This window comes from Actinomadura opuntiae, from assembly GCF_030283205.1.
Lineage (GTDB): Bacteria > Actinomycetota > Actinomycetes > Streptosporangiales > Streptosporangiaceae > Spirillospora.
In genome coordinates, this window is the sequence record NZ_JASNWF010000028.1 from 1 (window position 1) to 109,676 (window position 109,676).

The window sequence follows — 109,676 nt, forward strand, 5'->3', positions numbered from 1 at the left end:
CTACCGGCGCCTGACCATCCGCTACGAACGCCACGGCCACCTGTTCAACGCCTTCCTCGTCCTGGCCGCCGCCATCACCTGCTACAAGAAGCTCGCCAAACAGCCCACATGAGACACGCTCTACGTCATCGACCAGATCGACGGCGAGGTGCCGTCCGGCCTCACCGGCACGCTCTACCGGATCGGCCCCGGCAAGTGGGAGGTCGGCCGCACCCGGCTGCACCACCTGTTCGACGGCGACGGGATGGTCGCGCAGTTCACCTTCGGCGGGCGGTCGGTGCACTTCCGCAACCGGTACGTCCGGACCGGGCAGTTCCGCGACGGGATGGTCCACGGCCGGGCGCGCCGCCCCGGCGTCGGGACCGCGCTGCCCGGCGGGCCGTGGGCCAACTTCGTCCGCGGACGGGGGCCCGCGAACGCCGCCAACACCGGCGTCGCCCTGCACGCCGACCGCCTCCTCGCGCTCTGGGAGGGCGGTCCGCCGCACCGCCTCGACCCCGACACCCTCGAGACCCTCGGCACCGACGACTTCGGCGGACGGCTGCGCGGCATGCTGAAATCCTTCTCCGCCCACCCGAAATGGGACCCGGTGACCGGGGAGATGTTCAACTTCGGCCAGGACTTCGTCCCGCTGCCGGCGCTGAACTGCTGGAAGGTCGACCGGCGCGGGCGGATGCGGCGGCTCGCCAAGGTCCGCGTCCCCGACATGCCGTGGAACCACGACGTCGCGCTGACCGGCCGGCACATGGTGTTCGTCCTCGACCCGTACATGTTCGACTTCCGCACGGTGCTCGGCGGTGCGCCGCTGTTCGACGCTATCCGGCACCGTCCGGAGAAGGGGACGCGGTTCGTCCTCGTGCCGCGGGACGGCGGCCCGGCGCGGATCGTGGAGCACGACGCGCTCGTCCACGTCCACGTCGCCAACGCCTTCGAGGACGGCCCCGACACCGTCGTCGACCTGGTGCTGTTCGACGACTTCGCCGCGATCAAACGCGACCTCGCCGAATTCCGCACGCGCTTCACCGACCTGCCGTCCAGCAGACTGACCCGGTGCCGGATCACCCCGTCCGACCGGGTGATCGAGACGCCGCTGGCGGACCTGTCCGGCGAGTTCCCGCAGTACGACTGGCGGCGCACCACCCGTCCGCACCGCTACACCTACCTCGCCGGACGGACGGGCGATCACGGGGCGTACGACAGCGTCGTCAAGGTCGACAACGACACCGGCCGCACCTGGGCGCACGGGCTCGGCGCCCACACCTACGTGGGCGAACCGATCTTCGTCCCGCGCACTCCCGACGCCGCCGAGGACGACGGCTGGCTCCTCGCCGTCGTCTACCGCGCCGCCGAGCACCGCTCCCAGCTCACCGTCCTGGACGCCCGCGACCTGGACCGCGCCCCCGTCGCGACCCTCCACCTGCCGCACCATCTCCCGCTCGGCTTCCACGGCACCTTCACCCGCCGCATCGCCGACCCCGCCGCGCCCATCCCGCACCCCGACCGCCTCCCGGTGCTCTGAGCCCGCGCCCTTCCCGTCCACGCCCACCAGTCGTACGGCCACGAACCTCCGCCCTGATGGAACCGGGCACGTACGCAGTAGACCCGGATCGCTCAGGCCCACCGCGGCGGCTGTAGAGCGAAATCTCGGCCGACGAGGCGAAAGTGCATGGCTGGTACGCCCCGGTGCACGGCCTTTCCGCTGGTCCGAAGAATGCGGTCGTGATCGCACCCGGTGACGTCCGCGGCACCGTCCTCATTCCCGAGCGGTGCGATGGCCACTGCCTGGGGACGGGCCGGGACAGTCCCAACCTGGCATGCGCGCAATGCGGCCGCGCCGTGGTGACCCGAATCGACGACTGCGGGCTGTGGCAGGCGACCTGGCTGGACCCTCGGGCGCCGCTCACCGTCCCTGACGCCTCATCGCCGAGACGTTCCGCCGCACACTCGATGCGCTGCTGCCGAAATCGATGCTGGAGAAGCCCGCGAAGCTTGTGGCTTTGGCTGGCCCGGAGCTCCCTGTGGTCAGCGCCGATATCGCTCTGGTGCCACAGCATCCGCAGACGGGCGAGGTGTGGCGGCCGTCCGGCGCGGCGGAAGTGGTGCCGGTCGCAGCCGATGTGTGGACGAGACTGGCCTTTTCTGTTCACCTCGACCGGATGCCGGTTCCGGTTACCGGCGGAATTTCCGAGGTGTCTGGCGTGGCGACTCGCCGCTGCCGCTGCTTCCGGGCGGACGTTCAGGCCGGACAGTGGAGTTTTCCTTCGTACCTTGGCGCGGTTGCCGGAGGTTCGTCAGCCGCGGCTCCGTACAGTTTATGATCAGGTGTGTCGGTGTCTGTACTCGCTGCTTTTTTAGATGTGCCTCTCAATGCTTTGTACGGCTCAGTATTCGGAGCCTGATGAGGGTGTTCGGCTGCTTGGGTGTTTGGGGGTTCGGTGTTCGTTATTGGGGTGTTGGGTTGGCCGTGCGGTGGGGTGGCGCTGGCGTACGGGGCCGCCCCTCCAAAGTCAAGGGCGCCTTCGGCGTCGCTTCGCGATGGACTTCGTCCACCCTTGACTTTGGAGCCTCTGCGGCCCCTGAGGCAGCGCCAAGGGGCAGGCTCCGCCTGCCCCGCCCGGGTCGCGCCACCCCACCGCCCTCCACGTCCGCGTGTTCGACAAACCACCCGAAAGGAACAATTCACCGACCAGGTAAAGGTGGAGGAAGTCGGGGCGCGCTGAGCAATATTTTTCTACTGATCAGCAAAGAAGAAGGCCCCTCTGGGCGCGCAATTGTCGGTCACTTGGGGTACACTTTAGGTATGCAGTCAGTGACGGTCGATCTTGCGGGCGCGTCCACCATGGAATTGGTGAACGCGCTCTCAACGATCGCCACTGAACTCGCCCAACGACAGGCCCCGGAATCGGCGGCCGCGTGCCTGGAACTCACCGAAGACCTGGCCGCCGCCTGCGATATGCAGGAAAGCGCGCTGGCCGGTTTCATCGGACGCGTCGACGCCACCGGCGAACAGCAAAGGTGGGGATTCCCCTCCACGCGGGCATGGCTGCGCTCGAGGCTGGGGATGCGGGAGAACCGCGCCAAGGAACGCCTGACGTTGGCGCGGCAGCGCCGCCGCCTGCCGCAGGTGACCGAGCAACTGGCGGCCGGAGAATTGTCGTACGGGTACGCCGCCACGGTCGCCGACTCGGTAGCCCGACTGGATGACACTGACTGCGCCAAGGCCGAGAACAAGCTGCTGGAGATGGTCGCCCAGGGCTTCTCACCGGGGAAGATCGCGGTGTTCGGTCATCGGATCCGCGACGTGATCGCCGAACGCGATGACACCGAGCACGAACCCGAGGAAGTCAAGCGCGGCTACGCCAAGTCCTGGATCACCAGCTCCGGTTCCCTGGACGGCGGCCGCTACATCAAAGGGTGGCTGAACGCCGAAGACGCGGCCATCTGGGATGGCACCCTGGCCCCGCTGGTGAAGCCGGCCGGGCCCGACGACCACCGCGATGTCGCCGAACGAACCGCCGCAGCGCTGTCGAGTGTGCTGTCGGGCGGCCACAAGGCCACCAAGGTCACCGTCATCTGCGACCTGGAAACCCTCACCGGCGGCAAGGCTCCGGGCCGTCTCATCGACGGGACGCCCATCCCCGCCGAGCAGGTGCGCCGCATTGCTCTTGCGGCCGGTGTATCGCCGCTGATCCTGGGACGCGGGCACAACCCGCTGTACCTGGGGTATCGGGAGCGGTTCGCCACCCCGGCCCAACGCCGGGTCTTGGAGACGCTGTACCCCACCTGTGCGGTGCGGGAGTGCGAGATTCCCGGGACGTTGTGCGAGGTCGACCACGTCCACGGCTGGGCCCTGGGAAACAGTCCGACCGACATCGACCAGCTCACGCTCACCTGCGGATGGCACAACCGCTTCAAACACACCAGCCCACGCCAGATCGGCATCACTAAAGATCCCGACGGGCGGTATGTGTACCGGCTGCTGCCACCGGACGCCAGGTCAAGAACCCTGAGCGGGAACGGGCCACCGGGCACACTCGGCCCACACGACACCACCTTCGACTGGGCCGCATAACCAGCCCCACCCGCACATGACCGGTTCGCCCGAATCCACCGCGGATCTCGGGCGAACCGGCATGCCCACATTTACTCCCGGCTCTCCGCTGCTCCGTCGGCACCGGTCGCATCCACCAGGAGCCCGGACGGCTCCGGCCAGTTGGTGATCTACTCGGCGTGCGAGGCAGCCGCCTTCCACACGTCGCTGACTACCCCAGACTCGACCTGTCCCCGGCGATGGCACAGGCCCACTGGCCCTGAGGTAGTTCCCACGAGGCGTGTCTTGATGGCAGGTCAGCCAGTCGTTGATAACGGCGAGGTGGACGACGGCCTCCTAGCGGGTGGCCACGGCACGGTGGTGTTTCAGCCCGTTGATGCCGTACCCGACTGCGCGCCGCCGCCCGGCAGCCAGCTCGCACCACACCGGCGGGCGTCCACCGCGGCTGCCCTACTTCTTGCGGTTGTGGGCCTGGGCGGCCCTGACCGCGATGGCGCAGCCAATCCAGCTTCTACGCAGATAGGTGTGGTTGGCGCGGGAACGGTAGGCCTTGTCAACGCGGACCCGGTTGGAACGGCTGCAAGGACGCCCGGGCCCGACATAGACAACACGCTGACGCACTCCAGGACGGCAAGGGCCGCAGGAGCGGCGCGCCCTTCAGGTGCCTTCGTCTCTCCAGATCGCGGGAGTGAGGCGAGCCCACCCAACCCGTACTGCACCACCGGCGTGAGGTCGGCGCCCCATGCACGCTGGGATTCGTCTCCCTGTCCCTCTCCGCCTCTTGGTCCTCTGGTTCGGGGGCGGTGGGGTGGCGCGACCGGGGCGGGGCAGGCGGAGCCTGCCCCTTGGCGCTGCCTTAGGGGCCGCAGAGGCTCCAAAGTCAAGGGTGGACGAAGTCCATCGCGAAGCGACGCCGAAGGCGCCCTTGACTTTGGAGGGGCGGCCCCGTACGCCAGCGCCACCCCACCGCACGGCCAACCCAACACCCAATAGCGAACACCCTCTCCAGCACTCCCTTCAACGGATCACCCTTCAACGGATCACCGCAGAGGCTCCCAAAAGGATCCGTTCAGACCGCCCAAACAAACGTGCCACTATGCACAGCCCCTGCGCCCAAGCTTCGCGGTTCCGCCGGCCCGCCCAACGCAACAGCGAACACACCCCGCTGATCGACGAACACCTTCGGCCTCGGTCAAAGGCACGCAGAGCCCCCTGCTGCGTGCCTTCGATCGACGCCATTTCGCGGTGGACGGCGGGGCGGCGTAGTTTGCCCAAGGTGGTGGTCTTGGTACCTGAGGCGTTTGCACAGAGCACTGTTGAGCGCGAAGGGGAGCGGGGCGCGCAATGGATCGCCGAACTCCCCGGAACCGTCAAGGAGTTGCTGGAGCTCTGGGAATGCGTGCCGGACGGCGGGGTCATGCACGGGGGCGTCGGGATCGTTGTGCCGGTGCGGCGGCGGGAGCGGAGGCGCAGGGAGACGGCCGTGCTGAAGGTGTCCTTTCCGCATCCGGGGAACGTCCATGAGCCGGACGCGTTCGCGGCATGGGGTGGGCGTGGGGCGGTGGAGATGTTCGAGCGCGACGACGCGCGGTTCGCGATGCTGCTGGAGCGTGCCCGGACGACCTCCCTGGCGCAGGAGGCGGAGGACGTCGACGAGATGGTGCGGGTCGCGGGCGGCGTCAGCCGGCGGTTGGCGATTCCGGCGCCGCCGGGACTGCCCAGGCTGCGGGATCGGGCCGATGACTGGGAGCAGCAGCTGTGGCGCGACGCGCGGGAGCTGCCGCACAGATTGCCGCGCCGCGTGCTGGACGCTGCCGCGGCGACCGTCCGGGAGTTGGGCCGTGCCCAGCCGGACACGCTCGTCCACGGTGACCTTCATCCGAGGAACATCCTGCGCGCCGATCGCGAGCCGTGGCTGGCCGTCGATCCGAAGGGGTACGCGGGGGATCCGGCGTATGACGGCGGCGCCCTGCTCAAGTCGCTCGTGCTGGTGCTCATCGAGGCCGATGACCTCGTCAAGGCTCTGCATCGTGCGATGGACGTCTTCGCGGACGCCGCGGAGCTCGATCGCGAGCGGGTCCAGCGTTGGGCCCAGTTGCACGCCGTCCAGGGCGCGTTCTGGGCCCGTCGCCACGGATTCGGGGTGGCCCGGCAAGGGCCTGAACTGGAGCGGATCACGGATCTCGCCGATCACCTCGCGGTATCGCTGACGAGCTGACGGACCGAAGGGTTCAGCGCTTGGGCGGCCAGCCTGACAAGGGGAGCGGGCCGCGGCTGAGGACCGTGCGGATGGCGAAGGTGCTCCGGGCGTCGCGGACGGGCCCGATCGCCAGGATCTCGTCGAGCAGCACCTGCTCGTACGTCGCCAGGTCGGGGGCGGCCACCTCGACCAGGAAGTCGGCCTCACCGGAGACGACGTAGCAGGAGACGACCGCCGGGATGGCGGTCAGGGCGGCCTCGATGGTCCGGGACGTCTCCCGTGAATGCTGGTCGACCTTCAGCGCGACGAAGACGGTGAGTCCGAGCCCGAGCCGGTCGCGGTCCAGTTCCGCGCGGTAGCCCGCGATGACGCCGTCGTTCTCCAGCGCCTTGGTGCGGCGCAGGCAGGACGACGGGGAGAGCCGGACGGACTCGGCGAGGTCGACGTTCGCGGTCCGGCCGTGCTCCTGGAGGCGTTCGAGGATGGCGCGATCGATGCGGTCGTACAGAGGTTGCGGCATGTCGTACAGGATAGAAGCGATACCACGGCACAACATTGCGTCGACGGCTATCCAAGCAGCACAACACGCCATCGCGTTTCACGCGTTCCGGGACATGCTCCTGCCATGCCTCCGCACCACGACGAAACGTCCTCATCCCTGTCCACAGCGGGCGCCACGGCGCTGTACGTCGGCGCGCTGCTGGGCCCGAGCCTGCTGCTTCTGCCGGGGCTGGCGGCTCGGGCGGCCGGTCCCGCGTCCCTGCTGGCGTGGATCGGGCTGCTGGTGCTGTCTGGTCTCATCGCCGTCGTCTTCAGCCGCCTCGGCACCACGGTCGGATCGACGAGCGGCGTCGCCGGCTACGCCACGGCCGGGCTCGGTCCGCGCGCCGGACGCGCCGCCGCCTGGTGCTTCCTCGGCGGGGTCGTCACCGGGGCGCCGGTCGTGTGCCTCATAGGCGGAGCGTACGTGGCCGAGCTGCTGAAGACGGGCGACCGGACGGCGTACACGGCCGCCGCCGTCCTGCTGGCGCTCGTGCTGGCGATGCGCCTCGCGGGTGCCAGGACCGGGGTGCGCCTGCAATTGACGCTGGTCGCCGTGCTCGTGGTGCTTGTCGTGGTCGCCGTCGGAGGGGCGGCGCCGGCGGCGCGTGCCGCGTACTGGCATCCGTTCGCGCCGCACGGCTGGGGTTCGATCGTCCGGGCGGCCTCGCCGCTGATGCTGGCGTTCGTCGGGTGGGAGGCCGCCGCTCCGCTGACCGCCCGGCTGCGGGACCCGCGGCGGCAGTTGCCGCGCGTCGTGGCGGCCGCGTTCGCCGTCACCGCCGTCCTCTATCTGGCGTTGGCGGCCGCGACCGTCGGCGTGCTCGGGCCGCAGGCCGGCAGTGCGGTGCCGCTGGCGGGTCTGCTTCAGGTCGCGGTCGGCAGGAGCGGCGCGGCGATCGCGGTGGCCGGTGCGGTCGTCCTCACCCTGGCGGCGACCAACGCCTACCTGACGGGTGCCACGGTGATGGCCTCCGCCCTGGCCGGGCAGGGGAGAAGGCGGCCGGGTCCGGCCGCCCTCGTCGCCGCGATCGCCGCGGCCGGGGGGCTGCTGCTCGGCCCGGCCGCCGCCGGGCTGGTCACCACCGCGCAGTTCGTCGCCGTCCCGACCACGCTGTTCCTGGTCGTCTACCTCGGCTGCATGGCGTCGGCGGTCCGTCTGCTGAACGGCCCGGCGCGGCTCGCGGCGGCGATCGCCTGCGTCGTCGTCCTTCTGCTGCTGGTCTTCTCGGGCTGGGCCGCGCTGCTCGCCGCCGCCGTGGCCGTGACGGCGTCCATGTGCGGTTCACTCCTTCGCCGAGGACGAGGAGACGACGGGCTCTCCGGCGGCCGGCACGTCGTGCTGGACGGTGCGCGCCGTCCTGCGGCCGGTGCCGAGCGTGAGGAGCAGCGAGCCCGCCGTCAGTGCCACGCCGAACCAGACGACGCTCGTGACGCCCAGGTTGTCGGCGAACAGTCCGCCGAATAGCGCGCCGAGCGCGATGGAGGTGTTGTACGCCATGGTGTTGAGCGACATCGCGGCCTCGAAGGTCTCCGGCGCGGCGGCGAGCGTCATGTTGACCTGCGACAGCTGCACGACGCCGAACGAGACGCCCCACAGGACGAGCGAGATGATCGCCCCGGCCGTTCCGCCGCCGATCGCGAGCAGGAGCAGCAGGGACGCCACGAGCCCGGCGCAGCCGGTGAGGAAGCTGCCGCGCAGGCTCCTGTTCACCGTGTATCCGGCGATGAAGTTCCCGGCCGCGCCGCCGATGCCGAAGATGATCAGCACGATGGTGATGAAGAGGGGCTTGGCGGACGTGTTGTCCTCCAGGAACGGGCGGACGAAGGTGTAGGCCCCGAAGTGGCCGAGGACGAACAGCACGACGGCGCACAGCACCGCGCGCAGCGGCGCGTTCCTGACCGGCAGCCCGAACACCTCGCGGACCGAGACGGCGTTCGCCGACGGCAGCGAGGGGACCGTCGCGACGACCGTCAGGAACACCGCCACGCTGAGGCCCGACCAGATGAGGAACGTGGTGCGCCAGTCGGTGAGGTTCTCCAGGACGGTCCCGACCGGGATACCGACGACCGTGGCGATCGAGATCCCCGACATCACGATCGCGGACGCCCTGCTCGCGTGCCGTTCCCCGACGAGGCGCACCGCCATGCTCACGCCGATGGCCCAGAACACGCCGCTGGCGAAGCCCATGAGGAGCCGCGTCGCCAGAACCAGCGGATAGTTCGGTGAGACGGCGGTGACGAGGTTCCCGAGGGCCAGCACGGCCAGCAGGACCGACAGCAGCACGCGCCGGTTGACGCGCCTGGTCCACGCCACGATGAACGTCACGCCGAGTCCGGCCGAGACGCCGTAGAGGGTGACCATCAGCGCGGCCACGCCCACGTCGATGCCGAGGCTCGCGCTCAGCGGGGTGAGCAGGCCGACGGGCATCAGTTCCGTGGTGAGGAAGACGAACAGGCTGGCCGTGATCGCGGCGACACCGAGCCAGGCCCTTCGGGACGAGTACGGATGCTGGTCATCTGCGTTCACGCGTGCGCTCCTGATCGATTGCGGCCGGGACGCGACCGGCTGACCGTTTAACGTTGAAGTGTTCAACGTTGCTGACGGTAGGCCGGGTGGTACCTTGATGTCAAACAGTTCAACGTTAAGGAGTGAGCGCGTGGCCCGTGATGCCGTCGATCTCGTCGTGGAGCAGTGGGGCCGCGTCCGCCCGGACCTCGACGCGTCCCCCATGGGCGTCCTCGGCCGCCTCTCCCGGCTGACCCGGATCGTCGAGCGCGAGCTGAAGGCCCTCTTCGCCGAGTTCGGGCTGGAGCGGGGCGAGTTCGACGTGCTCGCCACCCTGCGGCGCGCCGGCGCGCCCGAGGGCATGACGGCGGGCGCCCTGGCCCGCGCCTCGATGGTGACCTCGGGCGCCGTCACCAACCGGCTCGACCGGCTCGTCGCCAAGGGCTACGTCACGCGCGACGTCGACCCCGCCAACCGTCGGACCGTCGTCGTCGCCCTCACGCCAGCCGGGCGCGAGCTCATCGACCGCGCCGTGGTCGCGCACGTCGACAACGAGCGCCGCATCCTCGCCGCGCTCGACCGGCACAAGCAGGACGACCTCGCCGCGATCCTGCGCACCCTGCTGCTCGGCCTCGGTGACGAGGCGGACACAGCGGAGGTCGCGGAGCTCGACTGAGCCGGGCCCGATCAGGCCGTCGTCAGCCAGGCGGCGATGTCGTCGATCACGGCCGGGTCGACGTGCTGCGGGCGGTCGTAACCTGCGGGCGTCGACGGGCCGGTGCCCGGAAAGAACAGGTGGTCGGCGGCGTCGTGGACGCGGATGGTGACGTCCGGTCGGCCACCCAGGGTCGCGCGCCAGCGGGACAGATCGTCCTCCACGGTCACCTGGTAGTCGCGGCCGCCTTGCAGGATGAGCATCGGTTTGCGCAGGTCGAGGGCGGTCGCGACGGGGTCGTAGGCGCGCATATCCAACCAGTAGGGCGCGGACAGGCCGAAGGGCAGGTCCGCCGCGGGCGTCGACGGCGACAGTGCGGGGTCGGCGACCCGGGCGGCCTGCCGGGCGATGGCCTCGACGGCGGCGTCCGCGTCCGGCCCCGGGGCCAGGGACGCCAGGTGGCGCGTCACGCGGACGGCGGCCTCGTGCATCGGCTGCGCGTCCCCGGCCATGATCACCAGCCCGGCGACGGACGGGTCGGCGGCGGCGACGCGCGGGGCCGCCTTGCCGCCCATGCTGTGCCCGAGCACGAAGACCCGCGCGGCGTCCACGTCCGGTTCCCGCCGGAGCAGGGCGACGGCGGCGAGGGCGTGCGGGACGTACTCGTCCGCCATGGTGAAGCCGGGGTCGGCGGCCACCTCGGCGGGGTGCGCGAAGGTCACCTTGTCGAACCGCAGCACGGCGATGCCGCGGGCGGCCAGGGCCCAGGCGATGTCCTTGAGGGGCTTGTTCGGGCCGCTGGTGGCGTCGCGGTCGAACGGTCCGCCGCCGCTGAGCAGCACGACCCCCGGCCACGGTCCGCGCCCTCGCGGAAGGCTCAACGTGCCGGGAGCGGACAACGGCCCAGAGGCGAGGACGACGTCCCGCTCCTCGAAGGCCGACGGGTCGGCGTAGGGCGGCGGGCTCCACGCGGCGGTGCCGCCGGGCGCGAGCCGGAAGCCGTTCAGCAGGCCGGAGCCGTCCACGGACATGACCACGGTCAGCGCCCCGCGCTCGCACTCGACCGGGACGCTCACCCGGACCAGGCCGGTCCCGATCGGCTCGGCCACCGGCTCCCCGACGGAGGTCACCGTCCCGTGGCGCGCGGTCGCCTCCGTCCACGCGACCCGCAGCGTCCCGGCGGACGCGACGTCCCGCAGCGGCGCCGCGAACAGCGCCTCGACCTCGGTGAACCGTCCCGCGCGCAGCGACCGGACGACTCCGGCCGCGGTGGCCTCCGCGTCTGCCATGGCAACCCCTCTCAAGTTTGAGAAAGGTAACATAGATGAGATCGTAGGCCCATGGACACCCTGGAGCTGCTCGCCCATCCCGTCCGGCTGCGGGTCGTGCACGCGATGCGCGGCGGGCGGCTGCTCACCACGTCCGAGCTGTGCGAGCGGATCCCGGACGTCTCGAAGGCGACCGTCTACCGGCACATCGACCTGCTCGTCTCCGGCGGCGTGCTCGACGTGGCCGAGGAGCGCCGGGTGCGCGGCGCGGTCGAGCGCCGCTACCGGCTGCGACAGGAGCGCGCCGCGATCGACCCCGGGACGCCGCTCACGCCGGACGATCACCGGCGCGGGTTCGCGGCGGCGATGGCCGCGCTGCTCGCCGAGTTCACCGCCTACCTCGACCGCGACGGCGCGGACCCGGCCGCCGACCTGGTCGGATACCGCCAGCACGCCGTCTGGCTCAGCGAGGAGGAGCTCCGCGAACTGATCATCGAGATGCGCGCCGCGATCGCCCCCCGGCTGGCGAACCCCGCCTCGCCGGGCCGCGCCCAGTACCTGCTGAGCCCGATCCTCTTCCCGATCGAGCCGTCCGCCGCCGACGACGACGCCGACGCGGGCTAGTTCGGCGATGTCGTGCGCCCGGCGTCCGGCCCCGATGGAGCGGGAAGCGGCTGGACGGGCCGCACGCGTCAGGCGAGGGATTTCGTCCACTCGTCGATGGTGAGCACCTCCGCCTGGCGCGGAAAGACCTTCTCGATCAGGACGCGGTGGACCTCCTCGTCGGGGTCGGCGCAGCCGTCCGCGAGAACGGTGAGCCGGAAGTCGAGATCGGCGGCCTGGCGCAGGGTGGACAGGACGACGCCGCTCGTCGCGATCCCGGCCAGCACGAGGTGCCCGATCCCGCCGGACCGCAGCACGAGATCGAGATCGCTGCCCGCGAACGCGCTGACCCGCTTCTTGGTGATCACCGGCTCGCCGGGGCGCGGGGCGACGTCCGGGTGGATCGCGGCGTTCGGGTCGCCCGGGGTGAAGGCGCCCTCCGGCAGGGCGCCGAACGTCTTGTTGCGCGGGTTCTTCTCGGGGTGGCCGTCGCGGAACCCGACGACGACGTGCAGCACCGGGATCCCGGCGTCGCGCGCGGCGGCGACCGCCCCGGCGAGCCGGGGCACGTAGCCGTCGTCGGCGACGCGTCCGGCCATCGCGTTCTGGACGTCCATCACGAGCAGGGCGGTGTCGGTCATAGTCGATCGGCCTTTCGGGGTGCGGAGCCGGCGCGGCTCAGGGAACGGTCCACCACCGTCACCAGCAGGAAAGCGACGGAGACGGCGAGCATGAACAGGGCGAGATGGTGCATTCCGCCGGTGTCGGCGCGGGACCCGAAGAACGTGCCGTTGGCGGCGGACGCGACGATCGCCCCCAGGTAGCCGAAGGTGCGCAGCAATCCGGCGGACGACGCCAGCCGCTCCGGATCGGCCTGGTGGTAGACGGAGTTCTGCAGCGCGAGGCTGTTGAGCCCCTGCGGGACGCCGACGACGAGCGCGACGGCCACGATCAGCCAGACGGCACTGCCGGAGTGCAGCAACAGCAGCAGTGCGCACGCGACGACCTGTGCCACGGCTCCGGCAAGGAGCTTCCCGCGGATTTCCGGACGCCGTCCTGTAGCGGCCGAGACCAGGATCGCGGTTCCGAACAGCGGCAGTTGCGCGAGGCCCGCCTGGGACGCCGACAGGCCGCGTCCCTCCTCCAACCATTGCGTGTAGCCGTACAGGAACGCGTACGTGACGACATAGGTGAGCAGTGCGCGCCCATAGGTGAGCAGCAACGCCCTGTTGCCGCCGAGTATGTGCAGGTCGATGAACGGCGTCTCCGCGCGCAGTTCCCGCAGCGTGAAGGCCGCCGCCGCCACCGCCACCACGACCAGCAGGTACAGATGTCCGATGCCCGGGTTCATCAGGAACACCAGCAGCGAGATGAGCGTGACGGCGAAGAGTCCCATGCCCATCAGGTCGAGCCCCGCTAGGCGCCGCTCACCGTCGGTGCGTTCCGGTAGCGGCATCTTAGGCAGACGCAGCGCGCCCAATGCGATTCCGGCCAGCGCCAAGGGGATGTTGACCGCGAGCGTCGCGCGCCATCCACCGAGGCCGATCAGCAGCCCGCCGAGGGACGGCCCGACGACCGCGACCGTCTGCGTGGTGATCGCCAGCACGGTGAGGACGCCGGCCGGGCTGTCGCGTCCGGTCCGTCCGGCCTCGCTCCGGATGAGGGACATCGCGGCCGGATAGCCGGCGCACGTCCCGAAGCCGAGCAGCACCCGCGCCGCGATCAGCGTCCACAGGTCCGGCGCCAGCACGCCGACGACGCCCGCGAGGCCGGTCAGGGACGTCCCGGCGAGGAACAGCCGGCGCGGCCCGAACAGGTCGATCAGCCGCCCGACCACCGGCTGGCCGATCGCGGTCGCCAGGTACAGCGCGGAGATCAGCCAGGCCGTCCGGGACGGCGGGGCCCCGAACGCCGCGCCGATCGGCACCAGCGCGACCGAGATGATCGAGGAGTTCACCGGGTTCAGGACGGCGCCGAGCATCATCGGCGCCAGCAGCCGCCGGTCGAACCCGTCCTGCGGCGCCCGGCCGCCGCCGGGACCGTGCCGGCGCAGCGAGCCGGTGACCTGCGCGAGTACCGACGTCACCGGCGCGGCCCCCGCCGCGCGGTCCGTTCCGGTACGCGTGCCGATCCGCCCGTTCCGTCCATGCCTCCACGGTATTTTCTTCAGGTTCAACTGTCCAGCTCAAGCTGAACAAACGCTCCTGTGCAGGCAAGGCTGGTTGTTTTCCGCGCGCACGTGAGCCCGGACGGTGGCCGAGTCCGCCCCGTTGTCGCCTGTGTCCGGTGGACGTTCGCGCTAGTAGACGAGCGCCTGCACGTCCGGGCCGGTGATCTCCTCGACGAACGTCGGGGCGCCGGCGATCCGGATGCCCGGCAGCACGTCGTCCGGGCCGATGTTCCGGCGCGCCGCGCACTGCGTGCACAGCGTCACGCGGCCGGCGGCGAGGATCACCTCGAGCAGGTCGTCCAGCGGCGTCGCGTGCTCCAGCTGGAACCCGGCGGCGCGGCCGGGCAGGGAGAACCAGGCGGACTCGCCCGTCAGCCACAGCGAGATGGGCACGCCGCTGGCCGCCGCCGCCGCCGCGACCGTGAACGCCTGGTTGCAGCGCTCCGGCGCGTCCGCCCCCGCCGTCACCTTGATAACCAGAGGTCTCGCCATAAGGCGACTCTAGCCCCGCGGGCGCGCGTAGCATCGTGCGGCGTGAGCGGCATGGTGAACGCGGGTGTCCTGGTCCTCGCTCTGGCGCTGGTGGTGGCGGCGGCGGTCCTGCTCGTGGTGCGTCTCGGGCGGTTGAAGTGACGGCGCGCGCCTCGGGTGACGCGGCGGCCGGCCGCGCCGCTACGCTCGGTGCTCATGGAGCCTGAGCTGCACCCCGACCTTGAGCCGCTGAAGTTCCTCCTCGGCACGTGGGAGGGCGCCGGCGTCGGCGGCTATCCCACGATCGAGGGCTTCAACTTCGGGCAGGAGATCTCCTTCTCCCACATCGGCAAGCCGTTCCTCGTCTACGCCAGCCGCAGCTGGCTCATCGAGGACGACGGCACGCTGGGCCGGCCGCTGGCCACGGAGACCGGCTACTGGCGCCCCCGCCCGAACCACGAGGTCGAGGTCACGCTATCCCACCCGACCGGCATCGTGGAGATCTACGTCGGCAACGTCGCCTTCAACCGGGTCGAGTTGCAGACCGACGTCGTGGCGCGCACCGAGTCGGCCAAGGAGGTCACCGGGGGCACCCGCCTGTACGGCCTCATCGGCGAGGACCTCGGCTGGGCCTACGACATGGCGGCGATGGGCCAGCCGCTCCAGTCGCACCTGTCCGCGCAGCTCAAGCGCGTCGGCTGAGAGCCCTTCGGGGCGCAACCGGCTCGGCCGCAAGACCCCGGACATGGAACGATCCCCGGACCTTCCCGCGGGTGCGGGGCGATGGACAGGACTGGTCCATCGGTCCGGGGATCGGGTAACTGCCTGGTATTCGCCGGTCACCGTCGCGACCGGTTGCCACCGCCCGTGGGCGGCGGCGCCGAGGCGGAACGGCGACTAGCGGACAGCCACCTCGCGAGTCCCAGAATCAACCATTTCTTGGACCACCTCCTTTCGCGCGTACCCCGCACGCTATGCGAGCCCCGGGCGTTCGGGCAAACGGGTTTTCGGCGATGGGTCCGGCATACACTCGGGGCATGGTCGAGTCGTGGCAGGAGGAGCTGCGGGCTAAGGGGTACCGGGTCACCCCCCAGCGTCAGCTGGTGCTCGAGGCGGTCACCAACCTCGAGCACGGGACCCCCGAGGAGATCTGCACCGAGGTGCAGCGCACCGCCCGCGGGGTCAACATCTCCACCGTCTACCGGACGCTGGAGCTGCTCGAGGAGCTCGGGCTCGTCAAGCACGCCCACCTGGGCCACGGACCGCCGAACTACCACCTGGCCGCCGAGGCCGAGCACATCCACCTGGTGTGCCGCGGCTGCCACACCGTGCAGGACGTCGCCCCCAAGGCCGCCGCCGGGCTGGCGGACGTGCTGGCGAGCGAGTTCGGCTTCGAGACCGACGTGCACCACCTCACGGTCTACGGGCGGTGCAAGGAGTGCCGCGCGACATAGTCTGGCTCCATGGAGAGCCCGCTGTTGCAGTCGCCCGGGGCAGTCGCCGCCGATGAACCCGACCAGGAAGTCGCCGCGCACTACGGCGAGCCCGCGCACGAGCAACGCGCGCTCGAAGCGGGCACGGCGTTCGCCGACCGCGGCAACCGCGGCGTGGTGCGGGTCTCCGGGCCGGACCGGCTGAGCTGGCTGCACAGCCTGCTGAGCCAGCACCTGGACGGGTTGAAGCCGTTCGAGCCCACCGAGGCGCTGCTGCTCAGCCCGCAGGGCCACATCGAGCACCACATGTTCCTGGTCGACGACGGCGAGGCCGTGTGGATGCACGTGGAGCCGGGGCGGGCGCCCGCGCTGGCGGAGTTCCTCGACCGGATGCGGTTCATGCTGCGCGTCGAGGTCGCGGACGTGTCGGACGAGTACGCGGTGATCACCGGTCCGGAGGGCGGCGGCCTCGCCTGGCCCGACGTCGCCGGAACGTTCACCCGGATCGTCCCGAGGTCGGACGGTTTCCCGGACGGTCTGCGACCGGCCGGTATCTGGGCCTATGAGGCGCTGCGGATCGCCGAGCGGCGCCCCCGCTTCGGCCTCGACACCGACCACCGGACGATCCCGCACGAGGTCGGCTACGTCGAGACGGCCGTCCACCTGAACAAGGGCTGCTACCGGGGGCAGGAGACGGTCGCGCGCGTCCACAACCTGGGGCGTCCGCCGCGGCGGCTGGTGTTCCTGCATCTGGACGGCAGCGTCGACCGGCTGCCCGCGCACGGCGACCCGGTGGAGATCCCCGGCGGGCGGACCGTTGGGTTCGTCGGGTCGGCGGCCCGCCACCACGAGCTGGGGCCGATCGCGTTGGCGCTGGTGAAGCGGAACGTGCCGGTGGACGCCGAGCTGCTGGCCGGCGGGGTGGCCGCCGCGCAGGAGGTCGTGGTGTCGCCGGACACCGGCGCGAACGCGCAGATCGATCTCCGGAGGCGCCCGGCAAATCGGGGGTAAAGCGGCCACCCGCGGGGCAAAATCGTCTGGTATAGACGATTTCTGACCGGCCACCGCCCGGGGAAGGTGGATTCCTACCGATGGTCGCGAACCTGGGGAAAGAGCAGCCGCCGGCCGCGCGCAGAGGGGCGCGGCGCCGCCGTCCCCGCCGGGAGTCCGCGCTCGTGTGGTGGGTCCTGTTCGCGGCGGTCGGCGTCGCCGCCTGGTACCTGCACTCCTGGCGGATCGCGCTCCTCGGGCTGCTCGGCTGGTGCCTGTACGAGTTCCTGCTCGTCCCGACCCTGTGCCGCGTCCTCACGCGCCAGGGCGCCCCGTGCGTGGAGCGCGCGCGGGGACGGCTGTTCGCATGCACGCCGAGCCATCAGCACGTGAAGAACGACGCGCTGTGGAAGCTCATCGGAATGCGCAACCCGTTCCGCAGGCGACCGGCCGCGGACGATGAGCGCGGTAGCGGCGTCGTCGTCCACTCGGCGAACGTGAGGGGACGGCTCGTACCGGCCGATCGGGCGATGATCCTGCTCGCGGGCATCGGGACCATCGTCACCGTCGTGGGAATGGTGTACGGGTTCGACTGATCCCGGTGCCGGGCTCAGATGTCGACAATGAGCGTGATCGGGCCGTCGTTCACCAGGGAGACGGCCATGTCCGCACCGAAGACGCCCGTCTCGACCTTCGCCCCCAGCACGCGGAGTTCCTGGACCACCGCGTCCACGAGGGGCTCCGCTACAGGGCCGGGCGCGGCCGCCGTCCAGGTGGGGCGGCGTCCCTTGCGCGCGTCCCCGTAGAGGGTGAATTGGCTCACCACGAGCAGCGGCGCGTTCAGATCCGAGCACGACTTCTCGTCCTTGAGGATGCGCAGCCCCCACAGCTTGGCCGCCATCCTGCGCGCCTTTGCGGCGTCGTCGTCGTGCGTCACCCCCACCAGGACCATCAGGCCCGGACCGTCGATCTGCCCCACGACGCGGCCGTCCACGGACACGCTCGCCTGACTCACCCTCTGGACTACGGCCCTCATGACCATGCATTCTGCCGCTTATGGGAGCAACGACGCTCATCACGGTGGCGCCCACGGGCGCGGAGTCCGCCAAGGCGGATGTTCCGGCCCTGCCCGTCACCCTGGATGAACTGGTCCAGACGGCCAAGGAATGCGAGGCGGCCGGCGCGGCCGTCATCCACGTGCACATCCGCGACGACGACGCGCGGCCGACGCTCGACCCGTCCCGGCTGCGGGACACGGTGACGGCGCTGCGGGAGAGCACGGGACTGATCGTCCAGCTGTCCACGGGGGGTGCGGTCACCGACCCCTACGAGGACCGCCTGCGCGTCCTGGACGCGGCGCCCGACATGTGCTCGCTCACCTGCGGGACGGTCAACTTCGGCGACGACGTGTTCATGAACCCGTGGCCGTTCATGGTGGAGCTTTACCAGCGCACCCAGGAGCTGGAGGTCGTGCCCGAATTCGAGCTGTTCGACCTCGGACACATCGCTTCCCTGCACCGCCTATTGGACAAGCACGGACTCCCGTACGGCGGCCACGTCCACTGCGACCTCGTCATGGGTGTTCCCGGCGGGATGCCGGGAGACGCCCGTACGCTCGTGGCGGCCGTCGAGGCGCTTCCCGCGGACGCGACGTGGTCGGCCACCGGAATCGGCCGGACGTCCCTGCCCGTGCTGTTCGCCGCGTTGTCGGCGGGCGGGCACCTGCGGGTCGGCATGGAGGACACGGTCACCCTCGCCAAGGGGCAGCCGGTGACCGCGAACGTCCAGCTCGTGGAGCGCGCCGCGTCCGCCGCCGCCCTCGCCCAGCGGCCCGCGATGCCCGCCGCCGACGCCCGGGACCTCCTCGGTATCAAAGCTCGCTGACCTGCTCGAACGCCATCCCGACGGACGGTTCCGGCGCGCGCCGGGGCCGTCCGTCCCGCCGTGCGCGGCCGGACGGTTATCCACAGAATGTGGTTCGGGTTCACTTCGGTGCGGTGGGTAATCGACCATGGAGACCCGCGGGCCCGGCGGCCCGCGTTCACCGACGACAGGGGGGCGCAGTGGAGATCAATCCCGTACTCGTGGAGGTCGAGCGGTCCGGGTTCGTGGAGTCGCGGCACCGCGGCGCCGCGATCGGGCTCGACGCCGGCGGCGAGCCGGCGGTGCGCGCGGGCGCGCCGGAGGAGCCGATCTTCCCGCGCTCGGCGAACAAGCCGATGCAGGCCGTCGCGATGCTGCGGTCCGGGCTCGACCTCGACGGCGAGCTGCTCGCGCTGGCAGCGGGCAGCCACTCCGGCGAGGACTTCCACGTCGAGGGCGCGGAGAAGATCCTCGCCGGGGCCGGGCTCGGCGCCGCCGACCTGCGCTGCCCCCCGCAGTGGCCGCTCGACCAGGCGGCGCAGCAGGAGGTGGCGCGGTCGAACGGCGGCCCGTCCCGGATGCGGATGAACTGCTCCGGCAAGCACGCCGCCATGCTCGCGGCCTGCGTCGCCGCCGGCTGGCCCACCGAGAGCTACCTCGATCCCGAGCACCCGCTGCAGGTCGCCGTCCGCGCCACCGTCGAGGAACTCGCGGGCGAGCCGGTCACCGCGACCGGGATCGACGGCTGCGGCGCACCTCTGTTCGCCGTGTCGACCACCGGAGTGGCCCGCGCGTTCCGCGCCCTCGTCCTCGCGGCGCCCGGCACCCCCGAGCGTCGCGTGGCCGATGCGATGCGCGCCCACCCGCAGTGGACGTCCGGCACCCGCCGCGAGGAACGCCTCCTCATGGACGCCGTGCCGGGCCTGCTCGTCAAGTGCGGCGCCGAAGGCGTGGACGCCTTCGCCTACACCGACGGCCGCGCCGGCGCCGTCAAGATCGACGACGGCGCCATGCGAGCCCGCACCCCGGTGACGGTCGCCCTGATCCGAGCCCTTGGCATCGACAAGGCCGTCCCCGGCGCCCTCGACGACCTGGCGACCGTCCCCCTCCACGGCGGCGAAACCACCGTAGGCACCATCCGCCCAGCCCCGACCGCCTTTACCCCACCGGATTAACCCACAACCCCCAGAACCACCCGGCCCGGCGACAGTTGGCGACTCCACCATGGCGCGATGCCAGCGCGACATGCCCGCCGCGGCTGTCGCGGGGTGGACGTAGCGGCAGGCGTGCTCGTGATTGCTGTACGCGATGGCGACGAGGCGCGCGAAGGGCTCCACCGGCGAGGCGGGGGAGTTGTGCAGTCCCTCGGGGGTTGCTCTGAGGTCGCCCTGGCCGCGGACCCACCGCATCCGGGTGGCCGCACGACGCGCCGAGACGGCCGTTGCGAGGTGGACGTGATGGAGGTGGTGGCGCCGTGGAGGTGGTGGCGTCGTAGCCGTGGCTATGTGCGCGGGTGGCTGCAAGGCGCCCGCGAAGGGCGCCACCGGGGGACGGCCGGGGCGCGCGGTGTCCGTAGAGGTTGTTCTCAGGGGCGTCCGGTGGCGGTGCGACGTGCCTTAGGCGGCGAGGGGAAGCGGCGGACGCGGTGAGAGGCGTGGCCGTGCTTCTGTGCGCGGGTTGGGACTGTTACTGGGCGAGGCCCACCAAGCATGTTGGCCGGGTTGGACGGCGGCCGTGTTGAGGCTGGTGGGCGAGTGCGCAGAGCCCGGGGGCAGCCGGGGGAGGGGGAGGTGTTCGTTAGGCCTTGTGCTTGGGGCGTTTGAGGGACTCGACCTCGTTCTTCAGGGTCTCCGCGTCCTTGACGATCTTGGCGCGTTCCCTGAGGGTCTTGTTGGCCAGGCCCTTGCCGGTCTGGACGCGGGGCTCGCGGCCCGGCTGCGGGTTCTCGTACTGGAACTCCTCGTCCTGCTCGGAGGTCGGAGGGTAGCTGTGCGAGAACATGCCGGGACGGTAGTAGTAGAGCCCGCCCTGCTCCATGCCGCGGTGGTTCGTCTGGTCGTTGCGGCGCTCCGGGTGGATCTTCCTCGAGGAGGCGCTGACCGTCACCCAGAGCCAGGCCAGCAACCCGACCGTACCGAGCACCGGAATGATCCATGCCCAGTACATCGCCCCGATGTGAGCGGTGTTGGCATAGGCCGTGGCGAGCATCCCGTCCACCTCCCGATGGTCGGTCGTTGCTGACGGTTATGGGTGTGTCCTCTAATTCGCCGCATTAACCTCCGGGGTCGGTATCGGGGCCGGTGAGCCGAGGGTCCGGTTGCGTCCGGCGGGCAGGCCGGGGATGGCGAGGGCCGCGCAGATGGCGAGGACGGCGGCCATCGGAACGCTCCACCCACCGGTGGCGTCGTGCAGCGCGCCGATGGCGAGCGGGCCGAGGGCCGCGATGACGTAGCCGACTCCCTGCGCCATTCCGGACAACTGCACGGCCACCCCGGCGTCGTGCGCGCGCAGCCCGATGAACGACAGCGCGGTGGCGAACCCGAGGCCCTGCCCGATGCCGAGGACGACCGCCCACAGCCACACCGAGGAGATCGGCGCCCACGTCGTGCCGGCGAACCCGATGAAGGCGAGCGTGCAGGTCAGCACCACCAGCGGCCGCTGGTCGCGCATCCGCCGCTCCAGCATGGGGACGCCCAGCGAGCCGACCGCCTGGATCGCCGCGGTCAGCGCCAGGACGTACCCGGCGGAGGTGTCGCTCATCCCGCGGTCCTGGCAGATCGTCGGCAGCCAGCCGAGCACCACGTACGCCAGCAGCGACTGGAGGCCCATGAAGACCGTGACCTGCCAGGCCAGGCCCGCGCGCCACACCACCGCCGCGGCGGCGCGCGCGGGCGGCGCGGACCCGGCCGAGCGCGCGTCGCGCGCCGCGCGCAGCGCCTTCGGCAGCCAGATCAGGCCCGCGGCGGCCGCCGGGACGGCCAGCAAGCCGAGCGGCAGCCGCCACGAGGAGCCGAAGGCGTCCTCGACCGGCACGGCCAGCCCGGACGAGATCGACGCGCCTGCGCTGACCGCGAGCGTGTACACCGCGGTGACGGTGGTGATCGAGTCCGGATGGTCGCGCTTGATGATGGCGGGCATCGCGATGTTGCCGATGCTGATCGCTATGCCCGCGACCAGCGACCCCGCGAACAGCGGGAACGGCGCGTCCAGCAGCCGCAGCAGCAGCCCGGCGATGAGCAGGCCCATCGCGATGACCAGCAGGGATTCGCTGCGCGGCGCGCGCCGCAGGAAGGGGGCGACCAGCCCGTAGGAACCGAAGAACACCAGCGGCAGCGTGGTGAGCGCCCCCGCGGCCGTCCCCGACAGGTGGAAGGCGTCCTGGATCTCCGTCAGCACCGGCCCGACCGTGGAGATCGCCGGGCGGAGGTTGACGGCCACCAGGACGATCAGCAGCACCGATCCGATCAGCCCGGCCCGCCGCGCCGTCACCGGTCCTCCCCGTGGCCGAGCAGGGTGTCCAGGACGGCGAGGGTCGGTTCGACGACCGCGGCGGCGGCGCGCGCGGCGGCGTCCGGGTCGGACGCCGCGATCGCGTCCAGCACGGCCCGGTGCCTGGCCGGACCGGCCTCCGGGACCTCGTGGTCGAGCCGGACGGCGCGCATCGCCTCGCCGAGCCGGACGATGAAGAACCGCATCGCCTCGATCAGCACCGGGTTGCCGCTGGCCTCGGCGACGCCGAGGTGGAAGCGCGCGTCCGCGGCGCCGAACTCGGCGGCGCCGTGCTCGTCCGCGCCGGTGGCCTCGTCGCGGGCACGCAGCAGCTCCTCGAGCCGCTCCAGGTCGGCGGGGGTGCGCCGCCGTGCCGCGAGACGCGCCGCCTGCACGTCGTAGGCGAGCTGCACCTCGAAGACGTCCCGCGCCGTCGCGTGTGCCACGCCACCCAGCAGCGGGCGCGGGTCGGCGCTGCTGCGCACGTAGGTGCCGTCGCCGCGCCGCACCTCCAGCACGCCGCAGTGCGACAGCGCCCGGATCGCCTCGCGGACGGCCGGGCGGCTCACGCCGAGCTGCGCGGCCAGGTCCAGCTCGCCGGGGATGCGCTCGCCCACCGGCCACGAACCGCCGCTGACCTGCCGTTGCAGCTGGTCGAGAACGGCATCGACGGTCGAGCCGCTCGGGACGGGACTCAGCGCCACCATGACCTCCCTCTGTCAGATGTCAGACATCTTACGAAAAGCTCAAGTTGGCCACCAAGGCCGGGGCCGACCCCGCTGGGGAGGATCAACGACAGAGGTCGGTTCCCGTCGGGGAGGCTGCCGGTCGCATCAGGACGCGGATCAGCGGGGGGCCGATGCGTCTCGGGGGCGCGGATTCGGTGGTGGAGATCGGTTCGCGTAGGGGTGCGGCAGCGCGGATGAGCGGGGGAAGCCGGTTCGCGGCCAGGCCGGTGATGGGGCCGGGTAGCCCGTGGTCCAGCCCGAACGCTCGGCCCGACGCCGCGGCGGCCGACGAGGGAGCTGTGGTGGGGCGGCGCGGGGTGCGGGTCGGGGGTGCTTGGGGGTTCGTGTTCGGGAGTGGCGCGGCCGGAACTCGTGGGGGCGGGCCCGCGGCGGTCGGCGGGAGGGGTCTCGGCGACCGCCGCGGGCTCGGACAACGCCTGCCGGGCCGGGGGGTGAGGGATGGATGCCGTTCCGGCAGGCGTCGCGCTCGGCGGGTCGGGGTCAGGTGTGCGCGGTCATCTGACCTGGCGGATGTTCCCCGCGTGCCGGTGGTGGATCCAGCGGAGCGGGGCGAACTTGTGCCAGGTCGCGGAGACGCGGGCGTTCGCGGCGCGTTCCCGTTCGGCGGCGTCGCGGGCGGCGGCCTCCCGGCGCGCGGCCTCCGCACGTTCGGCCTCGAGGCGGGCGAGTTCCCGCGTGGCGGGGGTGGAGGCGGGGTCGCGCCGGGTGCGCTGCGACGGGCTGCCGCGCACGACGCCGCCCGTCACGTCGCCGCCGCGGTGCGGTATCTGCGGGTCCCTGCCCTTGGGGTGCACGCGCTCCTTGGACGCCACGATCGTCAGGACCAGCCAGCCCGCGATCGCCAGGAAGATCACGACCGGTCCGATCGTGTACAGGTAGATGTCCCCGATGTGGACGGAACTGCCGAGCATGTGGCGACACCTCCTCACCACAGGCGGGTACCCGACGTCCGGGTTTCAACCGTCCGGGCGCGCCGGAGCCCGTCACCCGGGCGCGGCTCAGAAGCCGCGGGACTGGGAGATGGAGCCGGACGTGGCGAGGGTGAAGGTGCGCATCGACTCGGCGAAGTTGGACAGGTCCCACTCGGCGGGGCCCTCGTACCAGTAGAGGTTGTCGGCGCCCTCCGCGCGCTCGCCCGCGTCCTTGACCGTCTCCGCCCACTTCGGCACGACGCCGAAGACGACCGCGTACGGCAGGAAGCGGGAGAACAGCGCGATGCGCTGCTGGGAGGCGGTGTGGTCGGCGTCCGGGATCACGCCGCGCTCCAGGAACGCGCGGAAGCCGATCGTGTGCGCGAGGACGGTGGAGCCGCGGGCGGTCTTGGCGGGCATGTACTGGCCGCCGTACGCCAGCGCCGCCCCCGCGATGATCAGTGCGAGGCCGGCGAGCGCCCATTCGGTGGTGAGGGCGAGCGCGACCGTGGCGGCGACGCCGAGGACGGTCAGCGCGATGCCGACGACCGTCCACCGCGACCGGACGGTGTCGGGCCGCCGCGCGAACCAGCCCTGCTTCACCACGTCGTCGTACATCGCCGCGCGCACCTGGGCGAGCTTCGTGGCGAACGTACCGCCGAGCTCGGACAGTTTCACCGCGTCGCGCGGCGCGCCGTCCGGGCCGGTCATCAGCGCGTCCAGCAGGATCCGCTCGTAGGGGAGCAGGTCGACGACGGGGCGGCCGAGGCGGCGCAGCGTCCAGTCGAGGCGGCCGGTGCGGGCCCGGTCCTCCTCCTCGATCAGCAGGTAGCCGCGGACGGCGAGGTCCACGATCGTCGCGGTCACGTCGATCACGTCGGCCTGCTCGTCGATGAGCGTGCCGATCTGGCCGGGCCGTACCCCGTTCGGCGGTTCGAACTCGGCGCCGGCGACCGGCGCCTGGTCGCCCTCGGCGGCGTGCCTGCCGACGACCCGGGCGTCGCGCCCGCGCAGCAGGTAGAGGCCGAGGACGCCGCCGCCGAGCAGGACCAGCAGGCCGAGCAGGACGCCGCCGGTGACCGCGTTGACCGAGAACGCCGTCGCCACCGTGTGCCGCCGCTCGTAGATCGCGCGGCCGCCGGTGGTGCCGGCGGGCAGGCCCGCCACGACGGTGAGGTACTCGCCGGGCAGCATCTCCCGCTGGGTGTAGACGCCCTGCGTGTGGGCGTGGTTGGTGTAGAACTGCGTGCAGCCGATGGTGCTCTGCAGCGGCCCGGCGAAGCAGTTGACGCTGCGGATCATCGCGGTGGCCTCGACCGTCGCGGTGGCCTCGTCGACCGGGACCCGCCAGCCGCCGGCGGCGGCCCAGCGCAGCTCCTCGGCGGAGCCCGCCGGCGTGATCGCGCCGCGCAGGTCGTACTCGAGGACGACCGTGTGCCGGCCGGTCAGGTCGCCGCCGCCGGACACCTTGACCGTCGTGTCGGTCTCGCCGGTGGAGGTGGACACGCGCGTCGGCCCGCCGTCCGGGCTGGTGGCGCGCAGGGCGCCGAGCTTGTAGACGCGGTCCTGGGTGACGCTCTCGTGGCTGCGCGTGGGGAACGTCCGCTGGAATCGGGAGTGCCCGGCGAACTGGTAGACGATCGTCTCCTTGACGCGGATCACGCCGCCCTTGCCGGGGGTGAGGACGACGTCGTCCTTCAGCACCCGCTCGGCGGCGGCTACCTGCCCCGCGGCGGCTGCCTGCCCGGCGGCGGCGACCCGGCCGGCGGGGGCCGCGGCCCGCTCGTCCGCCGCGGCCGATGCGCAGGTGGCGAAGGTGAGGAGGGAACCGGTCGCCAGCGCGAGCACGACCGGCCGCAAACGACACAACGCCGCAAGAGCAGACATGGCCGCAAATGGTAGCGGCTCCGCGTGCGATGATTCTGCGCTATGGCAGGTCATTACCCCCCGTCGCCACCGCCGGCGCCTCCGTACGGTCCGCCTGCCTACGGCCCGCCGCCGCAGTACCGGTACGTCCCGCCGCGCCGGCCGCCGCGCCGCAGCGCCGGCGGGACGATCGCGGGCATCATCGGCGGGCTGACGGCGGTCGTCGTCTTCGGGATCCTCGGGTTCTCGCTGGTCGGCGGCGAGGGCGGCATCGGGAGCCACGTCCGTTCGGCGACGCCGCGGACGGCCTCCCGCGCCACGGCCACCGACAACAAGCTCTACGCCACGGGCGCGCTGACGCCGGTGCACTGCGCCCTGCCCCGCCTCGTCCCGGGCGCGGCGTCGATGCGGCGGTTCATGGACGTCCTGAGCGACTGCCTGGACGCATCGTGGAGCAGGCAGTTCAAGAAGGCCGGGATGCGGTTCGACACCCCGAACCGCGTCTTCTGGCAGACGCCGGGGACGAGCCCGTGCGGCAGCTATCCGGCGCCGGGCGCGTCGGCGTTCTATTGCCCGGCGAACAACACCATGTACGTGGGGTTGCGGAACGTGGTGGAGACGTCCGGCGGCGAGCCGCTGTCCCATTACGCGGTGTTCGCGCGGGTCGTCGCGCACGAGTACGGCCACCACGTCCAGGACCGCGCGGGCATCCTGCTGTACGGCGATGCCGAGATGGAGAAGGGCGACACCGCCACCCGCACCGAGGCGAGCCGCCGCATCGAGTTGCAGGCGCAGTGCTTCGCGGGCACGTTCCTCGGCGCGGAGCGCGCCACGCTGCCCATGACGCGCGCCCAGTACACCGCGATGATCATCGACGTGCGGGGGCGCGGCGACGAGCGGCTGCCGCCCGACCAGCGCGACCACGGGTCCGGACGGCACTACGCGGGCTGGGTGGTCACCGGCTTCAAGGGCCGCGGGCTGTCGGTCTGCAACACCTGGACGGTCCCGCCCTCCGACGTCAGCTGAGGTCCCCCGGCGGCCCGCGGCCCGGCGCATTACTCACCGGGGGTTGAGCACCGGTACTCATGCCCGCCGCGCCGCGCCGCCGCAGACTCGGGGCATGACGAACTCCACACCGCCGCCGCAGGCGAGCACCACCGCGTTCTTCATCCAGGCCGCCATCTCGTTCGCGGTCTCCAGCATGGCCGTCGTCGCAGGCGTGATCTACCTGCCGGTGAACGCGTGGGTCCGCGCGTTCCTCGCCCTCGGCGTGCTGTACGTGATCACCTCGACGTTCACGCTGGCCAAGTGCGTCCGCGACCGCCAGGAGAGCCAGGCCGTCGCCAGCCGCGTCGACAAGGCCCGCCTCGACAAGCTGCTCGCCGAGCACGACCCCTTCGCCACCCCGTCCGTGTGACGCGTCCGCACTCAGCGGCGCGCCGGCGGGCCGAACGCCTCTTCCCCGATCCACTCCACCAGCGCACGGTTCCGACCGGCCGTGACGCCGAGCACTCCCGCGCCGGGGGTCCCTTGCTGCCGCGAGGGGCCCCCGATCACTGCTTCCGGGCCCTTCCTATCCTCATACCGCTCGTGCCGGAGGTTGTGAGGGGACTCACGGCCGGGTGCTAGCTACGGCGCTTGCAATTGCAAGCACGATGACGCAGGGTGGAGACATGGCAAGTTCGAAGGTCGGCTCGATCGGGGAGTACATCCGGGAGCAGCGGACGCGCGCGAAGATCTCGCTGCGCCAGCTCGCGGACGTCTCGGGCATCTCCAACCCGTACCTGAGCCAGATCGAGCGCGGGCTGCGCAAGCCGAGCGCCGAGATCCTGCAGCAGATCGCCAAGGGGCTGCGGATCTCCGCCGAGGCGCTGTACGTGCAGGCCGGGATCCTGGAGGAGCGCGAGGCCGACACCGACGTGCAGGCCGCCGTCCGGGCCGACCTGCTGTTGACGGAGCGCCAGAAGCAGGTGCTGCTCGACATCTACGAGTCGTTCCGCAAGGAGAACGAAGCCACCGGCGTGTTCGGAGCGTCCGGGCACGACACACCAGAGCAGGATGGAAGGGAAGAGGTCGGATGACGCTGGCCAGCAGTCTCCGCGAGAACAAGGCCGTCTACGCCGTGGCCGGCGCCGGCGACCTCGCGGTCGAGAAGCTCCGCGAGGTCCCCGAGCAGGTGAACCGGTACCAGGGCAGGGCCCGCGAGGCCGCGACCAAGTACCAGGGCGGGATGCGCGAGACCGTCGAGCGCTACCGCGGCGAGGTCCGCAAGACCGTGGACCGCTACCGCGGCGAGGTCGGCCGGGTCCAGGAGCGCGTCGACCCGAAGGACCTGCCGGGCGCCGCGGTCGCGTACGTGACCCAGGTCGGCGCCCGCACCGTCGAGTTCATCGACGAGCTCACCGAGCGCGGCAAGCGCGTGGTGCACCGCGAGGCGGCCGAGGTCGCCGCGATCGCCGAGGCGGACGCCGAGCCCGCCCCGAAGACCCGCACCGCGCAGCCCAAGCGGACCGCGCCGGCGGCGCGCGCCAAGAAGAACAACGCCTGAGCAGCGGTTTCGGGGCCCGGCCGGGAACACCCGGCCGGGCCTTGACGTCTTTCCCTACGGGAGGTCCCCGGTTCCGGGAGTCCCGCGGATCCGGCCGCGGGGTGGACGGGCCGCATAGGGTTGGGACGCAAGGTGCGCGACGCGAGGTCGCCGTCCGAGACGAGCGGGAGTGCTGATCACCGATGGCGGACTTCAGTGTGCTGGACTACTTCTTCTGGCTGCTGCTGATCATCGCGTTCGTGATGGAGGCGTGGGCGCTGATCGACTCGCTGACCGTGCCGCAGGGCGCGTACGCCGCGGCGAGCAAGCTGACCAAGAAGCTGTGGATGATCATCCTGATCGTCGCGGCCGTGGTCGGCGCCGCCTACGCGGCCGCGCCCGCCGCGCTGGGCGCGCATCCGATCGGGCTGCTGCTCGGCATCCTGCCGGTCGCGGCGTTCATCGCCGCCGCCGTCTACCTGGCCGACGTCCGGCCCGCCGTCGCCCCCTTCAGGAAGCGCGGCGGCGGCCGCGGCAACACCAACATGGGCCCCTACGGCCCCTGGTAGAGCCACACGAACGGCGCATGACTGACGAGCCGGGCATCGGGAGCGGGCGCCTCCGCTCCCGATGCCCGGCGCTCTAGGGGGACGGCGCGTCCCACGGCCGGTTCAGCGCGTCGACGGAGACCAGGCCGTTCTCCACGATGCCGACGGCGCGGTCGAGGGCCGTCCGCATCGACAGCGGGTCGTAGCCGTGGCGCCGGCAGTGCACCACGACCGCCTGCATGCCGCCGACCGCGATGCCCGCCGCCGCCACGGCGTCGATCTCGTCGAGGTCGGGGCACAGGTCCCGTAGCAGGCCCTCGATCTTCTCTTGCGTGTCGGTGAGGCGCTGCAACGCGCGCGCCTGCAGGCTGGGGCGCTCCAGGATGAGCGCTATCTGCACCGGGCCGTACTCGCCATGCTCGCTGACGATTGCCTCCAGGACGGTCACGACGCCGCGCCGGATCGTCTCCATGGGCGACTCGCCGGGGACGCGGGCGGCCAGCCGTTCGGCGACCTCGGCGAGCCGGTCGTCGACCTCGGCGAAGACGACGTCCTCCTTGCTCGGGAAGTAGCCGAAGAAGGTGCGGGGCGCCACGTCGGCGGCGGCCGCGATGTCGGCGATCGTCGTCTCCTCGTAGCCGCGCTCGGCGAACAGCCGCAGCGCCGCGGACGCGATCGCGTGCCGGGTGCGGCGCTTCTTGCGCTCCCGCAGGCCGGTCCGCTCGTCCATGTGACGGACGTTACCACGGCTGCAAAGTTGCATCTATTGCAAATATGCACGCATAGTGTTTCGCTGCGGGCATGGCCGCATTCCTGGACGCACTGGGGCGTTTCTGCGTGCGTCAGCGGCGCACCGTCTTCGAGGTCTGGCTCGTGGTGATCCTCGGCGCCGGCGTCCTCGGCGTCGTCCACGGCGGCGTGTTCGTCCAGCAGAGCAGCCTGCCCGGCACCGAGACGCAGCGGGCGGTCGACACCCTCGCGCGCGACTTCCCGTCGCAGACCGGGCCCACCGCGACCGTCGTCTTCCACCAGACGCCGCAGGCGAGCCCGGCGGACTGGCGCGTCGCGCTGACCATCGGCCAGTCGATCGAGAACATCGGCAAGCTCCACCGCGTCGCGTTCGTGCAGAACCCCTACGTCCCCGGGATGGGCGGGCTCAAGGACGACAAGGCCGTCGTCGTCCAGCTCAACTTCACGGGCACGATGAGCGACCTCGGCACCGGCGACCTCGACCAGCTGCGCGAGGCGGTCGAGCCCGCGCGGATGGCCGGGCTGGACGTCAAGTTCGGCGGCATCGCCGCGATGATCCTCAACCAGCCGAAGAGCGGGCCGCAGGAGGCCGCCGGGATCGTGCTGGCGCTGCTCGTGCTGCTGCTGGCGTTCGGGTCGTTCCTCGCCGCCGGCATCCCGATCGTCGTGTCGCTGTGCGGGCTGGCCGTCGCCTACTCGCTGATCCACTTCGGCGCGTCGCTGCTCCAGATGGCGCCGACCGCCCCGATGGTCGCGGCCATGCTCGGCCTCGGCGCCGGCATCGACTACGCGCTGTTCATCGTCACCCGTTACCGGCAGCAGCTCGCCGACGGCGACGACGTCGAGACGGCCGTCGGGCGCGCCATGGCCCATTCCGGCCACGCCGTGGTGTTCGCCGGCGGGACGGTCGTGTTCGCGATCTGCGGGCTGTTCCTGTCCGGCATCGCGTTCATCGGGCGGATCGGGCTGGCCGCCGCCGTCGCCGTCGCGATCATGGTGGTGGCCGCGCTCACCCTGCTGCCCGCCGTGCTCGGCGCGCTCGGCCCGCGCATCGACCGGTACCGGCTGCCGCGCGTGCGCCCCGACCGCTCGTCCGTCCGCTGGATCGCGTGGGGCCGGCACGTCGACCGGCACGCCTGGCCGTACGCGGTCGTCGCGACGCTCGTGCTGCTCGGGCTGGCCGTCCCGACCCTCAGCCTGCGGTTCGGCGTGATGGCCGACAGCATGTCGTCGAAGAAGATGGAGGCGCGGCAGGCCTACGACATCGTCGCGCGGGAGTTCGGCGCGGGCCACTACAGCCCGTTCGTCGTCGTCGCGGAGGCGCCCGGACCGGAGAAGACCGCCAAGCGCAAGCCGCCGGTCGTGAAGGGGCCGGAAGGTCTCAGCGGACTCACCGGCCCGCCCGCCGGGCCGGCGCCGTCCGCCGCGCCGAGCGTCAAGGGCGCGCCCGACCCCGGCAAGAAGCCCGACAAGCAGGCCACGCTGATCGCGCAGGAGCTCGCGCAGCACATCTCCGAGGTCCCCGGCGTGGTGTTCGTGGGGGAGCCCGTCGTCACCGGGACCACCGCGATCCTGACGGTCGTCCCGCGCGACGCACCGCACGAGCAGTCGACCACCGACCTCGTCCACCGCATTCGCGACACCACGATCCCCGCCGTCCGGGACGCCCATCCCGGCGCCCGCGTCTACGTCGGCGGCGAGAACCCCGCGATCATCGACATCGCCGACACGGTCGGGGCGCGGATGAAGACGGTCGTCGTCGCCGTCGTCGGGGTCGCGCTGCTGCTGCTGGTCATCGCGTTCCGGTCGATCGTCGTCCCGGTCAAGGCCGCGCTGATGAACCTGCTGTCGATCGGCGCCTCGTTCGGCGTCGTCACCGCCGTGTTCCAGTGGGGCTGGGGCGTGCACCTGCTCGGCGTCGACCAGGCCATCCCGATCATGTCGTTCGTGCCGCTGTTCATGTTCGCGCTGATCTTCGGGCTGTCCATGGACTACGAGGTGTTCCTGCTGTCGCGGATCAAGGAGGAGTACGAGCGTTCCGGCGACCCGCACGAGAGCGTGGTGATCGGCATCGGCGCCACCGCCCGGCTGATCACCTCGGCCGCGCTCATCATGATCTTCGTGTTCGCCGGGTTCGTCCCGCAGCCGGACCCGACCGTCAAGATGATGGCGCTCGGCCTCGCCGTCGCCGTCGCGGTGGACGCGACGATCGTCCGGCTGGTTCTCGTCCCGGCGCTGATGAGCCTGCTCGGCCACGCGAACTGGTGGTGGCCCGGCCGCGGCCGCCCCGTCCCGCCGCCCCCGCCCTCCCCGGCCCCCGTCGCCGAGCAGCTGGAGCTCGAAGCCATCCCGTGATCCGCGATGAGTTCTGCGGCCGCCGCTGGTCTGACCTGGTAGCGAACACCATCGACCATCGGGAGCGGTGAACATGGGGAAGGTCAGCACGTGTCTGTGGTTCGACGGCCAGGCCGAGGAGGCGGCCGCGTTCTACACGTCCATCGTGAAGAACTCGCGGGTGATCGACACCGTGCCGTACGGCGAGGTGGGCCCGGGGGAGACGGGCTCGGCCATGCTCGTGCGGTTCGAGCTGGACGGGCAGCAGTTCGCGGGCCTCAACGGCGGCCCGCAGTTCACCTTCGACGAGGCGGTGTCCGTCCACATCCTCTGCGACTCCCAGGAGGAGATCGACGAGCTGTGGGAGAAGCTCACCGCCGACGGCGGTGAGGAGGGTCCGTGCGGGTGGCTGAAGGACAAGTACGGGCTGTCCTGGCAGATCGACTCGCGGGCGCTGTTCGAGATGATCACCTCGCCCGACCAGGGGGCGGCGGGCCGGGCCACCAAGGCGATGTTCACCATGAAGAAGCTGGACGTCCAGGCGCTCCAGGACGCCTTCGACGGCAAGTCCTGACCGCGCACCGCACCGCGGGGCCAGGCGCCCGGTGGGTCGCGCCTGGCCCGCGCCGCGGTGCGGACGCCGGCGGGTCGGTGAATCCGCCAGGGCCGCCGCGTCGATTCACGCGGACGTGCCCGGACGCCTGGTCGGGAACCCGCGGACGCGCGCGCCCACGACGGCGGCGAAGGCGGGCACCAGGAGCAGCAGGACGCTCCAGGGAAGGGACGCCGCGCCGAGCGAGTCGAGCAGGACGCCGCCGATGACCCCGCCCGCCGCCATGGCGACGTTCCACAGGGTGACCAGCATGGCCTGGGCGGCGTCGGCGCTCGGGCCTCCGGCGTCCGCGGCGGCCGTCTGCAGCAGCGTGGGGACGCCTCCCCAGCCGAGGCCCCACAGCAGCGCCGCCAGGTAGACGAGGGGCTCGGCGTGGGCCGGGACGGCGAGCACGGCGGCCGCGGCGCCGACCAGGAGGACGCTCGCGATGGTGAGCGTGCGCAGCCGCTGGTCGATGTGGATTCCGGTGAGCCAGATGCTCGCCAGCGAGGCGATCCCGAAGACCAGCAGCACCAGGTCGGTCGAGCCGCCCATGCCGATGTGCGCGAGGTAGGCGGCGATGTAGGCATAGATGACGGTGTGGGCCAGGACGAAGACCAGCGTGACGAAGAGGACCGGTGCCACCCCCGGGATGGCGAGCGCCCTCAGTATCCGGGGCCGTTCCTGCGCGCGCTGCCCCGGATGGTCCGGGACGGTCGCGGTGATCCAGGCGAGCAGGACGAGGGCGAGGGCCGTCATGATCAGGAAGGGCGTCCGCCAGCCGAGCGTCCGGCCGAGGAAGGTGCCGGCGGGGACGCCCACGGAGAGGGCGACCGGGATGCCGGCCATGGCGATGGCGACCGCCTTGCCCTGGAGGTGGGCCGGCGCCATGCGGCGGGCGTAGCCGGCCAGCAGCGCCCACGCGAGCCCGGCGGCCACCCCGGCGACGAACCGGGCGATCAGGGTCAGGGGGTAGTTGGACGACACGGCGGTGACCGTGTTGGCCGCGGCGAACCCGGCCATGGCCGCCAGCAGCAGCCGCTTGCGCCGCCATCCGGCTGTGGCGGCCGTCAGCGGGACGGCGGTGAGGGCGGTGCCGGCGGCGTAGACCGTCACCGTCTGCCCCGCGGCGGACTCGCCGACATGGAGGCTGTCGCTCATGCCGGTCAGGACGCCGGCGGGAAGGGTCTCGGTCAGGCTGGTGATGAAGACGGCCGTCGCCAGTGCCAGCAGCGCGGCCATGGGCAGCTTCTCGGTGGTGATCGGTGCCCGCAGGGAGGCGGGCCGATCGATGCTCTCGGTCGACATGGCGGTATGCTCAAACCTTCACATCGATGTGAAGGTCAATGTGAGGTGGTGCACATGCGCATCGGGCAGCTGTCCGCCGTGACCGGCGTCTCCCGCCGGCTCCTGCGCTACTACGAGGAGCAGGGCCTCATCGTCTCGGAGCGCTGCGCGAACGGCTACCGCGACTACTCCGAGCAGACCGTCGACCGCGTCCTGCAGATCCGCGGGCTCCTGGACGCAGGGCTGCCGACCCGCATTATCAAGCAGATCCTGCCCTGCCTCAACAAGCCCCGGCGCATCGTCTTCTCCGACGCCACCCCGGAAATGCTCGCGACCCTGGAGGGCGAGCTCGACCGGATGGACCGGCGCATCGAATGCCTCGCCCGCAACCGCGACGCCATTGCCGGCTACCTCGAAGAGGTCCGCGCCGCCGGCTCCGATCTCGAGGAGCAGCCTGGCCCGATTCGGATGCACGCGGCGGCCCGATGACCGACGGGAGCGTGGCGGCCGGGTTTCAGAGGGTCTGCTCGAGCGCCCTTTCGATGATCTCGGCGATCTGGAGTACCCGTGTCCGCCGCTCGGCGTCCGTGCGCTTGCCGGGGCTCTCCACGAGGTAGACGCCTATTTCGGCGTTCCGCAACGTGAAGATGATCTTTTCGCGATGGTCGTCACCGTATCCGTCGTCCTGGATCGTCGATTGCCGGACCGCGGCGTCTCCCAGGCCGGGAACCTTGGTCCAGTGCAGGAGCTCGGCCACCGTCGATCTCCGGGGGAGGCTGGCACGGACCGCCAGCTTTGCATCGACGGTCCGGTACGTTCCCTCGTCCCTGACGACGTTGCTCCACGTGCAGGAGTCGGCGTCGTCATGGTCCTGGTAGGGGCTCCAATCGAGGATCTCCGACTCTTTGGGGTTCGACATGAGCTCTTTGAGGATGGGCCCGTTCCTGACAACGGCGCAGGCATCCGGAATGGACTCGAACCTGTCCTTTGAATCCGCGTCGGATGACATCAGGAATGGGACGCTCACGCCGACCCCGGCGAGCACGAGGAGGACGAGAATCCCCGCCACGACCAGCGGACCCTTTCCCGGTTTCCCGGGTACCGGCCTTTCTGTCAGCGGTCTGGTCGGAGTGCGCCCGTCCTCGACGGCCTTCAGACCTTGCGCGGCGCGTCCCGAGTCCCAGCGCCTGTCCGGGTCTCTGTTCAGCAGTCCCCTGAGGACGGGTTCCAGCGCGCCGGATCGGACGAAAACGGGGTCGTCTCCCATGAGGAGTCGGCCGATGAGGACCTCCAGCTCATCGGCCTGAAAAGGCGGATGGCCCTCCACCGCCATGTAGAGGGTCGCCCCCAACGACCACAGATCCGAGGCCGGGCCCTGCGTGCCGGACCGGAACCGCTCGGGGGCCATGAAGACGGGCGTTCCGACGAACCCGCCCGTCCTGGTGTAGGCGGTGGCGTTGGACACCGCCGCGATCCCGAAGTCGGTGAGGATCGCGCGCCCGTCATCGGCGATCAGAACGTTGGCGGGCTTGACGTCGCGGTGCAGGATGCCCGCCTTGTGCGCGCAGTCCAGCGCGTCCAGCACGGTGAGCCCGACCTGGGCGGCCCGGGCCACGGGCAGCGGTCCGTCGGCGCGGACGATCTGCTCCAGGGAGCGGCCCCGGACGTACTGCATGACGATCCACGGGCTCTCCCCGTCCTCGACGACGTCGTGGACGTTGATGATCCCCGGATGGTCCAGCCTCGCGGCGGCGCGGGCCTCGCGCAGGAACCGTGCCTTCAGGGCGCCTCGGTCCTCCTCGGCCAGGTCATCGGGCACCTGCAGCCGTTTCATCGCCACCTGGCGCTCCAGGGCCCGGTCGTGCGCCTTCCACACGATCCCCATTCCGCCCCGGCCGATCTCCTCGTCGAGCCGGTAGCGGCCCGCGACCACGTCCCCTCTCACCACGGGACCGACTCTATCTCTTGCAAACGGCGGTGTTCGTTTGAACGCTCACCGTGCTGACGGACGGGCCCGCCTGCGGATCGTCGTCCCGCCGGCGATCAGCGCGTCCAGGTGGCGGTGGGTTCGTCGCTGTAGGCGTCGCTCGACCAGGTGGCACCGGTGACGGCGCTTCCCGGGGCGGCCAGGACGGGGGCGCAGGTGCGGTACGACTTGCCGGGCGGGAAGCTGTGGGTGTCCGGGTAGCCGTCGCACTTGGGGAACCGGCCCAGGACCGAGAGGCTTCTGGCCTGGCCGCCGTCCGCAAGGACGCCGCGCGGACCGTCCGGCATCGTCAGCGACAGGTCCGTCGTGCCCGCGTTCTTGATCACGGCGTGGATGTAGTACGGCACCATCTTCCTGGCGTCGCCGCTGAGGTCCAGGCCGGACAGGTCGGCGGCGCGGCCCTTGGTGATGCCGGTCACGGTGATCTGCAGCTTGCCCTTCTTGTCGTTGTAAGCGAAGTCCATCACGGCGGGCTGCCCGAACTTCAGCGTCCTGTTCGCCTGCGGTGCGGCGGCGCTCGCGGAGGGCGAGGACGAGGGCGTCCGGGCGGCCGAAGGCTTGGCGTCGGAGTCGCCACCTGACGACCCGCATCCGGCCAGGACCAGGCCGGTGACTGCGAGGGCGGCGACGCTGCGGGGAGCGGTTCTCGAACGTGGCATAACGGCCGATGAGTGTATTGGACGACGTGGCTAGGGTGAATTCCGCAGTGGGAGACGGGAGGTCGCGGTGGCCGAGACGACACCGGCCGAGGTGATGGCCGAGCTCGCCGAACTCGAAGACCCGAAGATCCGCGAGGTCAACGAGAGGCACGGCGACGACCACGGCGTGAACCTCGGCAAGCTGCGCGCCCTCGCGAAGCGGCTGAAGACGCAGCACGAACTCGCCCGCGGCCTCTGGAAGACGGGCGACTCCGCGGCGCGGCTGCTGGCGCTGCTGATCTGCCGTCCGAAGGCGTTCGAGCGCGACGAGCTGGACGCCATGCTCCGCGAGGCGCGCACGCCCAAGGTGCACGACTGGCTCGTGAACTACGCGGTGAAGAAGAACCGGCACTCCGAAGAACTGCGCGCAGCCTGGATGGCCGATCCGGATCCGGTGGTCGCGAGCGCCGGCTGGGCGCTGACCACCGAACGCGTGGCGAAGAAATCCGAGGGCCTCGACCTTCCCGCGCTGCTCGACGTCATCGAAGCGGAGATGAAGGGCGCCCCCGACCGCCTCCAATGGGCGATGAACCACTGCCTGGCCCAGATCGGGATCGAGCACGCCGAGTACCGCGCCCGTGCCATCGACATCGGCGAACGCCTCGAAGTGCTCAAGGACTACCCGACCTCCCCGGGCTGCACCTCGCCGTTCGCGCCCACCTGGATCACGGAAATGGTCCGCCGCCAGCGCGGTTAGGCGTCCGCCTGGCTCGTCCAGCGGTCGTCAGGAGGTGCGAGCCTCGTAGTTCTCGCGGTTTTCGAGGACCTCGGCCATGTGCGTCTGCGCCCAGTTCCTGAGCCCGCGCGTCATGTGGTGCAGCGAGAGGCCGAGGTCGGTCAGCTCGTAGGAGACGGTGACCGGGACGGTCGGCGTCACGGTACGGGTGAGCAGACCATCGCGCTCCAGCGACCGGAGCGTCTGGGTCAGCATCTTCTGGCTGACCCCGGCCACGAGACGGGAGATCTCGGAGTAGCGCATTCCCTTCGGAGCGTCTGTGTGTGCCGCACCGGACCGGCCGGCGCTGTTGTCGCCGCCCAGCGCACACAGGATCAGGACGACCCACTTGTCCGAGATCCGGTCGAGCAGCTGCCGGCTGGGGCACCCCGCCAGGAACGCGTTGTACTCCACCTTGGCCTGAGCCCTCTTCTCGGCCGCCTTCATCGTCGTCACTGATCGCACCTCTCACCGGTGGACGGGTTACGCACTCCAAGGTACCTACTTCCCAACAGGGAGTTCCTCTCCCATGCTGATGGAGGGGAGGCCGCATGCGCCACCCCTCAACGGAACGACGAAAGGCACCAGGATGAGCACACCCTCCCTCTCCCTTCCCGGCGGCACCTGGACCCTGGGCGACCTGACCGTCACCCGGTTCGGCTACGGCGCCATGCAGCTGGCCGGCCCGTGGGTCATGGGTCCGCCCGCCGATCGCGAGGGCGCCCTGGCCGTTCTGCGTGAAGCGGTCGCCGCCGGTATCACCCACATCGACACCAGCGACGCCTACGGGCCGCGGGTCACCAACGAGCTGATCCGCGAGGCACTGCACCCCTATCCCGAGACCCTGCACATCGTGACCAAGGTGGGCGCGACCCGCGACGACCAGGGCGGCTGGCCTCCGGCCCGGCGCCCCGAGGATCTGCGCCGCCAGGTCCACGACAACCTCGAGTCCCTGCGGCTCGACGTGCTCGACCTGGTCAACCTCCGACTCGGCAACGCCGAAGGACCCCAGCCCGGCTCGCTCGCCGAGGCGTTCGAGACGCTCGTCGAACTCCAACAGGATGGCCTGATCCGCCACCTCGGAGTCAGCAACGCCACCGAGGAGCAGGTCACCGAGGCACAGAGCATCGCGCCGATCGTGTGCGTGCAGAACATGTACAACCTCGCCCACCGCCACGACGACAAGCTCATCGACCGGCTCGCCGCCGACGGCGTCGCATACGTGCCCTTCTTCCCCCTCGGTGGCTTCACCCCGCTTCAGTCATCGGCGCTCTCGGCGGTCGCCGCTCGACTGGAGGCGACACCGATGTCCGTCGCACTGGCCTGGCTACTGCAGCGGTCACCGAACATCCTGCTCATCCCCGGCACGTCGTCGACGGCACACCTACGCGAGAACATCGCCGGCGCGGGACTCTCCCTCTCCCCTGAAGACCTGACCGAACTGGACGCCATCGGCCGCTGAACACCCCAGCGCAGAACGGCCCCCACCAGGCCGGACGGCTGCGGCCGCCTAAGCATTCGCACCGGGTAGCCGGCGAGGGCGTACCCCGGGTCACCCCGCCCCGTCGGCACCGGCCACCCCTTGCACCCCTTGCTGACGTTCCGGCGGACCTTGCTCGCCATGGTGACGTAGCCACCAGCGCCGGGCGGTCCCCGATACCGGACCAACAAGATCAAGCGACACGTACGGAGCTATATGCTGACCTGCGAAGACTTTGCCTGGCAAGATCGATCAGGGTGACGGGACAGCAATGCCGACTCACGAGTGGACCATGGCCAATGATGAATACGGCTCGCGTCCGCGCCCCAGGCGGAAGACTTTCCTGATCGTCACCTTGGGTCTGGCGGGGCTCGTGGGACTACTCGCCGTGCTCTACCTGACCGGTGCGCAAGGAGGGAGCACCTCGTCCCTTGGCCCTAAGAGCTACAACGCCCACGTCGCGTGCCAGGTGAACACGACCGGATCGCAGGGCACGGTAACGATCAACGGCACGATCACAGGCGGTGCGACGAGCTACTCGGTCACCGTCGAGGTTCTGGACAAAGCCTCTCACCAGCAGATCGGCCTTCAGACCTTCAAGGTTCAAGGTTCGGACACCTTCGAAGGAACCACCACGGCGCAAGCTCCGATCGGCCCCGCAGGCATTGAATGCAAGATCGTCAAGGTCGCCTAACCGGGCCTTTTGCCCTGCGATTTCTGCTCGATCAGTGCACAGACTCCGCGCCGGGTAGGAATGTTCGCCGGTGAGGCGAGCATTGCGGCATGAGCCAGCCCAGGGTGCGCTCAAGGTCCCAGCGGCGCGAGAGCTGGTCGGTCAGTGTGGTTCCGACGATCGCGTCCTGGACGACGGTAGCGGTGGCCGGGACTGCCGACAGTGGTCTTCTTGGCGGCGTTGATGATGCCAGCGGAGGGCTCGGTGGTGCGGCCCTCATGGACGCCGACCAGGCGGTGCAGCAGCCTGGACGCCCGGGTGAAGACTTCGTCGTCGCGCCATGCTGGAGGCGGTCTGCCAGGGCGGGTGGTCCTGCAGGAGACAGCGTCAGGGGAAGCCGGTGCGATCACGGTAGGAGACGGCGTCCATGACGGTGCGCAGCTCGTGTCCGGGTGGGCGGCCGATGCGCGCAGGGCACCGGCGCGGCGCTGATCGCGCCAGGCGGCCAACGTGGGTGCGATCAACTTTCAGCGGGCCTGGGGCAGGTCGCTGGGGTAGCGCTGTTGGTGAGAGCCGTCTCGTCCTGCGTCCGTCGGCCCCGTCGGCCCCGTCGGCCTCGCCGGTGGGGCCGACGGGTTAGAGGTTCTGGATGGTGTTGGTGAGGTGGCGGAACTCGTTGCGGCTCAGGACGAGCATCGGGCCGTCCGGGTCCTTGCTGTCCCGAACCGCCACGACACCCGTCCCGTCCGCGACCTCGACACAATTGTCGTTCTCTGCCGTGCTCCGCGAAGCCTTCCGCCAGCCTGGCTCGGAGCCCGGCACCGCAGCGAGTTCGACGCAGGCGTCGCCCTCCTCGTGGCTGCGAAGCGTCTTGCGCCAGGCGTCCTCAGCGACCGATACGGACGCGACTTCGACGCAGTTGTCTCCTGACTCGTTGCTTCGCCGCGCCTTGCGCCAGACGACGTCACTCAACTCCACCACCTCGTCAATGCGGGAGAAGCCTTTATGTGCAGACTAGATGTTTTTGAGGGTCTCGGCCAGGTGCCGGAAGTCGCTGCGGCTCACGATGATTTTGGGGCCGTTGGGGTCCTTGCTGTCACGGACGGCGATCAAGCTAGTCACGGTGGCGACCTCGATGCATTGGTCTCCATCGTCATGGCTACGCGATGCCTTACGCCAGGTCGCGTTGCTCAGGTCCATCTGTCTTGCATCACCTTTCTGATGAGTGCGCGCGAGTCTTCTGTGTTGCATGATTTTACGTTCAAAGTATGTATCACTTCGCTCAACCTTGTAAGCTCTGATGGGTCGCGGCTTATCTCGCCTCCTGTGGCTTTGATGACGTAGGCGATCTCACTTCGATCGCTCTGGGTTGCTATTGTGAACGAAGCCCGTACGCCTCGGTAGTAGCCGGTCTTGGCGACCTGGAGAAATACTCCTTCTTGTTGTGATAGTTCTATTAGTCGCTCGAGTTGAGCGCGCATGATTTCCTTTGAGCCAACCTCGCGATACAGGACGCTTTCCTCCATCACTACGCTGATCATGGCTCTGGGACTCCTGGACAAAAGCTCCTGTCGGCGCATCCTCGTGGCTACGGCCTCATCATCTACAAGCAGTACACGAGCGTACGCCTCTGTCTGAAAGAGTCCATAAACGAGATAGTTCTCGTATACGCGGAGCTGATCCGCCCTCGCCTCGACCTTGGGGAAGGCGACGAAATGAGTTGGGTACCTGACCTGCTTGATCTGCTCGAGGAGGTCGTCCCAGGCTTCGACGATCCCTTCGTTGGCGTTGAGGACGTTGTCGAGGCGTTCGGCGAAGTCACGGCGGCACTTCGTTCGGCCGCATTCCACATGGCTGATGTAGGAGCGTGCGACGTTGACCAGTTGCGCTAGCTCATCTTGCTTCAGACTGCTCTCCTCGCGGAACCGCCTGACGACGGTGCCAAACCCCACTAGTTCCGGGTCGATCCTGGGCCTGGCGCTACTGCCTGCGGGCATGGCGGCTCTCCCTGTCGATGCTAGTAGCGCGCCATCGGTTGCTACTGGAATGCGGCTGTTCCGCTGCTCTCTCGTGAGAGTACGAGCTTCTGTGGCTCCATGGTGTTCGTTCGATGACAGAGAGTGATTTTGGGCGGGATCTTCCGGTTTGCGGGTGAGAGTCGTCCGAGGTCGCTGACGTTTGCGCTCGAAGGGCGTACACCGATGGCAGCAGCAGCATCCACACCGGAGTCACCGGCTCTCGTGCTCGCGCCGACCGACCAGGCGCCTCGGCATGCGCGCCTCTTCCTGGTGGAGCGGTTCCGGGAGCTGGGGATCGCGGAAACCTATGTCGGCCGCGTCGTGGTTACCGAACTGGTGACCAACAGCTACAAGCACGTGGGGTTCGGGCACATCGTCGTCCGCGTTCTGCCGGACGTGCGGGACGGCCTCGTGCGGATCGAGGTCTGGGACCAGGGCGCCGGGACGCCCGAGGTCCGTCCGGAGAACTACGAGGCGACCAGCGGGCGCGGGCTGCTGATGTTGGCGCAGCTCGTGCAGGACTGGGGCGTCCGGCCGCTCGTCGAGGAAGGGAAGGTCGTATGGGCGGCCTACGTCCCGTGAGGCCATGCGGGCTGGAGTGGCGCACCGGGCGTCGTGCCACCGCGACGCATCATCTCGATCTGCTCGCCGTCGCCGTCCTCGCGAAGGGCTACCGGTTCGTCAAGCTGTACCGCGCCGAGGAGTTGCCGGCACGGCCGCTGCTGTTGTGGGTGTTCGCGTTCGGGCGCGGGCACCGGCATGTGCGGGTGGCGGTCGGTGTTCGGGTCACGACCGGTGATGCGTGGGGCTACTACGTGGCCGGGCTCGGCGGACACCGCTTCCTCTCTCCGTGCGGGGACGTGGACGTGGCGGCCGCGCGGGTCGATGCCGTCCTGAAGCACCGCATGTTCCCGTCCACCTGGTGACCGGCGGTAGACGACCGTCGCGTCGGCATGGTGAGCATGCGTTCACTTGCGGCGAGTCGTCGTTATGGCGCGCCGTATAACGACGACTCGCCGCAACTCAACGAGCTTCCGCCTGGTGACTGCCGCAGGTCGCTGGGGGATCGTTGTGCTCCCGGACGCCCGATGTCGCGGCACGAGTTCCGTGCTCGCCCTGTCGTCCGGCCACCGGTTCGGGTTCCGGCTGGAGGCCGAAACCGATATCGGCTTGGCCGCTCGCCTTCCTCAATGTCTGCATCTGGCGAGGCCGGGGCGCTGGGTGCTGCTGCCGGGGTGGTTGGTCGAGGCGGGACGGCCGACCTCGCGCGGCGGACTGGGCGTCGGATGGTCCTGCCGGTTCGTGGACGGCTTACCGGGCGGCCGGTCGCCGAGAAGGGGTTCTTCGAGTTGGCGGTGGGTGGTGAAGAGGATTGTGGGGGCGTTCTGAGTCGCGGCTTTCTCGGTGTGGTCGGCCGGGTTTTCCACGGTTTTTGTGACCGGTTGTGGGCACCGGACGAGATTGGCGTTCTGAGGTGGGTGGCGGGTGTCTAGCGTTTCGCGCATGGTCGCGTTTCCGCATGAGTGGGCGTTGGTGGACGTGGAGACGTCCGGGTTCAGGTCCGTCCAGCACAGGGTGCTGTCGATCGCCGTGGCGACGGTCGGGAAGGACGGGAGGCCGGGGGAGGAGTTCTCGACCCTGCTCGATCCCGGATGCGATCCGGGGCCCTTCCATATTCATGGACTGACGGTCGATCGGTTGAAGGGGGCTCCGAAGTTCGGGGACGTCACCGGTCGGGTCGCGGAAATGCTCAAAGGGCGGGTTCTGGTGGCGCACAACGCGCCTTTCGACTATGGATTCCTCGCGCAGGAGTTCGGGCGGGCGGGGAAGAGCCTTCCGGTCGAGTCGAGGTTGTGCACGCTCGCGCTGAACCGGCGTCTGGCTCCGGCGACGTCCGATCTGAAGCTCGCCACCCTGGCCGCGCACTACGGCGTGCGGACGGGAAGGGCGCATGACGCCAGGGAGGACGTCCGGGCGCTCGCCGGGGTGCTGCGCGGGTCGCTCGACGAGGCGGCGAGGTTGGGGGTGCGGTTGCCGCTGGTGACGTGCCCGCCCAAGCAGGATGGGGTTTTCCGGCCGCCGTCCGGGCCGAAGGTTCGCTGTGCGTTCCGGTGTCCGGGGCGTCTGGAGGACGGGGCGCCGCTCGTTCAGGGGATGAAGGTCGCCATCACCGGTGAGACCGGTGTCGCGCGCGAGGAACTCGTCGCGCGGGCTGTGGCCGCGGGATTGAACGTCATGACGTCGGTGAGCAAGTTCACGAGTGTTCTCGTCACGAACGATGCGGGGTCCGGGACGGCCAAGGCCCGCAAGGCGCAGGAAAATGGTGTTCCCGTCATCGACGAGCGCGCATTTCTGCGGTTGCTCGATGGCGTGCGTCCCGGCATGCCGCACGGTGAATCTGCGCCTGTGACCCGGGCTCCGGCCCCGAAGAAAGAGGCCGTGCGGCCGTTGGACGGACGGCGGGTGCTCGTGCTCGGCGGAAGCCACCCGAAGGCGTCCAAGGCGCGGGGCCGGGTGGTAGAGCTGGGCGGCGCGGCGGCGATCAATCTGTCGGCGAGCGTCACCGATGTGATCGCGCTCGACACGGGCGACCGCCGCATGGAGCGGGTCGTGGAGTTGGAGCTGCCGGTGCACGAGGCGGTCTGGTTGGAGGCGCCCGAGCGAGAGCCGGTGCGCGAGGGCGCGCGGGTCCTGCCGCGCGGCGGTGCCGTCGACCTGCCGGAAGGCGGGCGGTGGACGGTCGAGGTGTCGTGGGTGCGGCATCCCTCGTGCGAGGTCGACGTGGTGGCGTTCGCGCTGGACGGGGACGGTCAGGTGGCGAGCGACGAGGACTTCGTCTTCTACAACGCCGCCGAGACGCCGGACGGGTCGGTGCGGCTGGTGGCCGACGGCCCGGCCGAGCAGGCGATCACCGTCGACCTCGACGGCCTGCCCGGCGCGGTCCGGACGGTCACCGTCGCCGCCGCGATCGACGGGACGGTGACGTTCGGGGACCTCGGCGCCGTCGAGCTCGTGGTCGGGCCGGACGACGCGGAGAGCGCCTTCGTCCAGGCGACCCTCGACGCCGGGACCAGCGAGCGGACGATGCTGCTCGCGGAGATCTACCGGCGCGGCGACGGCTGGCGCGTGCGGGTCGTCGGGCAGGGCCACGAGTTCGGCCTCGACGGCCTGGCGCGCGGCTTCGGGGTCGACGTGGACGCCTGAGTCAGCCGATCACGAAGGGCAGCTTCGCGGCGAGGTCGCCCAGCCCGGCCTTCTCCGCGTCCGAAGGGGCGCGGCGGCCGGTGCCGACCAGCAGGGCGTCCTTGTCGGAGAGCGTGGCGGGGAACGGCGTCCCGGCGATCCTCTCCAGCAGGGCGCGGGCCGCCGCGAGGGGCTCGGCGGGCGGTTCGGGAGCCGACGGCAGGTGCGCGATCAGGTCGAGGTGGTGCAGCGTCCATTCGAGCACGTACGCGGACAGGTAGTCGCCGGCGGTCAGGACCTTGTCCTGGGTGGCGACGCGGGCGGCGGGGTCGGCGAGCCGGGCGGCGCGTCCGGCGGCGGAGCCGACGTCGTCGAGGTGGAACTTCAGCAGCCGCGGCTCCCCGTACGCGGCGGCCAGCCGGGGGATCAGCGCGTCGAGCGGGTCGTCGCCGGTCGGCGGCTCGACGAGGCTCCAGTAGGTCGCGGCGTCCGCGGTCGGTTCGGTGTCGGCGGGCGTGACCAGGGTGATCAGGACGTCCTGGGCGTCGATGACCAGGTGGCAGACGAGGTCCCGGACGAGCCAGCCGGCGCAGCCGGAGGGCCGCGCGAAGTCCTCGTCGGGAAGATCGGCGACGGCCGCGAGCAGCGCCGCCCATGAGCGCGAGAAGTGATCCACTGCGGCACGGTAGGCCGGAACGGCCCCCGCGGACAACCGCATTGAGGAGCCCGCGCGCCGCCCAGGCCAGGGCAGGTTCACGGGACGGAGGGTGAGGATTTGGTGGACGTTTCGGACATCCGACAGCTGACCGGGTAGACCTGCATTCGTGCAGGTGAGTTATGTGAGCGAGGCGACGCCGGGGCGGCCCAACGAGGACTTCGTCGCGGCGGGCCCGGGGTGGGTCGTGCTGCTGGACGGGGCGACGGCGCCGCCGGGGGTGGACAGCGGCTGCGCGCACGACCCGGCGTGGCTGGTGCGGCGGCTCGGCGGGCAGATCGCGGCGCGGATGGCGCTGGAGGACGGCAAGCCGCTGCCGGACCTGGTCGCCGAGGCGATCAAGGTGACGGGCGAGGCGCACACCGGGACGTGCGACCTGGGGAACCCCGACAGCCCGTCCGCGACCGTGTCGCTGCTGCGCCGGCGCGGCGGGGCGGTCGAGTGGTTCGTGCTGGCGGACTCGCCGATCGTCCTGGACCTGGGGGAGGTCCGGGTGATCCGCGACGACCGGGTCGACCGGCTGCCGAGCTACACCCTCGACGCCGTCCGAAAGTCGCGCAACAGCCCCGGTGGGTTCTGGGTGGCGAGCACCAAGCCGGAGGCGGCGTACGAGGGGCTGACCGGCGAGGTGCCGGTCGACGGGCTGCGGCGCGCGGCGGTGCTGAGCGACGGCGCGTCCCGGCTGGTCGAGCGGTTCGGACGGCTGGACTGGGACGGCCTGCTGCGGCTGCTGGACGAGGAGGGGCCGCGCGAGCTGGTCAGGCGGACCAGGACCGCGGAGGAGTCGGAGGCCTTCGCGCGAGGCAAGCGGTACGACGACGCCACCGCGGTCCTGGTGCGGTTCTAGACCGGCCACCGCGCGAGCGCGCTACCTGACCGGCGGGTGAAGCCGGAGGCGAGCCCCGCCGGGAAGCTCGCGAAGCGAGGTCGCGCTCGCTCAAGCACGGTCAGGGGCCGAGCCGCCAGGCGAGGCCCCGGGGCCGGGGTCGTGAATGCACCGCCACCATCCGGCGAGGTCCTCGGGCAGGTGCATGCCGTCGACGCGCAGGGTCGCGGGCATCAGCGGGAAGCGCCGTCCGGCCGGGAAGGTGCGCTCGTAGGACGGCGGGTCGAGGACGACGACGCGGGTCCCGTTGACGGCGGGGACGTCGGCGGGCACGCCCTCGTTGTAGATCCACTCGCCGCGGGCGTCCACGAGGTTCCACGGGCTGGACACGATCGGCCGGCCGGGCGGGACGTCGGCGTCCAGGAAGCACGCGACGATCTCGGGGGCGGGCGGGGTGCCGGGCATGCCGCCGGGACGTCCGATGAGAGCGCCGGCGAGCAGGGTGTGCAGCTGGAAGTTGTCGCCGATGCCGCCGATGGTGACCGTCCAGCCGTGCCGGGTGGCACGGTCCAGCACGAGGATGCGCTCGCCGTCCAGGACCCGCAGAAGCGCCTGGACGTGGTCCATGTGCGGCAGGTACTGGGCGGCCTTCCCGGCGGCGAACGCCCGGAAGTCGCGGTCGTCCAGGCCCGCGCGGGTGGACGGCGACATCTGGAGGACGGTGCTGCCCGCCATCGCGAACTGCGGCAGCGCGAACCACGACATCATCGCCGTCACAGTGCCGTCGCCGAGCACCGGGCTGACGGTGTCGAAGACCTGCTGGGAGGGCTGCTCCTCCTGCATGTCGGGCGGCTTGCCGCCGGTGGCCTCCTCCCAGGCGTTGCCGAACGCCAGGGCCGCCGCGGTCGCCTCGGTGAGCCGGTGCACGAGGGCGGGGCCGACCGGGGCGGGGTCGGCGCCGGACTCGATCCACGCGCCGGACACCACGGCGAGCCATCCGCCGAGGTTGACGGGCGCTTCGGCGATGCCCTCGGCCATCCGGGGCAGCGCCGCGCTCTTCGCGGCGGAGGGAGCCGACTGCGACTCCTGCATGAGCCGGGGTAGGAGGTCGCCGAAGGACCGGTCCTCGACGAGCGCCGCGCGGACGATCTCGTCGACGAGTTGCTGGAAGGCCGTATCCATGAACGATCACCCTGGCACAGCCGGGGGCGCCGCGCGGGCATCTTGGAATCTGATTCTAGAATGGGACCCATGGAGTCACAGGATTTCGCCGACGTGCTCAAGGCCGTCCGCAGCTTCGTCCGCGACGAGGTCGTCCCGCGCGAGGAGGAGATCGAGGAGACCGACGAGATCCCGGAGCCGCTGCGGCGGACGTCCCGGGACATGGGCCTGTTCGGGTACGCGCTGCCCGAGGAGTACGGCGGGCTCGGCCTGTCGCTGAGCGAGGAGGTCCGGCTCGTCTTCGAGCTCGGCTACACCAGCCCCGCGTTCCGCTCGATGTTCGGCACCAGCAACGGCATCGCCGGGCAGGTCCTGGTGCACTCCGGGACCGAGGAGCAGAAGTCCGCCTGGCTGCCGCGGCTGGCGTCCGGCGAGATCGTCGGCGCGTTCGCGCTCACCGAGGCCGAGGCCGGCTCCGACCCGAGCACGCTGTCCACCTCGGCCGTCCGCGACGGCGACGACTACGTCGTCAACGGCGCCAAGCGGTTCATCACCAACGCCCCCGAGGCCGACGTCTTCATGGTCTTCGCCCGGACGGGCGGCACCGGCTCCCGCGGCATCTCCACCTTCCTCGTCGAGAGCGGCACCGCCGGGCTCAGCGTCGGCCCCGCCGACCAGAAGATGGGCCAGCGCGGCGCGCACACCGCCGAGGTGTTCTTCAACGACGTCCGCGTCCCCGCGAGCGCGATGGTCGGGCCGGAGGGCACCGGGTTCCGCACCGCCATGGCGTCCCTCGCGCACGGGCGCCTCAGCATCGCCGCCCTCTGCGTCGGCCTCGCCCAGCGCATCCTGGACGACACCGTCGAGTACGCCAAGACCCGCAGCCAGGGCGGCAGCACCATCGGCGAGTACCAGCTCATCCAGGGCCTCATCGCCGACTCGCAGGCCGAGCTGTACGCCGGACGCGCCATGGTCCTGGAGGCCGCCCGCGCCTACGACGCCGGCGAGGACACCAAGCTCGGCCCGTCCTGCGCCAAGTACTTCTGCTCCGAGATGGTCGGACGCGTCGCCGACCGCGGCGTCCAGGTCTTCGGCGGAATGGGCTACATGCGCGGCGTCTCCGTCGAACGGTTCTTCCGGGACGTGCGGCTGTTCCGCATCTACGAGGGCACCAGCCAGATCCAGCAGCTCGTCATCGCCCGCAGTCTGCTGCGCTGACCTGCGGAGACGCCTGCCGGCGGCGGCCGGGGCAATCCAGTTCGCGCGCGGTCCCGAGTCCGTGTATCGTTTTCCCTGCGCGAACGACGCAAGCCCCTTTAGCTCAGTCGGCAGAGCGTCTCCATGGTAAGGAGAAGGTCTACGGTTCGATTCCGTAAAGGGGCTCCACGGCACCACGGCCGCCATCCGAACGATCGGACGGCGGCCTTTGTCGTCCTCGGGCCGGGCGCCGGGAAAGGGCCCGCGGGCGGGACCTCCCGCCGCGCCGGGACAGGCCGCCGCGGACCGATTCGCTCGAAACCGGGCCCTGTGATACCGTCCCACCGGTTCCAGCAGGGCGTTCGCCAGACCACCCACCTCCACCGGGTACCCTGGAGAACGGCCCGCGGGGCCGCGGAACGCCCATTCCCCGATCATGGTCCGGGAATTCGCGTTCCCAGGGTCAGGTGAGCATCCGGTATCCTTGCAATCCGGTCCACACCGACCAGCGCGGCGGGGTAGCTCAGTCAGGCAGAGCAAGCGGCTCATAATCGCTGTGTCGCCGGTTCAAGTCCGGCCCTCGCTACTACCCATCTCCCTCACCCCCACGCGGGGGTGAGGCGGGCTGGGTCGAATCGCCGGCCACCCTCCGGGGGCGGCCGGGATGCGTAGTCCATGTTCCTAGCTCAGAAAGGCACTCCATCGTGGCTGCCACCGACGTACGGCCGAAGATCACGCTGGCCTGCCAGGAGTGCAAGCACCGCAACTACATCACGCGGAAGAACCGGCGCAACGACCCGGACCGCCTCGAGATCAAGAAGTACTGCCCCAACTGCCGCACCCACCGCCCGCACCGCGAAACCCGCTAGCGAGGGTCCGGACGGGAAGTACTGCCCCGCTGCGCTACCACGGGGCCGGCACCCACCGCCCGCACCGCGAAACCCGCTAACCACAGGGTTCTCCGCCGCCCGGCAGGGGCGCGGCAGCAGCACGGCAGAACCGCTGGTCATCGGCGCTCAGCGGCCGCGACCGCGACGGACTTCTTGGCGCTTGCCCTTACCGTTCAGCCCGTTTCCCGCGAGCGAGACCCGCGGGGGACGGGCTGAACGTCATTCTGTTACGGTCCGTCGAGACGTTGTAAGTGTGCTCGGACGGGCGCGCCGCCGCCGCGCGACCCCGCCGGGACCTGGAGGGACGGACTGCATGGCCATCAACCGCGACTTCATCGGGCGGAGCTTCCCGCCCAGCGAGCCGTACGAGGTCAGCCGCGTGAAGATCCGCGAGTTCGCGGACGCCATCGGCGACCGCAACCCGATCTACCGCGACCGCGAGGCCGCGAAGGCGGCGGGCCACCCCGACGTCATCGCGCCGCCGACGTTCCCGATCGTGGTGTCGCTCGGCAACGCCGCCCTCGCGGACAAGGACCTCAACCTCAACTACGCGATGGTCGTGCACGGCGAGCAGCGCTTCGAGTACACCCGCCCGATGCGCGCCGGCGACGTGGTGACCTGCACCTCGACCGTCACCGAGATCAAGTCGATCGGCAACAACGAGAAGATGGTCGTCGAGACGGACGTCAAGACCGTCGAGGGCGAGCTCATCTGCAAGACCTACAACACGATCGTCGAGCGGGGGGCCTGATGACCGCGAAGGTGAACTACGCAGACGTCGAGGTCGGCACCGAGATCCCCGCGCAGACCTACCCGGTCGACCGCGCGAACCTGGTGATGTACGCGGGCGCGTCCGGCGACTTCAACCCGATCCACTGGCGGGAGAGCTTCGCCAAGGCCGTCGGGCTGCCGGACGTGATCGCGCACGGCATGTTCACGATGGCGCAGGGCGGCCGGTTCGTCACCGACTGGGCCGGGGATCCGGGAGCCGTGGTGGACTACGGGGTACGGTTCTCCTCGCCGGTCGTGGTGCCCGACGAGGGCGGCGCGACCCTGGAGATCAGCGGCAAGGTGGAGGAGAAGCTCGACGACAACAAGGTCGTCGTGGCGCTCACCGCCAGGTCGAACGACCAGAAGGTCCTCACGCGCGCCAAGGCCGTCGTCCGGCTCGCCTGAGGGCGCGCCGGGAGCCGCGCACCGGCCGGGCGTCCGGCCGGTGCGGACGTGCACGTTCGGGGAGGGGACAGGGCTGTGGCGGTGTTCGCGGAAGAGGTGAACCTGGCCGGGTACACCACGTTGCGGCTGGGCGGTCCGGCGCGGCGCTTCGTCGAGGCGACGTCGGAGGAGGAGTTGGTCGCGGCGGTCCGCAAGGCCGACGACGCGGGCGAGCCGGTGCTGGTGCTCGGCGGCGGCAGCAACCTCGTGGTGTCGGACGACGGCTTCCCCGGGACCGTGGTGCACGTCGGGGCGCGCGGCGTCGAGCGCACGGCGGGGGAGGGCGACACCGTCCTGCTCCGGGTGCGGGCCGGTGAGGACTGGGACCCGTTCGTCGCGCGCTGCGTCTCGGACGGGCTGGCCGGCGTCGAGTGCCTGTCCGGCATCCCGGGACGGGTCGGCGCCACCCCGATCCAGAACGTCGGCGCGTACGGGCAGGACGTCAGCCAGACGATCGTCGAGGTCCGCGCGTACGACCGTCGGGCGCGCGGCTGCGTCACCTTCGACCGCGACGCGTGCCGCTTCACCTACCGGCACAGCGTGTTCAAGGGCGACGACCGGTACGTCGTGCTCGACGTGACGTACGCGCTGCGCGAGACCGAGGAGTCGCAGCCGATCGCGTACGCGGAGCTGGCGCGGCGCCTCGGCGTGCAGCCGGGCGAGCGGGTGTCGCTGAAGGAGGCGCGCGACGCCGTCCTGGAGCTGCGCCGCGGCAAGGGCATGGTCCTGGACCCCGCCGACCCCGACTCGCGCAGCGCCGGCTCGTTCTTCACCAACCCGATCCTGACCCCCGAGCAGCTCGCCGGCCTGGAGCTGCGCGTCGCCGAGCGGCTCGGCCCGGACGCGGCCTTCCCCCGCTACCCCGAGCCGGACGGGCGCACCAAGACCTCCGCCGCATGGCTGATCGACAAGGCGGGGTTCGCCAAGGGGCACGCGCTCGGCCCGGTGCGGATCTCCACCAAGCACACCCTCGCGCTGACGAACCCGGGCGGCGCGTCCACCGCCGACCTGCTGGCGCTGGCCCGCGAGGTCCGCGCGGGCGTCCGCGAGGCGTTCGGCGTCGAGCTGGTGAACGAGCCCGTCATGGTCGGCGTCTCGCTCTAGCGCCGGGCGCCGCTTTGACGTCCCTGGTAGGGGGCTTGATAGCCTGCACGCGTCGAGGGGGAGTAGTCCCAATCGCGTGATCGACATGCTGGCGCCGCAAGGCGGTGCCCGGTCGCGCGGGCCTTCGCAGGAGGCGGACGAGACCCTCGGCCCGGCAGTCATGCCGGGCCGAGGTCGTGCGCGCCCGAAACGGCTCCCCCCGCCCTCCGCCCGGCATCCGAGCGAGAGGGACCCGGTGGTCACCGCATTCATCATCAGCCTGGCCGTGATCTTCGTCGCGGAACTCGGCGACAAGAGCCAGCTCATGGCCATGACCTTCGCCACGCGCTTTCGCGCCATGCCCGTGCTGATCGGCATCACGGCCGCGACCGCGCTGGTGCACCTGGCGAGCGTGGTGGTCGGCGCGGTGCTCGGCGCCGCGCTGCCGACCCGGCCGATCTCGATCCTCGCGGGGGTGGCGTTCATCGGCTTCGCGCTGTGGACGCTGCGCGGCGACGAGCTGGACGACGAGGAGCGCGACCGGGCCCGCAAGGCGCGCGGCTCGGCGGTCCTGGCCGTCGGCACCGCGTTCTTCCTCGCCGAGCTGGGCGACAAGACCATGCTGGCGACGATCACCCTCGCCGCCGACCACGGCGGCTTCCTCGGGCTGACCGGCATCTGGCTCGGCTCGACGATCGGCATGGTCGCGGCGGACGCGCTGGCCATCGTGGTCGGGCAGCTGCTCGGCAAGCGGCTGCCCGAGCGGGTCATCAAGTACGGCGCGGCCGCCGGGTTCGCGATCTTCGGCGTGCTGCTGCTGGCCGAGGGGATCGTCGGCTGACCTCTTGACGAAGTTAGTGATTGACCACTAACTTGCCTCCCATGAGCCCGAGGATGAGCGCCGAGCGGCGCCGCGAGATGGCGATCAAGGCCGCGATGGCCGAGTTCGCCCGCGGCGGCTACGAGGGCACGTCCACCGCGGCCATCGCCGAGCGCGTCGGCGTCTCGCAGCCGTACATGTTCCGGCTCTTCCCCAGCAAGCGCGCCCTGTTCCTGGCCGCCGCCGACCGCTGCTTCGCCGACCTGGAGGAGCTGCTCCGCGAGGCGGCCGGCGGCCGCCGCGGCAAGGACGCGACCGCCGCGATGGCCGACGCCTACCGGCGCATCCTCAAGGAGGACCCGCACCTCCTGCGCTTCCAGTTGCAGCTCTACGCCGCCGCCGTGGAGGACGAGGAGATCAGCCGGATCGGCCACGCCCGCTGGGCGCGGCTGTGGCGGCTCGTCGCCGACGTGTCCGGCACGGCGCCGGCGGAGGTCACCCGGTTCATGTCGGTCGGGATGCTGATCAACGTGCTCACCGCGTTCAAGGTCCCGTACGTCCCCGGCGAGCTGCTCCCCGACTCGCTGCGCGACTGGGCGGAGAGCCTGCGGGGAGCCGGTCTCGACGCGACCGCCGCCGTCCCGGAGGAGGAGCCGTAGGCGGGGGCGGCACCGGCGACCGCCGTCCCCCTCCCTTTTTTCTTGCCCACTGAAGTTAGTGAGTGATAACTAATGAACAGGCCGCACCCCCTCCGCACCTTCATCGTCACCGGCATCGCGCTGTTCATGGTGGCGCTCGACAACCTCATCGTCACCAACGCCCTCCCCGACATCCGCACCGACCTCGGCACCGGCCTCGAAGGCCTCGAATGGACGGTCAACGCCTACACGCTCACCTTCGCCGTCCTGCTGCTGCCCGCCGCCATCGCCGACCGGTGGGGACGACGCCGGCTGTTCATCGGCGGCCTCGCCGTCTTCACCGCCGCGTCCGCCGCCGCCGCGCTCGCCCCGAACATCGGCACGCTCATCGCCGCGCGGGCCGTCCAGGGCGCCGGCGGCGCGATCGTCATGCCGCTCACCCTCACCCTGCTCGCCGCCGCCGTCCCGCCGGCCCGGCGCGGCGTCGCGCTCGCCGCCTGGAGCATGATGAGCGGCCTCGGCGTCGCGCTCGGCCCCGTCCTCGGCGGCGCCGTCACCCAGGCGGCCACCTGGCAGTGGATCTTCTGGATCAACGTCCCCGTCGGCGCCGTGCTGCTCGCCCTCGCGCCCGGGTTCCTCACCGAGAGCCGCGGCGCCGCCAAGCGCCTCGACCTCGCCGGCACCGTCCTGGTCGCCGGCGGCGTCCTCGGCATCGTCCTCGGCCTGGTCCGCGCCAACGAGCACGGCTGGACGAGCGCGCAGGTCCTCGGCTCCCTGATCCCCGGCGCCGTGCTGGTGGCCGCCTTCGTCGCCCGCGAACTGCGCACCGCCGAGCCGGTCCTGCCGATGCGGATGTTCCGCAGCCGCGGGTTCAGCGTCGTCAACGGGCTCTCGCTGATCATGTCGTTCGCCATGTTCGGCGCGACGTTCCTGCTCATCCAGTTCATGCAGGGCGTCCAGCACATGAGCCCGCTCGACGCCGGCGTCCGCTCCCTGCCGTGGACCGGGATGCCGCTGCTCGTCGCCCCGCTGACCGCGCCGCTCATCGCCCGCCTCGGCGTCCGCAACGTGCTGGCCCTCGCGCTGGCGTTCCAGACCGCCGGCCTCGCCTGGCTCGCCGCCGTCCTGTCGCCGACCGCCGCCTACGGCGAGATGGTCCCCGCGTTCGTCCTGGCCGGCATCGGGATGGGGCTGTTCTTCCCGCCCATCGCCCGCGCCGTCCTCGGCTTCGCCCCACCCGAACTTTCCGGCGTCGCGTCCGGCGTCAGCAACTCGCTGCGCCAGCTCGGCACCGTCCTCGGCATCGCGGTCCTCGGCGCGGTCTTCGCCGCCCAGGGCGACTTCACCACCCCGCAGGCGTTCACCGACGGCCTCCAGCCCGCCCTCTGGCTCGCCGTCGCCGCCCTCGCCGCCGGAACCGTCACCGCCCTCCTCATCCCCGCACTCCCCACCCACGCCGAGCAGGTGGTCACCAAGACCCCCGAGACGCCCGAGACCGCCGAGACCCCCGCCTGAACCACGTTCACTTGCGGCGAGTCGTCGTTATGGAACCGTCCATAACGACGACTCGCCGCAACTCGACGTCGGGGGCGCTCAGTTCAGCCAGGCGTCGATGCCGTCGAGGAGGCCGCGGCGGACGTCGTCGGGCGCGGCGGACGCCCGCACCGACTGCCGCGCGAGTTCGGCCAGGTCGGCGTCGGAGAAGCCATGGACGTCGCGGACGAGGTCGTACTGGCGGGCCAGCCGCGACCCGAACAGCAGCGGGTCGTCGGCGCCCAGCGCGATCGACGCGCCCGCCTCGAACAGCCGCCGCACCGGGACCTCCTCCGCCGTCGCCGCGACCCCCAGGCTCACGTTCGACGCCGGGCACACCTCCAGCGTCACGCCCCGGTCCACGATCCGCTCCAGCAGCCGCGGATCCTCCACCGCCCGCACGCCGTGCCCGATCCGGTCGGCGTCCAGCGTCTCCAGGCACTCCCGGACGCTCGCCGGGCCGAGCAGCTCGCCGCCGTGCGGATCCGACAGCAGCCCGCCCCGCTTGGCGATCCGGAACGCCCCCTCGAAGTCGTAGGCGCGGCCCCGCCGCTCGTCGTTGGACAGCCCGAACCCCACCACCCCCTCGCCGGCGTACCGGACGGCCAGCCGGGCGAGTGTCTTGGCGTCCAGTGGATGCCGCGTCCGGTTCGCCGCGACCACCACGCCGATCCCGACCCCGGTCGCCTTCGACGCCTCCCGCGCCGCGTCCAGCACCAGCTCGACGGTCGGCGTCAGCCCGCCGAACCGCGCCGCGTACCCGCTCGGATCCACCTGGATCTCCAGCCAGCCCGAGCCCTCCGCCGCCTCGTCCTCCGCCGTCTCCCGCAGCAGCCGCCGCAGGTCGTCGGGCGTCCTCAGGACGGAGCGGGCGATGTCGTACAGCCGCTGGAACCGGAACCAGCCGCGCTCGTCGGTCGCGTGCAGCTTCGGCGGCCAGTCCTCCACCAGGGCGTCCGGCAGATGGACGCCGTGCTCGGCGGCCAGCTCCACCAGCGTCGAATGCCGCATCGAACCGGTGAAGTGCAGATGCAGATGCGCCTTGGGGAGCAGCGCCACGTCCGGACGGGCCGAGGCGGGCCGCGCGGCGGCGGCCTCGGTGCGGTGCGGCTCCGGGCCCCGTTCCTCGGCGGGGCGCGTGGAACGGTCCTGGGCCGGGCGGGGTGACACGGTACGGGCCTCCATGGACCAATGTTGCCGGATCATCGCCCCGCCCGAACCCCCCGCCCCACCAGGATCATCACACCGGACTACCCCGCATGGCCCCCCGCGGCCATCCCCGCCCGTGGACATCACTGAAAAAACTTGGGAACCGCGTGCAACCTCACTCCGTGGCCGCGCGTATACGAGGGGCGCAAGAGGCTGAAGCAGAGCGACGGGCAGAGAGGGACACACCATGATCACGCTGAAGGCCGCACTGATCGCGGCGGGCGCCATCGGCACGGTGGCCGTGGGCGGCGGCGCCACGTGGGCCATGACCGGCTCCCACCAGGACGCGGGGCTGCGGGCCGACGCCGCGAAGCTCCCCGGCGCGCACCGGGTCGTCGACGCCGCGCCGAAGTCCGCGCCGACGTGCCTGCCCGCGTCCGCGCTGCCGAAGACCGGCAAGGCCGCCAAGAACGGCGGGCTGCCGAAGACCGGCGAGCTGCCCAAGCCGGGCGACCTGCCCACCAGCGGCCTGCCGACGACCGCGAAGCTGCCCGGGACGGAGAAGCTCCGCAAGGAGGCCGAGACCGCCGGGAAGAAGGCCGAGGCCGCCAAGCCCGACGTCCAGGTCCCGAACCCCGGCGTGCCCGGCGTCGTCGCCCCCGGCGCGAAGCCGTCCACGCTGCCGTCCGCCCCGGCGAACCTGCCCGCCTGCGCGCCGTCCGCCAAGCCCCTGCCCAAGGGCGGCGCCCCGGCCGCCAAGCCGTCCGCCCGCGTCCCGGCCAAGCCGGCGCAGCCCGCCCTGCCCGCCCTCGACTGCCGCAAGCTCGTCCCCGCCGTGAAGGTCGGCGGACCCGTCGAGAAGACCGTCATGCTGGCCAAGGGCCTGAAGTACACCGCCACCACCCCCGGCGGCGCCGAGCTGGCGAAGCTCGACATCTGCGCCGTCACCCAGAAGTGGACCGGCAAGGCCGGGCAGTGGCTCACCGTCGAACGGCTGAAGACCCCCGCCGGGATGACGCAGAATCAGCTCCGGCAGGCCCTGCAGCTGCCCGAGGGCGGCACCCCGCTCACCGTCGACGGCTTCGCCGCCTACCAGGGGCCGCACGGCGGCGGAGTCCTGGTGTTCGACCCGAGCGGCTACTCGCTGTTCGTCAACGGCAGCCCCGTCCTCGCCGGCGGGCCGAAGGACGTCGCCACCGCGCTGCGGCAGGCGCACCAGTAGGAAGGACCCGGGCGGACGGTCACGGCGCGGGGCCGTCCGCCCCAGCACGCGGGAACCCCTCCACCCGGATGGAGCACAGTGGGGCGTCGAGACGACGAGTCGTTCGTTGAGTTCGTGGCGGAACGCGGCGATGCCCTGCTGCGCACCGCCTCGCTGATGTGCGGTGCCCGGCAGGACGCCGAGGACATCCTGCAGACCGCGCTGGAAAAGGCGTACCGGCACTGGGGACGGCTGGACGCCGACACCGATCCCGAGCCCTACGTCCGCCGGATCCTGGTCAACCTGGTGATCAGCCGGTCCCGGCGGTGGAAGGTGCTGCGGGAGATCCACATGGCCAGACCGCCCGAGACGCCCACGCTCTCGGGGACCCACGCCGTCGAGCTGAGGGGGACGCTCATGGACGAACTGCGCAGACTCGGCGCGCGGCAGCGCGCGGTGCTCGTGCTGCGCTTCTGGGAGGACCTCTCGGAGGCGGAGACCGCGCAGGTGCTCGGCTGCTCGGTCGGCACGGTCAAGAGCCAGGCATCCCGGGGGCTCGCCAGGCTCCGGGAGCGACTCGGCGCGAACCTGGCGCCACTGGGGAGCTGAACGATGGATCTGGAGAGCGAACTGCGGAAGGCCATGGCCGAGCGGGTGGCCGGCACGACCGCGCCGTCCTCGCTCGTGGCCGACGTCAGGCGCCGCCACCGGCGGCGGACGAACCGCGTCCGCGCCACCGTCGGCGCCTGCGCCGCGGCCGTCGCCGCGCTCGCCCTGGTGCCCACCTACCAGTCGTTCCGGGCCACACCTGCCGGGGACTCCTCGACCGCCCGCCCCACGGGCGGGCCGTCGACCCTCGAGCAGCCGGAACGGCGGCCCGCCCCGGGCCTCCCCGCGTCCCCGTCGCCAGAGGGGAGGCCCGAGGCGGGAACCTCGTCCAAGCCGTCCGCGCCCGCGCCGTCCGGTGGATCCGGTGGAGGAGGAGACGTACGGCCCGGCGCGCCCGGCGTCACCGTGAAACTCCCGCACTGGGTGACGTACCTGCCGGGCGGCCTCACCACCACCGGCCCGTGCGCGGTCACCGGCGACGCCAAGCGCCGCACCACCACCTGCAAATGGCGCGGGACGACCGGCTGGGTGCAGGTCGCCCTCGTCAAGGGCAGCGGCGTCGGCCTGACCGACCTCGCCCCGGTCGGCGGCGTGCCCGGCCGCACCACCGTCCGCGGCATGCCTGCGCTCACCGCCGACCGCCCCGGCTCCGCGCGCCAGATCTCCTGGATCGCCAAGCCCGGCACCGGCGTCACCGTCACGGCCGGCGGCACCGCCAAGGACCAGCTCATGCGCATAGCCGAAGGCGTCCGCCCCTGAACCACGCTCCGGTGGAAACGTCCTCGAATGGCGGAGAGGGGCCGCCAGGACGTTTCCACCGGTTTTATTGCATCGCCCTTGGCGGTCGGGCGTTGGACGCCCTCCCTTCGGCGGGCGCTGCGTGCGATCGCTGCATCGCTTCGACTCGGCCCTGGGGGCCTCGCTGCGCGATCGGATTCTCGCTTCGCTCGAATCCGGCTTCGCTCGCGATCGCGACGGTTCCGGTCGGCGCGTGGCCGGGGGCGCGGGCTGAGGTTCGTCCAGAGATAGAACGGCCCCGGACGCTTTCGTGTCCGGGGCCGGTCTTCTGCCTGTGGTGGGTCAGCTCGCCTCGTTGAGGAGCTTGGCTACGCGGGAGACGCCTTCGACCAGGTCGTCGTCGCCCAGCGCGTAGGAGAGGCGGAAGTAGCCGGGGGTGCCGAACGCCTCGCCGGGCACCAGCGCGACCTCCGCCTCCTCCAGGATCAGCGACGCCAGCTCCACCGACGTCTCCGAGCGCTTGCCGCGGATCTCCTTGCCCAGCAGCGCCTTCACCGACGGGTAGGCGTAGAACGCGCCCTCCGGCTCCGGGCACACGACGCCGGGGATCTCGTTCAGCATCCTCACGATCGTCTGGCGGCGCCGGTCGAACGCCTTGCGCATCTCCGCGACCGCCGACAGGTCGCCGGTCACCGCGGACAGCGCGGCGGCCTGCGAGACGTTCGCCACGTTCGACGTCGCGTGCGACTGCATGTTCGCGGCGGCCTTCACCACGTCCGCCGGGCCGACCAGCCAGCCCACCCGCCAGCCGGTCATCGCGTACGTCTTCGCCACGCCGTTGAGCACCAGCGTGCGGTCGGCCAGTTCCGGCACCACGACGGGCATCGAGTGGAACTCGGCGTCCCCGTACACCAGGTGCTCGTAGATCTCGTCCGTGATCACCCAGAGGCCGTGCCCGTCGGCCCAGCGGCCGATCGCCTCGATCTCGTCGCGGGAGTAGACGGCGCCCGTCGGGTTGGAGGGGGACACGAACAGCAGCACCTTCGTCCGGTCGGTGCGGGCCGCCTCCAACTGCTCGACGCTCACCTTGTAGCCGGTGGTCTCGTCGGCGACCACGTCCACGGGCACGCCGCCCGCCAGCTTGATCGACTCGGGGTAGGTCGTCCAGTACGGGGTCGGGACGAGCACCTCGTCGCCCGGGTCGAGCAGCGCCGCGAACGCCTCGTACACCGCCTGCTTGCCGCCGTTGGTCACCAGGACCTGCGACGCGTCCACCCTGTAGCCGGAGTCCCGCTCGGTCTTCTCGGCGATGGCGGCGCGCAGCTCGGGAAGCCCGCCCGCCGGCGTGTACTTGTGGAAGCGCGGCACCCGGCAGGCGGTCACCGCCGCCTCGACGATGTAGTCCGGCGTCGGGAAGTCGGGCTCGCCCGCGCCGAAGCCGATGACCGGGCGGCCCGCCGCCTTCAGGGCCTTTGCCTTGGCGTCCACGGCCAGCGTTGCGGACTCGGATATCGCGGCGATGCGCTTGGAGATGCGAGGACGGTCGATGCTCATATCCCTATCGTTACAGAAGCGAGGCCATGACCCGAGCGATATATCAGGGCCGGTCGGACGGCCTTCCGCGGCGGCCCCGCACGGGTTCGGGGATCCGGTTCGACGCGGGGCCCTCGGGGACGTAGACTCACCTGCCTAGTGACGCGTCACCGGCATACGACCCTGTCCGCACGCGGATGGGCTCAAGAGGTCGTAAGCTGGGGCACGGCACCGACCCGGTCCCGCGGCCGGGCGTTCTCCTTAGCCGGAGAATGAAGGGCAGTGGCTCAATTGGTAGAGCTCCGGTCTCCAAAACCGGCGGTTGGGGGTTCGAGTCCCTCCTGCCCTGCGAGGTGCGGTGCGCGCACCGGTGCCGGCCGCGCCACGGCGCCCGCCGTGGCGTTCCGCGACGCGGGTCCGCGCGACAACCACAGGGTGGTTGGAACACGACCTATGAGGTGAACGGCGGCAATGGCGACTGAGACGCGCGGCGAGGCCGCGGCCAAGGACGAGGGCAAGGGGAAGCCCGCCCCCAGGCGGACCACCCCGGCGCTGTTCGTGCGCCAGGTCATCGCCGAGCTGCGCAAGGTCATCTGGCCGACCCGCCGGGAACTCGTCACCTACACGACCGTGTCCCTGGTGTTCGTGCTGGTCATGGTCGCGATCGTGTCCGGCTTCGACTACGGCCTGCAGAAGGGGATCTACGAGATCTTCGGCTGAGCCCGCTTCTCCCGCCGCGCGGCCCACCGCCGCGCCGCGTCACCGCCCGGGCCGCGCCACCGCAAGGCCACCCACCGTAAGTCCATCACCGCAGACCGTCCGGAGAGAGAGTCACCGTGTCCGAGCCCTCACAGCCGCCCTACGACGAGGCCGTTGACGAGGCCCAGTCCGCCGCGGCTGCTGCGGCCGGCCAGGCGGCCGAGCCCGCCGAGGACGCGGCCGAGGCCGCCGTCGCCGCCGGCGAGGCCGCGCCCGCGGACGAGAAGCTCGAGGGCGAGGGCGTCGCGCCCGACGCCGCCGCGGACGCCGGCGACCTCGCCGAGGCCGTCGAGGGCCAGGACGCCGCGGACGCCGTGCCCGCCGGCGAGGAGGACGCGGACGGCGAGACCGCGGACACTGACGCCGAGGACGCCGACGACGACGAGGAGGCGCCGGCCGAGCCGCCCGCCGACCCGTACGCCGACTTCAAGATGCAGCTGCGCCTCCAGCCGGGCGACTGGTACGTCGTGCACTCCTACGCGGGGTACGAGAACCGGGTCAAGACCAACATCGAGACCCGCACCCAGACCCTCAACATGGAGGACTACATCTTCCAGATCGAGGTCCCCCAGCACGAGGTGACCGAGATCAAGGGCGGCAAGCGGCAGAAGGTCAACGAGAAGGTCCTGCCGGGCTACATCCTCGTCCGGATGGAGCTGACCGACGAGTCGTGGGCCGCGGTCCGCAACACGCCGGGCGTGACCGGGTTCGTCGGGCTGCTGAACAAGCCGTCCCCGCTGAGCCTGGACGAGGTCGCCAACCTGCTGGCGCCCGAGCCGGAGGAGGGCGTCGCCAAGGCCAAGGAGCAGGCCAAGGTCGCCGCCACCGTCGACTTCGAGGTCGGCGAGTCGGTCACCGTCATGGACGGCCCGTTCGCCACCCTCCCCGCGACCGTCAACGAGATCAACGCCGAGCAGCAGAAGCTCAAGGTGCTGGTGTCGATCTTCGGCCGCGAGACCCCGGTCGAGCTGTCCTTCAACCAGGTCTCCAAGATCTGACCGGGGCGCTGCTGATCAGCGCGTATCCTGGACGGGTCGCTCCCGCGCCGGCGGGGCGCGGCCGCCTGGAACGCCCGTCCCGGGCTCCGGCGGCGAAGACCCCCGCGCGAGCGGGGCCATGATTTTCAGGTGATCCCTACACGGCGGACGAGTCCCGCCGCCGTGTTGCCCGCCGGGCGGGAGTCGGGGTCCACATCAAACGGGACACAGGGGTTCGCATGCCTCCGAAGAAGAAGATCGCCGCGCTCGTCAAGGTGCAGCTCAACGCGGGTGCCGCGACGCCGGCGCCGCCGGTGGGCACCGCGCTCGGCCCGCACGGCGTCAACATCATGGACTTCTGCAAGCAGTACAACGCTGCGACGGAGTCCCAGCGCGGCAACGTCATCCCCGTAGAGATCACCATCTACGAGGACCGGTCGTTCACCTTCGTCACCAAGACCCCGCCGGCCGCGCAGCTCATCCTGAAGGCCGCGGGCGTGGAGAAGGGCAGCGGCGAGCCGCACAAGACCAAGGTCGGCTCGGTCACCGCGGACCAGATCCGCGAGATCGCCACGACCAAGATGCCCGACCTGAACGCCAAGGACCTGGCGGCCGCGGAGAAGATCGTCGCGGGCACCGCGCGGTCGATGGGCATCGAGGTCAAGTAACACCCCACCCAGTGGAAGGGCCGGGCGCGGCCCGCACCACGAGTTCCATGGAGGAACGAGCATGAAGCGCAGCAAGGGCTACCGCTCGGCGGCCGACAAGATCGACCGGGACCGGCTGTACAGCCCGGTCGAGGCCGTCAAGCTGGCCAAGGAGACCAGCGTCACCAAGTTCGACGCGACCGTCGAGGTCGCGCTGCGGCTCGGCGTCGACCCGCGCAAGGCCGACCAGATGGTGCGCGGCACCGTCAACCTGCCGCACGGCACCGGCAAGACCGCCCGCGTGCTGGTGTTCGCGGGCGGCGCCAAGGCGGAGGAGGCCCGCGAGGCCGGCGCCGACCTGGTGGGCTCCGACGACATGATCGAGCGGATCCAGGGCGGCTTCCTGGAGTTCGACGCGGTCGTGGCGACGCCGGACCAGATGGGCAAGGTCGGCCGGCTCGGCCGGGTGCTCGGCCCGCGCGGCCTGATGCCGAACCCGAAGACCGGCACGGTGACGATGGACGTGGCCAAGGCCGTCACCGACATCAAGGGCGGCAAGATCGAGTTCCGGGTGGACCGGCACGCGAACCTGCACTTCATCATCGGCAAGTCCTCGTTCGGCGAGCGCCAGCTGGTGGAGAACTACGCGGCGGCCGTCGAGGAGATCCAGCGGCTCAAGCCGTCGGCGGCCAAGGGCCGGTACGTGAAGAAGGCGGTCCTGACCACGTCGATGGGCCCGAGCATCCCGGTGGACCCGAACGCGGTCCGCAACCTCACCGCGGAGCTCGACGAGGCCTGATCACAGGTTTTCCGAGCCCGCGCAATACGGGCACAACGGCAGGGCGTCTCCGTTCGGAGGCGCCCTGCCGCGTTCTCGCGTGCGTTCCGTTGAGCGGCACCGGACGGTCCGGGCGGCGGCCCCGCCGGTAGATTCGTCGCCTGATCTTGGGGAGGGGCGGGATGGGCGGATCGCCGCGCGGGGAGTTCCAGCGGCTGTACGACGTGCTCGACGCCGCGGCGGAGGACGCTCCCGTCGCGCCGGCGCTGTCGGTGGACGGCACGACGTGGACGTTCCGCGAGCTGCGCGCACGGACGGACGCGCTCAGCGCCCACCTCGACGGCCGCTGCCCGCCCGGGGCGCGGGTGGCGTTGCTGGCGCACAACCGCCCGGAGTACGTGGCCGCCTACTACGGGGTTCCGCGGGGTGGCAGGGTCCTCGTGCCGCTCAACCAGCGGCTCCATCCGCGCGAGTGGGCGGACCAGATCGCGCGCAGCGGCGCCGCGCTCGTCCTCGGCGAGGCGGATCTGCTGGATCGGCTGGCCGATGAAGGGGACATGGGCTCCGACGGCCCGCCGCTCGTCCCCATCACCGAGCTGCCCTGGGACGAGCCCGTCCGGGAGCGAGCGGCGCCACCCGGCGGGGGCCCGGACGAGGTCGCGTGGCTGATGTTCACCAGCGGCACGACGGGCCGTCCGAAGGGGGTGCGGCTCACCCACGGGAGCCTGCTGGCGGGCCTGCGGGTGTCGGCGTCCGGCCGGCCGGTCCGGCCGGGCGATGTGTTCTGCACGCCGTTCCCGCTCTGCCATGTGGCGGGCTACCAGGTGATGCTGCACCACCTGTTCCGGCGGCATGCCGTGGTCCTGCGCCGGTTCCGTCCGGCGGACCTGGTGGAGGCGACGCGCCGGCACGGCATCACGAGCCTGTCGCTGGCGCCGACCATGCTGGAGGATCTGCTCGCGCACCTGGCGGACGATCCGGCGGCGCGGGACGTGCTGCGCGGCAGCCTGCGGGTGATCGCGTACGGGTCGGCGCCGATGCCGGTACCGCTGCTGCGCCGCGTCCATGACGTGCTCGGCTGCGATCTGAACCAGGGCTTCGGCATGACCGAGCTGTCCGGCAACGCGACGTTCCTCTCCCCGGCGGATCACCGCGCGGCCATGGAGTCGAGGCCCGGGCTGGCGGCGTCGGCGGGACGTCCCGCCGAGGGCGTCGAGATCCGGGTGATCGGCGAGGACGGGGCGTCCGTCGCGCCGGGGGAGCTGGGCGAGGTCGTCGTCCGGGGCGCGCAGGTGACGCCCGGGTACTGGGACGACCCGGAGGCGACCGCCGAGGCGTTCACCGGGGGCTGGTTCCGTACCGGCGACGTCGGCCGCGTCGACGACGACGGATACCTCTACGTGGTCGACCGGCTCAAGGACGTGATCGTCACCGGGGGCGAGAACGTCTCGTCCCGCGAGGTCGAGGACGTCCTGCGCACGGTCCCGGGCGTCGGTGAGGTCGCGGTGGTCGGGCTGCCGGATCCGCGCTGGGGCCAGTCGGTGTGCGCGGTGATCGTGGCCGATGGCGCGCCGCCTGCGGACGAGGAGCTGATCGGCGCGTGCCGGGCGCGGCTCGCCGGGTTCAAGACGCCGCGCCGCATCGAGTACGTCGACGCCCTGCCGCGCACCGGCACCGGCAAGATCCGCAAGTCCGTCCTGCGGGACCGTCTGGCCGAGCGCTGACGATCCGGCCGCGCGCGAGCCGGGACGCTCGCGCCACGGTTGCGCCGCTGACCTGCGGGATACCGCGCCGCCGGTCCGGATCAGGACAGATCTATTGGACGGATTGTTTTGTTGCGGTTGGTGTGCTTGGTGTTGAATCGTCCCTGTGAAGCGCCGAACCGACCGGATCATCGCCGTCTCCGCCGTCACGGCCGTGGCCGTCGTGCCCACCGCGATCGTGATGGCGGTGAAGACGGGCGTCATGTCGTCGTCGGACTCCGGGGCGCTGCCGCCGAGCGCGCAGATGGCCCAGGCCGACCCCGCCAACCCGAACAGCGCCACGTCGGGCGCCGTGACGCCGTCGGCCTCCGCCGCCCCCGGCGCGGGCACCGGAGCGGATGCGGGCGCGGGCATGCCGGGCGCGCGGCCGGCCGGATCGGGCGGCCCCGCCGCGAACCCGTCGCCGAAGCCGGGCCCCGAGCTGCGGTCGTTCGTCCGCAAGACGGACGTGAAGGTGACGATCGGGACGGGCGGCGACTACAAGCAGGCGTCCGAGACCGCGCAGATCAGGCTCTGGCCGACGTTCGCGATGAAGGCGGTCGGCGTCACGCAGACGATGAAGGACGGCACGCTCTCCAAGATCACGCAGAAGGTGGTCGTCAGCGGGAGCACGCTGTCCGGCTTCGACGGCGAGAAGTGGACGAAGTCCAGGCTCAGCGCGGCACAGCTGGCCAAGCTCCGGACCGGATCGGACCCCCGGCAGTTCACCTACGTCATCCGCGGCGTGCCCAGCGGCGTCGTGACCGGCCCGGACGCGAACGGCCGCAGCCACTACCTGGCGCAGGCCCTGATGGGCAACGTGTACGCGCTGCTGCCGAAGGACGCGGCGACCGACGTCCGCGCGGTGATCCCGGCCGACGCCGGCGTCTCGCTCGACCTGTGGTCGGGCGCGAAGGACCGCCCGGCGACGATCGGCCTGGTCGCGAAGGCGCCGTCCGGCGACTTCGACGGCTCGATGACCTTCGGCTCCTATCGCTGAACCGGTTCCCGGCGACCGTCCGGCCACGGCGGAGGTACGCCGGAGGTCGTACCGGACGGGGACCCGTTCGTACCACCGGGGGATGTAGGGCTGTTACCGCGCCGACAGACTGGGAACCACCAGCAGGGCGACAAGGGAGGCCGAATCCTCATGAACCGACGACTGGTAGTGGCCGCCGGAGGCACCGCCGTGGGTGCCGCGCTCCTCCTGTCCGGGTGCAACGGGGACGGGTCGGGCGCCAACGCGGACGGGAACGACATGAAGCTCAGCGCCAACGAGGCGCTGCTGAAATCGTCGCAGAAGACGGCGGAGTCCGACACCTTCAAGGCCGACCTGACGGTCACCGGCACGGGCTCGGACTCCGGGAAGATCCACGCGACGGGCCAGTTCCGGCTCAAGCCGACGCTGAAGTTCAGCGCGCAGCTGGACCAGGTCAGCCACAACGGGCAGGCCGTGCCGGCCGCCAAGGGGCAGGCGATCTTCACCGGGAACACGCTGTACGCGAAGGTCCCGCAGCTCGCCCAGTTCGTCAGCGGCGGCAAGCCGTGGGTGAAGATCGACGTGAACCAGGTGTCGCAGCGCACCGGGTTCGACGTGCAGGGCCTGGTCAACCAGGTCGAGAAGGTGAACCCGGCCGAGCAGACGAAGATGTTCACCGGCTCAAAGGACGTCCACCGCGTCGGCAGCGAGACGGTCGACGGCGTCAAGACCGTGCACTACGCCGGCACGGTCACCGTCCAGGACGCGCTGAACCGGCTGGACGCGCAGACCCGCCAGAAGGCCGACGGATGGCTGCCGAAGGACCGCGACGGGAAGATCAACTTCGACCTGTGGACGGACGGGAACAACCTGCCGCGCAAGCTCGTGTCCAAGTCGTCCGGCACGCAGGGCGACGGCGGCTCGGTGACCGTCCTCTACAGCGACTACGGCAAGTCGTTCGGCGTGAACCCGCCGCCGTCGGATCAGGTCGGCGCCATGTCGCTCGGCTCGCTGCTCGGTGGCAACTAGCGCACACCGGGCAACACGGGACAGAGTGAACCCCGCTAGTCTCCCCTGCGTCTCATAGAGGGTCCGGTCCGAGCGTCCGGGCACCACGACGCAGACCGAGGAGAGACCACCATGATCCGACGCTTCGCCACGGGCACGGCGGCCGCCGCCGGCCTCGCCCTCGCCCTGACCGGCTGCCTCGGCGACGCCGGGAGCAAGGCGGGCGAGGCCGGCGAGAACATCAAGCTGACCGCGGCGCAGGTGCTCGGCAGGACCGCGCAGAAGACCGGCAAGATCAACTCGTTCCAGGCCGACATGTCGATGACGGCCACCGGATCGGCCGCGGGCTCGATGAACATGTCCGGCACCATGCAGTACCGCACCAAGCCGGACCTGGCGTTCAGCATGGACTTCACGAACATGACGGTCGGCGGCAAGTCGATGGCCGGCATGAAGGAGGTCCTGGTCGGCCGCACCATCTACATGAAGATCCCGCAGCTGACGCAGCTCGGCGGCGGGGCGTCGGCCAAGCCCTGGGTGAAGATGTCGCTGGACGAGGTCGGCGCGAAGTCCGGGATGAACGTCGACGAGCTGCTCCAGCAGTCGCAGCAGATGGACCCCGTCCAGAACACCAGGATGCTGACGGCGTCCAAGGACGCCCGCGAGGTCGGCAAGGAGACGGTGAACGGCGTGCAGACCACGCACTACACCGGCACTTACCGGGTGGCGGACGCGGTCGCCAAGCTCCCGGCCGACCAGCGGCAGGCGTACGAGAAGAGCCTGGCCAAGTCCGGCATGAACGGCGACATGCACTTCGACCTGTGGGTCGACGGGCAGCAGCTGCCCCGCAAGATGACGATGAAGACCGGCCAGACGGCCGCGGGCGTCATGACGATCACCACCAGCTACCGCGACTTCGGCAAGCCGGTGCAGGTCACCGCGCCGCCGGCGAGCCAGGTGACCGACTTCGCCGCACTGATGAAGGGCCTCGGCACCGGCGCCACGCCGGGCGCCTGACCCCCGAGAGTTCGACGCAGGGCCGTGCCGGACCCGTCCGGCGCGGCCCTGCGCGCTGCTCCGGCTCGCCCAACCGATTTGGCCTTGCGGCGCGCGGGCACGTACTCTGTTGTCTGCCGAAGACCGCCGGTCGCCGTCCCAGTCGGGGCGGCCGAAGGACCCGATTCGTTCGGGCGGCCTGCGTAGGTGCGACGTGAGCCTTCCGCTTGGCCTTCCCGGGCCTGGCATGACGCCCCGTGCACACCTGCGCCGGGGCGTTTTTTGGTGGATCGGCGCCCGACCCGCGAGGGCCGGGCGACGGTCGTGACCACCCAGGTAATCGGAAGGAGGCCACATGGCCAAGGCCGAGAAGGCCGCGGCGATCGCCGAGCTCAAGCAGGAGTTCGAGAGCTCCAGCGGCGCCGTGCTGACCGAGTACCGCGGGCTGACGGTGGCGCAGCTCAAGGAGCTGCGCACCAACCTCGGCGAGACCGCGAGGTTCGCCGTGGTGAAGAACACGCTGACCAGGCGCGCGGCGGACGAGGCCGGGCTCGACGAGCAGTTCCGCGAGCTGCTCGAGGGCCCTTCGGCCATCGCGTTCGTCCGGGGCGACGTGGTCGAGGCCGCCAAGGGCCTGCGTGACTTCGCCAAGACGAACCCGCTGCTGGTGATCAAGGGCGGCTTCATCGACGGCCGGTCGATGGACGCCTCGGAGATCACCAGGCTCGCGGACCTCGAGTCCCGCGAGGTCCTGCTGGCCAAGCTGGCCGGTGCGATGAAGGGCTCCATGGCCAACGCGGCCGCGCTCTTCAACGCCCTGCCGACGCAGGCCGCCCAGCTCGCCGAGGCGCTGCGCGCCAAGCGCGAGGCCGCCGGCGAGACCGCCGAGGCCCCCGCCGACGCGCCGGCCGCCGAGGCCGCCGACGAGGCACCCGCCGAGTAGGCACCCGCGGTTCCCGTAAGACCCCAGATTTGAAGCCATAGCGGAGGAAACATCATGGCGAAGCTCAGCACCGAAGAGCTGCTCGACACCTTCAAGGAGATGACCCTCCTCGAGCTGTCCGACTTCGTGAAGCAGTTCGAAGAGGTCTTCGACGTCAAGGCCGCCGCGCCGGTCGCGGCCGTGGCCGCCCCGACCGGCGCCGCCCCGGCCGCCGAGGAGGCCGCCGCGCAGGACGAGTTCGACGTCATCCTCGAGGGCGCCGGCGACAAGAAGATCCAGGTCATCAAGGAGGTCCGCAGCCTCACGAGCCTCGGCCTCAAGGAGGCCAAGGACCTGGTCGACGGCGCGCCGAAGCCGCTGCTCGAGAAGGTCAACAAGGAGACGGCCGACAAGGCCAAGGAGGCCCTGGAGAAGGCCGGCGCGACGGTCACCGTCAAGTAGGGCGCTCTCTCCGGAGCTTCCGGGGCCCGCGCGGCTCCGCTGCTCTTTCGAGGCGGCCGTCCCACCTTCGGGTGGGGCGGCCGCCTCTTCGCGTTCCCGGCCCCGGCGGTGCTCGCGGCGCGACGCGGAGCGGTTGTCGCGGCGGGACGTGGGGCGGTTGTCGCGGAGCCCCAACGAGAGCGCCGTTCCGGGTGCGTTTCCTGTGTGGGAGTGATAAAGAGCTGGTGAAAAGCGTGCGCCGGGGCGGGTTGTGCGGTACTCGGCGGGCGGCGTAGCGTCCCGTCCTGACGCTGTGGCCGCACCTGGCCGCCCCTGTCCCGGCCACCGGTTCCAGCGCGTCCGTGACACCCCTGGCTTGAGGCGCCGGTTCTTGGACCACTAGTCTCATAGGGCCCGTAAGTAACGATTGTCTTACGACGTCGGATTTTGCCGCTGATCTGGGGCGGAACCCCTTCCATTTGGACGGGGGGCCGCTACGGTGGTGGCACCCGTCACGGCTACCGGGCGGTAGCAACGGGGCGGGCACGAGGTGTGACGGGCAAGGCAGAGCCAGAGTGCTACTCGCTCATTGGTTCGGGATTCCCCCCGGCCTGGACGAAAGGTGACGAGTGGGCGTCGAGATCAGAGTCGAGGGCCTGACGAAGTCCTTCGGCCGCCAGGTGATCTGGCAGGACGTGTCGCTGACCATTCCCGCAGGTGAGATCTCCGTTCTTCTGGGCCCGTCCGGTACCGGCAAGTCGGTGTTCCTGAAGTCCCTCGTCGGGCTGCTCAAGCCCAACCGGGGGCACATCTGGATCGGCGACAAGGACCTTCCCTACCTGCCCGAGTCGCAGCTCTACGAGACCCGCAAGCTGTTCGGCGTGCTGTTCCAGGACGGCGCGCTGTTCGGCTCGATGAACCTGTTCGACAACATCGCCTTCCCGCTGCGCGAGCACACCAAGAAGTCCGAGTCCGAGGTCAAGCGCATCGTCTTCGAGAAGATGGAGATGGTCGGCCTCCTCGGCGCCGAGCACAAGCTGCCCGGCGAGATCTCCGGCGGTATGAAGAAGCGCGCCGGCCTCGCCCGCGCGCTGGTGCTGGACCCGGAGATCCTGCTGATCGACGAGCCGGACTCCGGCCTCGACCCGGTCCGCACCGCGTTCCTGAACCAGGTGTTCATCGACCTGAACGCGCAGCTCAACGCGACGTTCCTGATCGTCACCCACGACATCAACACCGCCCGCACCATCCCCGACAACATCGGGCTGCTGTACCAGCGGAACCTGGCCATGTTCGGCCCGCGGGAGATGCTGCTGTCCAGCGAGGAGCCGGTCGTCCGGCAGTTCCTCAACGCCAGCAAGATCGGCCCGATCGGCATGTCGGAGGAGAAGGACGCCTCCGAGCTCGAGGCGGAGGCGAAGATGGGCCTCGACTCGGGCAAGCTGCCGCCGATCCCGCCGCAGCAGATGCCGAGCAACGGGCTGATCCGGGCCGGCATGCACGCCCCCGGCGCCTGGTGCGCCGCGCACGGCGTGACGCCGCCGCCCGGCTCGTTCATCGACGACCTCGGCCGCAACTGGGTGGAGGAGTGGCCGCGGTACGTGGCGTCCATGTCCGCCGGCGCGGCCGCCGCCCCGGCGGCACCGGGCGGCCCGCCGCCCGCGGGCCCGCCGCCGGGCGCACCCGGCCATGCCGGTCCCGGCGGTCCCGGCGGTCCCGGCCACTTCCCCGGTAACCCGCCGCCGGGCGCCCCCGGAGGTGCGGCGTACTGATGTCCACTCCTGGTATCGGCGCGGACCAGCGAGCGGGAAGCAGGGCCGGAGGCTCCTCCGGCACGCTGCGCAAGATCGGGGACGGCGCGACCAACGTCGCGATCCGCGAGCCCGGCAGGTTCTTCGCCATGTGCCTGGACACCGGGCGCGCGGTCTTCCGCCGCCCGTTCCAGTGGCGCGAGTTCATCGAGCAGGCCTGGTTCATCGTCAGCGTCACCGTCGTCCCCACCATGCTGGTCGCCATCCCCTTCGGCGGCGTGCTGTCGCTGCAGGTCGGCGGGCTCATCCGGCAGCTGGGCGCGCAGTCCTACACCGGTGCGACCGCGGTGGTCGCGATCGTCCGCGAGGCCAGCCCGCTGGTCACCTCGCTGCTGGTCGCGGGCGCCGCGGGGTCGGCGATGTGCGCCGACATCGGCTCCCGCAAGATCCGCGAGGAGATCGACGCCATGGAGGTGCTCGGCATCAACCCGCTGCACCGCCTGGTGGTGCCGCGCACCCTCGCCTGCGCGTTCGTCGCGCTGTTCCTGAACGGCCTGGTGTCGGTGGTCGGCCTGCTCGGCGGCTACTTCTTCAACGTCGTGCTGCAGGACGGCACGCCGGGCGCCTACCTCGCCTCGTTCAACGCGATCGCGCAGCTGCCCGACCTCGTGCAGGCGGAGATCAAGGCGTTCGTGTTCGGTATCACCGCCGGCCTGGTGGCGGCCTACAAGGGCCTGAACGCCAAGGGCGGGCCGAAGGGCGTGGGCGACGCGGTCAACCAGACCGTGGTCATCACCTTCATGCTGCTGTTCGTGGAGAACTTCATCATCTCGATGCTGTACAGCCAGTTCGTCCCGGCGAAGGGCATGTGATGGCGGCCCCGACCAAGGCGGGCAAGGCCGTCAACCGGGCGGTGAGCGCGCCCCTCGCGCGGCTCGACGACTTCGGCCACCAGATGTCGTTCTACGTCCGCGCGTTCGCGTGGACGTTCCGGGCGCTGCGCCGGTACCGCACCGAGGTGCTGCGGCTGCTGGCCGAGGTGAGCCTCGGCACCGGCGGCCTGGCGGTGATCGGCGGCTCGGTGGTGATCGTCGGGTTCATGACGTTCTTCACCGGCAGCCAGGTCGGCCTGGAGGGCTACGAGTCCCTCGACCAGATCGGCACCGCCGCGTTCACCGGCTTCATCGCCTCCTACTTCAACACCCGCGAGATCGCGCCGCTGGTGTCGGCGCTGGCGCTGTCGGCGACGGTCGGCTGCGGGTTCACCGCGCAGCTCGGCGCGATGCGGATCTCCGACGAGATCGACGCGCTCGAGGTGATGGCGGTCCCGTCGATGCCGTTCCTGGTCACCACCCGCATGATCGCGGGGATGGTCGCGGTGATCCCGCTGTACGTGGTCGGCCTGCTGGCCTCCTACGGCGCGACGCGGGTCATCGTGACGATGATCTACGGGCAGTCGCCGGGCACCTACGACCACTACTTCCACCTCTTCCTGCCGCCGCACGACATCTACTGGTCGTTCGGCAAGGTGATCATCTTCTCGGTGCTGGTGATGCTGATCCACTGCTACTACGGCTACAACGCCAGCGGCGGCCCGGCCGGCGTCGGCATCGCGGTCGGCCGCGCGGTGCGGACCAGCATCGTGGTGATCAACGTGGCGGACCTGCTGCTCGGCATGGCCATCTGGGGCACCAGCACCGGCGTCCGGATCGCGGGGTGAGGCGGCCGTGAGCGAGAGGACGCGCTACCGCGTGCTGGGCCTGGCGATGATCCTGGTGATCGTCCTGCTGCTGGCGCTGACCGTGGCCTTCTACAACAAGGCGTTCACCCCGGTGACGAAGGTGAAGGTCGCGACCGAGCGGGTCGGGCTGCAGCTGCTGCCGCACGCGGACGTGAAGGTCCGCGGGATCATCGTCGGCGAGGTGCGCGGCACCCACGTCACCTCCAACGGCGCGACGCTCGACCTCGCCCTGGACCCCGGCGAGGCCGAGAAGATCCCGAACAACGTGCAGGCGCGGCTGCTGCCGAAGACGCTGTTCGGCGAGAAGTACGTCGACCTGGAGATCCCGCAGCAGCCGGGCCCCGAGGGGCTGCGCGCCGGGCAGACCATCCAGCAGGACCGCTCCCAGCAGGCCGTCGAGATCAACAAGCTGCTGGACGACCTGCTGCCCGTGCTGCGGGCGGTGAAGCCGGCCGAGCTGAACACCACGCTGAACGCGCTGGCGACCGCGCTGCAGGGCCGCGGCGACCAGATCGGCCGCGACATCGACGAGGCCGACGCGCTGCTGAAGAAGGTCAACCCGGAGCTGCCGACGCTGGTGCACGACCTGAACAGCCTCGCCGACGTGTCGGACATCTACCACCAGGCGGCCCCCGACCTGCTGCAGACGCTGCGCAACATCAACGTGACCAGCAAGACGATCACCGACAAGAAGGCGACGATCGAGCGGCTGATCCCGGCGACGACCGACCTGGCCCGCGACGGGAACACGTTCATGACGCAGAACGCGCCGAAGATCGTCGGGGTGAACATCGCCAGCCGGGACGGGCTCGCCCTGATCGCCCGGTACTCGCCGTCGCTGCCGTGCGTGTTCGCCGGCCTGGTCAAGCTGCGGCCGGAGGCCGAGCGCGTCGCGGGCGGCAACGGCGGCAAGACCTTCAACCTGACGGTCGAGATCGTCAAGCCGCGGCCGGGCTACAAGTACCCGCTCGACCTGCCCGAGGCCAAGGACCAGCGCAACCCGCGCTGCTACGGGCTGCCGAACCCGAAGGTCCCCTCGCCGGACTACCTGGCGCTGGACGGCACCGAGGACGACCTGTGGTGGAAGAACCCCGACGACCCGAACGGCGGTAGCGGCGCCGGCTCGCGCGGCCGCGGCATCTCCGACGTGTTCGTCGACCCGGGCTCGATGAGCGAGAACGACAAGATCAAGAGCATCGTCGGCCCGATGTCGCGGACGCCGGCCGACCAGCTCTCCGACGTCGCGTCGCTGATGTACGGGCCGCTGCTGCGCGGATCGGTGGTGACGATCAAGTGAAGACGACCAGCGCCGCGATCAAGCTCGGCATCTTCGTCGTGCTCACCGCGCTCGCGACCGGCGTGCTCGCGATGACCATCTCCAACACGCGGTTCGGGCCGTCCCGCGACTACAAGGCGATCTTCACCGACGCCACCGGGCTGCTGAAGAACGACGACGTGCGCGTCGCGGGCGTCCGGGTCGGCCAGGTCGAGGACATCAAGCTGTACCACGGCAACCAGGCCCAGGTGACGTTCAGCCTCCAGCGCAGCGGGGTGTTCCAGGCGGGGCTGCCGGCCTCCACGCAGGCGCAGATCCGCTACCGCAACCTGATGGGGCAGCGGTACCTGTCGCTGAGCGACGGCGCCGGGCAGGCCAACAGCTACCTCAGGACCGGCGGCACCATCCCGGTCGGGCAGACCCAGCCCGCGCTGGACCTCACCACGCTGTTCAACGGGTTCCGCCCGCTGTTCCAGGCGCTGGAGCCCAAGGACGTCAACACCCTCGCCACCCAGATCGTGCAGGTGCTGCAGGGCGAGGGCGGGACGGTCAACAGCCTGCTGTCGCACGTGGCGTCGCTGACCAACACCCTCGCCGACCGCGACCGGGTGATCGGCGACGTGATCGACAACCTGAACACCGTGCTCGGCACCATCGACGACCGGCACCAGCAGGTCGAGCAGCTGATCACCGACCTGCGCGGATTCGTCAGCGGGGTGTCCGGCGACCGCGAGGCGATCTTCGACTCGGTGTCGGCGATCAACCAGCTGACCGGCACGACCGCGGGCCTGCTGAAGCAGTCCCGGCCGGGGATCAAGAGCGACATCGACGGGCTGCGGAAGCTGACCGGAACGCTCAACGCCAACAGCGGCGAGCTGAACCGGGCCCTGGAGGGCTCGCCGAAGACGCTGCAGAAGCTGGTCAGCATCTCCCAGTACGGCTCGTGGTTCAACATGTACATCTGCGGCCTCGACGCGCGGGTGCGGCTGCCGGGCGGACCGGTCTACCAGACGCCGGCGATCGTGAACGAGAACGCGAGGTGCAAGTAGATGAGGATCCCGTTCCGGGAGCGCAACCCGGTCCCCATCGCCCTCGTCGCGTTCGCGGTGATCGTCCTGGCGCTCGTGCTGGTGATGAACCTCGGGAACATCCCGTTCATCAACGGCGGCAGGACGCACACCGCCGCGTTCAAGGAGGCCGCGGGGCTGAAGGCGGGCGAGGAGGTCCGCATCGCCGGCGTCAAGGTCGGCAAGGTGAAGTCCCTCGACCTCGACCACGGTCACGTGAAGGTCACCTTCCAGGTGGACGACGGCGTGCGGCTCGGCGACCGCACCGAGGCCGACATCAAGATCAAGACGCTGCTCGGCCAGCACTTCCTCGCGCTGACCCCGCGCGGGTCGGGCCGGCTCGGCCGCACCATCCCGGTCGAGCGCACGCACACGCCGTTCGAGGTCGTCCCGGCGATCAGCCAGCTGAGCCAGCGCGTCGACCAGATCGACACCGCGCAGCTCGCCAAGTCGTTCGACACCCTGTCGGACACCTTCAAGAACTCCCCGCCCGAGGTGAAGGCGTCCCTGCAGGGGCTGCGCCGGCTGTCCGGCACCGTCGCCTCACGCGACGACCAGCTGCACGAGCTGGCCGGCAAGGCCAAGGACGTCTCGCAGCTGCTGGCCGACCGCAACCAGGACTTCGCCAAGCTCGTCCAGGACGGCGACAAGGTGCTGCAGGCCGTGCAGGCGCGGCGCGCGGTGATCCACCAGCTGCTGGTCAACACCGTCTCGCTGTCGCAGCAGGTCAACGCGCTGATCAGCGAGAACCAGGCGCAGTTGAAGCCGATGCTGGACAACCTGACCAAGGTCAACAGGATCCTGCTGAAGAACCAGGACAACCTGGACCGGACGATCCAGCTGTTCGCGCCGTACGCCCGGCAGTTCTCCGACGTCGTCGGCACCGGCCGCTGGTTCGACTCCTACATCCAGAACCTCCTCCCGATCCCCGCCTCGATCCAGGACGCCCCGAAGAGCTCGGGCACCGGGACGGGCGCCCCCACCCAGGGCGGCGGTCAGAACAAGCAGAACGGCCAGACCGGTACCGGCAACAACAGCAACAACCCGTTGCCGTTCCTCCCCTGAGCAGGCAGGTTCCCCCGTGCGTAACTCCGGCTTCATCCTTCGCCTCGGCGGCGCGATCCTCGCCGTCGCGGTGCTGGCGGCCGCGCTCGTCCTGCTCCTGCAGGAACCCAGGCAGCGGCACATGACGGCGTACTTCACCAAGACCGTCGGCCTCTACAAGGGCGCCGAGGTCCGCATCCTCGGCATCCCGGTCGGCGAGGTCACCAGCGTCAAGCCGGTCGGCGACTCGGTGAAGGTCGAGCTGAGCTGGGACGCCAAGTACAAGGTCCCGGCGGGCGCCCAGGCCGTCATCGTCAACCAGACGCTGGTCGCCGACCGCTACATCCAGCTGACCCCCGTCTACACCGGCGGCCCCGTGCTGGCCGACGGCGCGACGCTCGGCACCGACCGCACCGCCGTCCCCGTCGAGGTCGACGAGGTCAGCGGCAGCCTCAACGACCTGACCAAGGCGCTCGGCCCGCAGGGCGCGAACGCCACCACCCCGGACAAGCAGCAGGGCTCGCTGTCGCGGCTGCTGCAGGTCGGCGCGGCGAACCTGCAGGGGCAGGGCGGCGACATCCGGCAGACGATCGCCGACACCTCCGACATGCTCAGCACGCTCAGCGCCGACCGCGGCGACGTCGCCCAGACGATCAGGAACCTGCGGATCATCACCGACACGATGAAGGCCAACGACCAGCAGATCCGCTCGTTCAGCACCCACCTGAACGGCGTGTCGGGCCAGCTGGACGGGGAGAAGGAGGAGCTGAGCGCGGCGCTCAACACCCTCGCCCCGACGCTGCGGAACGTGCAGACGTTCATCAAGGACAACCGCACCGAGCTGTCGTCCAACGTCCGGCAGCTCGCGCAGGTCACCGGCGTGCTGGTGAAGGAGAAGGACGCGCTGGCCGAGGTGCTGACCGCCGGCCCGCTGGCCATCAACAACCTGGCCCGCGCCTACGACCCGATCAGCGGCACCATCCACACCCGCGACAACTTCCGCCAGTTCAACAACCTGGCCGACTGGGTGTGCTCGCTGGCCTACTCCGTCGGCACCCCCGCCAAGCAGTGCCTGGACTTCGTCAAGCCCTACAACGGCATCGGCAAGGCGCTCGCCGGGGTCAGCCTGGACCTGTCCTGGATCACCGCGCTGACCACGCACTACGACCCCGTGCCGATCCCGCCGGACGCCTACGGCCCCGGCGGGCGCAGCGGCTCCAAGAGCACCGGTACCAAGAGCACGAGCACCAAGAAGACCGCGAAGACGGCGGCGCACGACCCGAAGAGCATCACCTCGCTGCTGCCCGGAGGTGCCCGATGAGCAGGACACCGCGCAGGCGCGGCGGGACGGACGCGCCCGGCGGGGCCGCGCCGCGCCGCACGAGGCTGCTCGGCCCGAAGCCGCTGGCCGCCGTGGCGCTCGCCGGCGTGACGGCCCTGTCGGGCTGCTCGTTCAACGGCGTGTCGTCGCTGCCGCTGCCCGGCGGCCCCGACCTCGGCTCCCACCCCCGCACCGTGAAGATCGAGTTCACCAACGTGCTGGACCTGGTGCCGCAGTCGGTGGTCAAGGTCAACGACGTCTCGGTCGGCAAGGTCACCAAGATCGACCTGGCCGGCGGGACGGCGGGCTGGCACGCCGTCGTCACCGTCAAGGTCCGCGACAGCGTCGACCTGCCCGACAACGCGGTCGCCACGATCGGCCAGACGAGCCTGCTTGGGGAGAAGTTCGTCCAGCTGGCCCCGCCGACCGACCAGGCGCCGACGGGGCACCTCAGCTCCGGTGACGTGATCCCGCTGTCGCGCACCGGCCAGGGCACCGAGATCGAAGAGGTGCTGTCGGCGATGTCGATGCTGCTGAACGGCGGCGGCATCGAGCAGGTCGCCACGATCAGCCACGAGCTGCAGGCCGCGATGAGCGGCCGGGAGGGCACGATCCGCTCGGTGCTGCAGCGGGTGGACACCTTCGCCGGGACGCTCGACACCAACCGCGCCGCGATCACCCGCGCCCTGGACAGCATCGACCGGCTCACCGGCAAGCTGTCCGACGAGCGCAAGACGATCACCGACACCATCGACCAGACCGGCCCGGCGATCACGATCCTCAAGCGCAACCGGGCCGACCTGACGAGGATGCTGGTGGCGCTGAACAAGCTCAGCCGCACCACCACCGACGTGATCGACAGGTCGCAGGCCAACTTCGTGGCGAACCTGAAGGACCTGAACAAGATCCTCGCCAACCTGAACAAGGCCGGCTCCGACCTGCCCAACGCGCTGCAGTCGCTGATCACCTTCCCGTTCCCGCCGACCTTCGCCAACGTGATCGAGGGCGACTACGGCAATGTCAGGCTGACGGTCGACCTGGACTTCAACGACCTCGCCCAGAACCTGCTCGGCGGCACCGACCTGGAGAACCAGATCGGCAGCGGCAAGCAGATGCGCAACATGCTGCAGGTGCCGAACGTGACCCTGCCCGACTCGCCGCTCGGCTCGCTCCCGCAGTCGTCCGGCGGCTCCGCCGGCGGGCTGCCCGGGCTGCCCGGCCTCCCCGGCGCGTCCACGCCGACACCGACGCCGACGCCGACGACGACCAAGAAGTCCGGCTCCGGCGGAACCGGCGGCACCCGGAACGGCGCGCTGGCCCCGGCACCCGGCGACGACGGTCTGCGGACCCTGATGGGGGGCCTCTGGTGATCCTCAAGCGCGGCGTCATCATCCAGCTGATCGCCTTCGCGGTGATCACGATCGTCGGCGTGACGATCGTGCTGGTGAACTACATCGGCGTCGGCCGGCAGCTGCTCGGCAAGCAGTACACCGCCTACGTCGACCTGTCCGACTCCGGCGGCGTGTTCACCAACGCCGAGGTCACCTACCGGGGCGTCCCGGTCGGCCGGGTCGGCCCGATGTCGCTCACCAAGGACGGCATCCGGGTGAAGCTGGTGCTCGACCGCGGCAAGCGCATCCCGCGCGACGGCACCAAGGCGATCGTGGCGAACCGGTCCGCGGTCGGCGAGCAGTACATCGACCTGGAGCCGACCCGGAAGACCGGCCCCTACCTCGACCAGGGCGATCCCTACACGATCCCGAAGCAGATGACCACGCTCCCGGTGCGCACCGAGGAGCTGCTCCGCAACGTCGACCAGCTCGTCGGTTCGGTGAACACCAAGGACCTCGGCACGATCGTCGACGAGCTGGACAAGGCGTTCAACGGCTCGGCGTCGGACCTGCAGTCGATCCTGGACGACACGCACCGGCTGCTGCAGACCGCCGACCAGGCGTACCCGGACACCAAGCAGCTGCTCGACAACAGCGTGACGGTGCTGGACACCCAGCGGTCCGAGGCCGCCAACATCCGCGGCTTCGCCCGCAACCTCAACGACTTCACCGCCTCGCTGCGCAAGGACGACCCCGCGCTGCGCAAGACGATCGACAACGCCCCCGGGGCCGTCGACCAGACCCACAAGGCGATCGACCAGCTGTCGCCGACGCTGCCGACGCTGCTGGCCAACCTGACCACCACCGGGCAGGTCATCACCTCCCGGCAGAACGGCCTGCGGTCGCTGTTCATCCTCTACCCGGTCGAGGTGGCGGGCGCGTTCACCGTCACTCCGGGCGACGGCACCCAGCACCTCGGCCTCGACCTGAACATCAGCTCGCCGCCCGCGTGCACCGAGGGCTACGGGGGCGTGAAGCACCGCTGGCCGCAGGACACCTCGCTGCGCAACCCGCCGCTGAACGTCGGCTGCAAGGCCCCGCACAACTCGGCCACGGACGTGCGCGGTGCCCGCAACTTCCCCAAGGACGCGCTGACGCCCGTCCCGGCGCTGCCCCCTGGCGCCACCACCGGCGCCGGATTCCCCGCGGGCGGCGCGTACGGGACCGACGGCGGCTCCAAGTCGTCGGAGGCCAAGGGCAAGAGCTCCGGCGACGGCCAGGCCAAGGGCAAGGCGGCCGCCGCGGCGGCGCCGACCGGCCAGCTGTCGAATGGGCGGCTGTACCTGTCGTATCCGGCCAATTCAGTCGAATTCGCTGGATACGATCCGTCGACGGGCGCGGTGTACGGCCCGGACGGCAAGAAGTACGTCATGCCACGTACCGCCGGCAATCGTGAGTTGGGAGACTCCTCGTGGAAGTGGCTGATGCTCGGACCCCTGAGCCAGTGAGGCGGGGCCGATGAGACGCCTCTGGCCGCAGATCACCACGATCGCCCTCGGCGTGCTCGTCGTCGCGCTCGCCGTCGTCACCGGCGTGTACTCGGTGCGCGTCTACCACGGCAAGGAGTCCGCCGACCAGCGCGTGAGGGCGACCCAGTCGGCCCGCCAGATGGGCGTCAACCTGATGACGATCAGCTCGACGTCCGCGCAGAAGGACATCGACCGGATCATGTCGGGCGCCACCGGCGACCTGAAGAACAAGCTCGGCTCCCAGTCCAAGACTCTGATGGACACGCTGAAGCAGACGCAGGCCAAGTCGACCGTCAGCCAGGTCGAGGCCGGGGTCGTCTCCATGGACGGCGACTCGGCGGAGGTGATGGTCTCCCTCAACGGGACCGTCACCAACCCCAAGGTGAAGGACGGCGCCCAGCGCGCCTACCGGTACCTGATGGAACTCAGCCGGGTCGGTGACCGCTGGCTCGTCGCCAACCTGGAGGTGGTCCCGTGACCATGCTCGGCAGGGGCAAGCGCTCCGCACCGAAGAAGGACGAGGGCCCGCGAGAGGACGGCGACGGCAAGGCCGGCAAGGCAGCCGCGCAGGCCACCAAGGCCGAGGAGGCTGCGGAGGCGGCCCGCCTCGCCGAGGAGGCCGCGGCCCGCGCCCGCGAGGCCGCGCGCCTCGCCCAGATCGCCGCCGACGCGGCCGCCGCCGCCGACGCCGAGGACACCGACGCCGAGGACACCGAGGAGGACGCCCCGGCGAAGGCCGTCAAAACGGCTGTGAAGCCCCGCCGCACCAAGAAGGCCCCCGAAAGCGTCCCCGAGGACGACGACCCCGCAGCGGACGAATCAGCCGCGGACGAGGCCCCGGCCGACGACGCCCTCAAGACCGAGGCCGAGGAAGACACCGACGAGGCCGAGGACGAGCCGGACGACGCCCTCGAGACCGAAGCCGACGAGGCCGAGGACGAAGACGAGGACGGCGAGCTCGAGGACGAGGACGACGAGCCCGCGGACGAGGCGAAGCCCCGCACGACCAAGAAGGCGCTGGCCTTCAAGCGGGCCGCCAAGACCGACGAGCCGCGCCGCCGCGTCGGCACCGGCCGGTTCACGCTGCTCGCGGTGATGACGGTCCTGTTCCTCGCGCTCGGCACCGCGGCCACGGTCCTGATCCTCAAGGACCACAAGCAGAACGCGATCGACGACGCGCGCCGGGACGGCCTGTGGGCCGCCTCGAAGGCCGCCCAGGAGCTGTCGTCCTACGACTACCGGACGATCGACGCCGACACCAAGGCCGCCGCCGCCATGACGACGGGCAAGCTGCACGACGACTACGTCAAGCAGCTCCCGTCCTTCAAGGCGCAGGCGACCGCGCAGCAGCTCGTCGGGACGACCACGGTGATGAAGACGGGCGCGATCAGCGCGTCCCCGGACAAGGTCGTGGTCCTGGTCTACGCGGACCGCTCCTCGGCCACCAAGAACGACAAGACGCCGCAGCTCCCCGAGTCGCTGCGGCTGAAGATGACCATGGTCAAGGTCGACGGCAAGTGGCTCGCCCAGAAGGTCGACGTCATCTCCTAGCCCCCCTCCGACCCGCCCGGGCGACCTCCCACGACAGGGAGGTCGCCCGTCCGCGTAAAGAGCCGGCTGAACAGCCCCACGAGGCCCGAACCTCGGCCACCGACCGCGACGGGGGATCGGGGGGTCGCCCCCCAGTAAACTATGGCCTTCCTCACTGCAGGTCAGGGCCCGAAAAGTCCAAGTCCGCTCTTGACTGCAAGGCCTGGAGGGGCGATGCTCCATGGCAACGTGATGCATACTGCGGCGCTAGAGTTGCGAGCGGTGTACCGGTCGGCTACACTGCCCCTTTGCGCTGCCCTCTGACTATCCACGTGTGAGAGCACTCCCGAGCGGGTCCGTTTTGGCCCCTAACGCGCGGGTCTTGAACGTGGATCGTCTGGCGTGCGTGTCGTCAGTTACGCCGCGAGCCCTCGGAAGGACCACCACTCTTGGCAGCCTCGCGCAACGCCTCGAATACCGCAACCGGTCCGCACCGCGTCTCCTTCGCGCGCATCAAGGAGCCGCTCGAAGTCCCGGACCTCCTTGCTCTGCAGACCAACTCCGTTGACTGGCTGCTGGGCAACGAGAGGTGGAAGGCCCGGGTCGAGGCGGCCCAGAAGGCCGGAAGTAGGAGCGTCCCGACCCAGTCGGGCCTCGAGGAGATCTTCGAGGAGATCAGTCCGATCGAGGACTTCTCCGGGACCATGTCCCTCTCGTTCCGCGACCACCGGTTCGAGCCGCCCAAGTACTCCGTCGAGGAGTGCAAGGACAAGGACATGACCTACTCCGCCCCGCTGTTCGTCACGGCGGAGTTCATCAACAACACCACCGGTGAGATCAAGAGCCAGACGGTCTTCATGGGCGACTTCCCGCTCATGACCCCGAAGGGCACCTTCATCATCAACGGCACCGAGCGCGTCGTCGTCTCGCAGCTCACCCGGTCGCCCGGCGTGTACTTCGACCGCGCCCTCGACAAGGCGTCCGACAAGGACATCTACGGCTGCCGGGTCATCCCGAGCCGCGGCGCCTGGCTCGAGTTCGAGATCGACAAGCGCGACAACGTCGGCGTGCGCATCGACCGCAAGCGCAAGCAGCCGGTCACCGTGCTGCTCAAGGCCCTCGGCTGGGACGAGGCCCGCATCCGCGAGCACTTCGGCGCCTACGAGTCGATCAACGTCACCCTGGAGAAGGACCACACCTCCGGCCAGGACGACGCCCTGCTCGACATCTACCGCAAGCTGCGGCCGGGCGAGCCGCCGACCCGCGAGTCGGCGCAGACCCTGCTGGAGAACCTGTACTTCAACCCCAAGCGGTACGACGTCGCCAAGGTCGGCCGCTACAAGATCAACAAGAAGCTCGGCCTCGACCTGGACATGCGCCAGGGCACCCTGACCGAGGACGACATCGTCGCCACGATCGAGTACCTGGTCCGGCTGCACGCCGGCGAGGAGGAGGCCACCCTCGGGGCCGTCCCGGTGCCGATCGAGGTCGACGACATCGACCACTTCGGCAACCGGCGCCTGCGCACGGTCGGCGAGCTCATCCAGAACCAGGTCCGGCTGGGCCTGGCCCGGATGGAGCGCGTCGTCCGCGAGCGGATGACCACCCAGGACGTCGAGGCGATCACGCCGCAGACGCTGATCAACATCCGGCCGGTCGTCGCCTCCATCAAGGAGTTCTTCGGCACCAGCCAGCTGTCGCAGTTCATGGACCAGACCAACCCGCTGGCCGGGCTGACGCACAAGCGCCGCCTGAACGCGCTCGGCCCCGGCGGCCTGTCGCGTGAGCGCGCCGGCATGGAGGTCCGCGACGTCCACCCGTCGCACTACGGCCGCATGTGCCCGATCGAGACGCCGGAAGGCCCGAACATCGGCCTGATCGGCTCGCTCGCCGCGTTCGGCCGGGTCAACCCCTTCGGGTTCGTCGAGACCCCGTACCGCAAGGTCGAGGACGGCCGGGTCACCGACCAGATCGACTACCTGACGGCCGACGAGGAGGACCGCTTCGTCATCGCGCAGGCCAACTCCCTGCTCAACGAGGACGGCACCTTCCAGGACGACCGCATCCTGGTCCGCCGCAAGGGCGGCGAGGTCGAGCTGGTCCCGGCCCGCGAGGTCCAGTACATGGACGTCTCGGCCCGGCAGATGACCTCGGTCGCGACCGCGATGATCCCGTTCCTGGAGCACGACGACGCCAACCGCGCGCTGATGGGCTCCAACATGCAGCGCCAGTCCGTCCCGCTGCTGCGCAGCGAGGCGCCGCTGGTCGGCACCGGCATGGAGTACCGCGCGGCGACCGACGCCGGCGACGTGATCACGGCCGAGAAGGCCGGCGTCGTCGAGGAGGTCTCGGCCGACTACGTGACCGTCATGAACGACGACGGCACCCGCACGACCTACCGCGTGTCCAAGTTCAAGCGCTCCAACCAGGGCACCTGCTTCAACCAGAAGCCGATCGTGGACGAGGGCCAGCGGGTCGAGTTCGGGCAGGTCATCGCCGACGGCCCGTGCACCGACGACGGCGAGATGGCGCTCGGCAAGAACCTGCTCGTGGCGTTCATGCCGTGGGAGGGCCACAACTACGAGGACGCGATCATCCTCAGCCAGCGCCTGGTGCAGGACGACGTCCTGTCCTCGATCCACATCGAGGAGCACGAGGTCGACGCCCGCGACACCAAGCTCGGTCCCGAGGAGATCACCCGGGACATCCCGAACGTCTCCGAGGAGGTCCTGGCCGACCTCGACGAGCGCGGCATCATCCGGATCGGTGCGGACGTCGTCCCCGGCGACATCCTGGTCGGCAAGGTCACGCCCAAGGGCGAGACCGAGCTGACCCCCGAGGAGCGGCTGCTGCGCGCGATCTTCGGCGAGAAGGCCCGCGAGGTCCGCGACACCTCGCTGAAGGTGCCGCACGGCGAGGAGGGCAAGGTCATCGGCGTCCGGGTGTTCTCCCGCGACGAGGGCGACGAGCTCCCGCCCGGCGTGAACGAGCTGGTCCGGGTGTACGTGGCCCAGAAGCGCAAGATCACCGACGGTGACAAGCTGGCCGGCCGGCACGGCAACAAGGGCGTCATCTCCAAGATCCTCCCGGTCGAGGACATGCCGTTCCTCGAGGACGGCACCCCGGTCGACATCGTGCTCAACCCGCTGGGCGTGCCCGGCCGGATGAACGTCGGCCAGGTGCTGGAGACCCACCTCGGCTGGGTCGCCTCCCGCGGCTGGAAGGTCGAGGGCGACGACGCCGACTGGAAGCGCGCGCTCAAGGAGATCGGCGCCGACGAGGCCCCGCCGTGGACCAACACGGCCACCCCGGTGTTCGACGGCGCTCGCGAGAACGACGTCACCGGCCTGATCCAGAGCACCCTGCCCAACCGCGACGGCAACCGGATGGTGGGCCCGGGCGGCAAGGCGCGGCTGTTCGACGGGCGCACCGGCGAGCCGTACAGCGACCCGATCTCGGTCGGCTACATCTACATCCTCAAGCTGCTCCACCTGGTCGACGACAAGATCCACGCCCGCTCGACCGGCCCGTACTCCATGATCACCCAGCAGCCGCTCGGCGGTAAGGCCCAGTTCGGCGGCCAGCGCTTCGGTGAGATGGAGGTGTGGGCGCTGGAGGCGTACGGCGCGGCCTACGCCCTGCAGGAGCTGCTGACCATCAAGTCCGACGACGTCCTCGGCCGGGTCAAGGTCTACGAGGCCATCGTCAAGGGCGAGAACATCCCCGAGCCCGGCATTCCCGAGTCCTTCAAGGTGCTCATCAAGGAGATGCAGTCGCTCTGCCTCAACGTCGAGGTGCTCTCCAGCGACGGCATGTCCATCGAGATGCGCGACACCGACGAGGACGTCTTCCGCGCCGCGGAGGAGCTCGGCATCGACCTGTCCCGGCGCGAGCCGAGCAGTGTCGAAGAGGTCTGATCAACTCAAGGGGAAAACAGTTGCTTGACGTCAACTTCTTCGACGAGCTTCGCATCGGCCTGGCGACCGCCGACGACATCCGCCAGTGGTCGCACGGCGAGGTGAAGAAGCCGGAGACGATCAACTACCGGACCCTCAAGCCGGAGAAGGACGGGCTCTTCTGCGAGAAGATCTTCGGTCCGACCCGGGACTGGGAGTGCTACTGCGGCAAGTACAAGCGCGTCCGGTTCAAGGGCATCATCTGCGAGCGCTGCGGCGTCGAGGTGACCCGCGCCAAGGTGCGCCGTGAGCGGATGGGCCACATCGAGCTGGCCGCTCCGGTCACGCACATCTGGTACTTCAAGGGCGTCCCGTCGCGCCTGGGCTACCTGCTGGACCTGGCCCCGAAGGATCTCGAGAAGATCATCTACTTCGCGGCCTACATGATCACCAGCGTGGACGCCGAGCGCCGCGACCGCGACCTGCCGACGCTGGAGGCCCACATCTCCGTGGAGCGCCAGCAGATCGAGCAGGCCCGCGACGCGCAGGTCGAGGCCCGCCAGCAGAAGCTGGAGGGCGACCTGGCGGAGCTGGAGGAGGCCGGCGCGAAGGCCGACCAGAAGCGCAAGGTGCGCGACGGCGCCGAGCGGGAGATGAAGCAGCTGCGCGACCGCGCGCAGCGCGAGCTCGACCGCCTCGACGAGGTGTGGAGCCGGTTCAAGAACCTCAAGGTCCAGGACCTGGAGGGCGACGAGCTGCTCTACCGCGAGATGCGCGACCGGTTCGGCAAGTACTTCGAGGGCGGCATGGGCGCCGCGGCCATCCAGGCGCGGCTGCAGAACTTCGACCTCGACGCCGAGGCCGAGAAGCTGCGCGACATCATCCGCACCGGCAAGGGCCAGAAGAAGGCCCGCGCCCTCAAGCGGCTGAAGGTCGTCTCGGCGTTCCTCAACACCCGCAACAGCCCGCTCGGCATGGTGCTGGACTGCATCCCGGTGATCCCGCCGGACCTGCGTCCGATGGTGCAGCTGGACGGCGGCCGCTTCGCGACCTCCGACCTGAACGACCTGTACCGCCGGGTCATCAACCGCAACAACCGGCTCAAGCGCCTGCTCGACCTCGGCGCGCCCGAGATCATCGTCAACAACGAGAAGCGGATGCTGCAGGAGGCCGTCGACGCGCTGTTCGACAACGGCCGCCGCGGCCGCCCGGTCACCGGGCCGGGCAACCGCCCGCTGAAGTCGCTGTCCGACATGCTCAAGGGCAAGCAGGGCCGGTTCCGGCAGAACCTGCTGGGCAAGCGCGTCGACTACTCGGGCCGTTCGGTCATCGTCGTCGGCCCGCAGCTGAAGCTGCACCAGTGCGGCCTGCCCAAGCAGATGGCGCTGGAGCTGTTCAAGCCGTTCGTGATGAAGCGGCTGGTCGACCTCAACCACGCGCAGAACATCAAGTCCGCCAAGCGGATGGTCGAGCGGGCCCGCCCGGTCGTGTGGGACGTGCTGGAAGAGGTCATCACCGAGCACCCGGTGCTGCTGAACCGGGCGCCGACCCTGCACCGCCTGGGCATCCAGGCGTTCGAGCCGCAGCTGGTCGAGGGCAAGGCCATCCAGATCCACCCGCTGGTCTGCACCGCGTTCAACGCCGACTTCGACGGCGACCAGATGGCGGTGCACCTGCCGCTGTCGGCCGAGGCGCAGGCCGAGGCGCGGATCCTGATGCTGTCGACCAACAACATCCTCAAGCCGTCGGACGGCAAGCCCGTCACCATGCCCACCCAGGACATGGTCATCGGCCTGTACTGGCTGACGACGCAGAAGGACGGCGCCGACGGCGAGGGCCGCGCGTTCGGCTCGATCGCCGAGGCGATCATGGCCTACGACCGGCACGAGCTGGACCTGCAGGCCAAGATCCAGATCCGGCTGAAGGACGTCCCGCCGCCGCGCGGCTGGCAGGCGCCCGAGGGCTACGAGCCCGGCCAGGCCTACCGGCTGGAGACCACGCTCGGCCGCGCGCTGTTCAACGAGACGCTGCCGGACGACTTCCCGTTCGTCGACGACGAGATCGGCAAGAAGCAGCTGTCGGCGATCGTGAACGAGCTGGCCGAGACCTACCCGAAGGTCGAGGTCGCCAACGCGCTGGACGCGCTGAAGAGCACCGGGTTCCACTGGGCCACCCGGTCCGGTGTGACCATCTCCATCGACGACGTCGTGACGCCGCCGAACAAGCAGGACATCCTGAGCGGCTACGAGGCGCGCGCGGAGAAGGTGCAGCGCGAGTTCAACCGCGGTCTGATCACCGACGACGAGCGCAAGCAGGAGCTCATCGAGATCTGGAACAAGGCCACCGCGGACGTCGCGGTGGACATGGAGAAGGCGTTCCCGAAGGCCAACCCGATCTGGATGATGATCCAGTCGGGCGCCCGCGGCAACCCGCTCCAGCTGCGCCAGATCGCCGGCATGCGCGGCCTGGTCTCCAACCCCAAGGGCGAGACCATCCCGCGTCCGATCAAGTCGTCCTTCCGCGAGGGGCTGTCAGTCGTCGAGTACTTCATCTCGACGCACGGCGCCCGGAAGGGCCTCGCGGACACCGCGCTGCGGACCGCCGACTCGGGTTACCTGACCCGGCGCCTGGTGGACGTCGCGCAGGACGTCATCGTCCGCGAGGAGGACTGCGGCACCGACCGCACGATCCCGTTCGAGGTGGCCGAGAAGCTGCCGGACGGCACGCTGGTCAAGCTGGCCACCTCGGAGACCGCGCTGATCGGCCGCACGATCGCCGAGGACGTCGAGGTCGACGGGACGGTCATCTTCCCGGCCGACACCGACCTGTCGGACGCGGTGGTGACCCGGCTGGTCGAGGCGGGCGTGGAGTCGGTGCGCACCCGCAGCGCGCTGGTCTGCGAGGCCAAGATCGGTGTCTGCGCCGCCTGCTACGGCCGCTCGCTGGCCACCGGCAAGCGGGTGGACGTCGGCGAGGCCGTCGGCATCATCGCCGCGCAGTCCATCGGCGAGCCCGGCACCCAGCTGACCATGCGGACGTTCCACACCGGCGGTGTCGCCGGCGGTGACATCACGCACGGTCTGCCGCGTGTCCAGGAGCTGTTCGAGGCCCGCATCCCCAAGGGCGTGGCGCCGATCAGCGAGGTCGCCGGCCGGATCAAGATCGACGAGACGGAGAAGACCCGCAAGGTCGTCGTCGTCCCGGACGACGGCTCCGACGAGATCGCCTACCAGGTGCCGATGCGCTCGCGCCTGCTGGTGAAGGAGGGCGAGCACGTCGACGTCGGCCAGCAGCTCATCGCGGGCGCCATCAACCCGCACGAGGTGCTGCGCATCCTCGGCCCGCGCGCGGTGCAGCTGCACCTGGTGCACGAGGTCCAGGAGGTGTACCGCTCGCAGGGCGTGTCGATCCACGACAAGCACATCGAGATCATCGTCCGCCAGATGCTGAAGCGGGTGAACATCCTCGAGTCGGGCGACACCGACCTGCTGCCGGGCGACCTGGTGGAGCGGCCGATCTTCGAGGAGACGAACCGGAACGTCGTGGCCGAGGGCGGCACGCCCGCCGCCGGCCGCCCCGTCCTGATGGGCATCACCAAGGCCTCGCTCGCGACCGAGTCGTGGCTGTCGGCGGCGTCCTTCCAGGAGACGACCCGGGTGCTCACCGAGGCCGCGATGCACGCCAAGAGCGACCCGCTGCTCGGCCTCAAGGAGAACGTCATCATCGGCAAGCTCATCCCGGCCGGTACCGGCATGCCGCAGTACCGCAACGTCCGGGTCGAGCCGACCGAGGAAGCGAAGGCGGCGGTTTACTCCGTCGGCTCCTACGACGACGGCGCCGAGTACGCCTTCGGGCAGGGCTCCGGCGAGGCCGTGCCGCTGGAGGAGTACGACTTCGGCCAGTACAACCGGTAACACCTGAACCGGGGGTTCCGTCCCCCGGTGGCGAGGGCCCCTTCCGCAGGCGCGGGAGGGGCCTTCCGCGTGTCCGGGCATGCGATCTACCTGCAGTTTTACCCGTTTTCTTGACCTTTGAGGGTGTTTTGCGGTGCCGTGCCCGGGGACGACCGAGGTGCTGGCTAATGTACGCGTCGGGGGAGGAATCACATGAAGAGGGTCATGACCGCAACGCTGCTCGCCGCGGCCGTCGTCGTCGGCGGGGTGGGTACCGCCAGCGCCGCCCAGCCGTCCAGGAGCGACCGGCAGACGCAGCAGGGCTGTCGCACCTACTCCAGCGTCAAGGAGTGCGGCAAGCTCGATCTGAACGCCAAGCAGCGCGCCTGCGAGGCCAAGTACGTCAAGCTGGGAATGACCCAGAGCCGAGCAGAGGTGGAGTGCCACGCATTCGACTGACACCGGCGCATACGGAAAGGGCCCGCTCCCTGGGGAGCGGGCCCTTCCGCGTCCGTTAGCCTGCCCGCCGGTTTGGTGATCGCCCGCGCGGCGGTGCACCGTGGAGGACGCGACCGAGAGGAGTGGTCATGGAACAGGTGCGGCTCGGGACGACGGGGACGAGGGTCTCGCGGATCTGCCTGGGAATGATGAGCTTCGGCGACCCCGGCCAGCGGCCCTGGGCGCTGACGGAGGAGGCGGCGGAGCCGATCGTCCGGCGGGCGGTCGAGGCGGGCGTGACGTTCTTCGACACCGCCGACATGTACTCGCGCGGCGTGAGCGAGGTCATCACCGGGCACCTGCTGGCGAAGCTGTTCCCGCGCCGGGAGGACTACGTCCTGGCGACCAAGGTCTGCCTGCCCATGGGCGACGGGCCCAATGACAAGGGGCTGTCGCGCAAGCACATCATGGCGGCCATCGACGACTCGCTCCGGCGGCTGGGCACCGACTATGTGGACCTCTACCAGATCCACCGCTGGGACTATGAGACGCCCATCGAGGAGACCATGGAGGCCCTCGACGACGTGGTGCGCGCGGGCAAGGCGCGCTACATCGGCGCGTCCAGCATGTTCGCGTGGCAGTTCGCCAAGGCGCAGCACGTCGCGGAGCGGCACGGCTGGGCGAGGTTCGTCACGATGCAGAACCACTACAAATAGTAGTTCATCCCATGCGGGTTTACCTTCGATCTATGTAGGTCACCCAGAGTGATAGTCGCTCGGATCGTCCAGCACGGGGTTTCAGTCCTGATCATGGTCGGGTACTCATGGATGCGGAGCCGCATCCTGCGACTCCGGAACGGACGAGTGACAGGCGGGGTCGGCTCCTGCCACCGGGGCGCCGCGAGGTGGCCTCATCGAGAAGCGACAGCCGTGACACCACACATAAAGAGAACACATTCGCCGGGGTGGGCTCTCGGCACGCAAGACCGGGTCGCGCCCGGGCGGGACTTGTCCCGTGGAACAGCTCACTAACTCGAAAGCCCTGGCCAACACAGCGCATTTGAAGTCACTCGTCGCGCAGGACTGATCAACGAGCAGGCGGCAGCCTGCCCGGATCGGCGCCCTGAATTTCGGAGATCGTCGCGCGCTCCCTAGCTGTGGCCAGGGAGAGGAGTCACGGGTTGAAGCCCAGCCCGGAAGCTGTCGCATGGGGCAAGCGTCAGGCCAGCAAATCGCCGCGATGGACTGACGCCAAGTGGAACGAGATCGGGACCATTCTCGGCCTGACGTTGGCCGAAGAGGCATCGGACGACCAGGCCAAGGCCGAGACGTCCGCCGTGGTCGAGTCGTGGCGGGATGCCGCATGAGGGCCCCGCAGATGCCGGAGTTGCCGCCCGAGGTGGCCGCCGCCGTCCAGCGCGCGGCGATGCCGGACTTCGAGCGCTGGCACCAGATGATCAAGACGGCCGGAGGCTGTGAGCAGCCCGTCCGGCTGCAAGGCGAGCGCCTGACCCTGGACGGCCAGACCGGGGAGCTGATCGAGTCCTACTCGACCGACGACGAGCCGACCGGCTACCTGATCACCGCGTGCGGGAACCGCCGCGCCTCGCGCTGTGCCGCCTGCGCCGAGGTCTACCGGGATGACACCTATCACCTGATCATCTCTGGCCTGACCGGAGGGAAGGGCGTCTCCGACGAGGTCAGCGGGCACCCGCGCGTGTTCCTCACCCTGACCGCCCCCTCATTCGGCGCCGTCCACTCCCACCGCGAGAAGGCCGGGAAGCCCCAGCCTTGCCGCCCGCGTCGAGACGACCCGCTGTGCCCGCACGGCCGCCCCGAGGGATGCCGAGCACGCCACCAGGCCGACGACCCGCAGGTAGGGCAACCGATCTGCGTCGACTGCTACGACTACCCGGCCGCCGTGCTGTGGAACGCCCATGCCCCCGAGCTGTGGCGCCGCCTCACGCTCACCGTGCCGAGGCTGATCACGGCCGAACTCGGCATCACCCACAAGGCCCTACGAGAGCAGGCCCGCGTGTCCTACGCCCGCGTCATCGAGTACCAGCGGCGCGGCCTCATCCACTTCCACGCCGTGGTCCGGCTCGACGGGCCGGACGGCCCCGACCAGCCGCCGCCCTCATGGGCCACGGCTGAACTGTTGGAGCGCACGCTACCCACCGCCGCCACGCAGGTAGAGGTACCGGTCCCGCATCCGCAGGGCGGTACGGCACCGTTGACCCTGCGATGGGGGCGCCAGCACGACACCCAGCCCATCAAGGTCGCCGCCGACCTGGACGGCATCGCCGACAAGCACGTCGCCCGCTACATCGCCAAGTACGCCACCAAGGGCGCCGAGGACTCAGGCACCGTGGACCACCCCGTCCGCTACGCCACCCAGATCAACTCACTCAAGGTGTCCGAGCACGCCCGCCGCATGATCTGGACGTGCTTCACACTGGCCGACCTGCCCGAGTACCACGACCTACGCCTACGCAACTGGGCTCACATGCTGGGGTACGGAGGACACTTCTCCTCCAAGTCCCGCCGCTACTCGGTCACCCTCTCCGAGCTACGCCAGGCCCGTGCCGAGTACGCCGCCCAGGCCGCACGGCAGGCCGAAGGGCTTCCCGAGCCGGACCCGAAGCGGGACGTCGTGACCACCGGGCGATGGAAGTACGTCGGAAGCGGACTCATGAACGGTGAGCACTTCTGGGCAGAGCAGGCGCGCAACCGGGTCCAGCAGGCCCGAGCCATCCGTAACCAGCTCACCGACCGTGACGACGAGCGGAAGGCGAGCTAGCTCGGACCCCCAGGCGTCGAGGACTTTCTTTACAGGGTCAAGGCGCCCGCTACGCGGTCGCCGGCGGCCACTTGCTTCACTGAGCCGGGCGAGTGGCGAGGTGTCGTAGCGCCAGGTCCTGGCGCACCTCTAGCGGTGGCGTTCGTCTAGCCCTGCCTGGCGCGCCTTCCCGGACCGTCCTGGGAGTAGGAGCACTGCAGCCCCTCGGAATGCCCTGTAGCGCTGAAACGTTACGCAAAACAGGAGAAACTTCTCATGGCTGGGGATCGCCACAGTGACACGGAGGTGACACACTCGCGGCAGAGCCCCCAAGCTTGCCCTCTCTCGCACCTCCGCGCGGCAAGGATGTAAGACTAAGGCAGTGAGCAGCATTGAGCCGGAGAGCACGACTGTGGACAGTGTGACCGTGTACGTCGACTGGTCGAACCTGGCCAGCGTGCCCACACGCCACATCAACCAGTTCGTAGCTCAGGTCGGCCCGCCTACACGCGATGGCTCACCTGATGGCATCTACCTTGCGTTGGGCCACCTGGCCCCACCTGTGATCGTGAGCAGCGATCCGGAGCTGCGACGGCGGGAGATCGAAGCAGTCGCAAACGGGATCGCCCCCGATGACATGGGGCGGTTCCATCTGAGCAGGTCGCGCTGCGAAGAACTCATCACGGTCTTGCAAGAGGCTCTTAGGCAGTATGACAAAGCCGAAGGTCTGCGGGAGCAGGCAGAGAGGCGGAGACCATGAGTGCGTCGTTTGCCCATCAGTCAACCGCTAGTACTTCCGATCGCGTCGAAATCGGCGTTGCGGTCCCGCAACCGTTGGTGCTCACCTTCCCGTGGCTGGCCATCACCAATGCAGCCCCCGGGCCCGTGGAGTCGCTGCCGCCCCTCGAAGATCAGTTCGCTGCCTTCGCTGAGGAAGCGGCGGAGTGGGCGGATGCGAGCCTGCCGTTGGCGGCGGAACTGCTCGACGACGAGTAGCGTTAGGCGTGTGCCATATCCCGACGACCCTCCGAGGTGGGGCGAGATCTACTGGGTTGACTTCAACCCGGGCCGAGGCTCCGAGCAGACGGGGCGTCGGCCTGGAGTGGTCATCTCGCGAGATTCGTTCAACAAGGCGATGCCGGTTGTGAGCATCGCGGCGGTAAGCAGCAAGATTAAGTCGTTCAATCGGATTGCGCCGATCCTGTCCGAAAACGACCCATTGCCCCAGAAGAGTCAGATCCTGGCCTTCCAGGTTCTCACAGTTGATCAAAAGAGGTTGGACGGGTACTGCGGACGCCTTAATGATCAACAGACGATTGATCTGAAGGAAGCGCTGAGGCTGGTCTGGGACCTATAGCAGTGTTGTCGTGAGCTTGGTGCCGCTGGCCGGTTCCGTACTTGCGCGGGGACCCCGCGCGGGGCCTCGCGACGGGCCATTGCGGGCAGGCAGGTGCTGCCCGTCCGCCGGTCAAGGCTACGAGGCCCCGCCCCCGCGCAAGTCCGGAACCGTCCAGCTTCAATGTCCAGCGAGTTCGACGCAGAAGAGCACGAGCCCCCGCGCAAGGCGCGGGGGCTCGGTGCGTGGCTGGGCCCGCCCACCGCAGGCCCGGGACCGTGGACGGCCGCCGCGCCTTGCGCGTGCGGCGCTGGGGCGCCGTTCGCGGCGCGGCCCCGCCCACCGCCCCGGCCGCCGTGGACGGTCCGCCCGTACCGCATCGCGCAAGCTGAGGCAGTCCCCGCGCCACCATCGCGCCCACGTGCCGGGCAGCGGCTTCCAGGTCGGTCGACGCTTGAGACGGAATTGCCGCAACGGCGCCGGCTGACTCCCTTCGGTCGCCCCTACGGGGTGGCTTGCGGCCATCGACCGGCCCCGACCATGTCGGCGGGCAGGGAAGCCGCGGCCCTCATGTCGTCACGAGCTGGGGGAGCCGGGAGGAACTTGGGTCGAGGCCAGGGCCAGGCCGCCGGGTTCTCGATCGCTTCCCGCAGTTCACGAGGGTTGGCAGCCTCCAACAGCCGAGCACCACCAGCCAGGGGGACCAGCGCCCACCATGCCCCGGTGGCCTGCCCGTACCAGGTCACGACCTCGGATGCGGGACGCCTACCCATCAGCCTGCGCGGCGAGCTTGCCCTTCACCGCGACGACGACGTCTTGCAGGTGCGCGTCATCAGCCGGAGCGACAGGGGCGCCGCCCGCGAAGGCGAACCACAGCTCACCACCGCAGACCGACCGACGATCGCACCGCAGTACCACCGGCGGCCCGGACGCGGCCGGGACCGCAAGCAGCGGCTCGGACTCCGCCACCTCGACCGCGTACCCATGCGACTTGAGCGCCTGCGCCAGCGCCCAGACCCGCAACCGCCGCGCTTCCGTCACCTCTGAGGCTTCCGTTGCCATGGGGGCCGTCCTTCCGTCGAGACGATGAACGTCGGGGGCGCAGAGATGGGGGTTGACCCGTTCACCTGCTGCCTTTTCCATGGCTTGAGCCTGTCTGTTCGGCCTGTCTCCCCAGAGTCGCCCACGAGGGGGCCAGGGAGGGGCCAGACTGGAGGCCAAGGGAGGGGCCAGCGTGATCAACGAAAGGCGTCGGCGATTCGGTGCGTACCTCGCACGCTTGCGACGTGATGCGCGCAAGAGCCAGAGACAGCTAGCCGAGTCGTTGTGCCGGATCTCGGGAACAGCCTCCGTGACGCGCCACGAGATCAGCCGTTGGGAGCGAGGCGAGCGCATCCCCGACGTGTGGCTTCCCGCCCTCTCCGTGGCTCTGAGCATCCCCCTGCAAACCCTCGAAAGGGCAGCGGCCCACGCACGCGGCGAGGAGATCGGCGCCGGTGCCCCCAGTCCGGCCGAGGCACTCGCCTACTTCCTGCCTGACCACGACGTGGAGCTTGGGCCACTGGCCAGCACCGCAGGCCGCAGGGTCGGAGCATCCACGGCGGCCGCGCTTGCCGACCGCGCGCACGGTCTACGGCTCGCAGACGACGTCATCGCCAGCGGCGATCTACTCGCACCGGCACTCCGCGAACTGGACGGCGCCGTTCAGCTCTACCGAGAGACGACACACTCCGAGGAAACCGGCCGCTCTCTGCTCAGCAGCATCGGGGAGATAGCCCAGATTGCCGGGTGGATAGCGAGCGACGCGGGCGAGCACGACCAGGCCGCGCACGCCTACCGACTCGGTGTCTCGGCAGCCAGGGAGGCGGGAGACCTTTCGCTAGTCGGCAACCTCGCGGGAAGCCTCGCCTACCAGCTCTCCAACACCGGCCACGAAGACGACGGGCTGAGCCTCGCCCGCGCCGCCCTGGACGAGGCCGGGCCGGACGCACCAGCCAAGGCCCGCGCGCTCTACCTTGACCGGGTCGCATGGGCGCAGACCAAGGCAGGCAACCCGCAGCCAGCGATGCGCGCTCTCGCCGAAGCCCACGAGGCCATGGCCGACGAGGACTCGCAGGAGGCGCCCGACTGGGCTTACTGGGTCTCGCCCGAGGAACTCGACGTGATGGACGCCCGCGTCTACACCGAACTCCGGCGCCCACTACGAGCCGTCCCGCTATTGCAGGAAGTCCTCACCCGGTACGACTCCACTCACACGCGCGAACTCGCTCTCTACCTCTCATGGCTAGCCGTCGCCCTGGTGGACGCCAACGAGCCCGAAGAGGGTGCCGAGACCGCGCGGCGCATGCTCGACCTCGCGGCCGACTTCCCCAGCGACCGGACCGCCCGACGCGGGCGCGTCGTTCTCGCCAAGCTGGAGCCTTACCGGGACGTCCCGGAGGTCCGCGAGGTACTCGACACGCACGCGGCCTGACACGAGACGAGCCCCGCACCGGACGGGATGCGGGGCTCTCTCGCTACTGGTCTGGCCTGATCAGTCGGTGCGCCAGATCGGGTCGAGGAGGTCAGGGTTGAACCTCTTGTTGCCCTTGCCCGCCGGGTACATGATCACCGCGTGCAAGGCCGCGCGGATATAGGTCCGCTTCACCGAGATCGGGAACCCGCCCTCTTCCTCTGGCAGGTACCACCGCCGCCGCACCTCGGAAGCGCTCGTCTCGTCCCGCGCTTCCTTCGCCGCTATGGCGGCCTCGTGCCTGTTCTTCTCGGTGCGGAGCTGGCTGATCTGCTGCTCCAGGCCGGGGACCAGCTTGAAGAACAGGTCATTGGTGATCTGCCGGGCGTTCCACTGCCGGGTCAGGGTCTCTAGCTGCTCCTCCACCGCCCTGAGTTCGGCCGCGCCCTCCCACTCCTGATCACGCGGGCCGGAGGAGAACGACGCCTCTTCCAGCTTGGCGAGCACCGCCTCAGAGACGAACATGTCGACGAGGTCACCGCGCCGGGAGACCCCACCGCAACCGCCCTCAGCACGGCTCAGGCACGTGTACGTGTGGTGCGCTGCATCCTTCGGCCCGTTGGAGCGAAGTGGAGTGTTGCAGAGGTTCCCGTCCGGGAGGCGCCGCCCGCAGCGCAGGATGCCCGACAGTAGATAGGTGTGATCGCGGTAGTCGGCAGGGTGCGCCCGTCCGATCTTCATGTCACGTCCGACGAAGTGGCCCTTCCGCTTGTCGAAGGCCGCCCGGACGGCGGACCACTGCTCAGGGCTGACGATGGCTTCCCACTGCCCTTGAACCGGCGCGCCGTCCGGCCCACGGACCAACTCGCCGGAGATCTCACGCCACCCGCAGATACGAGGGCTGGACATCGAGACCTTGAGAGACCGCACGCTCCACTCGTTGCCGCGTGCGGTCTTCACGCCCAGGCGCTGCCACTCCATGACGATCGAGTGAACGGACCGGCCGCCGAGGAAGTCCTTGACCGCCTGTGCCAGTAGCTCAGCCTCGCGCGGTTCGAGGCTCAGCCGATCGTCCTTCCAGCCGAACGGACGAGGCCCGCCGACCGGCCGCCCCTCCTCGGCCCGGGCACGATGCGACCGCCTCATACGACGCTGCATCTTGCGCACCTCCATCTTGGAGATGACAGCACCGAACAGACCCATACTCTCTACGTCCTCGCTGTAGAGATCCTTGGGGCCGCGCTGGTCGGCGAAGACCCGGTTGTCCTGGTAGGTGAACGCCTCCACGAACCGTTCGTAGTCGCCCGGCCGACGCGCGAGGCGATCCTCCGCGAGGATCACCACACCTTCTATATAGGTGCCGTCCGGAAGACGGCCCGACCGCAGCGCGGACAGCATCGCCTCAAAGTCGTCACGGACCACGCCGACCTTGGCCGCCGACCGGTCGTTGTCGGTGAACTCGTGGACCACCGTCCAGCCGTACCGGGCCGCCGTCTCGCGGTTCACCTTGTGCTGGTCCTGGACGCCGTGCGCGTCCCGCTTGATGTCGGCAGAGATGCGGGCATAGGAGACGACCGGCACTAGGGGGTTGGACGAGGGCATGACCACCTCCGGGGGAGTACCTACATGAAAGCAAGCACTACAACCTGGTGTACCGCGAGGAGGAGCGGGAGATGAACCCGCTCTGCGCCGACCTGGGCGTCGGGCTCCTCCCATGGAGCCCCCTCGCGCGCGGCCGGTTGGCGGGGAACCGCGACCGCGGCGGGCAGGCCAACACGGTGCGGGCGGGCAACGACCCCTACGGCGAGATGATGTACGACGAGGCCGACTTCGACGTCGTCGACGTCGTGCGCGAGATCGCGGGGGAGCGGGGCGTGCCCATGGCGCAGGTCGCGCTCGCGTGGCTGCTCGGGCGCCCGGGCGTGACGGCGCCGATCGTCGGCGCGACGAAGACCGCGCACATCGACGACGCGATCGCCGCCGCCGGGCTCGTGCTGGACGACAAGGAGGCCGAGCGGCTGGAGGCGCCGTACCGCCCGCACCCGGTGCGCGGGCACGAGTGATCCGGAGGGCGGTGGCGTTACCGCAGGTGGGGCGTCCGGCCGGAACGGACGGCGGGCGCCGGACGTCCAACTGGGGCGATGATTTGCGATACCACCGGCTATCGGGGCAGGCTGGGGGCCAGAAACGCCCACGGGCGGCCAGACCGCCACGGGACGAGACGAGTGACAGATCCGGGGACCGACGGCGGATCCCCGGCGACCGGGACTGAGGAGCCCCGGGACGACGGCGCTGAAGGAGCCCGACGATGACCGAGAATGACGGCACGCAGGGACCGCAGCGGCCGTTGCCGGAGGACGAGGGCCGCCAGGCCCCCGAGGAGCGGGGCGAGCCCCCCGCGCGGCCGCTGGGCGACCGGACCGTGGTGTTCGGCGCGCCGCAGCTGGGCGGCGCGGCCGGCGGGCAGCGGCCCCAGGCGCCGCAGGAGCCCGGCGAGGCGGAGCGGCGGACGCCCCCGCCGCCCCCGACGATGGTCGAGCAGCCGATGCAGCAGTACGGCGAGCAGCCCCCGCCGCCGCCTCCGCAGCAGTACGGCGCCCCCCAGCACGAACAGCAGCAGTACGAGCAGCAGCAGTACGAGCAGCAGCCGTATCAGCAGCAGCAGGAGCAGCCGTACGGGCAGCAGTCCTATGGGACTCCTCCCGGCCCCGGTGGCTTCCCGCCGCCGCAGGAGCAGCAGTACGGCGGCCCCCAGGGCCAGCAGTACGGGCAGCAGCCGGAGCAGCAGTACGGGCAGCCGCAACAGGGCTACCCGCAGCAGCCGATGCACGGCGCCCCCCAGTACGAGCAGCAGGAGCAGCAGCCGTACGGCCAGCCGCCGTTCGGCGGCCAGCCCGGGTACGCGCCGCCCGCCGAACCGCGCTCGCCCGAGGGCGGGACGCCCGCCGAGCAGGCGCCGCCGGCCCCCGGGCAGCCCCAGGACGGCGGCAACGACCGGACCCTGATCGTCCCCGGTCCCGGCACCGGGCCGCAGGAGCCCGAGCGTCCGCAGCGTCCCCCGGTGGACGACCAGGCCACGCTGCACTGGTCGCCCGGCACCGACGTCCCTGTCGCCACCGGCCCCGAGCGCCGGCAGGAGCCGCCCGCAGAGCCGTGGCAGGCGCCGGTTCCGCCCTCGACGCCCGAGCCGTGGTCGCCGGAGGCGTCCCAGCCCGGTCGGCAGCAGGGGCAGCCGGGCCAGGGGCAGAGCGACCATGAGCGGACGATGATGGTGCCGCCGCCCGACTCCGGCTTCGGCGCCCCGCAGGCCGAGGAGCCGCCGGCGTTCGGTAGGGGCGACCGCGGTGTCGAGGACGCCCGCCCGACCGAGGCGTTCGACCCGTCCGCCCCGGCGCAGGGGCGGCACGCCGCCGAAGCGTCCGGGGGAATGGCCGAGCACACCCGCCTGGACATCGGGCAGCAGTCGTGGCAGCCGCAGGCCCAGCAGCAGCCGCAGCCCGGTGCGCAGCAGTTCGGCGGCCAGCAGGACTACGGCCAGCAACAGGAGTACGGCCAGCAGGAGTACGGCCAGCAGGGCGCGCAGCAGTTCGGCCAGCAGAGCGAGCAGCAGTACGGCGCCCAGCCGTTCGGCGCTCCGCAGGACCAGCAGGCCTACGGCCAGCAACAGCACGGTCAGCAGTACGGCGGCCAGCAGCAGCCAGGCCAGCAGTCCGGCCAGCAGGGTTACGGGCAGCAGCAGGAGTACGGCCAGCAGCAGGAGTACGGCCAGCAGGGCGCGCAGCAGTTCGGCCAGCAGGGCGAGCAGCAGTTCGGCCAGTCCCAGTTCGGCCAGCCCGCCCAGCATGGGCAGTTCGGGCAGCAGGGACAGTACGGTCAGCCGTCCACCTACGGGACCGACGAGGGCAAGAGCGGCAAGAGCAACACGATGCTCTACGTCATCGGCGGCGTCGTCGGCGTGGTGATCGTCATCGTGCTGGTCGTCGCCTTCCTGCTCTAGGGCGCTCCGGCCGGGGGGACGGCGTAAAACCTCGTCGACGTCTTCCCCAAGGGCCGGAATGTGGGACACAATGCCGACGGGTCTTCCCGCCTCCGCGGCGGGAACATCCGTCGGCATTTCTCCGTTGATCTAGACGGTGAGTCGGCTTCCGGGGGCCTCCCGGGCTTGCGCCGGAGGGGGCTCGCGCGGTAGTGCGCTGCTCGCTTTGCACTTTCGCGGAGCGGTCGGTAACCTCTTCACTTGTGCCCGCTGTATGCGGGCCGCTATGCGTGCGCGTCGGCAGGGTCCGAGTCAGGACCGGCTCAGCGCCGCAACCACTCCCCGGCTTGATTCGGCCCGTTCATGGGCCGGGCGGTCTGTGTCGGTTGGTCGCGGGCAATGCTCCGTGACCCGGCGACACGCCCGACCGCGTGGGTCGGAGAGGTCGGGAAACCGGCAGGTCACAGCCTCGCCTGAGGTGGTGATTGCAGCAAAAAGACTTACCGGCTCGGTACGAGGGAAGACGGAGACGCGGTGCCCACGATCCAGCAGCTGGTCCGCAAGGGCCGCCAGGACAAGGTGACCAAGAACAAGACGCCCGCGCTGAAGGAGAGCCCCCAGCGGCGGGGTGTCTGCACGCGCGTCTACACGACGACGCCCAAGAAGCCGAACTCCGCGCTTCGCAAGGTCGCCCGTGTCCGGCTGACCAGCGGGATTGAGGTCACGGCCTACATCCCCGGTGTCGGCCACAACCTGCAGGAGCACTCGATCGTGCTCGTGCGCGGCGGCCGAGTGAAGGACCTCCCGGGTGTTCGGTACAAGATCATCCGCGGTTCGCTCGACACCCAGGGCGTCCGCAACCGCAAGCAGGCGCGCAGCAAGTACGGCGCGAAGAAGGAGAAGAGCTGATGCCGCGCAAGGGCCCTGCTGGCAAGCGCCAGCTGATCGCTGACCCGGTGTACAACTCGCCGCTGGTCACCGCGCTCATCAACAAGATTCTCCTGGACGGCAAGCGTTCCATCGCGCAGCGCATCGTGTACGAGGCTCTCGAGGGCGCCCGCGAGAAGACCGGCAACGACCCGGTCGTCACGCTGAAGCGCGCGCTCGACAACGTCAAGCCGACCCTGGAGGTCCGCAGCCGCCGCGTCGGTGGCGCGACCTACCAGGTCCCCGTCGAGGTGCGGCCGGCCCGCAGCACCACCCTCGCCCTGCGCTGGCTGGTGGTGTACGCCCGGCAGCGCCGCGAGAAGACCATGACCGAGCGGCTGATGAACGAGCTGCTCGACGCGAGCAACGGCCTCGGCGCGTCTGTCAAGAAGCGCGAGGACACCCACAAGATGGCGGAGTCCAACAAGGCCTTCGCCCACTACCGCTGGTAACCCCGGCGGGGTTGAGAACGACGAGACGACGCGAGGACGCGAGGACACTGTGGCTACCAAAACCGGTGTAGACCTGGGCAAGGTCCGCAACATCGGGATCATGGCCCATATCGACGCGGGCAAGACCACGACGACCGAGCGGATCCTGTACTACACGGGTATCAGCTACAAGATCGGCGAGGTCCACGACGGCGCCGCCACCATGGACTGGATGGAGCAGGAGCAGGAGCGGGGGATCACCATCACCTCCGCCGCCACCACCTGCGAATGGCCCGTCGACGACGTCAAGCACACGATCAACATCATCGACACCCCCGGGCACGTCGACTTCACCATCGAGGTGGAGCGCAACCTGCGGGTGCTCGACGGCGCGGTCGCGGTGTTCGACGGTGTCGCCGGCGTGGAGCCGCAGTCCGAGACGGTGTGGCGGCAGGCCGACCGCTACGGCGTGCCCCGCATGTGCTTCGTCAACAAGCTCGACCGGGTCGGCGCGGAGTTCCACCGCTGCGTCGACATGATCGAGAACCGTCTCAACGCGATCCCGCTCGTGCTGCAGCTGCCGATCGGCGCCGAGGCCGACTTCAAGGGCGTCATCGACCTGGTGCGCATGAAGGCCCTCGTCTGGAACGAGGAGGCCAAGCTCGGCGAGATGTACGACACGCTCGACATCCCCGAGACGCACGCCGAGGCGGCCCGCGAGTGGCACGACAAGCTCGTCGAGACGCTCGCCGAGAACGACGACGAGATCATGGAGCTGTACCTGGAGGGCGACGAGCCCACCGTGGAGCAGCTGCACGCCGGCATCCGGCGCGCGACGATCGCCGCGAAGCTCACCCCGGTGACGTGCGGCACGGCCTTCAAGAACAAGGGCGTGCAGCCGCTGCTGGACGCGATCGTCCGCTACCTGCCCTCGCCGCTGGACGTGGAGGCCATCGAGGGCCACGCCGTCCGCGACGAGGAGACGGTGCTGTCGCGCAAGCCGAGCGAGGACGAGCCGTTCTCCGCGCTGGCCTTCAAGATCGCCAGCGACCCGCACCTGGGCAAGCTCACCTTCGTGCGCGTGTACTCCGGCGTGCTGGAGTCCGGCGCGAACGTGATGAACTCCGTCAAGGAGCGCAAGGAGCGCATCGGCAAGATCTACCGGATGCACGCCAACAAGCGCACCGAGATCGAGCGCGCGGGCGCCGGCGACATCGTCGCGGTGATGGGCCTCAAGCAGACCACCACCGGTGAGACGCTGTGCGACGAGAAGAACCCCATCGTCCTTGAGTCGATGAACTTCCCGGCGCCGGTCATCCACGTGGCGATCGAGCCCAAGACCAAGGCCGACCAGCAGAAGCTGGGCACCGCGATCCAGCGGCTGGCCGAGGAGGACCCGTCCTTCCAGGTCCGCACCGAGGAGGACACCGGCCAGACCGTGATCTCCGGCATGGGCGAGCTCCACCTGGAGATCCTCGTCGACCGGATGAAGCGCGAGTTCAAGGTCGACGCCAACGTCGGCAAGCCGCAGGTGGCCTACCGCGAGACCATCTCCAGGAAGGTGGAGAAGGTCGAGTACACCCACAAGAAGCAGACGGGCGGCTCCGGCCAGTTCGGCCGCGTGATCATCGACCTGGAGCCGCTCGGCGGCGGGTCCGACGGTTACGAGTTCGAGAACAAGGTCACCGGCGGCCGCATCCCGCGGGAGTACATCCCGTCGGTCGACGCGGGCTGCCAGGAGGCCGCCGAGTTCGGCGTCCTCGCCGGCTACCCGATGGTGGGCGTCAAGGTCACCCTGCAGGACGGCGCCTACCACGAGGTCGACTCCTCGGAGATGGCGTTCAAGGTGGCCGGCTCCATGGCGTTCAAGGAGGCCGCCCGCAAGGCGTCCCCCACGCTGCTGGAGCCGATGATGGCCGTCGAGGTCACCACGCCCGAGGAGAACATGGGCGACGTGATCGGCGACCTCAACAGCCGCCGCGGCCAGGTCCAGTCCATGGACGAGCGGAACGGGATGCGGGTCATCAAGGCCACCGTGCCGCTGTCCGAGATGTTCGGCTACGTGGGTGATCTGCGCAGCAAGACCCAGGGCCGGGCTGTCTTCACCATGCAGTTCGACTCCTACGCCGAGGTTCCGGGGAACGTCGCGCAGGAGATCATCGCCAAGGCGCGGGGCGAGTAAGCACCCGGGCCTGCCCACAGATCACACCAGACGTACATCGAAGCGGTCGTTCCAGACGGCCGAGGATCGCAACAAGGAGCAACCAGTGGCGAAGGCCAAGTTCGAGCGGACGAAGCCGCACGTGAACATCGGCACCATCGGTCACATCGACCACGGTAAGACCACGCTTACCGCGGCGATCACCAAGGTGCTCCACGACAAGTACCCGGACCTCAACCCCTTCACGCCGTTCGAGGACATCGACAAGGCGCCGGAGGAGCGCGAGCGCGGCATCACGATCTCCATCGCGCACGTCGAGTACCAGACCGAGTCCCGGCACTACGCGCACGTGGACTGCCCCGGTCACGCGGACTACATCAAGAACATGATCACCGGTGCGGCGCAGATGGACGGCGCCATCCTGGTGGTCGCCGCGACCGACGGCCCGATGCCGCAGACCAAGGAGCACGTGCTCCTGGCCCGCCAGGTCGGCGTCCCCTACATCGTCGTCGCGCTGAACAAGTGCGACATGGTGGACGACGAGGAGATCCTGGAGCTCGTCGAGCTCGAGGTCCGCGAGCTGCTGTCGGAGTACGAGTTCCCGGGCGACGACGTCCCGGTCGTGCGCGTGTCCGCCTTCCAGGCGCTGCAGGGCGACGAGAAGTGGTCCGAGTCCATCGTCGAGCTGATGAACGCCGTCGACGAGAACGTGCCGGAGCCGGTGCGCGACACCGAGAAGCCGTTCCTGATGCCGATCGAGGACGTCTTCTCGATCACCGGCCGCGGCACGGTCGTCACCGGCCGCATCGAGCGCGGCGTCGTGAACGTCAACGAGGAAGTCGAGATCATCGGCATCAAGGACTCCTCGTCCAAGACGACCGTCACCGGCGTCGAGATGTTCCGCAAGCTGCTCGACCAGGGCCAGGCGGGCGACAACGTCGGCCTGCTGCTGCGCGGCATCAAGCGCGAGGACGTCGAGCGCGGCCAGTGCGTCATCAAGCCGGGCACCAACACCCCGCACACCGAGTTCGAGGCGCAGGTCTACATCCTGTCCAAGGACGAGGGCGGCCGGCACACGCCGTTCTTCAACAACTACCGTCCGCAGTTCTACTTCCGGACCACGGACGTCACCGGCGTGGTGAACCTCCCCGAGGGCACCGAGATGGTCATGCCGGGCGACAACACCGAGATGCGCGTCGAGCTGATCCAGCCCGTCGCCATGGAGGAGGGCCTGAAGTTCGCCATCCGCGAGGGTGGCCGGACCGTGGGCGCCGGTCGCGTCACCAAGGTCATCAAGTAACACCCCTCGTAGCGCGGCGGCCCGGCCGCCCCTGGGCAACCGGGCCGCCGCATTACGACCAGTGAAGTAAACAGCGGCACTACAGCAAAGGACACCGAGGCCACCATGGCGGGACAGAAGATCCGCATCCGGCTCAAGGCCTACGACCACGAGGTCATCGACACCTCCGCGAAGAAGATCGTTGAGACGGTGACGCGGACGGGCGCCAAGGTCGCGGGCCCGGTGCCGCTGCCGACCGAGAAGAACGTGTACTGCGTCATCCGCTCGCCGCACAAGTACAAGGACAGCCGCGAGCACTTCGAGATGCGCACGCACAAGCGGTTGATCGACATCATCGACCCGACGCCCAAGACGGTCGACTCGCTGATGCGGCTCGACCTTCCGGCCGGCGTTGACATCGAGATCAAGCTCTGAGGGACGCACCAGAAATGAGTACGCAGAGGAAGGGCGTCCTGGGCGAGAAGCTCGGCATGACCCAGGTCTTCGACGATGAGGGCCGGATCGTTCCGGTGACCGTCGTCCAGGCCGGGCCGTGTGTCGTCACGCAGCTCCGCACCCAGGAGAAGGACGGGTACACCGCCGTCCAGATCGGGTACGGGCAGATCGACCCGCGCAAGGTGAACAAGCCGCGCACGGGCCACTTCGAGAAGGCCGGCGTCACGCCGCGCCGCTACCTCGTCGAGCTGCGCTCCGACGACACCACCGAGTTCGAACTCGGCCAGGAGATCACCGCTGGCGTCTTCGAGGCCGGCCAGAAGATCGACGTCACCGGCACGAGCAAGGGCAAGGGCACCGCCGGCGTCATGAAGCGCCACGGGTTCAAGGGCCTCAGCGCCTCGCACGGCACCCAGCGCAAGCACCGCTCGCCGGGGTCGATCGGCGGCTGCGCGACCCCCGGTCGCGTCTTCAAGGGCCTGCGCATGGCGGGACGGCACGGCAACGCCCGTACCACCGTGCAGAACCTGACCGTCCACGCCGTCGACGCGGAGAAGAACCTGCTGCTCATCAAGGGCGCGGTTCCCGGTCCCAACGGCGGCGTGGTGCTGGTCCGCGACGCAGTGAAGGGGACGGGCAAGTGACCTCCAAGCTCGACATCGACCTGCCGGCCGAGGTCTTCGACGCGAAGACCAGCGTGCCGCTGATCCACCAGGTTGTGGTGGCGCAGCTGGCCGCGGCGCGGCAGGGCACGCACGCCACCAAGACCCGCGGCGCGGTGTCCGGCGGCGGCAAGAAGCCGTACCGGCAGAAGGGCACCGGCCGCGCCCGCCAGGGCTCGACCCGCGCGCCCCAGTTCGCCGGCGGCGGCACGGTGCACGGCCCGCAGCCGCGGGACTACTCGCAGCGGACGCCCAAGAAGATGAAGGCCGCCGCGCTGCGCGGCGCCCTGTCGGACCGCGCCCGCTACGGCCGGGTGCACGTCGTCGACAGCATCATCGAGGGCGACACCCCGAAGACGAGGACGGCGCTGACGGCGCTGCGCTCGGTCACCGAGGCCAAGCGCGTCCTGCTGGTCCTGGACCGCGAGGACGAGCTGACCTGGAAGAGCCTGCGCAACGAGCCGAGCGTGCACGTGATCGTCTCCGACCAGCTCAACACCTACGACGTGCTGGTGAACGACGACGTCGTCTTCACGCAGAAGGCGTACGACGAGTTCATCTCGCGCGCGGCGAAGAAGTAAGGAGGGTCGCTCATGAACAAGATCGCCGACCCCCGCGACGTCATCATCGCGCCGGTCGTCTCGGAGAAGAGCTACGGGCTGCTGGACGAGAACAAGTACACGTTCGTGGTCCGCACCGACGCCAACAAGACGCAGATCAAGCAGGCCGTCGAGTCGGTGTTCGGGGTCAAGGTGACGAACGTGAACACGCTCAACCGGTCCGGCAAGCGCAAGCGCACCCGGTTCGGCTACGGCAAGCGCAAGGACACCAAGCGCGCCATCGTCAGCCTCGCCGAGGGCGAGCGGATCGACATCTTCGGCGGCCCGGCCTAACCGGCCGGAGTCGCTTCGAAGACTGAAATAGGGATGAACGAAAAAGATGGGCATCCGTAACTACAAGCCGACGACTCCGGGTCGTCGCGGGTCGAGCGTGGCCGACTTCGTCGAGGTCACACGCAGCGAGCCGGAGAAGTCGCTGCTGCGTCCGCTCCCCAAGAAGGGCGGCCGCAACAACCACGGCCGCATCACCACCCGGCACCAGGGCGGCGGGCACAAGCGCGCGTACCGCCTGATCGACTTCCGCCGGCACGACAAGGACGGCGTCCCGGCGAAGGTCGCGCACATCGAGTACGACCCGAACCGCACCGCCCGCATCGCGCTGCTGCACTACGCCGACGGCGAGAAGCGCTACATCCTCGCGCCGCGGAACCTGCGCCAGGGCGACCGGGTCGAGAACGGGCCGGGCGCCGACATCAAGCCGGGCAACTGCCTGCCGCTGCGCAACATCCCGACGGGTACCGTCATCCACGCCATCGAGCTGCGGCCCGGCGGCGGCGCCAAGATCGCCCGCAGCGCGGGCGCCGGCGTCCAGCTGCTGGCCAAGGAGGGCAAGTACGCCACGCTGCGCATGCCCTCGGGCGAGATGCGGATGGTGGACGTGCGCTGCCGCGCGACGGTCGGCGAGGTCGGCAACGCCGAGCAGTCGAACATCAACTGGGGCAAGGCCGGCCGGATGCGGTGGAAGGGCAAGCGCCCGACCGTCCGCGGCGTGGCCATGAACCCGATCGACCACCCGCACGGTGGTGGTGAGGGCAAGACCTCAGGTGGCCGGCACCCGGTGAACCCGAACGGTAAGAAGGAAGGCCGCACTCGCCAGGCGAACAAGTCGAGCGACCGGCTGATCGTCCGTCGTCGCAGCAAGAAGAAGCGGTAGGAGTCGCTCGTCATGCCACGTAGCCTTAAGAAGGGCCCCTTCGTGGACGACCACCTCATGAAGAAGGTGGACGTCCAGAACGAGAAGGGCACCAAGAACGTCATCAAGACGTGGTCCCGGCGCTCCATGATCGTGCCGGACATGATCGGTCACACGATCGCCGTGCACGACGGCCGCAAGCACGTGCCGGTGTTCGTCACCGACGCCATGGTGGGGCACAAGCTCGGCGAGTTCGCGCCGACGCGGACGTTCCGCAGCCACGTCAAGGAAGACCGCCGCAGCCGCCGAGGCTGAGCGGGCACGTAGGAGAGAGGGAACAGCGATGGAAGCCAGGGCCCAGGCGCGGTTCATCCGCGTCACGCCCATGAAGGCCCGCCGCGTGGTGGACCTCATCCGCGGCCTGCCCGCCGCGGAGGCGCAGGCGGTGCTGCGGTTCGCCCCCCAGGCCGCCAGTGAGCCGGTGGGCAAGGTGCTGGCCAGTGCCATTGCCAACGCCGAGCACAACTTCAAGCTCGACAGCGACACGCTCGTGGTGAGCGGGGCGTGGGTGGACGAGGGGCCGACGCTGAAGCGTTTCCGCCCCCGCGCCCAGGGCCGGGCTTACCGCATCAACAAGCGCACGAGCCACATCACCGTGGTCGTCGCCCCGAAGGACGAAGTCGCTTCGGCCGGCGGTAAGAAGACGAGGAGGGCCCGGTAGTGGGTCAGAAGATCAACCCGCACGGGTTCCGGCTCGGAGTCACCACCGACCACAAGTCCGTGTGGTTCGCGACGAAGCTCTACAAGGACTACGTCAAGGAAGACGTCCAGATCCGGCGCATGCTGCAGAAGGGCATGGACCGGGCGGGCATCTCCAAGGTGGAGATCGAGCGGACCCGTGACCGGGTCGAGGTGAACATCCACACCGCCCGGCCGGGCATCGTCATCGGCCGCCGCGGCGCGGAGGCCGAGCGGCTGCGCGGCGACCTGGAGAAGCTGACCGGCAAGCAGGTTCGGCTGAACATCCTCGAGGTGAAGAACCCCGAGATCGACGCGCAGCTCGTCGCGCAGGGCGTGGCCGAGCAGCTGTCCAGCCGGGTCGCGTTCCGGCGCGCCATGCGCAAGGCGATCCAGTCGGCGATGAAGTCGGGCGCCAAGGGCATCAAGGTCCAGTGCGGCGGCCGCCTCGGCGGCGCCGAGATGTCGCGGTCGGAGTTCTACCGCGAGGGCCAGGTCCCGCTGCACACGCTGCGCGCCGACATCGACTACGGGTTCTACGAGGCCCGCACGACGTTCGGCCGCATCGGCGTGAAGGTGTGGATCTACAAGGGCGAGGCCGCGGCGACGCGCGCCGAGCGCGAGCAGAAGGCCGCGCAGCAGCGCGCCGCGGGCGGCGGTGGCGGCGGTGGCCGTGAGCGCCGCGGCGGCGGCGGTGGCGGCGGCGAGCGCCGTGGCGGCGGCCGCGGTGGCCGCGGCGGACGCGGCGGCGAGCGCGGCGGCGCCCGCGGCGGCGAGGCCCGCGGGGGCGAGGC

General features: G+C 70.3%; 108 protein-coding genes, 3 tRNA genes and 2 pseudogenes. 87 read left to right on the forward strand and 26 right to left on the reverse strand.

The window, feature by feature from the left end:
• Positions 1-148 precede the first annotated feature (148 nt).
• The 4 genes from QP089_RS41800 to QP089_RS41815 all read left to right on the forward strand — a co-directional run bounded on the left by QP089_RS41800 (position 149) and on the right by QP089_RS41815 (position 6,269).
• Positions 149-1,519, forward strand: a complete 1,371-nt coding sequence (locus tag QP089_RS41800; protein WP_353070676.1) for a carotenoid oxygenase family protein — start codon at positions 149-151, stop codon at positions 1,517-1,519.
• A 448-nt stretch (positions 1,520-1,967) separates the two neighbouring features.
• A complete protein-coding gene (locus QP089_RS41805; protein ID WP_285919965.1) occupies positions 1,968-2,318 on the forward strand; it encodes a hypothetical protein in 351 nt (116 codons plus the stop codon).
• Positions 2,319-2,800: 482 nt separating this feature from the next.
• Positions 2,801-4,072 (forward strand): HNH endonuclease signature motif containing protein, encoded by a 1,272-nt coding sequence (locus QP089_RS41810; RefSeq protein WP_285919967.1) that lies wholly within the window; start codon positions 2,801-2,803, stop codon positions 4,070-4,072.
• A 1,198-nt stretch (positions 4,073-5,270) separates the two neighbouring features.
• Entirely contained in the window at positions 5,271-6,269 is a 999-nt protein-coding gene (locus QP089_RS41815) for an aminoglycoside phosphotransferase family protein (RefSeq protein ID WP_285919969.1), read from the forward strand.
• A gap of 13 nt (positions 6,270-6,282) precedes the next feature.
• Here the strand turns inward: QP089_RS41815 and QP089_RS41820 are convergent, their stop codons facing one another.
• Positions 6,283-6,771: an Lrp/AsnC family transcriptional regulator gene (locus QP089_RS41820; RefSeq protein ID WP_285919970.1), complete on the reverse strand. Its 489-nt coding sequence runs from the start codon at positions 6,769-6,771 to the stop codon at positions 6,283-6,285.
• Between the two features lie 105 nt (positions 6,772-6,876).
• On the opposite strand from QP089_RS41820, the pseudogene QP089_RS41825 reads away from it, so the two are divergent.
• Positions 6,877-7,995, forward strand: a pseudogene (locus tag QP089_RS41825) (APC family permease); the annotation flags it as partial.
• A gap of 81 nt (positions 7,996-8,076) precedes the next feature.
• Here the strand turns inward: QP089_RS41825 and QP089_RS41830 are convergent.
• The gene (locus tag QP089_RS41830) at positions 8,077-9,321 is read right to left on the reverse strand and encodes an MFS transporter (protein WP_285919972.1); all 1,245 of its coding nucleotides are present in this window, start codon (positions 9,319-9,321) and stop codon (positions 8,077-8,079) included.
• A gap of 130 nt (positions 9,322-9,451) precedes the next feature.
• Here QP089_RS41830 and QP089_RS41835 point away from each other — a divergent pair, with 130 nt between their 5' ends.
• Positions 9,452-9,976, forward strand: coding sequence for a MarR family winged helix-turn-helix transcriptional regulator (locus QP089_RS41835; protein WP_285919974.1), 525 nt, complete (start codon positions 9,452-9,454; stop codon positions 9,974-9,976).
• 11 nt (positions 9,977-9,987) lie between these two features.
• On the opposite strand, the gene QP089_RS41840 is transcribed toward QP089_RS41835, so the two are convergent.
• Positions 9,988-11,244, reverse strand: coding sequence for an alpha/beta hydrolase (locus QP089_RS41840; protein WP_285919977.1), 1,257 nt, complete (start codon positions 11,242-11,244; stop codon positions 9,988-9,990).
• A 51-nt stretch (positions 11,245-11,295) separates the two neighbouring features.
• Here QP089_RS41840 and QP089_RS41845 point away from each other — a divergent pair, with 51 nt between their 5' ends.
• Positions 11,296-11,847 (forward strand): helix-turn-helix domain-containing protein, encoded by a 552-nt coding sequence (locus tag QP089_RS41845; protein ID WP_285919979.1) that lies wholly within the window; start codon positions 11,296-11,298, stop codon positions 11,845-11,847.
• A gap of 68 nt (positions 11,848-11,915) precedes the next feature.
• Here QP089_RS41845 and QP089_RS41850 read toward each other — a convergent pair whose 3' ends face one another.
• From QP089_RS41850 to QP089_RS41860, 3 genes are all read right to left on the reverse strand, one after another.
• Positions 11,916-12,467 carry a cysteine hydrolase family protein gene (locus tag QP089_RS41850; protein ID WP_285919981.1) on the reverse strand — a complete coding sequence of 184 codons (552 nt, stop codon included), beginning with the start codon at positions 12,465-12,467 and terminating at the stop codon, positions 11,916-11,918.
• Complete coding sequence (locus tag QP089_RS41855) at positions 12,464-13,912, reverse strand: MFS transporter (RefSeq protein WP_285919983.1); 1,449 nt, start codon at positions 13,910-13,912, stop codon at positions 12,464-12,466. Before QP089_RS41855 ends, QP089_RS41850 begins: the two co-directional genes overlap by 4 nt.
• Positions 13,913-14,125: 213 nt before the next feature.
• Positions 14,126-14,488, reverse strand: a complete 363-nt coding sequence (locus QP089_RS41860) for a DsrE family protein (protein WP_285919985.1) — start codon at positions 14,486-14,488, stop codon at positions 14,126-14,128.
• A gap of 195 nt (positions 14,489-14,683) precedes the next feature.
• Between QP089_RS41860 and QP089_RS41865 the strand changes: the two genes are divergently transcribed.
• The 4 genes from QP089_RS41865 to QP089_RS41880 all read left to right on the forward strand — a co-directional run bounded on the left by QP089_RS41865 (position 14,684) and on the right by QP089_RS41880 (position 17,486).
• Complete coding sequence (locus tag QP089_RS41865; RefSeq protein ID WP_285919987.1) at positions 14,684-15,169, forward strand: heme-binding beta-barrel domain-containing protein; 486 nt, start codon at positions 14,684-14,686, stop codon at positions 15,167-15,169.
• Positions 15,170-15,504: 335 nt separating this feature from the next.
• Positions 15,505-15,921: a Fur family transcriptional regulator gene (locus QP089_RS41870; RefSeq protein ID WP_285919989.1), complete on the forward strand. Its 417-nt coding sequence runs from the start codon at positions 15,505-15,507 to the stop codon at positions 15,919-15,921.
• A 9-nt stretch (positions 15,922-15,930) separates the two neighbouring features.
• Positions 15,931-16,911 (forward strand): CAF17-like 4Fe-4S cluster assembly/insertion protein YgfZ, encoded by a 981-nt coding sequence (ygfZ, locus tag QP089_RS41875; protein ID WP_285919991.1) that lies wholly within the window; start codon positions 15,931-15,933, stop codon positions 16,909-16,911.
• A gap of 80 nt (positions 16,912-16,991) precedes the next feature.
• Positions 16,992-17,486 carry a hypothetical protein gene (locus QP089_RS41880; RefSeq protein ID WP_285919993.1) on the forward strand — a complete coding sequence of 165 codons (495 nt, stop codon included), beginning with the start codon at positions 16,992-16,994 and terminating at the stop codon, positions 17,484-17,486.
• Positions 17,487-17,500: 14 nt separating this feature from the next.
• Here the strand turns inward: QP089_RS41880 and dtd are convergent, their stop codons facing one another.
• Positions 17,501-17,926 (reverse strand): D-aminoacyl-tRNA deacylase, encoded by a 426-nt coding sequence (gene dtd, locus QP089_RS41885; RefSeq protein ID WP_285919995.1) that lies wholly within the window; start codon positions 17,924-17,926, stop codon positions 17,501-17,503.
• Positions 17,927-17,946: 20 nt separating this feature from the next.
• Here dtd and QP089_RS41890 point away from each other — a divergent pair, with 20 nt between their 5' ends.
• Both QP089_RS41890 and QP089_RS41895 read left to right on the forward strand, forming a co-directional pair.
• Positions 17,947-18,774 (forward strand): beta-keto acid cleavage family enzyme, encoded by an 828-nt coding sequence (locus tag QP089_RS41890; RefSeq protein ID WP_285919997.1) that lies wholly within the window; start codon positions 17,947-17,949, stop codon positions 18,772-18,774.
• 179 nt (positions 18,775-18,953) lie between these two features.
• On the forward strand, positions 18,954-19,928 hold the full coding sequence (locus tag QP089_RS41895) for an asparaginase (RefSeq protein ID WP_285919999.1): 975 nt from the start codon (positions 18,954-18,956) through the stop codon (positions 19,926-19,928).
• 622 nt (positions 19,929-20,550) lie between these two features.
• Here the strand turns inward: QP089_RS41895 and QP089_RS41900 are convergent.
• The 5 genes from QP089_RS41900 to QP089_RS41920 all read right to left on the reverse strand — a co-directional run bounded on the left by QP089_RS41900 (position 20,551) and on the right by QP089_RS41920 (position 25,789).
• On the reverse strand, positions 20,551-20,970 hold the full coding sequence (locus tag QP089_RS41900) for a hypothetical protein (protein ID WP_285920001.1): 420 nt from the start codon (positions 20,968-20,970) through the stop codon (positions 20,551-20,553).
• A gap of 42 nt (positions 20,971-21,012) precedes the next feature.
• Entirely contained in the window at positions 21,013-22,242 is a 1,230-nt protein-coding gene (locus QP089_RS41905) for a CynX/NimT family MFS transporter (protein ID WP_285920003.1), read from the reverse strand.
• Complete coding sequence (locus QP089_RS41910; protein ID WP_285920005.1) at positions 22,239-22,949, reverse strand: FadR/GntR family transcriptional regulator; 711 nt, start codon at positions 22,947-22,949, stop codon at positions 22,239-22,241. Before QP089_RS41910 ends, QP089_RS41905 begins: the two co-directional genes overlap by 4 nt.
• Before the next feature lie 536 nt (positions 22,950-23,485).
• Positions 23,486-23,902 (reverse strand): hypothetical protein, encoded by a 417-nt coding sequence (locus QP089_RS41915; protein ID WP_285920007.1) that lies wholly within the window; start codon positions 23,900-23,902, stop codon positions 23,486-23,488.
• A gap of 87 nt (positions 23,903-23,989) precedes the next feature.
• On the reverse strand, positions 23,990-25,789 hold the full coding sequence (locus tag QP089_RS41920; RefSeq protein ID WP_285920009.1) for a DUF2207 domain-containing protein: 1,800 nt from the start codon (positions 25,787-25,789) through the stop codon (positions 23,990-23,992).
• Between the two features lie 42 nt (positions 25,790-25,831).
• Here QP089_RS41920 and QP089_RS41925 point away from each other — a divergent pair, with 42 nt between their 5' ends.
• From QP089_RS41925 to QP089_RS41945, 5 genes are all read left to right on the forward strand, one after another.
• The gene (locus QP089_RS41925) at positions 25,832-26,794 is read left to right on the forward strand and encodes a neutral zinc metallopeptidase (RefSeq protein WP_285920011.1); all 963 of its coding nucleotides are present in this window, start codon (positions 25,832-25,834) and stop codon (positions 26,792-26,794) included.
• A 94-nt stretch (positions 26,795-26,888) separates the two neighbouring features.
• Positions 26,889-27,185, forward strand: coding sequence for a YiaA/YiaB family inner membrane protein (locus QP089_RS41930; RefSeq protein ID WP_285920013.1), 297 nt, complete (start codon positions 26,889-26,891; stop codon positions 27,183-27,185).
• Positions 27,186-27,441: 256 nt separating this feature from the next.
• A complete protein-coding gene (locus tag QP089_RS41935) occupies positions 27,442-27,849 on the forward strand; it encodes a helix-turn-helix domain-containing protein (protein WP_285920015.1) in 408 nt (135 codons plus the stop codon).
• Complete coding sequence (locus QP089_RS41940; RefSeq protein WP_285920017.1) at positions 27,846-28,316, forward strand: hypothetical protein; 471 nt, start codon at positions 27,846-27,848, stop codon at positions 28,314-28,316. The genes QP089_RS41935 and QP089_RS41940 overlap by 4 nt, the downstream gene beginning before the upstream one ends.
• Positions 28,317-28,498: 182 nt before the next feature.
• The gene (locus QP089_RS41945) at positions 28,499-28,864 is read left to right on the forward strand and encodes a DUF2516 family protein (RefSeq protein WP_285920018.1); all 366 of its coding nucleotides are present in this window, start codon (positions 28,499-28,501) and stop codon (positions 28,862-28,864) included.
• A gap of 73 nt (positions 28,865-28,937) precedes the next feature.
• On the opposite strand, the gene QP089_RS41950 is transcribed toward QP089_RS41945, so the two are convergent.
• Positions 28,938-29,573: a TetR family transcriptional regulator gene (locus QP089_RS41950; protein WP_285920020.1), complete on the reverse strand. Its 636-nt coding sequence runs from the start codon at positions 29,571-29,573 to the stop codon at positions 28,938-28,940.
• Between the two features lie 71 nt (positions 29,574-29,644).
• On the opposite strand from QP089_RS41950, the gene QP089_RS41955 reads away from it, so the two are divergent.
• Both QP089_RS41955 and QP089_RS41960 read left to right on the forward strand, forming a co-directional pair.
• Entirely contained in the window at positions 29,645-31,948 is a 2,304-nt protein-coding gene (locus QP089_RS41955; protein ID WP_285920023.1) for an MMPL family transporter, read from the forward strand.
• 73 nt (positions 31,949-32,021) lie between these two features.
• A complete protein-coding gene (locus QP089_RS41960) occupies positions 32,022-32,501 on the forward strand; it encodes a VOC family protein (protein WP_285920025.1) in 480 nt (159 codons plus the stop codon).
• 105 nt (positions 32,502-32,606) lie between these two features.
• Here the strand turns inward: QP089_RS41960 and QP089_RS41965 are convergent, their stop codons facing one another.
• Positions 32,607-33,827, reverse strand: coding sequence for an MFS transporter (locus QP089_RS41965; protein ID WP_285920026.1), 1,221 nt, complete (start codon positions 33,825-33,827; stop codon positions 32,607-32,609).
• Between the two features lie 54 nt (positions 33,828-33,881).
• Between QP089_RS41965 and QP089_RS41970 the strand changes: the two genes are divergently transcribed.
• On the forward strand, positions 33,882-34,295 hold the full coding sequence (locus QP089_RS41970) for a MerR family transcriptional regulator (RefSeq protein ID WP_285920028.1): 414 nt from the start codon (positions 33,882-33,884) through the stop codon (positions 34,293-34,295).
• Positions 34,296-34,320: 25 nt separating this feature from the next.
• On the opposite strand, the gene QP089_RS41975 is transcribed toward QP089_RS41970, so the two are convergent.
• Positions 34,321-35,754: a serine/threonine-protein kinase gene (locus tag QP089_RS41975; protein WP_285920030.1), complete on the reverse strand. Its 1,434-nt coding sequence runs from the start codon at positions 35,752-35,754 to the stop codon at positions 34,321-34,323.
• Positions 35,755-35,849: 95 nt separating this feature from the next.
• The gene (locus tag QP089_RS41980; protein WP_285920033.1) at positions 35,850-36,452 is read right to left on the reverse strand and encodes a hypothetical protein; all 603 of its coding nucleotides are present in this window, start codon (positions 36,450-36,452) and stop codon (positions 35,850-35,852) included.
• Positions 36,453-36,519: 67 nt separating this feature from the next.
• Between QP089_RS41980 and QP089_RS41985 the strand changes: the two genes are divergently transcribed.
• Positions 36,520-37,188, forward strand: a complete 669-nt coding sequence (locus tag QP089_RS41985) for a DNA alkylation repair protein (RefSeq protein WP_285920035.1) — start codon at positions 36,520-36,522, stop codon at positions 37,186-37,188.
• A 27-nt stretch (positions 37,189-37,215) separates the two neighbouring features.
• On the opposite strand, the gene QP089_RS41990 is transcribed toward QP089_RS41985, so the two are convergent.
• Positions 37,216-37,653 (reverse strand): winged helix-turn-helix transcriptional regulator, encoded by a 438-nt coding sequence (locus QP089_RS41990; RefSeq protein ID WP_353070678.1) that lies wholly within the window; start codon positions 37,651-37,653, stop codon positions 37,216-37,218.
• Between the two features lie 142 nt (positions 37,654-37,795).
• Between QP089_RS41990 and QP089_RS41995 the strand changes: the two genes are divergently transcribed.
• Entirely contained in the window at positions 37,796-38,668 is an 873-nt protein-coding gene (locus QP089_RS41995; protein WP_285920182.1) for an aldo/keto reductase family oxidoreductase, read from the forward strand.
• A 310-nt stretch (positions 38,669-38,978) separates the two neighbouring features.
• A complete protein-coding gene (locus QP089_RS42000) occupies positions 38,979-39,380 on the forward strand; it encodes a hypothetical protein (RefSeq protein WP_285920039.1) in 402 nt (133 codons plus the stop codon).
• A gap of 615 nt (positions 39,381-39,995) precedes the next feature.
• Here the strand turns inward: QP089_RS42000 and QP089_RS48950 are convergent.
• From QP089_RS48950 to QP089_RS42015, 3 genes are read right to left on the reverse strand one after another with little or no spacing between them, the layout of a single operon-like run.
• The gene (locus QP089_RS48950) at positions 39,996-40,331 is read right to left on the reverse strand and encodes a DUF397 domain-containing protein (RefSeq protein WP_353070677.1); all 336 of its coding nucleotides are present in this window, start codon (positions 40,329-40,331) and stop codon (positions 39,996-39,998) included.
• 42 nt (positions 40,332-40,373) lie between these two features.
• On the reverse strand, positions 40,374-40,559 hold the full coding sequence (locus QP089_RS42010) for a DUF397 domain-containing protein (protein ID WP_285920041.1): 186 nt from the start codon (positions 40,557-40,559) through the stop codon (positions 40,374-40,376).
• Positions 40,550-41,356, reverse strand: a complete 807-nt coding sequence (locus QP089_RS42015; protein ID WP_285920042.1) for a helix-turn-helix domain-containing protein — start codon at positions 41,354-41,356, stop codon at positions 40,550-40,552. The genes QP089_RS42010 and QP089_RS42015 overlap by 10 nt, the downstream gene beginning before the upstream one ends.
• Before the next feature lie 204 nt (positions 41,357-41,560).
• On the opposite strand from QP089_RS42015, the gene QP089_RS42020 reads away from it, so the two are divergent.
• The 3 genes from QP089_RS42020 (at position 41,561) to QP089_RS42030 (ending at position 44,581) form a co-directional block, all read left to right on the forward strand.
• Positions 41,561-41,959, forward strand: coding sequence for an ATP-binding protein (locus QP089_RS42020; protein WP_285920044.1), 399 nt, complete (start codon positions 41,561-41,563; stop codon positions 41,957-41,959).
• A complete protein-coding gene (locus QP089_RS42025) occupies positions 41,956-42,303 on the forward strand; it encodes a hypothetical protein (RefSeq protein WP_285920046.1) in 348 nt (115 codons plus the stop codon). Before QP089_RS42020 ends, QP089_RS42025 begins: the two co-directional genes overlap by 4 nt.
• A 577-nt stretch (positions 42,304-42,880) precedes the next feature.
• Positions 42,881-44,581, forward strand: a complete 1,701-nt coding sequence (locus QP089_RS42030; protein WP_285920048.1) for a TerD family protein — start codon at positions 42,881-42,883, stop codon at positions 44,579-44,581.
• 1 nt (position 44,582) lies between these two features.
• Here QP089_RS42030 and QP089_RS42035 read toward each other — a convergent pair whose 3' ends face one another.
• Positions 44,583-45,236, reverse strand: coding sequence for a maleylpyruvate isomerase N-terminal domain-containing protein (locus QP089_RS42035; RefSeq protein ID WP_285920049.1), 654 nt, complete (start codon positions 45,234-45,236; stop codon positions 44,583-44,585).
• Between the two features lie 163 nt (positions 45,237-45,399).
• Here QP089_RS42035 and QP089_RS42040 point away from each other — a divergent pair, with 163 nt between their 5' ends.
• A complete protein-coding gene (locus QP089_RS42040; protein ID WP_285920051.1) occupies positions 45,400-46,122 on the forward strand; it encodes a protein phosphatase 2C domain-containing protein in 723 nt (240 codons plus the stop codon).
• Positions 46,123-46,212: 90 nt separating this feature from the next.
• On the opposite strand, the gene QP089_RS42045 is transcribed toward QP089_RS42040, so the two are convergent.
• Positions 46,213-47,283 carry a hypothetical protein gene (locus tag QP089_RS42045; protein ID WP_285920053.1) on the reverse strand — a complete coding sequence of 357 codons (1,071 nt, stop codon included), beginning with the start codon at positions 47,281-47,283 and terminating at the stop codon, positions 46,213-46,215.
• Positions 47,284-47,352: 69 nt separating this feature from the next.
• On the opposite strand from QP089_RS42045, the gene QP089_RS42050 reads away from it, so the two are divergent.
• From QP089_RS42050 to QP089_RS42095, 10 genes are all read left to right on the forward strand, one after another.
• Positions 47,353-48,480, forward strand: a complete 1,128-nt coding sequence (locus tag QP089_RS42050) for an acyl-CoA dehydrogenase family protein (RefSeq protein ID WP_285920055.1) — start codon at positions 47,353-47,355, stop codon at positions 48,478-48,480.
• 92 nt (positions 48,481-48,572) lie between these two features.
• Positions 48,573-48,648: transfer RNA gene (locus QP089_RS42055), tRNA-Thr, on the forward strand.
• Positions 48,649-48,971: 323 nt separating this feature from the next.
• Positions 48,972-49,045 (forward strand) — tRNA-Met (locus QP089_RS42060).
• A 118-nt stretch (positions 49,046-49,163) separates the two neighbouring features.
• Positions 49,164-49,328: a 50S ribosomal protein L33 gene (gene rpmG, locus QP089_RS42065; protein WP_026404241.1), complete on the forward strand. Its 165-nt coding sequence runs from the start codon at positions 49,164-49,166 to the stop codon at positions 49,326-49,328.
• A gap of 334 nt (positions 49,329-49,662) precedes the next feature.
• Positions 49,663-50,100, forward strand: a complete 438-nt coding sequence (locus QP089_RS42070) for a MaoC family dehydratase N-terminal domain-containing protein (protein ID WP_285920069.1) — start codon at positions 49,663-49,665, stop codon at positions 50,098-50,100.
• Entirely contained in the window at positions 50,100-50,525 is a 426-nt protein-coding gene (locus tag QP089_RS42075) for a MaoC family dehydratase (RefSeq protein WP_285920071.1), read from the forward strand. Before QP089_RS42070 ends, QP089_RS42075 begins: the two co-directional genes overlap by 1 nt.
• 75 nt (positions 50,526-50,600) lie before the next feature.
• On the forward strand, positions 50,601-51,668 hold the full coding sequence (locus tag QP089_RS42080; RefSeq protein ID WP_285920073.1) for a UDP-N-acetylmuramate dehydrogenase: 1,068 nt from the start codon (positions 50,601-50,603) through the stop codon (positions 51,666-51,668).
• Positions 51,669-51,903: 235 nt separating this feature from the next.
• Positions 51,904-52,488, forward strand: a complete 585-nt coding sequence (locus QP089_RS42085; protein ID WP_285920075.1) for a TMEM165/GDT1 family protein — start codon at positions 51,904-51,906, stop codon at positions 52,486-52,488.
• A gap of 41 nt (positions 52,489-52,529) precedes the next feature.
• The gene (locus QP089_RS42090; RefSeq protein WP_285920077.1) at positions 52,530-53,126 is read left to right on the forward strand and encodes a TetR/AcrR family transcriptional regulator; all 597 of its coding nucleotides are present in this window, start codon (positions 52,530-52,532) and stop codon (positions 53,124-53,126) included.
• A gap of 72 nt (positions 53,127-53,198) precedes the next feature.
• On the forward strand, positions 53,199-54,620 hold the full coding sequence (locus QP089_RS42095) for a DHA2 family efflux MFS transporter permease subunit (protein WP_285920079.1): 1,422 nt from the start codon (positions 53,199-53,201) through the stop codon (positions 54,618-54,620).
• Positions 54,621-54,698: 78 nt separating this feature from the next.
• Here QP089_RS42095 and QP089_RS42100 read toward each other — a convergent pair whose 3' ends face one another.
• On the reverse strand, positions 54,699-55,823 hold the full coding sequence (locus tag QP089_RS42100) for an adenosine deaminase (RefSeq protein WP_285920081.1): 1,125 nt from the start codon (positions 55,821-55,823) through the stop codon (positions 54,699-54,701).
• 211 nt (positions 55,824-56,034) lie between these two features.
• On the opposite strand from QP089_RS42100, the gene QP089_RS42105 reads away from it, so the two are divergent.
• The 3 genes from QP089_RS42105 to QP089_RS42115 all read left to right on the forward strand — a co-directional run bounded on the left by QP089_RS42105 (position 56,035) and on the right by QP089_RS42115 (position 58,356).
• Positions 56,035-57,009 carry a hypothetical protein gene (locus tag QP089_RS42105; RefSeq protein WP_285920083.1) on the forward strand — a complete coding sequence of 325 codons (975 nt, stop codon included), beginning with the start codon at positions 56,035-56,037 and terminating at the stop codon, positions 57,007-57,009.
• A gap of 78 nt (positions 57,010-57,087) precedes the next feature.
• Positions 57,088-57,597: a SigE family RNA polymerase sigma factor gene (locus QP089_RS42110; protein WP_285920085.1), complete on the forward strand. Its 510-nt coding sequence runs from the start codon at positions 57,088-57,090 to the stop codon at positions 57,595-57,597.
• A gap of 3 nt (positions 57,598-57,600) precedes the next feature.
• Positions 57,601-58,356, forward strand: coding sequence for a hypothetical protein (locus QP089_RS42115; RefSeq protein ID WP_285920087.1), 756 nt, complete (start codon positions 57,601-57,603; stop codon positions 58,354-58,356).
• Positions 58,357-58,677: 321 nt separating this feature from the next.
• Here the strand turns inward: QP089_RS42115 and QP089_RS42120 are convergent, their stop codons facing one another.
• Complete coding sequence (locus tag QP089_RS42120) at positions 58,678-59,889, reverse strand: pyridoxal phosphate-dependent aminotransferase (protein ID WP_285920088.1); 1,212 nt, start codon at positions 59,887-59,889, stop codon at positions 58,678-58,680.
• A gap of 255 nt (positions 59,890-60,144) precedes the next feature.
• Here QP089_RS42120 and QP089_RS42125 point away from each other — a divergent pair.
• From QP089_RS42125 to QP089_RS42275, 31 genes and pseudogenes are all read left to right on the forward strand, one after another.
• Positions 60,145-60,217: transfer RNA gene (locus QP089_RS42125), tRNA-Trp, on the forward strand.
• 122 nt (positions 60,218-60,339) lie between these two features.
• Entirely contained in the window at positions 60,340-60,588 is a 249-nt protein-coding gene (gene secE / locus QP089_RS42130; protein ID WP_285920090.1) for a preprotein translocase subunit SecE, read from the forward strand.
• 116 nt (positions 60,589-60,704) lie between these two features.
• Positions 60,705-61,625, forward strand: a complete 921-nt coding sequence (gene nusG, locus QP089_RS42135) for a transcription termination/antitermination protein NusG (RefSeq protein WP_285920092.1) — start codon at positions 60,705-60,707, stop codon at positions 61,623-61,625.
• 218 nt (positions 61,626-61,843) lie between these two features.
• Positions 61,844-62,272 carry a 50S ribosomal protein L11 gene (gene rplK, locus QP089_RS42140; protein WP_208243449.1) on the forward strand — a complete coding sequence of 143 codons (429 nt, stop codon included), beginning with the start codon at positions 61,844-61,846 and terminating at the stop codon, positions 62,270-62,272.
• A 61-nt stretch (positions 62,273-62,333) separates the two neighbouring features.
• On the forward strand, positions 62,334-63,050 hold the full coding sequence (gene rplA, locus QP089_RS42145) for a 50S ribosomal protein L1 (RefSeq protein ID WP_285920095.1): 717 nt from the start codon (positions 62,334-62,336) through the stop codon (positions 63,048-63,050).
• 161 nt (positions 63,051-63,211) lie between these two features.
• The gene (locus tag QP089_RS42150; protein WP_285920097.1) at positions 63,212-64,753 is read left to right on the forward strand and encodes a class I adenylate-forming enzyme family protein; all 1,542 of its coding nucleotides are present in this window, start codon (positions 63,212-63,214) and stop codon (positions 64,751-64,753) included.
• Positions 64,754-64,898: 145 nt separating this feature from the next.
• Positions 64,899-65,771, forward strand: a complete 873-nt coding sequence (locus tag QP089_RS42155; protein WP_285920099.1) for a hypothetical protein — start codon at positions 64,899-64,901, stop codon at positions 65,769-65,771.
• 150 nt (positions 65,772-65,921) lie between these two features.
• Positions 65,922-66,779, forward strand: coding sequence for an SCO4651 family lipoprotein (locus QP089_RS42160; RefSeq protein WP_285920102.1), 858 nt, complete (start codon positions 65,922-65,924; stop codon positions 66,777-66,779).
• A 111-nt stretch (positions 66,780-66,890) separates the two neighbouring features.
• Positions 66,891-67,775 (forward strand): SCO4651 family lipoprotein, encoded by an 885-nt coding sequence (locus QP089_RS42165; protein ID WP_285920104.1) that lies wholly within the window; start codon positions 66,891-66,893, stop codon positions 67,773-67,775.
• 334 nt (positions 67,776-68,109) lie between these two features.
• Positions 68,110-68,697, forward strand: coding sequence for a 50S ribosomal protein L10 (gene rplJ / locus QP089_RS42170; RefSeq protein ID WP_285920106.1), 588 nt, complete (start codon positions 68,110-68,112; stop codon positions 68,695-68,697).
• A 54-nt stretch (positions 68,698-68,751) separates the two neighbouring features.
• Complete coding sequence (rplL, locus tag QP089_RS42175; RefSeq protein ID WP_285920108.1) at positions 68,752-69,138, forward strand: 50S ribosomal protein L7/L12; 387 nt, start codon at positions 68,752-68,754, stop codon at positions 69,136-69,138.
• A gap of 608 nt (positions 69,139-69,746) precedes the next feature.
• Complete coding sequence (locus QP089_RS42180) at positions 69,747-70,889, forward strand: ABC transporter ATP-binding protein (RefSeq protein WP_285920110.1); 1,143 nt, start codon at positions 69,747-69,749, stop codon at positions 70,887-70,889.
• A complete protein-coding gene (locus tag QP089_RS42185; protein ID WP_285920112.1) occupies positions 70,889-71,740 on the forward strand; it encodes an MlaE family ABC transporter permease in 852 nt (283 codons plus the stop codon). The genes QP089_RS42180 and QP089_RS42185 overlap by 1 nt, the downstream gene beginning before the upstream one ends.
• Positions 71,740-72,588 (forward strand): MlaE family ABC transporter permease, encoded by an 849-nt coding sequence (locus QP089_RS42190; protein WP_285920114.1) that lies wholly within the window; start codon positions 71,740-71,742, stop codon positions 72,586-72,588. The genes QP089_RS42185 and QP089_RS42190 overlap by 1 nt, the downstream gene beginning before the upstream one ends.
• Positions 72,589-72,595: 7 nt before the next feature.
• Positions 72,596-73,906 carry an MCE family protein gene (locus tag QP089_RS42195; protein ID WP_285920116.1) on the forward strand — a complete coding sequence of 437 codons (1,311 nt, stop codon included), beginning with the start codon at positions 72,596-72,598 and terminating at the stop codon, positions 73,904-73,906.
• A complete protein-coding gene (locus tag QP089_RS42200) occupies positions 73,903-74,934 on the forward strand; it encodes an MCE family protein (protein ID WP_285920118.1) in 1,032 nt (343 codons plus the stop codon). The genes QP089_RS42195 and QP089_RS42200 overlap by 4 nt, the downstream gene beginning before the upstream one ends.
• Positions 74,935-76,017, forward strand: a complete 1,083-nt coding sequence (locus QP089_RS42205) for an MCE family protein (protein ID WP_285920120.1) — start codon at positions 74,935-74,937, stop codon at positions 76,015-76,017.
• Between the two features lie 16 nt (positions 76,018-76,033).
• Complete coding sequence (locus QP089_RS42210) at positions 76,034-77,317, forward strand: MCE family protein (protein WP_285920122.1); 1,284 nt, start codon at positions 76,034-76,036, stop codon at positions 77,315-77,317.
• Positions 77,314-78,687, forward strand: coding sequence for an MCE family protein (locus tag QP089_RS42215; protein ID WP_285920124.1), 1,374 nt, complete (start codon positions 77,314-77,316; stop codon positions 78,685-78,687). Before QP089_RS42210 ends, QP089_RS42215 begins: the two co-directional genes overlap by 4 nt.
• The gene (locus tag QP089_RS42220) at positions 78,684-80,156 is read left to right on the forward strand and encodes an MCE family protein (protein ID WP_285920126.1); all 1,473 of its coding nucleotides are present in this window, start codon (positions 78,684-78,686) and stop codon (positions 80,154-80,156) included. Before QP089_RS42215 ends, QP089_RS42220 begins: the two co-directional genes overlap by 4 nt.
• Before the next feature lie 10 nt (positions 80,157-80,166).
• Entirely contained in the window at positions 80,167-80,655 is a 489-nt protein-coding gene (locus QP089_RS42225) for an Rv1363c family protein (RefSeq protein ID WP_285920128.1), read from the forward strand.
• Positions 80,656-80,657: 2 nt separating this feature from the next.
• Entirely contained in the window at positions 80,658-81,728 is a 1,071-nt protein-coding gene (locus QP089_RS42230) for an Rv1363c family protein (protein WP_512699693.1), read from the forward strand.
• 428 nt (positions 81,729-82,156) lie between these two features.
• Complete coding sequence (gene rpoB / locus QP089_RS42235) at positions 82,157-85,624, forward strand: DNA-directed RNA polymerase subunit beta (RefSeq protein WP_285920132.1); 3,468 nt, start codon at positions 82,157-82,159, stop codon at positions 85,622-85,624.
• Between the two features lie 20 nt (positions 85,625-85,644).
• Positions 85,645-89,517, forward strand: a complete 3,873-nt coding sequence (locus tag QP089_RS42240; RefSeq protein WP_285920134.1) for a DNA-directed RNA polymerase subunit beta' — start codon at positions 85,645-85,647, stop codon at positions 89,515-89,517.
• Positions 89,518-89,709: 192 nt separating this feature from the next.
• A complete protein-coding gene (locus QP089_RS42245) occupies positions 89,710-89,955 on the forward strand; it encodes a hypothetical protein (protein WP_285920136.1) in 246 nt (81 codons plus the stop codon).
• Between the two features lie 128 nt (positions 89,956-90,083).
• Positions 90,084-90,644 (forward strand): annotated as a pseudogene (locus QP089_RS42250) (aldo/keto reductase); the annotation flags it as partial.
• A gap of 470 nt (positions 90,645-91,114) precedes the next feature.
• A complete protein-coding gene (locus tag QP089_RS42255; RefSeq protein WP_285920138.1) occupies positions 91,115-91,300 on the forward strand; it encodes a hypothetical protein in 186 nt (61 codons plus the stop codon).
• Positions 91,297-92,733 carry a replication initiator gene (locus QP089_RS42260; protein WP_285920140.1) on the forward strand — a complete coding sequence of 479 codons (1,437 nt, stop codon included), beginning with the start codon at positions 91,297-91,299 and terminating at the stop codon, positions 92,731-92,733. The genes QP089_RS42255 and QP089_RS42260 overlap by 4 nt, the downstream gene beginning before the upstream one ends.
• Positions 92,734-93,094: 361 nt before the next feature.
• A complete protein-coding gene (locus QP089_RS42265; RefSeq protein WP_285920142.1) occupies positions 93,095-93,472 on the forward strand; it encodes a hypothetical protein in 378 nt (125 codons plus the stop codon).
• Complete coding sequence (locus tag QP089_RS42270; RefSeq protein WP_285920144.1) at positions 93,469-93,708, forward strand: hypothetical protein; 240 nt, start codon at positions 93,469-93,471, stop codon at positions 93,706-93,708. The genes QP089_RS42265 and QP089_RS42270 overlap by 4 nt, the downstream gene beginning before the upstream one ends.
• Before the next feature lie 10 nt (positions 93,709-93,718).
• Positions 93,719-94,069, forward strand: coding sequence for a type II toxin-antitoxin system PemK/MazF family toxin (locus tag QP089_RS42275; RefSeq protein ID WP_285920146.1), 351 nt, complete (start codon positions 93,719-93,721; stop codon positions 94,067-94,069).
• Between the two features lie 744 nt (positions 94,070-94,813).
• Here QP089_RS42275 and QP089_RS42280 read toward each other — a convergent pair.
• The gene (locus tag QP089_RS42280) at positions 94,814-95,110 is read right to left on the reverse strand and encodes a hypothetical protein (protein WP_151600429.1); all 297 of its coding nucleotides are present in this window, start codon (positions 95,108-95,110) and stop codon (positions 94,814-94,816) included.
• 172 nt (positions 95,111-95,282) lie between these two features.
• Here QP089_RS42280 and QP089_RS42285 point away from each other — a divergent pair, with 172 nt between their 5' ends.
• The gene (locus QP089_RS42285; RefSeq protein ID WP_285920151.1) at positions 95,283-96,521 is read left to right on the forward strand and encodes a helix-turn-helix domain-containing protein; all 1,239 of its coding nucleotides are present in this window, start codon (positions 95,283-95,285) and stop codon (positions 96,519-96,521) included.
• 60 nt (positions 96,522-96,581) lie between these two features.
• On the opposite strand, the gene QP089_RS42290 is transcribed toward QP089_RS42285, so the two are convergent.
• Positions 96,582-98,102: a recombinase family protein gene (locus QP089_RS42290; RefSeq protein WP_285920153.1), complete on the reverse strand. Its 1,521-nt coding sequence runs from the start codon at positions 98,100-98,102 to the stop codon at positions 96,582-96,584.
• Positions 98,103-98,149: 47 nt separating this feature from the next.
• On the opposite strand from QP089_RS42290, the gene QP089_RS42295 reads away from it, so the two are divergent.
• From QP089_RS42295 to rpsC, 14 genes are all read left to right on the forward strand, one after another.
• Positions 98,150-98,563 (forward strand): aldo/keto reductase, encoded by a 414-nt coding sequence (locus QP089_RS42295; RefSeq protein ID WP_285920155.1) that lies wholly within the window; start codon positions 98,150-98,152, stop codon positions 98,561-98,563.
• A 245-nt stretch (positions 98,564-98,808) separates the two neighbouring features.
• Positions 98,809-100,497: a hypothetical protein gene (locus QP089_RS42300; protein WP_285920157.1), complete on the forward strand. Its 1,689-nt coding sequence runs from the start codon at positions 98,809-98,811 to the stop codon at positions 100,495-100,497.
• 513 nt (positions 100,498-101,010) lie between these two features.
• The gene (gene rpsL / locus QP089_RS42305; RefSeq protein WP_030176166.1) at positions 101,011-101,385 is read left to right on the forward strand and encodes a 30S ribosomal protein S12; all 375 of its coding nucleotides are present in this window, start codon (positions 101,011-101,013) and stop codon (positions 101,383-101,385) included.
• Positions 101,385-101,855, forward strand: coding sequence for a 30S ribosomal protein S7 (gene rpsG, locus QP089_RS42310; RefSeq protein WP_285920162.1), 471 nt, complete (start codon positions 101,385-101,387; stop codon positions 101,853-101,855). The genes rpsL and rpsG overlap by 1 nt, the downstream gene beginning before the upstream one ends.
• 49 nt (positions 101,856-101,904) lie before the next feature.
• Entirely contained in the window at positions 101,905-104,016 is a 2,112-nt protein-coding gene (gene fusA / locus QP089_RS42315) for an elongation factor G (protein ID WP_285920164.1), read from the forward strand.
• 85 nt (positions 104,017-104,101) lie between these two features.
• Positions 104,102-105,295 (forward strand): elongation factor Tu, encoded by a 1,194-nt coding sequence (gene tuf, locus QP089_RS42320; protein ID WP_285920166.1) that lies wholly within the window; start codon positions 104,102-104,104, stop codon positions 105,293-105,295.
• A gap of 105 nt (positions 105,296-105,400) precedes the next feature.
• Positions 105,401-105,709: a 30S ribosomal protein S10 gene (gene rpsJ, locus QP089_RS42325; protein WP_018657599.1), complete on the forward strand. Its 309-nt coding sequence runs from the start codon at positions 105,401-105,403 to the stop codon at positions 105,707-105,709.
• Positions 105,710-105,723: 14 nt separating this feature from the next.
• Positions 105,724-106,374 carry a 50S ribosomal protein L3 gene (gene rplC, locus QP089_RS42330; RefSeq protein ID WP_285920174.1) on the forward strand — a complete coding sequence of 217 codons (651 nt, stop codon included), beginning with the start codon at positions 105,724-105,726 and terminating at the stop codon, positions 106,372-106,374.
• Positions 106,371-106,973: a 50S ribosomal protein L4 gene (rplD, locus tag QP089_RS42335; RefSeq protein ID WP_285920175.1), complete on the forward strand. Its 603-nt coding sequence runs from the start codon at positions 106,371-106,373 to the stop codon at positions 106,971-106,973. Before rplC ends, rplD begins: the two co-directional genes overlap by 4 nt.
• 12 nt (positions 106,974-106,985) lie before the next feature.
• Positions 106,986-107,285, forward strand: a complete 300-nt coding sequence (gene rplW / locus QP089_RS42340; RefSeq protein WP_285920176.1) for a 50S ribosomal protein L23 — start codon at positions 106,986-106,988, stop codon at positions 107,283-107,285.
• A gap of 46 nt (positions 107,286-107,331) precedes the next feature.
• On the forward strand, positions 107,332-108,165 hold the full coding sequence (rplB, locus tag QP089_RS42345; protein WP_285920177.1) for a 50S ribosomal protein L2: 834 nt from the start codon (positions 107,332-107,334) through the stop codon (positions 108,163-108,165).
• A gap of 12 nt (positions 108,166-108,177) precedes the next feature.
• On the forward strand, positions 108,178-108,459 hold the full coding sequence (gene rpsS, locus QP089_RS42350; protein ID WP_148347474.1) for a 30S ribosomal protein S19: 282 nt from the start codon (positions 108,178-108,180) through the stop codon (positions 108,457-108,459).
• A gap of 28 nt (positions 108,460-108,487) precedes the next feature.
• Positions 108,488-108,865: a 50S ribosomal protein L22 gene (gene rplV / locus QP089_RS42355; RefSeq protein ID WP_285920178.1), complete on the forward strand. Its 378-nt coding sequence runs from the start codon at positions 108,488-108,490 to the stop codon at positions 108,863-108,865.
• Positions 108,865-109,676 (forward strand): 30S ribosomal protein S3 (rpsC, locus tag QP089_RS42360; RefSeq protein WP_285920179.1); only part of this gene is annotated, 812 nt, incomplete at its 3' end. The genes rplV and rpsC, both read left to right, overlap by 1 nt.

Bases quoted from the DNA above. Each gene is read 5' to 3' on its own strand.
- QP089_RS41805 (WP_285919965.1), top strand. From the start codon at position 1,968: ATGCTGGAGAAGCCCGCGAAGCTTGTGGCTTTGGCTGGCCCGGAGCTC.
- QP089_RS41810 (WP_285919967.1), top strand. From the start codon at position 2,801: ATGCAGTCAGTGACGGTCGATCTTGCGGGCGCGTCCACCATGGAATTG.
- QP089_RS41820 (WP_285919970.1), bottom strand. From the start codon at position 6,771: ATGCCGCAACCTCTGTACGACCGCATCGATCGCGCCATCCTCGAACGC.
- QP089_RS41840 (WP_285919977.1), bottom strand. From the start codon at position 11,244: ATGGCAGACGCGGAGGCCACCGCGGCCGGAGTCGTCCGGTCGCTGCGC.
- QP089_RS41845 (WP_285919979.1), top strand. From the start codon at position 11,296: ATGGACACCCTGGAGCTGCTCGCCCATCCCGTCCGGCTGCGGGTCGTG.
- QP089_RS41850 (WP_285919981.1), bottom strand. From the start codon at position 12,467: ATGACCGACACCGCCCTGCTCGTGATGGACGTCCAGAACGCGATGGCC.
- QP089_RS41860 (WP_285919985.1), bottom strand. From the start codon at position 14,488: ATGGCGAGACCTCTGGTTATCAAGGTGACGGCGGGGGCGGACGCGCCG.
- QP089_RS41865 (WP_285919987.1), top strand. From the start codon at position 14,684: ATGGAGCCTGAGCTGCACCCCGACCTTGAGCCGCTGAAGTTCCTCCTC.
- QP089_RS41870 (WP_285919989.1), top strand. From the start codon at position 15,505: ATGGTCGAGTCGTGGCAGGAGGAGCTGCGGGCTAAGGGGTACCGGGTC.
- ygfZ (WP_285919991.1), top strand. From the start codon at position 15,931: ATGGAGAGCCCGCTGTTGCAGTCGCCCGGGGCAGTCGCCGCCGATGAA.
- QP089_RS41880 (WP_285919993.1), top strand. From the start codon at position 16,992: ATGGTCGCGAACCTGGGGAAAGAGCAGCCGCCGGCCGCGCGCAGAGGG.
- dtd (WP_285919995.1), bottom strand. From the start codon at position 17,926: ATGAGGGCCGTAGTCCAGAGGGTGAGTCAGGCGAGCGTGTCCGTGGAC.
- QP089_RS41890 (WP_285919997.1), top strand. From the start codon at position 17,947: ATGGGAGCAACGACGCTCATCACGGTGGCGCCCACGGGCGCGGAGTCC.
- QP089_RS41910 (WP_285920005.1), bottom strand. From the start codon at position 22,949: ATGGTGGCGCTGAGTCCCGTCCCGAGCGGCTCGACCGTCGATGCCGTT.
- QP089_RS41915 (WP_285920007.1), bottom strand. From the start codon at position 23,902: ATGCTCGGCAGTTCCGTCCACATCGGGGACATCTACCTGTACACGATC.
- QP089_RS41920 (WP_285920009.1), bottom strand. From the start codon at position 25,789: ATGTCTGCTCTTGCGGCGTTGTGTCGTTTGCGGCCGGTCGTGCTCGCG.
- QP089_RS41925 (WP_285920011.1), top strand. From the start codon at position 25,832: ATGGCAGGTCATTACCCCCCGTCGCCACCGCCGGCGCCTCCGTACGGT.
- QP089_RS41930 (WP_285920013.1), top strand. From the start codon at position 26,889: ATGACGAACTCCACACCGCCGCCGCAGGCGAGCACCACCGCGTTCTTC.
- QP089_RS41935 (WP_285920015.1), top strand. From the start codon at position 27,442: ATGGCAAGTTCGAAGGTCGGCTCGATCGGGGAGTACATCCGGGAGCAG.
- QP089_RS41940 (WP_285920017.1), top strand. From the start codon at position 27,846: ATGACGCTGGCCAGCAGTCTCCGCGAGAACAAGGCCGTCTACGCCGTG.
- QP089_RS41945 (WP_285920018.1), top strand. From the start codon at position 28,499: ATGGCGGACTTCAGTGTGCTGGACTACTTCTTCTGGCTGCTGCTGATC.
- QP089_RS41950 (WP_285920020.1), bottom strand. From the start codon at position 29,573: ATGGACGAGCGGACCGGCCTGCGGGAGCGCAAGAAGCGCCGCACCCGG.
- QP089_RS41955 (WP_285920023.1), top strand. From the start codon at position 29,645: ATGGCCGCATTCCTGGACGCACTGGGGCGTTTCTGCGTGCGTCAGCGG.
- QP089_RS41960 (WP_285920025.1), top strand. From the start codon at position 32,022: ATGGGGAAGGTCAGCACGTGTCTGTGGTTCGACGGCCAGGCCGAGGAG.
- QP089_RS41965 (WP_285920026.1), bottom strand. From the start codon at position 33,827: ATGTCGACCGAGAGCATCGATCGGCCCGCCTCCCTGCGGGCACCGATC.
- QP089_RS41970 (WP_285920028.1), top strand. From the start codon at position 33,882: ATGCGCATCGGGCAGCTGTCCGCCGTGACCGGCGTCTCCCGCCGGCTC.
- QP089_RS41980 (WP_285920033.1), bottom strand. From the start codon at position 36,452: ATGCCACGTTCGAGAACCGCTCCCCGCAGCGTCGCCGCCCTCGCAGTC.
- QP089_RS41990 (WP_353070678.1), bottom strand. From the start codon at position 37,653: ATGAAGGCGGCCGAGAAGAGGGCTCAGGCCAAGGTGGAGTACAACGCG.
- QP089_RS41995 (WP_285920182.1), top strand. From the start codon at position 37,796: ATGAGCACACCCTCCCTCTCCCTTCCCGGCGGCACCTGGACCCTGGGC.
- QP089_RS42000 (WP_285920039.1), top strand. From the start codon at position 38,979: ATGGCCAATGATGAATACGGCTCGCGTCCGCGCCCCAGGCGGAAGACT.
- QP089_RS42010 (WP_285920041.1), bottom strand. From the start codon at position 40,559: ATGGACCTGAGCAACGCGACCTGGCGTAAGGCATCGCGTAGCCATGAC.
- QP089_RS42015 (WP_285920042.1), bottom strand. From the start codon at position 41,356: ATGCCCGCAGGCAGTAGCGCCAGGCCCAGGATCGACCCGGAACTAGTG.
- QP089_RS42020 (WP_285920044.1), top strand. From the start codon at position 41,561: ATGGCAGCAGCAGCATCCACACCGGAGTCACCGGCTCTCGTGCTCGCG.
- QP089_RS42030 (WP_285920048.1), top strand. From the start codon at position 42,881: ATGGTCGCGTTTCCGCATGAGTGGGCGTTGGTGGACGTGGAGACGTCC.
- QP089_RS42045 (WP_285920053.1), bottom strand. From the start codon at position 47,283: ATGGATACGGCCTTCCAGCAACTCGTCGACGAGATCGTCCGCGCGGCG.
- QP089_RS42050 (WP_285920055.1), top strand. From the start codon at position 47,353: ATGGAGTCACAGGATTTCGCCGACGTGCTCAAGGCCGTCCGCAGCTTC.
- QP089_RS42070 (WP_285920069.1), top strand. From the start codon at position 49,663: ATGGCCATCAACCGCGACTTCATCGGGCGGAGCTTCCCGCCCAGCGAG.
- QP089_RS42075 (WP_285920071.1), top strand. From the start codon at position 50,100: ATGACCGCGAAGGTGAACTACGCAGACGTCGAGGTCGGCACCGAGATC.
- QP089_RS42090 (WP_285920077.1), top strand. From the start codon at position 52,530: ATGAGCCCGAGGATGAGCGCCGAGCGGCGCCGCGAGATGGCGATCAAG.
- QP089_RS42095 (WP_285920079.1), top strand. From the start codon at position 53,199: ATGAACAGGCCGCACCCCCTCCGCACCTTCATCGTCACCGGCATCGCG.
- QP089_RS42100 (WP_285920081.1), bottom strand. From the start codon at position 55,823: ATGGAGGCCCGTACCGTGTCACCCCGCCCGGCCCAGGACCGTTCCACG.
- QP089_RS42105 (WP_285920083.1), top strand. From the start codon at position 56,035: ATGATCACGCTGAAGGCCGCACTGATCGCGGCGGGCGCCATCGGCACG.
- QP089_RS42115 (WP_285920087.1), top strand. From the start codon at position 57,601: ATGGATCTGGAGAGCGAACTGCGGAAGGCCATGGCCGAGCGGGTGGCC.
- QP089_RS42120 (WP_285920088.1), bottom strand. From the start codon at position 59,889: ATGAGCATCGACCGTCCTCGCATCTCCAAGCGCATCGCCGCGATATCC.
- secE (WP_285920090.1), top strand. From the start codon at position 60,340: ATGGCGACTGAGACGCGCGGCGAGGCCGCGGCCAAGGACGAGGGCAAG.
- rplK (WP_208243449.1), top strand. From the start codon at position 61,844: ATGCCTCCGAAGAAGAAGATCGCCGCGCTCGTCAAGGTGCAGCTCAAC.
- rplA (WP_285920095.1), top strand. From the start codon at position 62,334: ATGAAGCGCAGCAAGGGCTACCGCTCGGCGGCCGACAAGATCGACCGG.
- QP089_RS42150 (WP_285920097.1), top strand. From the start codon at position 63,212: ATGGGCGGATCGCCGCGCGGGGAGTTCCAGCGGCTGTACGACGTGCTC.
- QP089_RS42160 (WP_285920102.1), top strand. From the start codon at position 65,922: ATGAACCGACGACTGGTAGTGGCCGCCGGAGGCACCGCCGTGGGTGCC.
- QP089_RS42165 (WP_285920104.1), top strand. From the start codon at position 66,891: ATGATCCGACGCTTCGCCACGGGCACGGCGGCCGCCGCCGGCCTCGCC.
- rplJ (WP_285920106.1), top strand. From the start codon at position 68,110: ATGGCCAAGGCCGAGAAGGCCGCGGCGATCGCCGAGCTCAAGCAGGAG.
- rplL (WP_285920108.1), top strand. From the start codon at position 68,752: ATGGCGAAGCTCAGCACCGAAGAGCTGCTCGACACCTTCAAGGAGATG.
- QP089_RS42185 (WP_285920112.1), top strand. From the start codon at position 70,889: ATGTCCACTCCTGGTATCGGCGCGGACCAGCGAGCGGGAAGCAGGGCC.
- QP089_RS42190 (WP_285920114.1), top strand. From the start codon at position 71,740: ATGGCGGCCCCGACCAAGGCGGGCAAGGCCGTCAACCGGGCGGTGAGC.
- QP089_RS42205 (WP_285920120.1), top strand. From the start codon at position 74,935: ATGAGGATCCCGTTCCGGGAGCGCAACCCGGTCCCCATCGCCCTCGTC.
- QP089_RS42215 (WP_285920124.1), top strand. From the start codon at position 77,314: ATGAGCAGGACACCGCGCAGGCGCGGCGGGACGGACGCGCCCGGCGGG.
- QP089_RS42225 (WP_285920128.1), top strand. From the start codon at position 80,167: ATGAGACGCCTCTGGCCGCAGATCACCACGATCGCCCTCGGCGTGCTC.
- QP089_RS42230 (WP_512699693.1), top strand. From the start codon at position 80,658: ATGCTCGGCAGGGGCAAGCGCTCCGCACCGAAGAAGGACGAGGGCCCG.
- QP089_RS42245 (WP_285920136.1), top strand. From the start codon at position 89,710: ATGAAGAGGGTCATGACCGCAACGCTGCTCGCCGCGGCCGTCGTCGTC.
- QP089_RS42260 (WP_285920140.1), top strand. From the start codon at position 91,297: ATGAGGGCCCCGCAGATGCCGGAGTTGCCGCCCGAGGTGGCCGCCGCC.
- QP089_RS42270 (WP_285920144.1), top strand. From the start codon at position 93,469: ATGAGTGCGTCGTTTGCCCATCAGTCAACCGCTAGTACTTCCGATCGC.
- QP089_RS42280 (WP_151600429.1), bottom strand. From the start codon at position 95,110: ATGGCAACGGAAGCCTCAGAGGTGACGGAAGCGCGGCGGTTGCGGGTC.
- QP089_RS42290 (WP_285920153.1), bottom strand. From the start codon at position 98,102: ATGCCCTCGTCCAACCCCCTAGTGCCGGTCGTCTCCTATGCCCGCATC.
- QP089_RS42300 (WP_285920157.1), top strand. From the start codon at position 98,809: ATGACCGAGAATGACGGCACGCAGGGACCGCAGCGGCCGTTGCCGGAG.
- rpsG (WP_285920162.1), top strand. From the start codon at position 101,385: ATGCCGCGCAAGGGCCCTGCTGGCAAGCGCCAGCTGATCGCTGACCCG.
- rpsJ (WP_018657599.1), top strand. From the start codon at position 105,401: ATGGCGGGACAGAAGATCCGCATCCGGCTCAAGGCCTACGACCACGAG.
- rplC (WP_285920174.1), top strand. From the start codon at position 105,724: ATGAGTACGCAGAGGAAGGGCGTCCTGGGCGAGAAGCTCGGCATGACC.
- rplW (WP_285920176.1), top strand. From the start codon at position 106,986: ATGAACAAGATCGCCGACCCCCGCGACGTCATCATCGCGCCGGTCGTC.
- rplB (WP_285920177.1), top strand. From the start codon at position 107,332: ATGGGCATCCGTAACTACAAGCCGACGACTCCGGGTCGTCGCGGGTCG.
- rpsS (WP_148347474.1), top strand. From the start codon at position 108,178: ATGCCACGTAGCCTTAAGAAGGGCCCCTTCGTGGACGACCACCTCATG.
- rplV (WP_285920178.1), top strand. From the start codon at position 108,488: ATGGAAGCCAGGGCCCAGGCGCGGTTCATCCGCGTCACGCCCATGAAG.